Genomic DNA, 111,523 nt, shown 5'->3' on the forward strand with positions numbered 1-111,523 from the left:
GGGGGGGGGGGGGGGCCCCCGGTCCCCGGGGGGGGCGGCCGACGCCCGGCGAAGAGTCGGCGCAGAGCTGATCGCAGAGCTGACGGACAGCCGCCGAAGATCTTGACGCGGTCCGGACATTTCCGCGCGGTCAAGGCAGTGTCCTAAACACACATCACTCGGTTAGATGAGTGTGGACACCAGAACGCCCCGCAATCCCACGGGGGGAAGCTCGTCAGGGTTCGACGAAGCTCCCGCGCTGAGCATGGTGAAAGTGCCGAGCGACCCGGCGCAGGTCATCGTGAATCACGCGAGCTTCCGCGTGCAGCTCCCCACCGCGCAGCGGACCCAATCCCCGCGTATCGCACGGCACTTGAGCAATGCCGATGACACCATGTACATCCCCGCGTCCGGCTCCGCCGTGCGGCGCCGCTCGCCCGTCGTCTGGAGCGGGAAGTCCGAGCCGGGCGACCCCGGAGCCACCGGACTGCTGCAGGCGGTGCGCGGCACAGGCGTGCGCCATTCGGCCGAAGTGGGGGGCATCTCCCACGACGACGGAGGTGCCACGCAGGTCATCCCCCGCATCGACGACGACGATCTCGAGAGTACGCAGGCCACGCCTGCCGTCATCGGTCCTCGGCACCCCGAATCCGGCACCCGGCTCATCCCGCGCATGCCGGTGTCGGAGAGCGACTTCGATGAACAACGCCCCTACGGGGACGACGAGTTCGACGACGCGGACGACGAGCGCGACGAGAACGGCCGCCAGGTAGTACGGCGGCACGGGGCCGACCCCGTGCGGCACGCCTACTACCCCGGCCGCCGCATGAACCTCGGCGTCGTGCTGCTCCCCATGCGCGTCTTCCTCGGGTTCATCTCCATCTACGCCGGCATGGGCAAGCTCTGCGACCCCGTGTACTTCGACGGCGGCGAACGCGGCTCCATGGTCAAGTGGCTCAACTCGCTGCACCCCTGGACGCTCGCCGAGCCGCTGCGCGAGTTCGCCCTCTCGCACCCGGTGGGCGCGGGACTCTGCATCGCCTTCCTGCAGATCATCGTCGGCGTGCTCACGGTGCTCGGGCTCTGGCAGCGGGTCGCGGCCGGTATCGGCGTGCTCCTCTCCGCCGCGCTCCTGGTCACCGTCAGCTGGAAGACCGTCCCCGCGTACGACGCGCCGGACATCATCTATCTGGCCGCATGGTCGCCGCTCATCATCGCGGGCGCACCCGTCTACTCCGTCGACGGACGCCTCGCGGGCGAGGCCTGGCGGACGCTCGGTCCTCGCGTGGACATCTGGGAGCTGCGACGCCGTGTGCTGCGGCGCGGCGCGCTCGTCGGCGGCCTCGTCGTCGGTCTCACGCTGCTGATCGGCTCGATGCTCGGCGGCGCCGTGCGGGACGCCGACCGCGTGACCGTGCCGGGCCCCGGAGAGGCCCCGCGCAACGAACTGCCGGGCTCACCGCTCCCGCAGGAGCCCGGAAAGCAGCGACACCGCCAGGGCCAGTCGCAGAGCCCCACGGCCTCCGGGTCCCAGGCGCCGACGCAGGGCAGCTCCGCGAGCCCCACGCAGGGCGCAGGAGGGGCGGCCACCCCGGGCGCCGCGCCCGAGACCACCAACGCGGGCACCAGCCAGGGGCAGCAGCCGAGCCAGACGCAGGGCACCGGGCAGGCCCCGCCCCAGCAGTCCTCTCCCCAGCAGCCTCCGGCCTCGGCCACCGCGGGACCCACGTCCAGCGGCGGTGGCGGCAGCAGCGGCGGCGGTGCGCCCGAGGGCGGCGCGAGCAGCGGCAGCGGTGGCGGCGGCGGCGGCAGCACGGGCGGCAACAGCCGGCTCGTGGGAGGGCTGCTCGGCGGAGGCTGAGCGGACCTGCGACCTACCCACCACCCCCTACGCCGTTGGGCCCCGCACAGAGACTGTGCGGGGCCCAACGGCGTAGGGGGCTATGGGGCTATGGGGCTATGGGCGAGAGAACCTCAACCGGTCCCGGTCTGCGCCGCGAGCTCCTTGGCCGCTTCCGTCAGGTCCTTGGCCGTGTCGATCGCGCGCCAGTAGGCGCCCTGCGGCAGCGGGAAGCCCGCCAGGCTCTTCTCACGGGCCAGGCGCGGGAACGTGGTGCGCTCGTGGTCACCGCGGTCCGGCAGAAGCGCCGCGAAGGCGGAGGAGAAGACGTACACGCCCGCGTTGATCAGGTACGGCGACGGCGGGGACTCGATGAAGTCCGTGATGTGGCCGAACGCGTCCGTCTCGACGGCGCCCCACGGGATGCGGGGCCGGGCCAGGGCGAGGGTCGCGGTGGCGTCGCGCTCGGCGTGGAAGGCCGCCATGTCGCGCAGCGAGAAGCGGGTCCAGATGTCGCCGTTCGTCGCGTACCAGGGGCGGTCCGCGTACGGGAGGTGGCGGGCGGCGTACTTGAGGCCGCCGCCGCGGCCCAGGGGCTCGTTCTCGACCACCGTGGTGACGTTCAGGGGGAGGTCGGCCGACTCCAGCCACTCCTGGAGCACTTCGGCGAGATGACCGCAGGAGACGACCGCGTCCGTCACGCCCTCGGCCGCCAGCCAGGAAAGCTGATGGCCGATGATCGGGGTCCCAGTGCCAGGGATCTCGACCATCGGCTTGGGCCGGTCGTCGGTGTACGGACGCAGGCGCGAGCCCTGGCCTCCGGCCAGGACGACGGCCTGCGTGGGCTTGTGAGCGTGTGGGTCGCCGGTCATGCCGGAAACCCTACGTGCCCGCCCGATCAGCCGTTCTGATGGGCGGCGACGCCCGTCGCGAAGGACGTGTCGCAGACGGGGCGTGAATACCCCTGGGCACGGCTCGGACCGTACTTCTGGGCGGCTGCGCGGCCGAGGGCACGGGCGATGGAGACACAGTGCTTGGCGAGCGACGGATGGCGGTTCACCTCCTGTTGGAGATGGGTGAGCGCCACACCCGGGTTCCTCTCCTGGAGTTCCAGGAGGAGCCGGTCGCGCAGGAGATCCTGCGGGGCGCGGGACTTGGCCGGTACGGAAAGGTCGTCGGAGGACGCGGTGAGCATCGAATCCGAGTTGTTTCCGGACCAGTTGACGCTGGTGACCGCGAGGGTCCCGGAGAGCACCAGCATCACGGGCAGGACGAGGGCGAGCGTGCGGCCGATGCGTCGGGCGGGGCCCCGATGGGCTCGGCGCGGCTTCTGGGTGTAGTTGGCGGAGTGCGTCACGCGAGTGAGCGTAGCGGTCGGTGATGATTTGGCGACATTTAGTCACTCGGTCGAGCGACGGAGAATGAGGTTTTTCTGGTGCGGTGTTGACGGGGGCGGAGCGAAATGACCGGTCTGCCGGGGTATTTGTCGACAACGTTGACGCACGGGTAAGGGCCCCGCACCGAGGTGCGGGGCCCTTACCCGTGCTGGTCAGCCGGTTCGCCGGCTGAGTCGTCAGTCGGTGAGACGCTCACCCGTCGACGTCGAGAACACGTGGATCTCGCCCGGGCGCGGCACGACGTGCAGCTGCGTGCCCTTCTCCGGGACCTTGCGGCCGTTCACACGGACCACGAGGTCCTTGTGCTCGCCGCTGACCTCCGCGGAGCCGTAGACGTAACCGTCGGCGCCGAGCTCCTCGACGACGTTCACGGAGACGGCGAGGCCCGCCGGGGCGTCCTCGGTCGCCTTGGAGAGGGCCTTCGCGGTGGAACCGTCCTGCTCGACGATGTCGAAGTGCTCCGGGCGGACGCCGACGGTGACCGTGCGGTCACCCTTGTCGGCGGCGGCGGAGAGCGCCTCGCGGTTGACCGGCACCACGGAGTTGCCGAACTTCACGCCGCCGTCGGTGATCGGGACCTCGACGAGGTTCATGGCGGGGGAGCCGATGAAGCCCGCGACGAAGAGGTTGTTGGGGCGGTCGTACATGTTGCGCGGCGAGTCGACCTGCTGGAGCAGACCGTCCTTCAGGACGGCCACGCGGTCGCCCATCGTCATGGCCTCGACCTGGTCGTGGGTGACGTAGACGGTGGTGATGCCCAGGCGCCGCTGAAGGCTGGCGATCTGCGTACGCGTGCTCACACGCAGCTTGGCGTCGAGGTTCGACAGCGGCTCGTCCATGAGGAAGACCTGGGGCTCACGCACGATGGCGCGTCCCATGGCGACACGCTGGCGCTGACCACCGGAGAGGGCCTTCGGCTTGCGGCCGAGGTACTCGGTGAGGTCGAGGATCTTCGCCGCGTCCTCGACCTTCTGGCGGATCTCGGCCTTGTTGACGCCGGCGATCTTCAGGGCGAAGCCCATGTTGTCGGCGACGGTCATGTGCGGGTAGAGCGCGTAGTTCTGGAACACCATGGCGATGTCCCGGTCCTTGGGCGGCAGGTGCGTGACGTCGCGGTCACCGATACGGATGGCACCGCCGTTCACGTCTTCCAGGCCGGCGAGCATGCGCAGGGAGGTGGACTTTCCGCAGCCGGAGGGACCGACGAGTACGAGGAACTCGCCGTCCGCGACATCCAGCTCGAGCTGATCGACGGCGGGCTTGTCGCCACCCGGGTAGATGCGGGTCGCCTTGTCGAACGAAACAGTGGCCATGGTGAGGGCCCCCTTCACCGGCAGGAACGTGCCGGACGATCCGTTGTAAAGAGAGGAAGTGGTGTAGTCCACCTGGGTGAACTGCTCGTGACCGTACCCCGGAGGTCATACGTCTGTCAGTAGCCGGGGAGCTGTGACCTTCGAGGAAATTTTCGAGCTTGGCAGAGCAATTCACTTTTGGCTTTGCTTTGAGCTGAGGGCAGAGCACGTGATTTCTGACCTCATCTCAAGGCTTCCTGCTTCACGGCCCACAGCCGACGGACAGCGGGCTACCCCGCCATCGCGCACGGTCTTACACGAGCTCCACAGGCATTCCGGCCGACGGCCCGTCGGTCCGTACCGCACCAACCGCACCAGCCGCGCCTATGCGGCCAGCAGACACTCCTCCAGCTCCGACGACTTGATCACCGTCGGCACCTTCCGGCCCGGCGGCAGCGCGGCAGCCACCAGCCAGTACAGCCGCATTCCTTCGTCCCGGAGGTTGACCGCCGCGTTCACGTCCCGGTCGTGGACCGCACCGCACTCGGCGCACGTCCACTCCCGGACCGAGAGATCCAGCTTCGGCCCCTTCACGTGACAGGCCGAGCAGCGGCGGGTGGACGGGAAGAAGCGGTCGACCACCACCAGCGTCCGGCCGTACCACTCGCACTTGTAACGCAGCTGCCGCAACAGCTCGCCCCACCCGGCATCGATGATCGCCTGGTTGAGCTTGGCCTTGCGCTGCCTTCCCTTGCCGCGCGTCGCACGCATCAGGGTCACGACGGACAGGTCCTCCACCACGAGCACTTGGTTCTCGCGCACGAGGCGGGTGGTGAACTGATCCAGCATGTCTCTGCGTACGTCGCCGATGAGCGCGTACAGCCGGGCGATCTGCTGCCTGGCCTTCTCCCGGTTCTTCGAACCTCGTACTTTGCGGTGCAACTCACGCTGCAACCGCGCCAGCTTCTCGGCGTACCGCTTCAGCAGCCGCGGGTGATCCAACTTCGTCCCGTCGTCAAGTGTCACCAGCGACGCAAGCCCGAGATCCAGACCGACGGCTCTCGGCTCTTGCGAGCCAGGAAGAAAGGCGGTTGGCAGAGGCGCGATCTTCTCCTCCACGAGCACGGAGAGGAAGTACCGCCCCGCCCGATCCCGTGTTACCGACAGCCGGATCGGAAGCGTCTGGGCAGGCAGTGGGCGGGACCACCGCACATCCAGAGGTGACGACTGCTTGGCCAACTTGACCGAACCAGTCCCCGGTCGCTCGGGATCCTCCACCCAGCTGAACCCTGTCCGGACGTACGTCGCCGAATCCCGCGACCGGCCCTTCTTCTTCCACTTCGGATACTTCGCCGACCCCTTGAAGAAACGCGTGTACGCCTGATCCAGATGCCGCAAAGACTGCTGCAGCACCGTCGACGACACCTCCTGGAGCCAAGACGTCTCCTCCGCCCGCCGCCACCCCGTCAGAGCCCGGCACGTCTCCGCGAAGCCGACGTTCACCCGATGCCGCTCCCAGGCTCCTGAACGCAGGGCCAGACCCTCGTTGTAGACCCAGCGACAGGCGCCGAACGTCTGCTCCAACTGCGTGGCCTGGGCCTTGGTCGGATAGCAGCGGTACCGGTAGACGCGCTGCTGGGTGCCGGGCTCCTTGGCGCGGCTCTTCATAGGAGACGCCTGGCGGGCGTGGTGCTTGCGGCGGTCGGCGATGCCGAGAGCCTCGCGCTTGACGCGCTTGGCCTCTGCCCCCGATATCGCCTTCGGCTGCTCTATCGCGTCCCCCATGTACCCCTCCCCGTGTCCCGCAGTCCGATAGTCGGAACAGCGCGTCAGTCCGTTCAACGAACGGGTGCGCGGCTGGTTACGTGTGGATCTGGATGGCGGGTGGCTGGGCAACTTTGTGGCTTGGGGAAACAGGCTCTGTGTAAGGTGGAGCAGCCTTCGCGTACGGCGTTGTTGTGCGTGGTGCCGCCTTAGCTCAGCGGAAGAGCTCCCCACTTGTAATGGGAAGGTCGTCGGTTCGATTCCGACAGGCGGCTCAACGAAAAGCTCAGGTCAGAGCGCATCTGACCTGAGCTTCTCTATGTCCTGAAGTACCTCTCGTCCAACCAGTAGTCCCCGTCTCCCCCCTCCGGCACACTTGTCTTCCAGGGAGTGTGCGGGGGGAGCGAGCGATATGAGTGGTCGTTCGAGCGGCCTGATCGGGGATTGGGTCGAGGAGCAGCGCCAGCAGCAGCGTCAGCGAGAAGCGCGGCTTCGGCTGGAGTCGGAGCGGGAGCGTGATGAGGCGCGGGAGCAGCGTGCGCGTGAGCGGGACATGGTGCGGATGCAGCGTGGGCGGCAGGCCGAATACCGCAGGCGGCGTGAGACGGAGGCTCTGCGGCTGACGGATGAGCTGGAGTCCCGGGTGGAGGTCCTGTCGGGGTTCTTGGCTGCTGGGTGTCGGGCTCCGGCGTTTCGCGCTGCTTCGCTGATGCGTGCGGAGCCGGTTGTGGACCGGCGAGTGCACGATGAGCGGGTTGCTGCGCAGGCTGTGGAGGTGCGTGCGCACAACGAGCGGGTGGTCGAGATGACCGCTGCGTTGCGGGAGGGGGATCCGGCGACGGTTGTCGAGTATTTTTCGGCGGCTCTGTACGCCTCGCATGTCTGGCCTGATGGATTTCCGCGTCAGGTGGTGGCTGCGTTTGATCCGGTGGTGCGGCAGCTGGTTCTGAATTGGGAGTTGCCGGGGTACGGCGTGGTGCCGGAGGCTCGTTTGGTTCGGTATTTCGTCGGTTCGGATCAGCTGAGGGAGTTGCCGAGGCCGGCGGGGCAGCGGAGATCGTTATACAGAGGGGTGTTGGCGCAGTGTGTGTTGCTCGCCTTGCGTGATCTTTTTGCCGCCGATGAGTTCGGGGTCCTTTCGTCGGTCGCGCTGAATGGCTTTGTGGATGATTTTGATCTGGCTACGGGGCTGCGGGCGGAGGTATTTCTGGCCACGGTGATGGTTGAGGCCGAGGTGTTCGCCCGGTTGCGGCTGGAGTCGGTGGGTCCGGTGGACTGTCTCGTTGACGGGCTGCGTGGGCAGTTGGCCGTGCGGCCGGATCAGCGGGCGTCGGTGCGCCCTGCGAGGCTTCCTGATCAGTTGGGTTCTGGTGTGGTGGCGCGTGGGGGTGAGGGCGAGCCGGATCTGCTGGTGATGGATCCGGTGGAGTTCGAGGGGTTGGTTGCCGATCTGTTCCGGGCGCGTGGCATGCAGGCGGTGACGACGCAGCGCTCGCATGACGGGGGCGTGGACGTGGATGCGGTGGATCCGGATCCGATCAGTGGCGGGAAAATCGTTGTTCAGGTGAAGCGATATCGCAGTACGGTTCCGCCGAGCGCCGTGCGGGATCTGTATGGCACTGTTCAGGCGGCGGGCGCCAATAAAGGGGTGTTGGTGACGACGTCGGGATTTGGTCCTGGCTCGTATACGTTTGCCAGTGGGAAGCCGTTGACGCTGGTGGCTGGGCCTGAGTTGGTTGATCTGCTGCATCGGTGCGGGTTGCGCGGTCGTTTGGGTAATGAGGCCGGAGTGCCGGTTTCGCAGCCGGGGGTCGCTGAAGAGGTTGACGCTGAGAGTGGCGAGTACAACGTATTGGGCATGTCGTGGGCGGGCCGTGTGCCTTTGGATGTGTGTGCGCTGGTGTGTGTAGGGGGTCGTGTGCTCAGCGACAATCACTTCGTCTTCTTCAACAATCCCCAGACGCCTGATGGCTCGGTGCGGATGCTGGGTGAATTCGCTGGGGACCGGGCCGCGATCCGGGTGGCGTTCGATGAGCTGCCGGAGGAGGCCGATCGTCTGGTGCTGGTGGCTGCAGTGGATCCTGAGGCCGATCCGAATGCTGATCTTGATGGCTTTACCCAAGCCGGTATTCGTCTGCGGGACGCGGAGGGTGGGGAGTTGGATCAGGTTCCGGTGTCGGACGGGAGGCCTGGTGAGACCGCGCTGGTCCTGGGCTCGTTCAGACGCCGGGCGACCGGTGACTGGAGATTCGTGGTGGGTGGGAAGGGCTACTCGGGTGGGTTGGAGTCGCTGGTCCGGGATTTCGGGGTCGACGTCGATTAGTGGGGTGGGGCCCAGGGGAGGCGTGCGTGTGACCTGGGCCCTCGTGGTGGGTCTTCGTGCGTTCAGTGGCGGCCCGACAAGCGGTCGGCGAGGCGGGCCAGGCGGGGGGCTTGGGTCGTCGGGGTGGCTAGTTCTCGGTGGTCCGCGTTGCGGTAGGTCGCGTACATGCCGTGGACGCCCAGCCAGCGGAGCGGTTCCGGTTCCCACTTGCGGACCTTGTGGTTGACCCAGGGGAGCGTGGTGAGGTCCGTGGGGCCTGCCTGGCCCGAGTCCTGTTGGACCAGGTCGCGCAGGGTGCGGGCCGCGAGGTTGGCGGTGGCTACGCCTGAGCCTACGTAGCCGCCTGCCCAGCCCAGGCCCGTCGCGCGGTCCAGGGTGACCGTGGCGCACCAGTCGCGGGGGACGCCGAGGACGCCGGACCAGGCGTGGGCGACCTGTACTCCGGCCAGTTGGGGGAAGAAGCGGGTCAGGATGTCGCGTAGGGCTTCGATTGTCGGCGGTTGGGTGCGGCCGTCGTTGTCCGTTCTGGAGGCGAAGCGGTAGGGGACGCCTCGGCCGCCGAGCGCGATGCGGCCGTCCGCCGTGCGCTGGGCGTACATGTACGCGTGTGCCATGTCGCCGAGCGTTTCGCGGCCTTCCCAGCCGATCGACTCCCATTGGGCGTCGGTGAGGGGGGCTGTCGCGATCATGGACGAGTTCATGGGGAGCCAGGTGCGGCGTTGGCCCTTGAGGGATGCCGTGAAGCCCTCCGTGCAGCGCAGGATGTACGGCGCGCGGACCGTTCCGTACGGGGTGATCGCGTGCTTCGGCTTGATCTCCGTGACCGGTGTTGATTCGTGGATCGTCACGCCGAGGGACTGGACGGCGGCTGCCAGGCCCTGCACCAGTTTCACCGGGTGCAGGCGTGCGCCGTGCGGGGTCCAGGTGGAGCCGACGGCGCCCGAGACGCGGATCCGGTCGGCCGTCTCGCGGGCGCCCAGCAGGGTGCGGTCCTTCTCGCCGTATGCGAGTTCCGTGGTGTGGAAGTCCTTCAGGCGCGTCAACTGGGCTGGCGTGTAGGCCACTTCGAGTACGCCGCCGTGGTGGATGTCCGCGTCGATCTGCTCTTCGGCAGCCGTTCGGATCACTTCCGTCACGGTGTCGTTCATCGCCTCCTGGAGGCGGATCGCCGCGTCCTTGCCGTGCAGGCGGGCGTAGCGGTCGCGGCCCGCGATGCCGTTGTAGAGCCAGCCGCCGTTGCGGCCCGAGGCTCCGTAGCCGCAGAACTTCTGTTCAAGGACGGTGATGCGGAGGAAGGGGGCGGCCTTCTTCAGGTAGTACGCGGTCCATAGGCCCGTGTAGCCGCCGCCGACTATGCAGACGTCGGCACTCTCGTCGCCCGGCAGGGGTTCACGGGGGGCCGGGGTGCCGTGGTCCGCGTACCAGAACGAGATGCCGCCGTTGATCGTGCTGCTCATGGGCCGGACGTTACTGCGCTGGTGGGGGCTTTGGGGAGGGCCGTGGCGTGCGGTTTCGGGGTGGAGGGTCCGATACGTTGATGCGGTGCGTGGCGGAGTGTCATGTGCCTTGATCCTGGAGGACTGTTCAGATGGCCGTACGCAAGGCCGGGCGCATCGTCGCCGCGGTGGCCGCCACCGCATTTCTCGCCGGGGGCGCAGCCGCCTGTGGGCCCGATGACCTCACGGGCGGGGGCAGCGACGACAAGGCGTCGGCCTCCGCGTCCGAGTCCGCCGGTGGGCCCGAGGCGAAGGAGCCGCCGGCTGGTACCGAGGCGCTCGCGAAGACGCCCGCCACCGTGAAGGGTGGCGTGATCACGGTCGGCGACCCGAAGGCGGGGCACACGGTCAAGCTGTACGAGGACGCGCGCTGCCCGATCTGCAAGAAGTTCGAGGAGTCCGGTGCGCAGGCGCTGGTGAAGCCGGTGGCCGAGGGGAAGGTGAAGGTCGAGTACACGCTGGCCTCGTTCCTCGACAACAACCTCGGTGGCAGCGGTTCGGTCAACGCGGCGAACGCGTTGCGGGCGTCGGTCGATGCGGGCAAGTTCCCGCAGTACCACGCGGCGGTCTACGCCAACCAGGCCGAGACGGAGACCGACGACGCTTACACGCCCGCCTTCTTGTTGAAGATCGCGGAGAAGGTGGACGGGCTGCGGGGTGCCGAGTTCGACAAGGCCGTGCAGAAGGGGACGTACAAGAAGTGGGTCGGTGAGGCGATGAAGGCTTTCACCGATGACGGCATGCAGGGCACGCCGACCGTCCTGATCGACGGCAACAAGGTGCACAGCGACGCGCTCTTCAGCCAGGACGCGTTCGCCAAGGAGCTCAAGGGTTCCGGGATCTCCTGACCGTCCACGTCCTTGGTGGCGGGCGTACGGCGCTCCGTGTCAGCGGGAAGCAGGCCAGGCCGATCAGGACCGAGGTGAAGTGGCCCAGGTCGGTGAAGGTTCTGCCGGTGATCAGCGGGGTGCCGTACACGGTGAGGACGATCAGGAGGTACGCGTATCTCCAGGGCGAGGGGACCCAGTAGGTGAGGGTCGCGACGACGCCCGCGAGGGCGTAACTCACGCCGACGTCCAGGGTTTTGACGGAGGACGTGGGTGCGGCGCCGTGGTGGATCGCGAGCGCGAGGACGCCTTCGCTGATGAGGGTGGCCATGACGTGTGCGCTCGCGGCCACCGCGAGCCAGCGCGCCGTGCCGAGCCAGCGTTCGGCGGTGGCGTGGAAGACGGTGTAGAGGAAGACGTACGGAAGCCAGCCGCCGCCGTCGATCCAGAACGCGCTGGAGACCAGGACGCGGATGGGGTTCTGCGACAGTTCGTGGATGTTCGTGGAGCGTTGGCGCAAGAAGTCGTTCTCGAAATCCGGTGACATGTGGTGCATCGCGACCGTGGTGACGAAGAGGATCGCGAGCCAGATGTACGTTCCGGGGGCGCTGCGAATGTAGGCGAGGACGGCCCGACCCGCGGTCTTTGCGGTCCTCGCAGCTCTCGTAGCCCTTGCAGCCTTTGCAGTCTTCATGGCTCTCGTGCCCAGGATAATCCGCATGCGGCGATTCACCCACGCCGGTAACGTCGCGGGCGTGATCGACATTCGTATTCCGGACGGGCTGATCGAGTCGCAGTACGCGTACGCCGGGGAGCCGGGCCGTGCCTTTATCGCGGCGCTGCCCGCGCGGGTCGCGGAGTTCGTCGAGCGGTGGGATCTGACGGTCGACGGGCCCTCGATGCACGGGATGGCGGCGCTCGTCCTGCCCGTGGTGCGGCGGGACGGCACCCCCGCCGCGGTGAAGTTCCAGCTCCTCGACGAGGAGACCGAGGGGGAGCCGGTCGGGCTTCGGGTGTGGGACGGCGACGGGGCCGTGCGGTTGCTGGACTACGACGACGGCAGTGGCACGATGCTGCTCGAACGGCTGGATTCCGGGCGGATGTTGTCGACGATGGCGGATACGCACAGGGCCGTGCTCGTCATTGCCGAGTTGCTCGCGCGGCTCACCGCGGTGGCGGCGCCGGAGGGGATGCGGCGGCTCGGGGACATCGCGGGGGAGATGGTCGACGATCTGCCGGGGGCGCTGAGGGCGATCCCCGATCCGGTGGAGCGGGCGATCGTGGAGCGGTGCGGGGGCGCGGTGCGCGAGGTCATGGGGGAGCCCGGTGACCGGCTGTTGCACTGGGACCTGCACTTCGAGAACGTCCTTGCCGCCGAGCGTGAGCCGTGGCTCGCCATCGACCCGAAGCCGCTGGCCGGGGATCCCGGGTTCGATCTCTGGCCCGCGCTCAACAACCGTTTCGACGCGGGCGACGTGCTGTGGCGGTTCGACGCGATGAGCGAGGTGCTTGGGCTCGACCGGGAGCGGGCGAAGGCCTGGACGCTGGGGCGGTTGTTGCAGAACGCGTTGTGGGAGGTCGAGGACGGGCGGTCGCTCGACGAGGAGGATCTGGAGATCGCGCGGTTGTTGTTGGCACGCTGACGGCCTGCGCTCTCCCTCTGCCTCACCCCCGCCCTCTCCCTCAACCCTCACCCTCACCCTCTGCCTCTCCCTCACCCTCTTGCCTCTCCCTCCGCACCGGCGCGTTCACGTCGGTCGCGGGGTCCAGGGTGCGGTGCTCCACGTACGAGTTGACGGTGTTCATCCGCAACGGCCAGGCGGTCCTGCGCTGCGAGGCGTTCTGGTGGAGAACGCGGGCAGCGGTGCCGTCCGGTCGGGTCATGCGACAGAAATGGTGCGGCAACTCGTGAGGGATTTCACGAATGAATGTCTTTCCGATTTCTGTCATGGCCGCGCTGACCGGATATTGCGGTAGCTGAAAGCGGAAGCGGCACCGGTAAATGCACTGTCCTTCCGGTGAGTTCCCCGGTACGGCGTTCGGGCCGTCTCGAAAGCGGGCATGAGCGCGTCATGTGAAGGCCATCGGAAATGGCCAATGCTCGAAACCGACTTGAAGCGTTCATGAATCACCCGAAAGAATCTCGATCGTATTCAGTGCGTATACCAGCGGCCGACCGATCGAACATCGACCGACCAAACGCCGACCGATCGAACACCGATCGATCGGACACCGGCCGGCAGCGCACAGTCCGGGGGGACTTACACGGGGGAACACTCGAGGTCATCGGCCGTGACCCGCTTCATCCGCGTTGCTCCTCACGCTCGCAGCACATCCAACCCGCACTCGATTCGCGCTCGTTCCGGCATTCCAGAAAGGCGCGAAACACGAGTAACAGCACGAGGAGTTCATGTGCCGAACGGCACCGAACGCGTTCTCGCCGAAGTCCTTGCCGGTGTCGTCCGTGTGGACGACGTCGCACCTGACAGTCACTTCTTCGACGATCTGTGCGCCAACTCTCTTGTCATGGCCCACTTCTGTGCCCGGGTACGCAAACACGCGGACCTGCCGGCGGTGTCGATGAAGGATGTCTACGGCCACCCGACGATCCGCAGTCTGGCCGCCGCCCTCGACGAGGCGCCCGTCGCGAAGGTGATCGAGCCCGAGCCGCCTCCGCCACCCGGCAGTACACCCCGCTATCTCGTGTGCGGAGCACTGCAGTTGCTCGCCTTCGCCCTGTACTGCGTGGGGGCCGGGATGATCACCGCCCGGGGTTTCGCGTGGGTCTTCGCGGGCGCCGGCTTCGTCGACGTCTACGTACGCTCGGCGCTGTTCGGCGCAGCGGTGTTCCTCGGCGCGTGCATCGTGCCCGTGGCGGCGAAGTGGCTGCTCGTCGGCCGCTGGCGGGAGACCGAGTTCCCGGTGTGGAGCCTCGCCTACTTCCGCTTCTGGCTGGTGAAGTCGCTGCTGCACGCGAACCCGATGGCAGTGTTCGTCGGCAACCCGGTCTACGTGCTGTACCTGCGGCTGCTCGGCGCGCGGATCGGTCCCGGGGTCACGATCCTCTCCCACTCCGTCCCGGTCTGCACCGATCTGCTGACGATCGGCGGGGGCACCGTGATTCGCAAGGAGGCCTACTTCCTGGGCTACCGGGCCCACGCCGGCGTCATCCGCACGGGCCCTGTCACCCTCGGCCGGGACGTCTTCGTCGGCGAGAAAACGGTCCTCGACATCGGTACGTCGATGGGGGACGGCTCCCAGCTGGGCCACGCGTCGGCGCTGTACGACGGCGCCGCGGTGCCCGCCGGGCAGCACTGGCACGGCTCCCCGGCCGAGCGCACCGGCGTCGACTACGTCCGCGTACCGGCGGCATCCTGCTCCACTCCGCGCCGGGCCCTGTTCGCGGTGGGCGGGCTGCTCCAGGCGCTCCTCGTCGTCGTGCCGCTCGCGATCGGCGGCACCGAACTGCTGCTGACCGAAGCACCCGCGCTCGACGTGCTGCTCGAACCCGACACGCACGACCTGACCTCGGCCGCGTTCTACGTCGAGGCGCTCGGTCTGTCGATCGTCGGCTTCCTGGCGTTCCTCCTCATCGGCCTCGCCGCCGTGTCCCTGGTGCCGCGCGTGCTGCGGCCGATGCTGCGCCCGGACCGCGTCTATCCGCTGTACGGCGCGCACTACTCGGTGCAGCGCGCGATCGCCCGGATGACCAACATCAAGTTCTTCAAGTGGCTGTGCGGCGACAGCTCGTACATCGTCCCCTACCTGCGGGCCATCGGATACGACCTCTCGCACGTGGAGCAGACCGGCTCCAACTTCGGCACCGAGGTGCAGCACGAGTCGCCGTACCTGGCCAAGGTCGGCAGCGGCACGATGGTCGCCGACGGTCTGTCGATCATGAACGCCGACTTCTCCGCGACCTCGTTCCGCGTCTCACACGCGTCGATCGGGTCGCACAACTTCCTCGGCAACCACATCGTCTACCCGGCGGGCGGCCGTACCGGCGCGAACTGCCTGCTCGCGACGAAGGTGATGATCCCGCTGGAGGGACCGGTCCGCGAGGGCGTGGGGCTGCTCGGCTCGCCGCCCTTCGAGATCCCGCGCACCGTGGAGCGCGACACCCGCTTCGACCATCTGCGCGAAGGCGCCGAGCTGCACCGCGGGCTTTCGGCGAAGAACCGCTACAACCTGCGCTCGATGGCGCTGCACCTGTTCCTGCGGTGGCTGCACTGGTTCGCGCTGACGGCGATCGCGTTCGCCGCCTTCGACCTGTACGACGTGGCAGGCGGGCTGCTCATCGGCGCCTCCATGGTCGTCGGCCTGGCGTTCAGCACCGGCTACTACATCCTGATCGAGCGGCTGATCTGCCGCTTCCGGCCGCTCGTTCCGCAGCTGTGCTCGATCTACGACCCGTACTTCCGGTGGCACGAGCGGCTGTGGAAGGTGCCCGACAACCACCTCGTGGTGTTCAACGGGACTCCGTTCAAGAACGTGGTGTGGCGGCTGCTCGGCGTACGGATCGGCCGCCGGGTCTTCGACGACGGCGCCTCCATCACCGAGCGCACGCTGGTGTCGATCGGCGACGACGTCACCCTCGCCGCGCACACCAAGGTGCAGGCCCACTCGCAGGAGGACGGCACCTTCAAGTCCGACCGCATCGCCATCGGCGCGGGCTGCACGCTCGGCACCGGAGCGCTGGTGCACTACGGCGTGACGCTGGGCGAAGGCTCGGTGCTCGCCCCCGACTCCTTCCTGATGAAGGGCGGACAGGTGCCCCCACGGGCGCGGTGGGGCGGCAACCCGGCGGCGGGGAGGTAGGGCCATGACCACGATCCCGCAGTGGACGCGCACCCCGAGTCCGGGCACGGCGGAGTACGAAGTGCCGTTGCCCAAGGGCCTGTTGGCCTCCCCGTCCGCTCTGACGGCCGCGCACGAGCGCGTGCTCGCCGAGCTGTCCGCCGAGCGCGACGACACCGCGCTCGCGGTGAGCGTCACGGGCCGCGTCCTGCGGCTGCGCTACCGCACGGACGTCCTCGACCGCGAGGCCGCGGGCCGGATCGCCGGATACCACCTCGCCGCGCTCGCCGACCCCGGCCGCCGGAGCCTGCTCTCCGAGGCCGAACTGCGCTTCCAGCTGGAGGAGTTGGCGGGCCCGCACCGCACGCTGCCCGACCGGCGCGTGCACGAGCTGTTCGAGGAGCGGGCGGCGGCGCACCCGGACGCGGTGGCCGTCGTCGCGCGGGACGGGCAGTGGACGTACGGGGAGCTCAACTCCCGGGCCAACAGAATCGGCCGGGCGCTGCTCGCGCGCGGGCTGCGGCCCGAGGGCGTCGTCGCGGTGGTGACCGAGCGGACCATGGACTGGATGGCCGCCGTCCTCGGCGTCCTCAAGGCGGGCGGCGTGTATCTGCCCGTCGAGCCGCACTTTCCCGCCGCCCGTATCGCGAGAACTCTCACCCGGGCCGGCTGCGACCTCGTCATCGCCGACGAGGACGGCACCTTCTCCGTCGCGGACGCCTGCGCCGAGGGCCACCAGGACGGCGATCTCGGCCTGCCCGTCGCGGCGGACCAACTGGCGTACATCTACTTCACGTCCGGCTCCACCGGCGAGCCCAAGGGCGCGATGTGCGAGCACGCGGGGTTCCTGAACCACGTACTCGCCAAACTCGACGACCTCGGCGTCGGCGCGGGACAGGTGGTGGCGCAGACCGCGCCCCAGTGCTTCGACATCTCCCTGTGGCAGCTGCTCTCCGCGCTGCTCGTGGGCGGGCGGACGCTGCTTGTGGAGCAGGACGCGATCCTGGACGTGCCGCGCTTCGTGGACACCGTCGAGCGCGGCCGGGTCAATGTGCTCCAGGTGGTGCCGTCGTATCTGGAGGCCGTCCTGGCCGAGCTGGACGCCCGCCCCCGCGAACTGCCCGATCTGCACTGTGTGTCGGTGACCGGCGAGGCGGTGAAGAAGGAGCTGGTACGGCGCTGGTTCACCGCCCGGCCCGGGGTCCGGCTCGTCAACGCCTACGGGCTTACCGAGACGTCCGACGACACCAACCACGAGGTCATGGACCGGGTGCCGGAGCACGACAGGGTCCCGCTCGGCCGGCCCGTCGCCAACGTACGGATCTACGTCGTCGGAGAGGACCTGGTGCCCGTGCCGCTCGGGGCGCCCGGCGAGATCGTCTTCTCGGGGATCTGCGTCGGGCGCGGCTACGTGAACGACCCCGAGCGCACCAAGGCGGCGTTCGGCCAGGATCCGTACCGGCCGGGCGAGCGGATCTACCGCAGCGGCGACCACGGACGCTGGCTGCCCGACGGGAAGCTGGAGTTCCTGGGCCGCCGGGACGGCCAGGTGAAGATCCGTGGGTTCCGCGTCGAGATCGGCGAGATCGAGAACGCGCTCCTTCGCGTGGACGGCGTCCGCGACGGTGCGGTGATCGTCGTACGGGGCACGCAGCTCGCCGCGTTCTGCGCGGGACCGCGACCGGTGGACGCGGGGGTCGTGCGGGAACGCCTCGCCGCGTCGCTGCCCGCCTACATGGTCCCGGCCGTCGTGCACTGGCGTGAGCGGCTGCCGCTGACCGCCAACGGCAAGACCGACCGCCGGGTGCTCACCGCGCTCGCCGAGCAGCTCGCCGGCGGCACCGACCTGCCCCGCACGGACATCGAGCGCCGGCTCTCCGCCGCCTGGGCCGACGTGCTCGGCGTCCCCGTCGGCCGGATCGGCCGACGCGACCACTTCTTCGACCTCGGCGGCTCCTCGCTCTCCGCCGTGAAGCTGGTGATCGCCCTGGACCGGGTGATCAGCCTCAAGGACGTCATCGACCATCCGGTCCTGGCGGATCTCGCGGAACTGCTCGACCGGACGACCGCTCAGCGCCGATGAAACGAAGGGAATACTCGATGCACAGCTCGACTCCGTCCCCGCTACCGGACGACATCACGCTCGTACCGGGCAGCCCACCCCTGCTGAGCGCCGCCACCGGCGGTGACCCGGAGGGCTGGGCTGCCGAGCACCACGACGCGCTGCGGGCCGCCGTCGCCGCCCACGGCTCTGTCCTGGTCCGCGGTCTCGGCCTCGCCGAACCCGACGCCGTGACAGGCGTCTTCCGGCGCCTTGCCCACACCCTGATGCCCGACCGGGAGCCGTTCGCGCCCCGGCGCAGGTACACGGAGGGCGTGTACTCGTCCACCAAGTGGCCGCCCAACCAGCAGATGTGCATGCACCACGAGATGAGTTACGCCCTGGAGTTCCCCGGCATGCTCCTGTTCGCCTGCCTCGAGGCGCCCGCCTCCGGCGGGGCGACCGGTGTCGCCGACGGGGCGGCCGTCCTCGACGCGCTGCCCGCCGAGCTGACCGAGCGGTTCGAGAAGGAGGGCTGGATCCTCGCACGGTCGTACCAGGACGAGATCGGGGCGTCGGCCGCCGAGGCGTTCGGCACCGACGACCGCGACGCCGTCTCCCGGTACTGCCGTGACCACGCCATCGACTTCGAGTGGCGGTCCGACGGCTCGCTGCGCACCCGCCAGCTCCGCAGCGCCGTGATCCACCACCCGGTCGGTGGCCGCCGCCTCTGGTTCAACCAGATCGCCTTTCTCAGCGAGTGGACGATGGACGCCGAGGTGCGCGAGTACCTCACCGACGTCTACGGCCCCGACGGGCTGCCGTTCACGACGCGCTTCGGCAACGGAGATCCGATCGGCGAGGACGTCGTCCGCGCGATCAACGAGGTGTACGACGCGCACACCCTCCGCGAGCCGTGGCGCTCCGGCGACCTGCTGCTCGTCGACAACCTGCGCACGGCGCACAGCAGGGAGCCCTTCGACGGCCCGCGTGAGGTCCTGGCCGGACTCGCCGACCCGGTCAGGATCGCCGACTGCGCGCCCACGGTCGAGGTGAGCACCGCATGACCGGCACCGCTCCGGCCTTCGCGGTGATATCCGGCCGTCAGGTCCAACAGGCTCTGGAAACAAGGGAAGTAGAGATCGCCGGGCTCATCGAGGCCGTGTACAGGCTGCACGGCGCGGGCGAGACGGTGAACCCGCCGTCGTACTTCCTGCGCTTCCCGGACCGTCCGTCGGCGCGGATCATCGCGCTGCCCGCCTCGCTCGGCGGGCCGCTGCGGGTGGACGGCCTGAAGTGGATCTCCAGCTTTCCCGGCAATACGGGCTCGGGCCTGCCCCGGGCGTCGGCCGTACTGATCCTCAACGATCCCGACACCGGATACCCGTACGCCTGCCTGGAGAGCTCGGTCATCAGCGCCACCCGCACGGCGTCGTCCGCGGTGCTCGCCGCCGACCGGCTGAGCCGCACAAGGACCCGTCCGGCGCGCGTCGGCTTCCTCGGCACCGGCCTCATCGCCCGCTACGTCCACACCCATCTCGCCGCCAACGGCTGGGAGTTCGACGAGACGGGCGTGCACGATCTGTCCGCGGACAGCGCGGCCGGGTTCTGCGGCTATCTGGAGCGGGCCGGGACCAAGGGGCGGATCACGGTGCACGACACCGCCGAGACCCTGATCCGCGAGAGCGACCTCCTTGTCGTGGCGACGATCGCCGCCGAGCCGCACGTCCACGACCCGTCGTGGTTCGACCACCACCCGCTGGTGCTGCACCTCTCGCTGCGCGACCTCGCGCCCGAGATCCTGCTGGCATCGGCCAATGTCGTCGATGACGTCGAGCACTGTCTCAAGGCGAACACCTCCCCGCACCTGGCCGAACAGCTCACCGGCAAGCGGGAGTTCATCGACGGCACGCTGGAGGACGTACTTTCCGGACGGGTCACCGTACCGGCGGACCGCACGGTGGTGTTCTCACCCTTCGGTCTGGGGGTACTCGACCTCGCGGTCGGCCGCTTCGTCCACGACGAGGTGGCCCGGCGAGACGAACTCCACGTCGTCGACGGGTTTTTCACCGAGTTGAGCCGGTACGGCTGACGGAAGTTTTGTGGCGCACAAGGGCGACACGGGGGACACAAGAGGGGGGCACAATGCCTGTCATTTCCGATCCTGCGAGGTTCAATGAAGAACAGCTCTACGTCGACCTGCGGGCCGCGCTGGGGCTGCCGCTGTACTTGAAGTGTGAGGGCTTCAACTTCGCCGGTTCGATCAAACTGAAGGCCGCCAACGAAATGGTGGACGCCGCCGAGCGCGAGGGCCGGCTGCGGCCCGGTTCGGTGCTCGTCGAATCCTCGTCCGGGAACCTGGGGGTGGCGCTCAGCGTCATCGCGGCCAGCCGCGGCCACCGGTTCCTGTGCGTGACCGACGTGCGCTGCAACCAGCCGACGATCCGGCTCATGGAGGCGCTCGGCAGCCGCGTGCACGTCATCAAGGACCCGGCAGGAGATGAGGGTCTGCTGGGTGCGCGGCGCGCGTACGTGCGGGCGCTGTGTGCGGCCGACGACCGGTACGTGTGGCTCGACCAGTACAACAACCAGGCCAACTGGAAGGCACACTTCCGCACCACGGCCCCGGCCATCGCCGATCACTTCCCGCGCCTGGACGTCCTGTTCGTCGGGGCGGGCACCACGGGGACGCTGATGGGGTGCGCCCGGTGGTTCTGGCAGTGGAGGCGCCGGGTGCGCATCGTCGCCGTCGACAGCGTCGGCTCGGTGAGCTTCGGCGGGGCGCCGAGCAGGCGGCTGATACCGGGGCTCGGCACGAGCGTGCCGCCGGCCATGCTCGACAGGTCGTACATCGACGACGTGGTGCACGTCGAGGAGGCGGACACCGTCCGCGCCTGCCGGTCCCTGGCGAGCCGGGGATTCCTCTTCGGCGGTTCGACCGGCACGGTGATCAGCGGCGCGCAGCGGTGGCTCGCTCAGCACGGTCGGCGCGGCATGACGGCGGTGGCGATCGCCCCGGACCTCGGTGAGCGCTATCTGGACACCGTCTACCGAGAGGGCTGGCCACCGGCGGATCCCGACGCCGAGCCCGAGCCCGGTGGCGAGGCCGAGAGGGGGCATGAGCGGCTTCACGCGGACTTGAGGTCGAGTCTTGTGGGGGCCAGTGCGAGTGTCACCGCCTCGATGGCGCTGTTGAAGGCGACCTCGGAGAGCAGGCCGGGGGCCGCCACCTGGTCGCCCGCGAGGTAGACGCCGCCGCCGCGGTCGATCGCCGGGCGGTCGCGCCAGGTGGTGCCGGGCAGGTCCACCGCGCCGGTGCGGCCGTTGGACACGGAGTCGCGGCGCCAGAGAAGGCGGTCGCGCCAGCCGGGGAAGCCGAGGTCGAGGAGATGGTCCGCGCGGGCTGCTCCGTCGGCCTTGGACTCCTCGGGGGAGAGCGGGATCTGTCCCTGGATCAGGTCCTGTCCGGCAGGGGCGAGGGTGCGGTCCTGGGTGGTGAACCGTTCGATCCAGCCGGTCCTGTCCAGGTCGGAGATCGCGAAGGGGTCGCCCTTACGGGAGGTGATGGCCAGGTCGACGAGGGCGGTGCGGGCGCTGTCCCAGTGGAGGGTCTCGTCCTGAAGGAGGGAGCGTGCCGCGGGGAGGGAGGTGGCTACGACCACGGGGCCCTTGGCGGTGCTGTCGGTTTTGTCGATGCGGGACAGCGTTTCCACGCGTACGCCCAGGTTCCAGGCGAGCGACGCCATCCGGTCGATGACCGAGCCCCAGCCGCCGCGCGGGTAGTGCGCCTCCGGGGGCAGCTTCGTGGCGCGGCGCAGGCGTTCCTGCACGAACCTGGCGGAGAGGGATCCGGGGTCGTGGTGGAACGTCGCCACGGCGATGTAGTGCGCGGCGGCGCGCGCTCCCTTCTCGCCCGCTTCGCCGCTGGCCCAGGTCATGAAGTCCTTTTCCACGGGCGCCTGTTCGGGCTTGCGGCGCAGGAGCTTCAGCATCGCGAGGGGTGGAGTACGGCGGAGTCGTCCCTGGTGGTGGAGGCGCAGGCGGGTTCCTTCGAGGGGCGGGATGGGTGCGAGGGGTCCGATCAGGTCGCGCTGCTTGAGCCAGGTCCAGTGGGGGCCGCCGTTGTAGAGGGCGTGGGGGCCTTCGTTCGTGCGGTACGTGCCTTCGGCGGTGCGGGCTCGGCCGCCGAGGGTGTGGTGGGCCTCGTGGAGGGTGACTCGGGCGCCTGCTTCAGCGGCGGTGATGGCGGCGGTGAGGCCGGCGAAGCCGCCGCCGATGACGGTGAGGTGGGTGGGGGTGCTGGGCATGGGGTGGGGCTCCTGTTGTGGTCGGGTGCGGTTGGCTGCTTTCTCTCGGTACGACGGATGGGGGTGCTCGGGATGTGACATCGGTATCGGGGTGCGGTGGAGTTGTCAGTGGGTGGGTGCACGATGGGTGCATGGGACAGAGGGATGCGGCAGGGGTGAAGAAGGCTCGGCGGCCCGAGGTGCGGTTGCCGCAGCTGCGGGCGTTCGGGGATCTCGGGCTCGGCGGGGGTGAGCTGGAGCCCGACGGGGATTACGACGGGGTCGAGTTCCGGGATCTCGATCTCGCGGGGCAGGACGGCGGGGGAGCGCTGTTCCTCGACTGCGCGGTGACGGGCTGCGGGGTCACTGAGGCGCGGCTCAGCAGGGCGCGGTTCGTGGACTCCGTGCTGACGGAGCTGCGGGGGGTCGGCACGGAGCTGGCGGAGGCGTCGCTGCGGGACGTTGAGGTGGTGGACGCGCGGCTGGGGGGCGTTCAGCTGCACGGGAGTGTGCTGGAGCGGGTCGTCGTGCGGGGCGGGAAGATCGACTATCTGAACCTGCGGAAGGCGCGGTTGAAGGACGTCGTCTTCGAGGAATGCGTGCTGGTCGAGCCGGACTTCGGGCAGGCGGTCCTTGAGCGGGTGGAGTTCGTGGGGTGCGTGCTGAAGGGGGCGGACTTCAGCGGGACCCGCATGAAGGATGTCGACCTGCGGGGTGCGGCGCAGGTGGACATTCTGCGGGGGATCGACTGCTTGGCGGGGGCGGTGATCAGTGCTGGGCAGCTGATGGATCTGGCGCCGGCGTTCGCTGCGCAGGTGGGGGTGCGGGTGGACTAGCGTCCGGCTTTGGCGGGGCTTGCGGTGCGGGTCTGTTGTGGGTGCGGGGCCGCGCCGGTATGTCCGTCCTCGCCATCCGCTGGTGGGCGCCTTTTCGCTTCGGCGGGGGAGCGCTGCTTACCGTGCTCCGGGCGGAAATACCGACACACCCCCTCACGTCTCGATGCCGACTGCAGGTGCGTGGGGCTCATCGCCCTCCGCTCGTTCGCCCACGGGCGGACGCGGGGCAATCGGGCGGGTGGGAGGGAGAGGCTTGTTCGGCAAGGTGAGACGCGGGGTGATCGGGCGGGTGGGTGGGAGAGCTTGTTCGTCAGGGGGTAGATGCGGGGCAAGCGGACTGCGGTGGGCGCCTACGCCCGGGGAAAGCGGGACTGGAGCGACCAGATCGCCGGGTTGTCCGCCAGGGACTCGTGGAGGTCGATGAGGTCCGCCAGGAGGTCCTGGAGGAAGTCCCGCGCCTCGCGGCGGAGTTCGGAGTGGGAGAAGGTCAGGGGAGGTTCTTCCACCCGCATCCAGTCCGCCTCGATGTCCACCCACCCGAAGCGACGGGTGAACAGCATGCGGTCCGTCGACTCCGTGAAGTCGAGCTCCGCGTGCTGGGGGCGGGAGGCGCGGCTGCCGCGGGGATCCTGGTCCACGAGCTCGACGATGTCGCACAGCGCCCACGCGAAGTCGAGCACGGGAACCCATCCCCAGGCTGTGGACAGTTCCCGGTCCGCCTTCGTGTCCGCGAGGTACACGTCCCCGCAGAACAGGTCGTGCCGCAGCGCGTGGACGTCCGCGCCGCGGTAGTCGAACTGCGGCGGGTCGGGAAAGCGGCGGGAGAGGGCGTAGCCGATGTCGAGCACGTGGACGATGGTGTCACGGCCCCGCAGGGCGTGGGACGACACCGCACGTCAGGGCAGTAGCCGCTGCTCCTTCGCCACCGCCACCGCGCCCGCACGCGTGTCGACGCCGAGCTTGTCGTAGATCCGGCCCAGGTGCGTCTTGACCGTGGCCTCGCTGATGAACAGGGCGCGGGCGATGTCGCGGTTGCCGAGGCCTTGGGAGAGCTGGGCGAGGATGTCGAGCTCGCGGTCGGTGAGGGTGGGCAGCGGCTTGCGCATGCGGGCCATCACGCGGGACGCGACCGGCGGCGAGAGCGTGGTGCGGCCCTGCGCGGCGGCGTGGATCGCGGCGAAGAGCTCCTCGGGGCGTTCGGCCTTCAGGAGGTAGCCCGTCGCGCCCGCCTCGATGGCGCGGGTGATGTCGGCGTCCGTGTCGTACGTCGTCAGGACCAGGACGTGGGGGGTGGGTGTGCCGGCGTCGGTGTCGGCGGTCGTGATGTGGCGTGTTGCCTCCACGCCGTCCATTCCCTCGCCCAGTTGCAGGTCCATCAGGACCACGTCGGGGGCCAGCTTCGCGGCGAGCGCGATCGCCTCCTCGCCGGTACCCGCCTCGCCGACCACCTCGATGTCCGGCGCGCTGCCGAGCAGGGCGAGCAGTCCGGCGCGTACGACGATGTGGTCGTCGCACACCAGCAGGCGGACCGGGGGTGTGGGGGACGTCATGGGGTCTCCTGCGGGGTCAGGGGGATCGAGACCGAGAGCACCGTGCCCTCGCCCGGCGCCGACTCGATCGTCAGCGTGCCGCCGAGCTGCCTCGCCCTGGCGCGGATCGCGGGCAGTCCGTGGCCCCGCCGATGGGAGGCGGGCGGCTCGTCGGTGGGGGTGAAGCCGCGGCCGTCGTCCGCGACGTCGAGTACGACCTGGTCGTCCAGGTGCGTGAGCGTCAGTGCCGCCGTGGTCGCGGCGGCGTGCTCCGTCACATTGGCAAGGGCGCCCTGCGCGATGCGCAGGAGTGCGGACTGCGTCCGGTCGGGCAGCGGGACGGGCGTGCCCTCGGAGTGGAAACGGACCGTGAGGCCCGCGTCCTGCGCGGTGCGCGCGGCCAGCGTCCGCAGCGCCTCGTCGAGGCCGCCGCCGTCGGCGAGGTCGGCGGGCGCCAGGTCGTGCACGAAGCGGCGGGCCTCGGTGAGGCCGACTTCGGTGATCGACTCGGCCGTACGGACATGGGCGCGGGCCTTGTCCGGTTCCGTGTCCCAGACGCGCTCCGCGGCCTGGAGCAGCATCTGCTGGCTGGACAGGCCCTGGGCGAGGGTGTCGTGGATCTCCATGGACAGGCGCTGGCGCTCGGCGAGGGTGCCTTCGCGGCGTTCGGTGGCGGCCAGTTCGCGGCGGGTGCGGATGAGGTCGTCGATCAGCTCGCGCTGGCGGGCCGCCTGGCGCTGCATGTGGACGAAGACCGCCGTCGCGATCGCCGACACGGCGGGCGGCCCGAGGATCAGGTCCGGGTCGTAGCGGCCCGCGAGCCGCAGTTGTGACGCGACCACGCAGCCGGTCAGGACGGCCACCAGGGCGAAGGCCGCGCGCGGCGGCAGCGTACGCAGGCCGGTGAAGAAGAGCGGCACCGCGCACCACCCGAAGCTCGGCGCGAGGATCACGAGCACCAGCCAGACCGCGACGACCAGGGCGAGCCAGGTGAGGCGCAGGGGCGTGGGGCGCGTGCCGGGCGCCGGTCCTGACGCGAAGGGCGCGGAGCGCTTGCCCCGCAGGGCCGCGGTGAGGGGCGGCAGGGCGTAGAGGAAGGCAAGGACGACGGAGAGCGCGATGATCCACGGGACGCGCTCACCGCCGGCGGGGTGGCGCAGCAGGAAGCGGGCCAGTGAGGTGGCCAGGAGCAGGTAGAACGTCGCGTGCATGACGGCTGCGAGCCAGCGTGCGTCGGGGTCCGGCGTGCGCTGTCCCACTCTCGGTCCCGCCACGGTGCGCCTCTCTCTCGTACTGCGGTCTCGTGCCCCCGTCGCGCGGGTCGTGCCGTCGCTGAACTGGGCAAACACCCTCATTGTGACCCGGTGGGGCCACGAGAGGGTCAACCGATCGGTTGACCCTGGTGTCGGCCGAGTCGCGCGCCGCTCCCAGCCGGTACGCCGAGGGGTTGGCCCCGGATGCGGCCGGAGGATTGACGGCAGAGGGAACAACTTCCCCTCCGATCCCTCCCCGATCCCCGTAGTCACCCTTGAGGAGCCCCCGATGAAGAAGATCTCCCGCCGCACCCGTGTCCTGACCATCGCCGCCACCGCCGCCGTCCTGGGCGCCGGAACCTTCGGTGCCGTCTCCGCCACCGCCGGTACCCCCGACGCCGCCACCAAGGCAGCCGTCACCGCCGACGCGGGCAACAAGAACCTCACGCAGTCGACGCACCTGAACATCGACGCCGCGACGAAGGCCGCCAAGGCCACCCTCGACGCCGCCGAGAAGGAGAACCAGCGCGTCACGGTCGCCGTGGTCGACCGCAACGGCAACACGATCGTCACCCTGCGCGGCGACGGCGCGGGGCCGCAGTCGTACGAGTCCGCCGAGAAGAAGGCGTACACCGCCGTCTCCTGGAACGCGCCCACCTCCGAGTTGTCCAAGAACCTGGAGAAGACGCCGAACCTGAAGGACATCCCCGGCACCCTGTTCCTCGCGGGCGGTGCGCCGGTGACCGCCAAGGGCGCGCCCATCGCGGGCATCGGTGTCGCGGGCGCCCCGAGCGGCGACCTGGACGAGAAGTTCGCGAAGGCGGGCGTCGCGGCGCTCGGCCGCTGAAGCTCCTGAGCCGCTGAGCCACCGTGTTCCCGGTCCGTACGACGACGAGGAGAACGTTCATGACAAGGACCGCCGAGGACCAGCGGCTGCTCGAAGCCGCTAGGGCCGGGAACGCCGAAGAAGTGAGAGCCGCCCTTGACGCGGGCGGCCGCGTCGAGGCCCGCGACACCGAACTGCGCACGCCCCTGTTGCTCGCCGCCATCGGCGACCACGTCGAGGCCGCCAGGATCTTGGTGGCCGCCGGTGCCGACGTCGACGCGCAGGATCATCGCGCCGACAGCCCCTGGCTGGTCACCGGCGTGACGGGCAGCGTCGCCATGCTGCACGTCCTGCTTCCCGCGGGGCCCGATCTGAAGCTCCGCAACCGGTTCGGCGGCATCTCCGTGATCCCGGCATCGGAGCGCGGCCACGTCACGTACGTACGGGAAGTCCTGCGCGTCACCGACATCGACGTCGATCACGTCAACGACCTGGGCTGGACCGCCCTGTTGGAGGCCGTGATCCTCGGCGACGGCGGTGCTGCGCACCAGGAGGTCGTGGCGCTGCTGCTCGCCGCGGGCGCGACGCCCGATCTCGCCGACCGGGACGGCGTCACGCCCCTGGAGCACGCGGAGCGACGTGGTTTCGCGGAGATCGCCGCGCTGCTGAGGGCCGCCTCGTGAAGGTGCCACGGGCGGCGCTCTCCGTCGGCACCGTGCTCCTGGGTGCCGCCGTCCTCACGGGCTGCGGCACCGGCTCCGAACCCTCCCGCGCGAGCGCGAGCGCCACAGCCCCGGCCACCGCCACCCTCCCCGCCGAGCAGCGCACCCCCGAAGGCACCCTCCTGGTGGCCGACTTCGGCTCCGACACCGTCACCTTCGTCGACCCCGAGCACGGCCCCATCGAATCCGTGAAGGTCGGCACTGCCCCCTACGGCCTTACCGTGGGCGACGACGGCCGCGCCTGGGTCGCCACCGCCGACGCCGTGACCGTCGTCGACACCCGCACCCGCGAACGCCTCGACCGCATCCCGTACGAGACGGACAGCGGCCCCGCGACGACCGGCGAGTACCGCGGCGGAGGCATGGGCATCGCGCTCTCCCCGGACGGCGAGCACGTCTACGTGGGCGTCAACGTGCCCGACGGCAACGGCACGTTGGAGGTCATCGACAGCGAGAAGCGCGAGGTCACCGACACCGTTCCGGTGGGCCGCCGCCCCTTCGACGTGGACGTGTCGAAGGACGGCCGCGAGGTCTACGCGACCAACCACGACTCCTTCGACGTGACGGTCGTACGCGCCGACTCGCTGAAGCCGCGGCGCATCGAAGTCGCCCCCTACGGGACCGAAGGCGGCCTCGGCTCCTGGCTCAAGCCGCACTACGCCGCCGTACGCCCCTCGGACGGCAAGCTCCTGCTGCCCTTCGAGGGCGAGAAGCTCGTCGTGCTCGATCCGCGCACCGGCGATTCGGACATCGAGCCGATGACGGCCAACACCCATCAACACGGGGCGCGGATCACCGAGGACGGCACGCTGTTCGCGGTCGGCACCGGACCCATCGACCCCTCGTCGGACAAGGGGCCCTCGCTGACCATGCGGATGAAGGACGGCAAGGAGAAGGTCTTCCCGCTGGACGGGCCGCACGAGGACGTCGCCGTCTCCGAGGACGGCACCACCGCGTACGTCACCGGCGGCTTCACCCGCGACGGATTCTGGAACGGGATCACCGTCATCGACCTGGAGAGCGGCGATACGGAACGCCTCCCGGCGGGGGAGAGGCCGTTGGGCATCGCCGTGGTCTAAAGCGCAGTGGAGTATCTGAGGGCCGGTGGGGGCTGGTCGCGCCCACGCGGCGGAGCCGCATAATGTAACGCCCCGCGCCCCTTACGGGGCGCTCGCACCCCGAACATATGCCGCATAAGATCACACCCGTGCACCCACGACCCACGGCTCTCCGCAGCACCTCCGCCGCCGCCCTCGCCGCCCTCGTCCTCACCGCCTGCAGCGGCTCCGGAGTGTTCGGCGCGCCCGGAGCCGACGGCGTGCGTGACCCGTACTTCCCGAAGCTGGGCAACGGCGGTTACGACGTCGCGCACTACGACCTGACCCTCGGGTACGACCCGGACGCGCGCCACCTCACCGCCACGGCCGAGGTCACGGCGCGCGCCACCCAGGACCTCAGCGCCTTCAACCTCGACCTCAAGGGTCTGGACGTGAAGGGCGTGACCGTCGAGGGGAAGGACGCCAACTTCCACCGCGACGGGCAGGAGCTGACGATCCGGCCCCCGGGCGACCTCGACAAGGGCGAGACGTTCCGCACGGTCGTCCGCTACTCCGGCAGCCCGGAGACCATCACCGACCCGGACGACTCCGAGGAGGGCTGGCTGCGGACGGAGGAGGGCGCCCTGGCGCTCGGCGAGCCGACGGGCTCGATGGCCTGGTTCCCCTCCAGCAACCACCCCTCGGACAAGGCCTCGTACGACATACGCGTCACCGTCCCCAAGGGCCTGAAGGCCATCTCCAACGGCGAGCTGACCCGCGAGTCGACCAAGAACGGCCGCACCACCTTCGCCTGGCACAGCGCCGAGCCGATGGCGAGCTATCTGGCGACGGTGGCGATCGGGGCGTTCGAGGTGAAGAAGTCGACGACGAAGTCAGGCATCCCGGTGCTCACGGCGGTCGAACCCTCCGAGGCCAAGGCGAGCGCGAAGGCGCTGAACCGCATCTCCGAGATCATGGAGTGGCAGGAGCTGAACTTCGGCCCCTACCCCTTCTCGTCGGCCGGCGCGATCGTCGCCCGCGAGGAGGACGCGGGCTACGCCCTGGAGACCCAGACCCGCCCCACCTATCCCGGCGCCCCCAGCACCGAGCTCGTGGTCCACGAGATGGCCCACCAGTGGTTCGGGAACTCCGTGACGCCCAAGTCCTGGCGGGACATGTGGCTCAACGAGGGCTTCGCCACGTACGCCGAGTGGCTCTGGGAGGAGGACCACGACGGCGACAGCGTGCAGGAGACCTTCGACGACATCTACGCGGACGACTACTACGACGACAAGGAGGACAACGAGGCCATCTGGGAGTTCCCGCCCGCGAAGCCGCCGTCCGCCGGCCAGATCTCGGACAGTCCGGTGTACGAGCGCGGCGGCATGGTCATCCACAAGATCCGCCAGGCGGTGGGCGACGACACCTTCTACGACATCGTGCGGGGCTGGACGAAGACCTACCGCCACCGCAACGCCGACACCGAGGACTTCACGCGGTACGTGGAGAAGCACGCGGGCGGCGATGCGGCGCGCAAGAAGGTGCGTGCGATCTGGGGCCCGTGGCTGTACGAGGACGGAAAGCCGGACCACCCGTAGGGCCCAAGGGCGTCAGAAGAGCGGCTTGCGCAGTACGGCGCAGGGGCGGTCCGCGTCGCGGTCGCGCCGGTGGTCGATGACCTCGTACCCGAGCCTGCCCCAGAAGGCGAGCCCGGCGGCGTTCCCCTCCAGGACGGCGATCCGCACCCCGTCGCGCCCGTCCGCCCGGAAGCGCTCCTCGATCCTGGCCGCCAACTCCCGGCCGTAGCCGCGGCGTTGCTGCGTGGCGTCCACCATGAGCAGCCCGATCCACGGGTCGGGGTCGGCGGGGTCGGGATGCCGGTTCAGCGTGATGCCGATCCCGACGACCCGCCCCTCGGACCGTGCGACGAGCACCTGTGCCTCCGGCTCGGCAAGCTCGTCCGCGAGTGCGGCGGCGACCTGTTCGGGGCGGATGTCATGGGGGTCGGGGAAGTCGCCGGAGAGTGCGTGGAAGACGTGGTTCGACGCGTAGAGGGCGGTGAGCTCGGTGAGCAGCTCACCGGGGAGCGCGCCGTGCTCTGCAGGGGTGAGCGGTTCGAGGATCATGCGGCGCAGGCTAGCCGTATTCACCCCCGCTCTCAGCCGTGCGCCTTCAGGGATTTGAAGGCGCGCGTCTGGTCCACGATCGCGCGCTCCGTGGGGAGGCGTTCGATCGACGACGCGCCGAAGAAGCCGACGATTCCGGTGGTGCGGGACAGGACGTGGGCGGCGTCCTCCGGTTCCGCGATGGGGCCGCCGTGGCACAGGACCAGGATGTCGGGGTTCACGCGCTTGGCCGCGTCGTGCATCTCCTGCACCGCCGTGGCCGCCTGATCGAGGGTCAGGGCCGTGCCCGCGCCGATCGCGCCCTTCGTCGTCAGGCCGACGTGGGGGACGAGGACGTCCGCTCCGGCCCGTGCCATGTCGGCGGCCTGGCCGGGGTCGAAGACGTAGGGGGTCGTGAGGAGGTCGCGGGCGTGGGCCTCGCGGACCATGTCCACCTCGAGGCCGTACCCCATGCCCGTCTCTTCGAGGTTGGTGCGGAACGTGCCGTCGTACAGGCCGACCGTCGGGAAGTTCTGTACGCCGGTGAAGCCCATCCCCTTCAGCTCGTCCAGGAAGCGGCCCATGTCCCGGAAGGGGTCAGTGCCGCACACCCCGGCGAGGACCGGGGTGTCCTTCACCACCGGGAGCACCTCCCTCGCCATGTCCACCACGATCGCGTTCGCGTCGCCGTACGGGAGCAGACCGGCCAGGGAGCCGCGGCCCGCCATCCGGTAGCGCCCGGAGTTGTAGATGATCAGGAGGTCCACGCCGCCCTCCTCCGCACACTTGGCGGAGAGGCCCGTACCCGCCCCCGCCCCGATCACCGGAACCCCCTTCGCCACCTGGGAGTTGAGGCGGGCCAGCGCTTCCTTGCGGGTGATCTGCTTCGTCATGGGGTGCTCCTGGAGCGAGTCGTGGAGGGGGGCATCAGGGCGTCCGCTTCAGCGCCCGTGCGCCGATCAGCTCGTCCAGGCGGTCCGCCATCGCCACCGCGAACTCCGCGTCGTTGATGTGCGCGTCCAGCTCGTGCAGTCGTACGCCACTGCCCCGCACCGTCGTCCGCAGCGCGTTCAGCCCTGCCTCGTCCGCCGCCGTGTCCTCGAACGGGCCGCCCTCGACGTCCACCGCGGAGACCCCGCGCAGCGGCCAGAAGAATTCGACCGGCCCGCGCGCGGCGGCGAGTTTGTGGCCGAGGGTGGTGCCGAGCGCGGCCATCTCGTCGGCCGTCGTGCGCATCAGCGTGACCGAGGGGTTGTGGACGAGCAGGGTGCGGTCCGCGAAGCGGGGCGGGACCGTTGCCGCCGGGCCGAAGTTGACCATGTCGAGGGCGCCGGGAGCGACCACCTGCGGGATGCCCGCGCGGCCCGCCGCGGTGAGGCGCTCGGGGCCCGCCGAGAGGACGCCGCCGACCAGCTCGTCGGCGAGTTCGGTGGTCGTCAGGTCCAGTACGCCGTCCAGAAGGCCGTCGGACGCCAGTTTCTCCACCGCCCTGCCGCCCGCGCCCGTCGCGTGGAAGACGAGGACCTCGTAGCCCAGTGCGTCGAGCCTGGCGCGGGCCGCGTCGATCGCGGGCGTCGTCACGCCGAACATCGTGGCGGCGACCACCTTGCGGCCCCGGCCCGCCAGTTCGTCGTGGTTGCGTTCGTAGCGCCGTGCCATGCCAGCGGCTGCCGCCGCCGCGTTGCCAAGGACCTGCCGGGAGACCGCGTTGATGCCGGAGATGTCCACGACGCTGTACATCAGGGTGATGTCGCTGCTGCCGACGTACGGTGCCACGTCGCCGCCCGCCATCGTGCTGACGAGCACCTTCGGCACCCCGATCGGCAGCGCGCGCATCGCCTGCGAGGCGATCGACGAACCGCCGCTGCCCCCTGCGGCGAGCACCGCGTGCAGCTTGCCCCGGCGGTGCAGGTCGAGCACCACCTCGGTCACGCCGTCCGCCATCGCCGCCACGGCCGCGCCCCGCTCGCCCGCACCGCGCAGCTTCGCGAGGTCGTGCCCGGCCGCGCCTGCCACGGCTTCGGCGGGTACGTCGGCGGTGGGGGCCTGGGCGGGTGGCGGCAGTATGCCGGTGTCGATGAGCAGGGTGTCGCTGCCGTACTCCCTGAGCCGCTCGCGCAGCCAGGCGTACTCCGCGCCTTTGGTGTCGAGCGTCCCGACCAGCACCACGGTCGCCATGGCACTCACACTCCCTCAAGTGGTGGGTGGTGCTCCCGATCCTGCGGTCCCGGAGCCGTCACGGCAACGGCACCGGAGCCGTCACGGCAACGGGGAGGGCCCCCGGCGGAGATTCCGCCGGGGGCCCTCAGGAACCGCAAACTTGCCTACGAACCTCAGACGTTGACGCCGAAGTCCTGCGCGATGCCGACGAGGCCGGACGCGTAGCCCTGGCCCACCGCGCGGAACTTCCACTCCGCGCCACTGCGGTACAGCTCGCCGAAGACCATGGCGGTCTCGGTGGCGGCGTCCTCGCTCAGGTCATAGCGGGCGATCTCGGTGCCACCGGCCTGGTTGATGATGCGGATGAAGGCGTTCCGCACCTGGCCGAAGTTCTGCGAGCGGTTCTCGGCGTCGTAGATCGAGACCGGGAAGACGATCTTGTCGATGTCGGCCGGGAGGCCCGCCAGGTTGACCTTGATCTGCTCGTCGTCGCCCTCGCCCTCACCCGTGACGTTGTCACCGGTGTGCTCGATGGTCTGGTCCGGCGTCACCTTGTTGTTGAAGAAGACGAAGTGGCCGTCCGAGTAGACCTTGCCCTCCGGGTTCACCGCGATGGCCGAGGCGTCGAGGTCGAAGTCGGTGCCAGTGGTGGTGCGGACGTCCCAGCCGAGGCCCACGGTGACGGCGGTCAGGCCCGGAGCCTCCTTGGTGAGCGAGACGTTGCCACCCTTGGACAGGCTTACTGCCATTGTTGGGAGTCCCTTCCCTCGTTGCATACGAACGGGCTTCGTACTGGGGACGAAGCTACCGTCACCCCTATGAACGTCGACCGGGGTCCCAGAGGTTCCAGGTCCTTTTACTTTCTTTACTCATCCCTAGCGCCACTCCTGACACAGGCGGGACCTGCCGTAAATAAGGGTGACGTGGACCGGACAGACGCGGGACGATAGGACCCATGTCCGGTCCCTATGTCATCCGCGGCTCCGTCTCCCTGCCCGAGGCCGAGCTCATGTGGCGCTTCTCCAGGTCCTCCGGGCCGGGCGGTCAGCACGTCAACACCAGCGATTCGCAGGTGGAGCTGAGATTCGACCTGGCCGGCACCGAGGCGCTGCCTCCGGTGTGGAAGGAGCGCGCCCTGGAGCGGCTCGCGAGCAGGCTCGTCGGCGGTGTCGTCAGCGTGCGGGCCTCCGAGCACCGTTCCCAGTGGCGCAACCGCGAGATGGCGGCGACCCGCCTCGCCTCGCTGCTCGCCGAGGCCACCGCACCGCCGCCCCGCCCCCGCCGCGCCACGAAGATCCCCCGGGGGATCAATGAACGGCGCCTGCGCGAGAAGAAGCAGCGCAGCCAGACCAAGCGCGGGCGCGCGGGCGACGGCTGGGGCTGAGCTCCGGCCACCGTCGCGCGCCCGTCGCGGCAAATGTGCGTAAGTGAAGACCGCTCGGCGAGAAACAGCCAAATGGCCTGAGTACGGCCTCAGCCCAGCTGCCGGTACTTCCCCTTGAAGTACGTCAGCGGACCCCCGTCCACGCTCGGCAGCGCAGCCGAAAGTACGCGCCCGATGACGAGGGTGTGGTCACCCGCAGTAACCGTCTGCTCCGTCCGGCACTCCAGTGTCGCGAGCGCGCCGCCGACCAGGGGCGCCCCGGACGCCTCTCCCCGTGCGTAGGGGACGTCCTCGAAGAGCAGCCGGTCGCTGATCCTGCCCTTCATCGCGAACCGGCCCGCGATGTGGCGCTGGCTCTCGGAGAGCACCGAGACGCCCCACAGCGGCTGCTCGGCGAGCAGGTCGTCCATCCGGGAGCCCTCACGCAGGCTGACCAGCACGAGCGGCGGATCGAGGGACACGGAGAGGAAGGCCGTCGCGGTCATGCCGACGTCCTCGCCGACCGGCGCCTGAGGGTCGTCCGCGTCCAGGGACGGCTCGCGGGCGGTCACCAGGACCACACCCGCGGCGAGCCGGGACATGGCGGCGCGGAACTGTTCATTGCTCACCCCCACAGGATGCCCGTCAGGGGACGGGGCACGTGGGGAGGGCGGGGCGGAGGGAGTCGCGGGAGCGTTCTCCGGGGACGTCAGGGATGTCTTCAGTACGGGGACCACGGGAGCGACGCTAGCCCGGCCGCGCCCGCCGCCGCATCGGGCCGAGGGCCGAGACCGGGCCTAGGACCGATGGCCGAGGGCATGGGTCCAGGACACTCTCAAAAGGCGCCCTTCGGTCGAGTGGACTGGACCAACGAAGGCTTCCCATCTGTGACTTGAGTCACAGGACCCATATTTTGTTGACCCTGTGTACCGGGTGAGCTGCTCGCTGTGATTCAGTGACGGTGGCAATCAGACACACTGAGAGAACTCAGTTACTGAGGGAACATTAAGGACGCTGCGAATCTCTGGAGTTGCTGTCGAGGTCTCGGGGAGAGCGAGCAATGGAGACCGAGTCGGAGCCGTACGTCCGTCTTGCGACCCTGCGGCAGCTGCATCAGGTGGTGGCGGATCTCAATACGGCCCGGAGCCTGGCGGACACGCTGCAGACCGTCGCCGACGGCGTGGTCAACGGCCTTGGCTATGAACTGGCGTGCGTCAATCTCGTACGCCCTGACGGCGATCTCGTCGTCGCCGCCTTCGCGGGCAACACCGCCGCGGAGGCGCTCATCACCGGCCGGGTCGGCTCGCGTGAGGCGTGGGAGAAGCGCCTCGCCATGGGCGAGCCCTGGGGCGCGCTGAGGTTCATCTCGTACACCGAGGGCTGGGTCCTCGACGAGGACGACGTCCCGCAGTGGTACACCGACGGCCCCGCGCCGCGCTTCGAGGACGAGTGGCACCCCGCGGACCGGCTCTTCGCGCCGATGTACGCGACGGGCGCCGCCGGGGGCGAGCTGCTCGGCGTGATCTCCGTGGACCGGCCGCGCAACGGCCGCAGGCCCGGTGCCTGGGGCCGCGAGGCCCTGCAGATGTACGCCTTCCAGGCCGCGATCGCGATCAGCAACGCCCGGCTCCGCGCCAACATGCAGCGCGCCCTGGTCCGCCTGGAGCGCGAGCAGCAGGCGCTGCGGGCCAGTGAGGAATCCTTCCGGCAGGCTTTCGAGTACGCGCCTTCGGGCATGGCCATCGCCGAGATGGGCGGTGACCAGCACGGCCGCATCCTGCGCACGAACGACGCGCTGTGCCGGCTGCTCGGCCGCCCCGCGTCCGCGATGCGCCGCTACTCCTTCTCCGACCTGGTCGACCCCGAGGACATCGGCACGCTCCTGCGGACCTCCGCCGAGGGCGGCAGGGCCGAGCTGCGTCTCGCGCGGCGCGACGGGACGTACGTCTGGGTCTCCCTGCGCAACTCCGTCGTCGCGGACGCCGCCGACGGCCCGCGCTTCCTGCTCACGCACGTCGAGGACATAGAGGACCGCAAGCGCCGCGAGCTCCAGCTCGCGCACCGCGCGTCGCACGACTCCCTCACAGGCCTGCCGAACTCCGCCGAGCTGCGCTCGCGCCTCAGCGCCCGTCTCTGTCGCAGGCCGCACGCGGGTCAGCCGAGCGCGGTGGACTCGCTGGACGCGGCGTACGACGGCGTGTACGACGCCCACGGGCGGCACAGCTTCGACTACGGATCGAACAACGCGAACAGCCTCCAGCAGAGCGGCGAGGGCTTCGATCATCACGTGCACACCGTCGCGCCGCCGGAAGGGCCCGGGGACACGGACGACGGCACCAAGGGTCTCGCCGTTCTCTTCTGCGACCTCGACGGCTTCAAGTCGATCAACGACCGCTTCGGGCACACCACGGGTGACGCGGTTCTCATCGAGGTGGCGAGGCGGCTCACCAGCGGCGTCCGCGACGGGGACACGGTCGCCAGGCTCGGCGGCGACGAGTTCGTCGTCCTGGCCGACGGGCTCGGCCGCGCCGACGCGCAGGACCTCGCGGTGCGGCTGCGGAACTCGATCATCCCGCCGATCCGGGTGGACGGCCGTGCGGTCCGGGTGGGTGCCAGTTTCGGTATCGGGTGGGCACACTGCGGGATGACGGCAGACGAGGTGTTGCACTCGGCTGACCAGCGGATGTACGTGGAGAAACGGTCCCGTGCCAAGCAGCACAGGCGGGCCGGATGAGGCCAACGACACCCCGTGGGCTCACTCGGAACGGGTAGGCTCCCCCGGTCAGCGATATGAGGGAGTGACCTGCGAATGACGCCCGGCAACAACGGCGGACAGACGCCGAACGCGCCAGAGGGCGACGACGATGTGTTCGGCTACCTGTACGAAGACGGCAAGGCGGCCGGCGCCACTCCGCCCAGCGGCGGGGGCGGCTACGGCTACCCGGGTCCCCGGTCCTCGTACAACCACGTGCGCGCGGTGGGCGACCGTCGGCCCAACACGTACGGCACGCAGGCCGCGCCCACGTACGGCCAGCAGGTGCCGCAGCAGCCGCAGGCCTACGGCCAGCCGAACGCGCACTACGCCGCCCCGGAGACGCAGCCCGGCGGAGCCCCCTCGGCACCGCAGTACACCCCGGCGTCCCGCGGCTCGGGCGGTCGCGGCGGCGGCCCCAACACCAAGGGCCTCCTGATCGCCGCGATCGCGGTCGTCGCGGTCGTCGCCATCGGGATCGGCGTCGCGATGATGTCCGGCGGCGGTGACGAGGGCGAAAAGAAGGAAGCGGGCGGCGGCTCGACGCAGGGCGAGACGGTCAAGCCCAGCGAGAAGCCGACGAAGAAGCCTCAGGATCCGGCGGCCGATCTGCCGAAGACGGACGCGAAGGCGCTCAAGCTCGACGGCGGCACGGCGACGGCTTCGGACATAGAGGGCGCGGAGTCCGAGGGCGGTGTCTATGTAGCCGGGTTCGACAAGGTCGGGGCCCAGGTGACGTGGACCGTCAACGGCATCCCCAAGTCCGGCGCGTACAGCCTCCGCGTGAACTACGGAGTCCCCGGCAAGGACTCCAACGCCACGATCCTGGTCAACGGCAAGAAGCAGACCCGTCCCCTGAACATGAAGAACTTCTCCGGTGCGGACGAAGGGGACTGGGAGAAGGGCTGGACCAACACCTGGGCGGTGGTCCAGCTCACCAAGGGCACCAACGCGGTCACGCTCACCTGCGCCCAGAGCGACCTGTGCGGGACGACCGGTGCGAACATCGACCAGATGTGGCTCGTGGAGGGCAGCAACGGCTGAACCCTCCACGCCCCCATGGGGTGACTCCTGGGGTTACTTCAGCAACCCCAGGAACCCCGCCACCGTCCCGGCCATCGCCTCGCGAGCCGGGGCGAGGTATTTCCGGGGGTCGACGCCCGTCTCATGGGCGCCGAGGTACTCCCGCACCGCCCCCGTGAACGCCGTGTTGAGCGCCGTGCCGACGTTGATCTTCACCATGCCCGATGCCACCGCCGCCCGGATCTCCGCGTCGGGCACGCCGCTTGAGCCGTGCAGCACCAGCGGTACGGGGACGGCCTTCGTCAGGGACGCGATCAACTCGTGGTCCAGGGTCGCCGTGCGTGACGTCATCGCGTGGGAGGAGCCGACCGCCACCGCGAGCGCGTCCACGCCCGTGTCGGCCACGTAAGCCGCCGCCTCCGCCGGATCAGTCCGCACCCCGGGCGCGTGCGCGTCAAGCGGGGCCTCACCCTCCTTGCCGCCCACCTTTCCGAGCTCGGCCTCGATCCAGATGCCGCGCTCGTGGCCCCAACGCACCGCGTCCGCGGTCGCCTTGACGTTCTCGTCGTACGTCATCTTCGACGCGTCGAACATCACCGAGCTGAAGCCCTCGGGGTGCGCGGCCCGCATGAGGTCCACGTCCATGACGTGGTCCAGGTGCAGGGAGAGCGGGGCGGACGAGGAACGCGCCACCGCCGCCGCTGCCGCCGCGATGGCGGAGAGGTTGCCGCCGTGGAACTTCACGGCGTTCTCGGAGATCTGGAGGATCGCGGGGGAGCCCGCCTGCTCCGCGCCCGCGGCGATCGCCTCCGCGTGCTCCAGCGTGATCACGTTGAACGCGGCGACACCGCGCCCCGCCGCGCGCGCGTCGGCCACCAGGTCGCCGGTGGATACGAGTGGCATGATGAATCCCCAATTCTCGGGCCGCCTGGGCCCGTTGTGCGTCGCTCACGCGGTGACGCGTGACGTCACGCCGCGTTGACCTCCCCGGTCACCGCGACCCGCGTGAGCAGGTCTTCGTACGTCGCGGGCACGAACTCGCCCGCCACGGGGGCCGCCACTGTCGCCGCTGACAGGGCCACGGCCCGTGCGAGGCGCTCGGGCCACGCGAGTTCCTCCACCAGGCCCGAGAGCAGGCCCGCGACCGCCGAGTCACCGGCGCCCGTCGGGTTGCCGCGCACCATGGCGGGCGGAGCCGCCTGCCAGGTGCCCTCCGGCGTGACGGCACGCAGGCCCTTGGCGCCCAGGGAAGCCACCACCGCGTGCGCGCCCCTGCGGCGGGCGTCGCGGATCGCCTGGTCGGGCTCGTGGGAGCCGGTCAGCTCCGCCAGTTCGTCGGCGTTCGGCTTGATGATGTCGGGGCGGGCGGCGAGACCGCGGCGCAGCGCCTCCCCGCTGGTGTCCAGGAGCACGGGGACCTTGGCGGCGCGCGCGGCCCGTACGAGGGCCGCGTAGGCGTTCACCGGGACCCCCGGCGGCAGGCTTCCGCAGAGCGCGACCGCTGCCGCGCCCTCGCGCAGCAACTCCTCGTACGACTCCCGGAACGCGGACCACTCCGCGGGCGAGACCGTCGGGCCCGGTTCGTTCAGCTGCGTGGTGTCGCCGGTCGCCGCGTCGACGACGGCGAGCGTGCGGCGCGTCGCGCCGTCGACGGGCACCAGCGCGTCCGTGACGCGGGGCTCGTGCTTGAGGCGCTCGTGCAGGGTGCGGCCCGTGTCGCCCCCGGCGAAGCCGGTCACCGTCACGTCGTGGCCGACGGCCGCGAGGACGCGGGCGACGTTCAGGCCCTTGCCGCCGGGGCGTTCGGTGACCTCGGTGACGCGGTGTGAGGCGTGCGGGGTGAGGGCGGGGACCCGGTAGGTGATGTCCAGGGCGGCGTTCAGCGTGACTGTGAGAATCACTCGTCGCTCACCCCGGTTGTCTGCTGCTGCCGTCTTCTTTCGGGCTGATCATGCCAAATAGAAGGCGGTTGGCCCAGAGGTCAGGACCAACCGCTCCCTGTTCGTTGCCAATTCAACGTCACTGCGGGGCAACTACCCACTCGCCCTTGCGCATGACGCCCACCAGGTCGAACTCCGCGTCCAGGACCACCAGATCGGCGTCCTTGCCCGGTTCGAGCGAGCCGATCTCGTCGTACATCCCCAGGAGTTTGGCCGGGTTCACGGAGATGGCCCGTACGACGTCGTCGACCGGGAGGCCGTCGACGGTCGCCGAGCGTTTGAACGCACGGTCCAGGGTGAGGGTCGAGCCCGCGATCGAGCCGCCCTCGACGAGCCGCGCGACGCTGTCGAGCACCTCGACCTCCAGCGGGCCGAGCATGTACCGGCCGTCACCGAAGCCCGCCGCGTCCATCGCGTCCGTGATGAGCGCGGTACGGGCGGCGCCCGCGTGGTGGAAGGCGAGCTCGAACGACGCGGGGTGCAGATGCGTGCCGTCGTTGATCAGCTCGACCGTGATCCGCTCGTCCTCCAGGAGCGCGGCGATCGGACCCGGCGCGCGGTGCCCGAGGGTCGGCATCGCGTTGTAGAGGTGCGTCGCGACGGTGGCGCCCGCGTCGATGGCCTCCTGCGTCTGTTCGTACGTCGCGTCCGTGTGGCCGATGGCCGCGATGACGCCGTGTTCGGCGAGGAGACGTACGGAGTCGATGCCGCCCGGCAGCTCGGTGGCGAGCGTGAGCATCTTGGCCCGGCCGCGTGCCGCGTCGATCAGCTTGCGGACCTCGGCGGGGTCGGGGTCGCGCAGGAGCACCTCGCTGTGCGCGCCCTTGCGGCACGGCGAGATGAACGGCCCCTCGAAGTGGATGCCCGCGATGTCGCCCTGCTCGGCCAGCTCGCTGAGCATGCCGGCCCGCTGGGCGAGGAAGTCCATCTCGCCGGTGACGGTCGAGGCGACGACGGTCGTGGTGCCGTGCAGGCGGTGCGTGTGGACGCCTTTGAGCACGTCGTCGACGGTGCCGGAGGTGAAGGACGCGCCGCCGCCGCCGTGGTTGTGGATGTCGACGAAGCCCGGGACCACCCAGTGACCGGGATCCAGGTCGACGACTTCGGCATCGTTGGGAGCGCTCCCGGCGATGCGCGCGCCGTCGACGATCACACGGCCGTTGGAAATGGTCCCGGTGGGCAGGACCACCTGAGCACCGGCGAGCACCTTGCTAGTGGCCATCAGGCGGTTACCTCCGTGGAGTCGGTGGATGCGGTGGAGTTGGTGGACGCGGTGGAGTCGGTGGGGTCGTCAGGGGTGCCGATGAGGTCCCAGGCGAGCAGGCCCGCGCCCAGGCATCCCGCGGTGTCCCCGAGGGCGGCGGGGACGATGAGGGGCTGGGACTGGAACGTCACGATGCGTTCCGTCATGGCCGCCCGCAGGGGTGTGAACAAGGTTTCCCCGGCCTCGGCGAGACCGCCACCGATGATCAGAGTGTGCGGGTCCAGGAGGGTGAGGGCGGTGATGAGGCCGTCGGCGAGCGCGTCGACGGCGTTCTGCCAGACCTCCTGGGCCCGCGGGTCGCCCGACTCCACGGCCTTCGCGCAGTCCGCCGCGTCCGCTTCGGGGTCACCGCTCGCCGCCGCCCAGGCCTCGCTCACCGCGGACGCGGAGGCGAGCCGCTCCAGGCAGCCGCGCTGGCCGCAGCCGCAGAGCGGACCGCCGGGGCGCACGATGATGTGCCCGATCTCGCCCGCCGAGCCGTGCGCGCCGGGCTCGATGCCGCCGTCGATCCCGATGGCCCCGGCGATCCCCGTACCGAGCGGCACGAAGAGGAACCGGTCGGCGCCCTTGCCCGCGCCGATCCGCCCCTCGGCGAGGCCGCCGGTGCGGACGTCGTGGCCCAGGGTCACGGGGACGCCTTCCAGCCGCCGGCTCAGGAGCTCGCGCATGGGGACGTCGCGCCAGCCGAGGTTCGCGGCGTAGACCGCGATGCCGCGCTCGGTGTCGACGATCCCGGGGACGGCGACCCCAGCCGCCGCCGCGGGTTCCCCGAACTCCTTGATCCCGTGGGCGCGGAGGTCGGCGGCGAAGTCGAGGATGGACTCGACCACGGCGTCGGCGCCGCGCTCCCGGCCGGTGGGCCGCCGCGCCTCGTAGAGGAGCGCGCCGTCCGCCCCGACCAGGGCGGCCTTCATTCCGGTGCCGCCCACATCGAGGGCGATGACATGTCTCACGGGGGACAGTCTCGCGCGTGACGTGCGAGAGGTCTAGTCCATTCCGGTTAATCGGTGCGGGGCAATCGGGTGGGCATCGGGTGGGCGGGATCACCCGCCCACCCGCCGCAGGGGCGCGAACTAGCCCAGAATGACGCTCCGCGTCAGGTTCCGGGGCCGGTCGGGGTCGAAGCCCCGGGACTCCGCCAGAGCGACGGCGAGCCGCTGCGCCCGGATCAGATCGGCCAGGGGATCGGCCTCCTCGCGGGCGACGAGTTCCCCGCCCACCCGGGCGACGTCCCCGGCAAGACCCTCCGGCAGTACGCCGAACATCCAGGCCACACGGCCGGGCCCGGTGATGGCGATCGGCCCGTGGCGGTACTCCATCGCCGGGTACGACTCCGTCCAGGCCCCCGCCGCCTCCCGCATCTTCAGCGCGGCTTCGAGGGCGAGACCGTACGTCCAGCCCCGCCCCAGGAACGTCCACTGCTCGGCCGCCAGAACCGCGGCGGGCAACGGCTCCGTCACCGCGAGCTCCGCGTCGACCGCGGCGTCGGCGATCGATTTCACGCCGGGGATGTCACCGAGCCCGGCCCGCAGGAAGGCGAGCGCGGTCGTGGCGAAGCGGGTCTGGACGACCGACTCCTCGTCCGCCCAGTCCAGGACGGCCACCGAGTCGGCCGCGTCCATGACCGGAGTCTTCGGATCGGCGGTGAGGGCGGTGGTCGGGACGACACCCTTGAGCTCGCCGAGGAGCTCGAGGACCTCCGTAGTCGTACCGGAGCGGGTAATGGCGACCACCCGGTCGTACGTCCGCCCGGCGGGGAACTCCGAGGAGGCGAAGGCGTCCGTCTCGCCCTGCCCGGCGGCCTCGCGCAGTGCCGCGTACGCGATGGCCATGAACCACGACGTACCGCACCCGGTGACGGCCACCCGCTCGCCCGGCTTCGGCAGTCCGTCGAAGGCGGAGGCGGCCTCGGCCGCCCGGTGCCAGCAGGCGGGCTGGGTTGCGATCTCTGTTGCGGTACGCGACATGCGCCAAGACTCCTTGCCAGTGCGGGACTTCACGACGTGCTCATCGATACGCGGTCGTCACTCGATGGAACGTGACGTGCTTAGCAGCGGGTCGGCCCCCTCGGCAATGGTGGGACGTGAGGAGCACGCCGTTGCACAAGCGATACTTGAGTGGTGTAGACCTCGTGTGCGTACGCGGGGGAAAATCGCAGTTCACGAAGATCTTCGAGGGTGGGAACAGCTGTGCAGCGGCGCGCGACAGGAGTGACCGCGGCGGTAGCCGCACTGGGCATGGCGGCGGTGCTCGCCGGCTGTGGCGGTCCGGGCGACTCCGGCGACGTCACCCTCAAGTTGGTGGCCGCCGACTACGGCGACTCCAAGGACAACAGCTCCCAGAAGTACTGGGACAAGATCGCCGAGAAGTTCGAGGCGAAGAACCCCGGCATCAAGATCGACGTCAGCGTCTACTCCTGGACCGACGTGGACCGCAAGGTCAAGGAAATGGTCAAGGCGGGCGACGCACCCGACATGGCCCAGATCGGCGCGTACGCCGACTACGCCGCGCAGGACAAGCTGTACCGCACCGAGGACCTGGTCTCCATCGCCACCCAGGCCGACTTCATGGCCCCCCTCGCCGAGGCGGGCGAGGTCAAGCGCGTCCAGTACGGCATGCCGTTCGCCTCCTCCACGCGCCTGCTCTTCTACAACGAGAAGATCTTCAAGGACGCCGACCTCACGCCTCCGCAGAGCTGGACCGACCTCGCGGCCGACGCCAAGGTGCTCAAGGCGCGCGGGGTGAAGATCCCCTACGCCCTGCCGCTCGGCTCGGAAGAGGCGCAGGCCGAGACGTTGCAGTGGCTGCTCAGCGGTGGCGGCGGCTACACCGACAACGTCGGCACGTACGACATCGACTCCAAGCAGAACGTGAAGACCTTCACCTGGCTGAAGGACGAGCTCGTCGGCAAGGGCCTGACGGGCGACACGCCCCCCGCCAAGCTCGACCGCGCCGAGGCCTTCGCCGCCTTCACGCGCGGCGACGTGGGCATGCTCAACGGCCATCCCACGCTGATGCAGATGGCCGCCAAGAAGGGCGTGAAGTACGGCATGGTGCCGATGCCCGGCGTGAACGGCCACGCTCGGGCCACGATGGGCGTCGCCGACTGGATGATGGCCTTCAAGCAGCACGGCAACGGCTCGGAGATCGGTAAGTTCCTCGACTTCGCCTACAGCACGAAGAACGTCCTGGACTTCTCCCGCGAGTACGACCTGCTGCCCGTCACGACCTCCGCCGCCCAGGAGATGACGGGCAACAAGAACGACAAGGCGCTCGCCGAGTTCCTCGACGAGCTGCCCACGTCGGAGCTGTACCCCGTGGGCAAGACGTCCTGGGCGCAGGTCTCCGTCGAGGTCAAGAAGTACATCGGCAGGGCGGTCGACCCGGACGGCAATCCGCAGTCGATCCTCAGTCAGATCCAGACCAAGGCGGCGACCGAGGAGAACTCGGAATAGCGTGACGGCATGACCGATGCCACGGGCCTCTCTGAACGTGACCGCGCGATCCTCGCCCTGGAGCGCCGTGACTGGGCGAGCGGTCCCGGCGCCAAGGAGCGTGCCGTGCGCGAGCAGCTCGGCCTGGTGCCGGTCCGCTACTACCAGCTCCTCAACGCCCTGCTCGACGATCCCCGCGCCCTCGCGCACGATCCGGTGACCGTCAACCGGCTCCGGCGGGTCAGGGAGTCCCGGCGCGGGGAGCGTTGAGGGTAGAGGCAGAGACAGAGGCAGAGCGTAGGGTCGGGCCTATGGGTGACCCTGTGTACTCTCCCGAGCTGCCCGAGCCTGTGACCCCGGCAGGGCGTGAGGGCCTCGCCGCGCTTCTCGCGCGGCCCGGGAAGGCCGTGATCGCGCTCGACTTCGACGGCACGCTCGCCCCGATCGTGCCCGACCCCGAGCAGGCCCGCGCCCATCCCGACGCCGTCCCCGCCCTCGCCGCGCTCGCACCGAAGGTGCGGTCCGTCGCCGTCGTCACCGGGCGCCCCGCGGGCGTGGCGGTGCGCTACGGCGGTCTCGCGGGCGTTCCCGGCCTCGAACACCTCGTCGTGCTCGGGCACTACGGTGCCGAGCGCTGGGACGCGGTCTCCTCCACGGTGCATGCGGCTGAACCTCACCCCGGGGTGGCGTCCGTGCGGGCCGAGCTGCCCGGGTTCCTTGACCGGATCGGCGCGTGGCGCGGCACGTGGATAGAGGAAAAGGGGCGTGCGGTGGCAGTCCACACGCGTCGTGCGCGTGACCCGCAGGCGGCGTTCGAAGAGCTGCGCGAGCCCCTCGGTGAACTGGCGTCCCGCCACGGCCTGATCGTCGAACCGGGCCGCCTGGTCCTTGAGTTGCGCCCGCCCGGCATGGACAAGGGTGTGGCCCTCGCCGAGTACGTCCGCGAAGTCGGCGCCGAGACCGTCCTCTACGCGGGCGACGACTTGGGCGACCTCCCCGCTTTCGCAGCGGTGGAGAAGCTGCGCTCGGACCAGGTGCGGGGCTTGCTGGTGTGCAGCGGCAGCGCGGAGGTCGCGGAGCTCGCGGATCGGGCGGACCTGGTGGTGGACGGGCCGGGGGGCGTGGTGGCCCTGCTCTCGGGGATCGCCACCCAACTGGGCTGACAGGCAAGGCTTTGTCCCCAACCCCGCCCCTTCCCGAAGACCGTGCCTGCGCCCCGGGCCTACCTGGGGCTCCGCCCCAGACCCCGGACAAGATGTCCTCAATCGCCGGACGGGCTGAAATCTTTCAGCCCGTCCGGCGATTGAGGACGAACTCGGCGAAGCCGGTGATGACGGCAACCAGCAAGGCACAGGGCCCCCGCGCCGAGCGGGTTCTCGGGAAGGGGCGGGGTTGGGGATGAATCAGTTCTGCAGTGCCCGCAGCTGGTCCAGGAACCACTGGGACGGGGGAAGAGCCGTTGCCGCCGCAGCCAGGCGTTTCGTACGCTCCGCGCGCTCCTCGACCGGCATGGTCAGCGCCTCGTGCAGCGCCGCAGCCGTCCCGCTCACGTCATACGGGTTCACGACGAGAGAATCCTCCCCCAACTCCTCATACGCCCCCGCCTCCCGCGAAAGCACCAGCACGCACCCCTCATCCGAAACGACCGGCACCTCCTTGGCCACCAGGTTCATTCCGTCCCGGATGGGGTTCACAAGCGCCACGTCGGCCAGACGGTACGCAGCCAGTGAGCGGGCGAAGTCGTCCTTCACGTGGAGTACGACCGGCGTCCAGCCCTCGACCCCGTACTCGGAGTTGATCTCGTCCGCGAGCCTCTGCACGGACGCCGTGTACTCGCGGTACACCGCCAGGTCCTGCCGCGACGGGTAGGCGAAGGCCACGTGCACGACCCTCTCCCGCCACTCGGGGCGGGAGGCAAGAAGCTCTCGGTACGCCAGCAACCCCCGCACGATGTTCTTCGACAGTTCCGTCCGGTCCACCCGGACGATCGTCTTCCGGTCGCCGCCGCCACCCACCTGCTCCCGCAGCGCCGCCATCCGCTCCTCCACGTCATCCCGCCGCGACCGCTCCCGCAGGAAATCCGCGTCGGCCCCAAGGCCGTGCACCCCGATCCGCGTCCCCGACGTACCGCCGATGACGGCGACGCAGCACTCCGTGAACGCGTCCGCCCACCGGCCCGTCAGGAACGCCGCGCGGTCGGCGCCCAGGATGCCGCGAAGCAACTGTTCCGCGACGTCCTCCGGCAGCATCCGGAAGTAGTCCACAGGGGCCCACGGAGTGTGGGAGAAGTGGCCGATGCGCAGGTCGGGGCGGAGTTCGCGCAGCATCCCCGGCACCAACGCCAGGTGGTAGTCCTGGATCAGGACCGCCGCGTCCCCCGCAGCGCTCTCCGCGAGCGCCTCGGCAAAGGCCCGGTTGTAGGTCTCGTACGACGCCCACTGCGCCCGGAACTCCGGGCCGAAGGCCGGTTCGAGCGGTGTTTGGTACAGCATGTGGTGGACGAACCAGAGGACCGAGTTCGCGATCCCGTTGTACGCGTCGGCGTGCACCCCCTCGTGCGAACCCGCGTCGATGTCGAGCATCCGCACGCCCGGCTCACCGACCCCGCGCCGCACGGCCTCCCGGTCGCCGTCGCCCAGCGCCGCGCAGACCCACAGCGAGTCCCCGCCGGAGTCGCCGATCGCGCTGAGCCCGGAGACGAGTCCGCCGCCGCCCCGCTTGGCGATCAGTTCTCCGTTCTCCTCCAGGGAGTACGTGACGGGGCCGCGGTTGGACGCGACGAGGACCTGGGCGGCGGCGTGCTCGGAGACCATGTGCCGAACCTAGCCCTTAGCGGAAGGGCTCAAACGTAGGGCCGGACCCTTGCGGGCCCGGCCGTATACGTTCAGGGATCAGCGTCAAGGCCTACGTCGAGGCCTGCCCGGCTAGTCCCGCCTGCTCCTCGCCGCCGCCACCGCGAGCGCGCCGAGCACGCTCAGGGAGATCGCGAGGCCCGCGTACAGCATCGTGCCGGAGTCGCTGCCCGTGTCGGCCAGTTCACCCGGACCTTCACCCGGACCGCTCGCCGTCGCCGCTCCCACGGGCGGGCCCTGCTGCGGGGCGGGCCGCGCCTGCACCCGCTGTCGCGTGGCGAGGATCGCCGAGGTGCACGGGTCGTCGCCGCCCCGGACGGACCGGGGGCAGTTGCTGCCGGGCGCCGTCACCGTGATCACCCGGATCGCGCCCGCCGTGCAGGACACCTTGACCCGCTGGGTGACAGTGACCTTGCCGTGCGGTCGTACGTCGCCCTTCCACACGTACTTCGCACCCTGCTTGGTGACCGTCCCGCTGCTCGCGACCGGCTTCGAGCCCGGCGTCACCTGCCAGGAAGCGGTGGCCCCGGTGCGGGTGCTGCCCGATGGGTTCTTGAGGGTGATGGTGTTCTTGACGTTGCTGCACACCGGCGCGGTCCGCCGTGCGGGCGCGTTGGTGACCTTGAGCTTCGGCTGCTTGCGCTCGATGACCGGCGCCGCCCCGCACCTCGGGTCGGTGCTGCCCGCGTCGCAGTTGGAGCGCGGGGACTCGACGTCGACGTCGTTGAGCAGGTTGCCGTCACCGTTGACGGGGTCGTGGACCTTGACCGAGTACGTCACTGTCGCGGTGCGCCCTGCCGGGATGTCGCCGGTCCAGCTGATCCGCGGTCTGGTGTACGAGACCTTGCCGGTCGTCGCCTTCGCGTCGTGGTTGTACGTCGCGTCGTCGAGGTTGTCCGTCAGGTCGTCGCTGAACTTGGCGTTCGGGTAGTTCAGCTTGCTGATGTTCTTCGCCTTGACCGTGTAGGTCAGGGTGCCGCCAGGCTTCACCTTCTTGGGGCTCGCCGTCTTCGTCACCTCCAGATCCGGGACCGGGACGGAGAGCGCGAGGGCCGAGGGGACGTAGGTGTCGCCCTTCGTGGAGAAGCTCAGCGTCGTGGAGGTCGAGCCGACCGGGATCGGCTCGGCGGCGGGGGCGGCGGCCGGTGTGGCGCGTGTGCTGCCGCCCGTGACGTCGAACTCCTTGGCGTCGATGGAGAGGTTGTTGGTCATCCTCGGGTCGAGGGCGCCGTCGTCCTCGCTGATGAAGAAGTTGTTGGTGTTGCCCGTGTGCGACTCGGTGATGTTCTGGCCGCCGACCGCGAAACGGTCGCCGGGGGTGTTCCAGTCGCCCTCGTACGCGGTGACGCTCGCGCGCGGCTTGCCGTCCGTGCGGTAGAAGCCGTCGACCTTGACGCTGGTGGCGGGCGAGGTGGAGCGCTGGAGGACGTGGCCGCCGTAGACGTAGACGTTGCGGCGGTCGGGCGCGTACTGCTCGTCGGGGGCGTCGTACTTGTAGACGACGGTCAGGGACCAGCCCGCGACGCAGCCCTTGCCGGTGGGCGCCCAGATGTCGCCGACCGCGACCGGCATGGGCGTTCCGTCGCCGGTGATGCCGCTGAAGAGGCCCGTGACGTCGGCCTCGCCGGTGTAGTAGTGCGGGCCGTTGGCCGACGCCGGGTCCCCGACCATGTTCGCCGGGGTCACCTTCGACGGGGTGGCGCCGGCCACGCTGACGGAAGGCACCGCGTCGAGCGGGTCGCCGGGGGACGGATTCACGTCGGCCCCGGAGATGTCGCAGCGCTTGAGCTGCGCGCCGCTCGGGCCCTTGTACGTGCCGTCGTTGCCGCCGAAGAAGAGGCGCGCGTACGCGACCTTCGCGCCGGGCGGGATCGCGACCCGGCCGGTGCTCGATCCGTGGTCGGGGTCCATGCCCGCGGTGTTGATCCGCCGCATGACGAAGGTGTTGTTGTTGTCGCGGCCCTCGCCGTCCGCGGCGGTGGCGCAGCGCGCCGCCATGTCCGCGGGCGTCGTCGGGCAGCCCATGACCGTGTTGCCGATGGTCTTGAAGTCGCCGTAGAGCGATTCGTCGTAGCGCTTGGCGAAGGGCTCGATCACATCCGCGGCGGCCGGTGCCACGGCTGCGGCGCTCAGTGCCCCTGCCGCGAGACCGGCCGTGGCCATGGCCACGCCACCGACGCGTCGCGCGCTTCCCATTACCTGTCTGACCCGCAGCTGTCTGAGCCGCAGCTGTCTGACCCGCATAAAGACCCACATAAGTGGGGAATGTAGACAAAATGCCCGGTCTTGGGTGGTTACGCCACGCGGCGTGCCGTGTACTCCGCGATCCCGGACATCGGCGGACGCTCCTCCGTGTCCACCGAATGGGTCCGCGGTTCGAACCCGTGCTCGCCCCGTTCGAACTGGGTGAGCTCGGGGCGTACGTGGTGACCGAGCGCGAGCCTGACCTGCGCCGTCCGGTAGATCGCGGCGGCCATCCTGCCGAGCGCCTGCCCGTCCTGGTGCCGGTGCTTGCGCACGCCGACGTCGACCTGCGCGAGCGCGTCGAGGCCCACGGTGTGCAGCGCGTCGACGAGCAGGCCGAGCTCCACCCCGTAGCCGACCGGGAACGGCAGCCGCTCGAGGAGGGACCTGCGTGCCGCGTACTCGCCGCCCAACGGCTGGACGAATCCTGCCAGTTGGGGCCAGTGCATGTTGAGAAGCGGGCGCGCCATCAGCTCGGTGACCCGGCCGCCCTGACCCGCCGTCCCGGCAAGCGGGCGGTCGTACATCGCCTTCACGAAGTGCACGTCGGGCTCGGTCAGGAGCGGGCCCACGATCCCGGTGACGAAGTCCGCCGAGAACTCCTTCAGGTCCGCGTCGACGAACGCGACGATGTCACCGCCGGTCACCAGGAGTGAGCGCCACAGGACCTCGCCCTTGCCGGGCACGGCCGGGATGCGCGGCAGGATCTCGTCCCGGTGCACCACCCGCGCACCCGCATCGCGCGCGACCTCGGCCGTGCGGTCCCGCGAGCCCGAGTCGATCACCACGAGCTCGTCGACGAGGGCAGTTTTCTCGATGAGCTCGCGGCGGATCTCGGCGACGATCTCGCCGACCGTCTCCTCCTCGTCGAGCGCGGGCAGGACGACGCTCACCGAGGCTCCCGACGCCCGTTTGGCGGCGACGAGCGCGCTGAGCGGACGGTCGGCAACGGACCAGGAACGCCTGGTCAGCCAGCGCTCGGCCTCTTCCAGCACGGGTGGCTCCTCCTGTGTGTGGCCTACATGTGACCCATCTCGCGGTTCGGACGACTATCTCAAGGGTCCAGGCCGTCGGTTACAGTCTTGAACAACGCGGATGACCATCGCATGTCGGGGGTCGACGCGTAACAAACGCCCCGGGCCCCTGAAGCCCGGCGCCATACCGCTCATCCAGAGGGGCAGAGGGATACGGCCCGTTGAAGCCCCGGCAACCATCCCGCCGACCGCGCATGCGAGGTCTCGGCGGGGAAGGTGCCAATTCCGTCTCGCGACGAGATTCGTCGCGGGGAAGATGAGGAGAAAGGGCCTCGCCTCCATGGCTGCGCAGACTGTTGCAACGAACGACACCACCCCCTCGACCACGGGTTCTGTGGACCTCGGCCCCGCATCGGGCCTTTCCTGCCGCGAGTGCGGCGAGCTGTACGCCCTCGGCCCGATCTTCGCCTGCCAGGCCTGTTTCGGCCCGCTCGAAGTGGCGTACGACCTGCCGACCGGCGACCCCGAGGCGCTCCGGAAGCAGATCGAGTCCGGCCCCGCCAACATCTGGCGCTACGCACCCCTGCTGCCCGTCCCCGCGGACGTCGCCGAGAAGCCGAACATCAACCCCGGCTGGACCCAGCTCGTCAAGGCCGACAACCTCGCCCGTGAGCTGGGCGTCGAGCAGGGCAAGCTGTTCGTCAAGGACGACTCCGGGAACCCGACGCACTCCTTCAAGGACCGTGTCGTAGCGCAGGCCATCGAGGCGGCGCGCGCCTTCGGTTTCACCACCCTCTCCTGCTCCTCCACCGGCAACCTCGCCGGTGCCGTGGGCGCAGCGGCGGCCCGTGCCGGTTTCCGCTCGTGCGTGTTCATCCCGCACGACCTGGAGCAGGGCAAGGTCGTCATGGCCGCGGTCTACGGCGGCGAGCTCGTCGGTATCGAGGGCAACTACGACGACGTGAACCGCTTCTGCTCCGAGCTCATCGGCGACCCGCTGGGCGAGGGCTGGGGCTTCGTGAACGTGAACCTGCGGCCGTACTACGGCGAGGGTTCCAAGACCCTCGCGTACGAGATCTGTGAGCAGCTCGGCTGGCAGCTGCCCGACCAGCTGGTCATCCCGATCGCCTCGGGCTCGCAGCTCACGAAGATCGACAAGGGCCTCAAGGAGCTCATCAAGCTGGGCCTCGTCGAGGACAAGCCGTACAAGATCTTCGGTGCGCAGGCCGAGGGCTGTTCGCCGGTGTCGACCGCCTTCAAGGCCGGGCACGACGTCGTACGCCCGCAGAAGCCGAACACCATCGCCAAGTCCCTCGCCATCGGCAACCCCGCCGACGGGCCGTACGTCCTGGACATCGCGCGTCGCACGGGCGGTGCGGTGGAGGACGTGAACGACGAGCAGGTCGTGGACGCGATCAAGCTGCTCGCGCGGACCGAGGGCATCTTCGCGGAGACCGCGGGCGGTGTGACGGTCGGCGTCACGAAGAAGCTGATCGAGGCCGGTCTCCTCGACCCCTCCCTGACCACGGTGGTCCTGAACACGGGTGACGGGCTCAAGACCCTGGACGCGGTTGCCGAGACCTCTCAGGCGACCGCGACGATCAAGCCCAGCCTCGACGCGTTCCGCGCCGCGGGTCTCGCCGGTTAACCGCCGTAGGTCTTGAGCCTTCTTTCCGACTGCGGACCGTCGTGGCTGGTCGCGCAGTTCCCCGCGCCCCTGAAGGGGCCCGCATACCCCGAGGTGAATCCATGAGCGTGAACGTCCGTATCCCCACCATTCTTCGCACCTACACCGGCGGCAAGTCCGAGGTCGCCGCCGAGGGGGCGAATCTTTCCGAGGTCATCGCCGATCTCGAGGCCAAGCACGCCGGTATCGCGGCCCGTGTCCTTGACGATCAGGGCAAGCTGCGGCGCTTCGTGAACGTCTACGTGAACGACGACGACGTCCGCTTCGAGCAGGGCCTCGAGACCGCGACGCCGGACGGTGCCGGCGTCTCGATCATTCCCGCCGTCGCGGGCGGCTGCTGAATCCGCCTGAAAGCACGCAGCGTCACCTCTATTGCCCCCTCCGCGAGAGAAGCGGAGGGGGCAATTCAATGTGGTTGAGCGCGGTACAGTTGGGAAGCAAGCTTCGCTGTTTGTGCCGAGTGCATATACGAAGTCGGCCCGGGGCCGACAAGAAGTAGCCAAAGCGCCTTGCCTATTTGAGCCTATTGCGGCATTTGTCTGGCCCGACTTGCCCTGAACTCCGGCAAATTCTCCGCATATTACCGATCGTGCGTGCCCAGAATTCTCGTCCGATTGACCTGTTGCAGAGGGCAGTTGGACAGATACATTCAGCGGCGGTCGACGCGTTCCGGCGCACGCCTCCACAACCCATTGGGGGGTGAGGTCTGACCCGGGCCCGCGAAGTGCGGGTCCGTGCAAGGGCCAGTAATAGGGGAGTTAGGCATGGCTCAGGGCACCGTCAAGTGGTTCAACGCGGAGAAGGGGTACGGCTTCATCGCGGTCGACGGTGGTGCGGATGTTTTCGTCCACTACAGCGCGATTCAGATGGACGGTTACCGCACCCTTGAAGAAGGTCAGCGAGTGGAGTTCGAGATCTCGCAGGGCCAGAAGGGTCCGCAGGCGGACATGGTCAAGCTCGCCGTCTGATCTCGGCGCGATCGGCCAGCGACTTAGCGAGTGACGAGGGGCCCGTATCCCGACAGGGGTACGGGCCCCTCGTACGTACGCCCTCAAAAGCGCCTGCGCCCCCGGACGCGCGCCCCCTCATGTGTCTGGGATCCGTGAGAGACGCTTGCACTCGTAGGGGTCGAGTGCTAATCATTGGCGTTAGCACTCTCCGAGTGAGAGTGACAGAACTTGGATCGGGTCGGTGAGGCTCGCAGGCCGGGTGGGGCAAGGAACCACAAGGCTTGCAGGCCGTCCGTCGCGGGCACCGATGCGATCCGGAGCATGCCACCCCTGTCCGGGAGGACCACTTCACATGGCCAAGATCATCGCGTTCGACGAGGAGGCACGGCGCGGCCTCGAGCGCGGCATGAACCAGCTCGCCGACGCCGTCAAGGTGACCCTGGGCCCCAAGGGTCGCAACGTCGTCCTCGAGAAGAAGTGGGGTGCCCCCACGATCACCAACGATGGTGTTTCCATCGCCAAGGAGATCGAGCTCGAGGACCCGTACGAGAAGATCGGCGCCGAGCTGGTCAAGGAGGTCGCGAAGAAGACGGACGACGTCGCCGGTGACGGCACGACGACCGCGACCGTCCTGGCGCAGGCGCTGGTCCGCGAGGGCCTGCGCAACGTAGCCGCCGGTGCCAACCCGATGGCCCTCAAGCGTGGCATCGAGAAGGCCGTCGAGGCCGTCTCGGGCGCCCTGCTCGAGCAGGCCAAGGACGTGGAGACCAAGGAGCAGATCGCTTCGACCGCCTCCATCTCCGCCGCCGACACCCAGATCGGCGAGCTCATCGCCGAGGCGATGGACAAGGTCGGCAAGGAAGGCGTCATCACCGTCGAGGAGTCGCAGACCTTCGGGCTCGAGCTTGAGCTCACCGAGGGCATGCGCTTCGACAAGGGCTACATCTCGGCGTACTTCGCGACCGACATGGAGCGTATGGAGTCGTCGCTCGACGACCCGTACATCCTGATCGTCAACTCGAAGATCTCGAACGTGAAGGACCTCCTTCCGCTCCTCGAGAAGGTCATGCAGTCCGGCAAGCCGCTGCTGATCATCGCCGAGGACGTCGAGGGCGAGGCCCTGTCGACCCTGGTCGTCAACAAGATCCGTGGCACCTTCAAGTCCGTCGCCGTCAAGGCGCCCGGCTTCGGTGACCGCCGCAAGGCCATGCTCGGCGACATCGCCATCCTCACCGGTGGCACCGTCATCTCCGAGGAGGTCGGCCTCAAGCTGGAGAACGCCGGTCTCGACCTGCTCGGCCGTGCCCGCAAGGTCGTCATCACCAAGGACGAGACCACGATCGTCGACGGCTCCGGTGAGAGCGACCAGGTCCAGGGTCGCGTCAACCAGATCCGCGCCGAGATCGAGAACTCGGACAGCGACTACGACCGCGAGAAGCTGCAGGAGCGCCTGGCGAAGCTCGCTGGCGGTGTTGCGGTCATCAAGGCCGGTGCCGCGACCGAGGTGGAGCTCAAGGAGCGCAAGCACCGCATCGAGGACGCCGTTCGCAACGCGAAGGCCGCCGTCGAAGAGGGCATCGTCGCCGGTGGTGGCGTGGCGCTCATCCAGGCCGCCGCTGTCTTCGAGAAGCTTGAGCTCGAGGGCGACGAGGCCACCGGTGCCGCCGCTGTGAAGCTGGCCCTCGAGGCCCCGCTGAAGCAGATCGCGGTCAACGCCGGCCTCGAGGGTGGTGTCGTCGTCGAGAAGGTGCGCAACCTGACCGTCGGCCACGGCCTGAACGCCGCGACCGGTGAGTACGTCGACATGATCGCCGAGGGCATCCTCGACCCGGCGAAGGTCACGCGCTCTGCCCTGCAGAACGCCGCGTCGATCGCCGCGCTGTTCCTCACCACCGAGGCCGTCATCGCCGACAAGCCGGAGAAGGCGGGCGCTGCCCCGGCCGGCGGCGGCATGCCGGGCGGTGACATGGACTTCTGAGCCTCTTCGGCTCGGTAGGCCAGTCTTCACGTACCGAGGGCGGTATCCCTTCTCAGGAAGGGGTACCGCCCTCGGGCGTTGTGTGAGGACCCGCTCCGGGGGCCAGGGCGTAGGCGATGCCCTCGTCGATGCCGCTCTCAAGGCCCTTGCGGAAGGCGGCTTCGTACGCCGGGTCGCCGATGGCGTCGCGGCTCCGGCGCTCGCAGGCCTGGCGGGCGGCCAGGAAGTAGGGGTTTCCCATCTGTGCGACACCGACGGAGCGCCACAGGACGTCGGAGATGCCGAGCAGCCGCCCGGTCTGCTCGGGGTCGTCCATGGCCGAGGTCAGCGCGTCGATGCTCAGGGCGGCACCGAAGACGTCGTGGAGCCGCCACTTGATCAGCAGGGCGTCACGGGCGTGCCGGACGGCCGCTGCCGGGTCACCGCTGCCGAGCGCCGCCCCGGACAGCAGGTAGAAGGCGAAACTGCGCATCCACTGCTCGCCGTGCCGCTCGCACTCCTCGCGCAGGGTGTCGGCGCTCGCGGTGGCCAGGTCGAACTCGCCCAGATGGACATGGGCGAACGCCACGGCGGAGAGCACGAAGAGCTTGATGGCGGGAGAACCGCCTCCGCAGTCCGGTGAATCGGCCGTCCGCCCGAGAATGCCGATCAGTTGCGTCGGCCGGTCGGTCAGCCCCAGCTGGACCCCTTCGAGGTGGAGAGCGGCGTCGACCGCCGCCCGATCGTCGATCCGGTCCGCCACCAGCGTGCAGGCGTTCGCCATCGCGATGGAGGCTTCGAGGTCGCCCTGCATGAAGGCCACTTCCCCGCAGGTCCACTGGGCCCAGAAGCGTTCCGGTCCCGGGACCGGCCCCGGGGCCGTGGCCAGGGCCCGGTCCAGGTAGTGGCGGCCTTCGCGCTGGAAGCCGCAGCAGAGCCAGAAGAACCAGAGACTGCCGACCATCTCGAGGCCGTCGCGCGGGTCCGGGTCGGTGAGGCAGCACTCCAGGGCCGCGCGCAGGTTGGCGTGCTCCGCGGTGCAACGCTCGTACCAGGCGATCTGGTCGGGTCCTGCCCACTTCCGGCCGCCCGTGCGGGCCAGCCAGCGGTAGTAGTCCCGGTGTCGCTGCGACAGCTGCTCTTTCTCGCCGAGCTTTCGCAGCCACTCCTCGCCGTACTCACGGACGGTGTCCAGCATCGAGTACCGCAGGCCGCGCTGGGTCTCCACCGAGCGCAGGAGCGACTTGTCCACGAGCGCGGAAAGGAGCCCCCCGATCTGGCCGCTGCCGAGCGGGCCGACGGCGCAGACCAGTTCGGCCGCCTCCTGCTCGAAGCCGTCGGCGAAGACGGAGAGGCGGGCCCAGGCAAGTCGCTCGTGCGGGGTGCACAGTTCGTGGCTCCAGCCGATGGCCGTGCGCAGGGTCTGGTGCCGGGGGTCGCTCTCGCCGGGCCGGCTGCCGGGGGAGAGGGAAGGCGCTGCGAGCGTCTCGAAGCGGGCGTGCAGGCGCGTGCGGAGTGTGTCCAGGTCCATCTCGGAGAGGCGGGCGGCGGCCAGTTCGACGGCGAGGGGGATGCCCTCCAGATGCGCGCAGATCTCCGCGACCGCCGAGCCCTGCTCCTCGGTGACACCCGCGCGTTCCATGAACAGCAGGGCCGCGTCGGACGGTTGTGCGCCGAGGTCGTCGACGGGCAGCGGGGGCACGATGATCGCCTGCTCGCCGCGGAGGGCCAGGGGGTGGCGGCTGGTGGCTAGGACGTGTACTCCGGGGGCCACGGCCAGCAGGGTTCGTACGAAGTCGGCGCAGGCGGCGGCCAGATGCTCGCAGCAGTCCAGGATGAGGAGCAGCTTCTTGTCGGCCAGCCAGTCGGCCACCACCTCGATCGCGGGCCGGGTGCTCTGATCGGCGAGGCGCAGGGCCTCGTACAGGGCGAGTGGCATCAGGGCCGGTTCGCTCAGCTGGGCGAGGCCGACCAGCCATACTCCGTCGGGGAAGCCGTCCCGCAGTTCGGCTCCGGCGCGCTGTGCCAGGCGGGTCTTGCCCACGCCGCCCACGCCGGTCAGCGTCACCAGACGGGCGTCGGTCACGGCTTTCGCGACGGCCCGCAGTTCCGCCCCGCGTCCGACGAAACTCGTTGTCTCGGCCGGTAGGTTGCCCGCCTGTCGGTCCTGCCCGGTTTTTCGCATGGTGGCTCCCCGCCTCCGGCCGCTCAAGCCCCGTCGGCCCCGGCCCCGCATCGGCCGTTCCCGCCACACGAGTCTGCTCTCCGTCACGTTCCCGAGTCCGTGGATGTCTTGAGATGCCCATTTCTGCCGACGAGATGCTCGCATCGCCGCATTTCGGCGTCAGTCCCGGTCATCTGTCGACGACTCCGGTCAACTGCTTCTGGGAGAGGGCACGGGTGGGCCATAGTGACCGTCAGTCGTCACGGAGCGTGAACATGGGGGTGGGGCCGGGCCATGCCCGTCGGCAGGTTGGGGCCGGGAGGCAGACATGAGGAGATGGCGCAGCCTGTTGATGCTGGCTCTGGGGACGAGCTTCCTCCTCGCCGTGCTCGGCACGTCCGTCGGCGGCTGGCCGACCGGGGTCGCCGTGCTGCTGATCGGCCCGCTCCTCGCCTGTGTCTGGTCGAGCCCGCGGCGTACCGCGGTGGTGGTCGCCCTGACGGTGCTGCTCGCGGCGGGGACCGGCGTCGTGCGCCGTCTGCTGGGGGCGCCTGGTTTCGCCCTGGAGTTCGCGGTCCTGGTGGCGGGCGGGATCCTGGCCGTCCACAACGCGGCCCGGCATGCCCGGCGGGAGGCGGAGCTGACCCGGGTCACGGAGGTGGCGTGCGCGTCGCAGAGCGCGCTGCTGCGGCCTCTGGAGGCCGAGGTCGGCGGGATCGAGGTCTGCACCCGGCACCACAGCCCGGTGCGCGGGGCCTCGGTGTGCGGAGATGTGTACGACGTCGTCCACACCCCGTACGGACCGCGGCTCTTCGTCGGGGACGTACGCGGCCACGGCCTTGAGGCGCTGCGGACCACAGCCGCGGCGATGCAGGCATTCCGCGACCTCGCCTATCTCACCCCCTGCCTCGCCGACCTGGCCACGGCCCTTGACGCCCGGCTCGCCCCCGACCTGGGGCCCGAGGACTTCGTCACCGCCGTCATCGCCGAGTTCGCGCCGGGCGAGGTCCGCCTGGTCAACTGCGGCCACCCGCCGCCCCTGCGGGTGGGCAAGCAGGTCAGACTCCTCGAACCCCCGCAGCCCGCGCTCCCGTTGGGCCTGCGTACGACACCGGTGCCGCACCGGGTCTACCTCCAGCCGGGGGAGCGACTCCTCTTCTACACCGACGGCCTGAGCGAGGCCCGGGACGGCGACGGAGTCGAGTTCCCCCTGCTCCCGCGCGCGGCGGAGGCGCTGGCCGAGCCCTCGAACTCCGATGCGCTCGACGCCCTGTACGCCATGGCCATCGAGCACACCGGCCGCCCGCTCACGGACGACGTCGTACTCGTCCTGTGCCGGGCGACCGGCGTGACCGAGGCCCCGCTCACCGCCTGCTCCCAGGAGGAGATCAGTCCGGGAGCCGGTCCATGATCCAGGTGCAGAGTTCTTCGGTGACCAGGGTGTGGCCCTCGTTCTGGGAGGCGCAGTAGTACTCGTCCAGGTCGCTGTCCTCGGACTGCGCCGGGAACGGGTCGTACAGCTTCTCGTGGGTGTCGATGTCGCGCAGGGCGACCGCGCTGACGGCGGGCACGAAGCAGTGCTCGCGGATGTCGGCCTCCGAGCCGAGACCGATGATGGCGGGGATCTTGTCGAGCTCGTCGGCGAGGATGCCGAAGCCCTCCAGGGTGCCGCCGGGCGCGCCGTCGATCGCGGGCAGGTCCGAGGTGCGGATGTGCGGCCTGCGCAGGGTCACCACCCTCAGCTGCGCGACGAGTTGGTCCTCGCCCTCGGACTGCGTGTAGAGGTGGGTGCCGGTGATGGCGAGGCCCCTGCCGTGGAACGCCTGCTCGCCCGCCGGGATGCCGTTGCCCGCGCCGCTGCGCACGCCGTTGGCGACGCCGATCTTCCTCGGCCTGCTCGGCCAGCCGCCGACCCGCTCCAGCTCGGCGAGGAACTCGACGCGCTCCTTGTCCGTCTCGGGGGTGTCGCCCCACTCGGAGATGTGCTGCCACAGGAGCTGGCGCGCGGCCGGGCTGTTCATCTGGTTCGAGAAGGCCGCGTTGAGCCGGCGGATGTAGTGCGCGAACGACTGCAGCGCGATCGGGATCCAGGCGCCGCGGTGCGGGCTGTCGAAGGAGAAGTACAGCTCGGTCTCGTGGTCGACGCCGTCGTGCTCCATCTTGGCGAGCGCGTACCGCGTGACCAGACCGCCCATGCTGAAGCCGCCGACGGTCAGCGGATGGTTGCCGCCGCGCCGCGCGATCGCTTCCTGGATCGCCGACTTGGCGGCCTTGGCGTTGTCGAGGATCGAGGCGCTGCGCTCGTCGAAGCCGAGCAGGATGACGTCGTAGCCGCGCTTGCGCAGCGTGCTGATGAACGGGTACGGGCCGCGCTCCAGGGCCTCCCACGAGAAGTCCAGGTCACTGGGCCCCGTATTGAAGCCGTCGCTGATGATCACCGGCTTCGCGAGCCCCTGCTTGGCGTCGGCGAGATACACCCAGGCCTTGCCGCCGGGTAACGCCCACTCCTGGTCGGGGGCGGGCGCGGCCTCCGAGATCTCCCTGGGACCGGGCGCCAGGGTGATGCGGGCGGCGATCCCGAAGGCCTCGGCGATCTGCTCCTCGTCGGGCTGTCCGGTGTCGTTGAACTCGGGCATGAAGGGTCCCCTCCGGTGGTGCGGCTCCGATGGCGGGATGACGTGCGGTGTCATCTTCGGTACGTCGGTCGGCCGCCGGAAGGAGAGCGGGGCCCTTTCGGACAGGGGGGCGCTGGCCGCATTCGCCTGTTCGGTACGTGTGCCGTACGGGGGTCAGCGCCGCCGGGCCTTGGCGAGGGTGCGCGTGGCGGTTACGGGTGGGGCGTGGCGGTGTTCGACTCGGTCAGGGGGTGGGCGCTGAGGCGAGGGAAGTATGTCGCGAAGGAGCCCTCGCCCAGACGGCGGCCGGACTGACCGAACCCATCGACGAATCTGGAGCCACAGCATGACGTCCATCGAGGCGAGCGCAGGCCGGTTTCGGGTGCTCGGCGTTCCAGTTCCTCGAAGTCCTCGACGGTCATCTGTGGGCGCTCATCGCTGCCAGGAGTCATGGTGGTGCCTTCTCTCTTGTGCGGCGTTGGTTGCGTCGCGGGCTGCCGCCGCGTGGGTGCGGACGGCCTCGGGTGCCAGGAGCACCGCCGCATGACGGGCGGGCCGGGGTTCGCCCCGGCACGGGCCGCATACGCCGCCGGGCAGGGCTTCGGGGCGGCCGGGTGCGCCGCACCTCCCGCACTCCAGTACGCGGAGTACGGGGCGGGGTGCTGGTTCCGGGGGGAGCTTGTTCTTGAGGCGGCTGCGGACGAGGGCTGCCGGGCTGTGAACCGGGGTGGGTAGCCCTGAGGTGAGGGCGCGGAGGATGTCCGGCTCCGTCGCCCCGCGCGTGAACCACTCGGTGGCCTGGGGTTCGAGGGCAACGCAGTCCGCGTACGCGAGGGAGAGGGAGGGGGCCGTGCGGCCGAGAGCCGCGAGGAGGATGAAGGCGCGGCTGCGGGTGGGGTGCCGGGGTCTGTCCGGCTCGTCCTGCGGTACGTCGCCGCGCGTGAACGCCGCCCACCAGTCGTTGTCCCGCGCGGTCCGGGAGAACCACGTCCGCGTGACCCAGCGGGCGCTGCCGGATCCGCGCACGTGTTCGCTGCCTCGGCGCAAGTGGCCTGCCGCCTCGAGCCTGTTGAGGGCGGTACGGAGAGCGCACTGGCCGTAGGGGAGGTGCTTGGCCAGGGTCTTTACGGAGATGTCCGCGCCGTCGGGGAGGCGGTCCAGGTATGCGGCGATGGACGCTTCGCGGGGCTGGAGGTGGGTGAAGTTGTGTGCCGTGCGGGACAGTTGTGCGGGCGCTGAACGTTTCCCGTAACCCGGATTGGCCATCGGGTGCGGGTCTGCGTGCGCAGGGCGGAGGGCGGCACTAAGCTGCGTATTAGCCATCGGATCGACTGCTTTCGATCTTGGTGGTCAGGCCCCCGCAGGTGTTGTCAGCACCTGACGGGGGTTGTTTTTGTTCGTTAATCGGGCACGGTAGAGCGTCGTCACACTGCGTGGCAAGTCGAACCCGGAAAGTGGTCGCATGTGCCAACTCCAAGGGAGGGAGGGCGGGTTGAGACCCGCCTCCCGTTCCTTGAAAAGAGGGCTCGAGGCTTGTGGCTTGAGCCCCGGGGGTTAGCTGACCTTGAGATCTGTGATGAACGCGGACCAGCTGGCGGCCCGGAACACGAGCTTCGGGCCGGTGGGGTTCTTGGAGTCGCGGACGGGGAGGAGCTCCGGGTGGCCGTCGGACACTTCGAGGCAGTCGCCGCCCTCCCCGCCGCTGTACGTCGACTTGCGCCAGGCGGCAACCTCTACGCAGTCGCCGCCGCTGCCGCCGCTGTAGCTGGACTTGTGCCAGATGGCCGTGGACAGGTCGTACTCAGGGGTGGTGTTCTCCATGCTCGTAATCCTGCGCTACTGACTCGACCAGGGCCAGGGATTGCCGAGGGGAGAGGGCTGCGGCCTGGAGGAGGCTGAAGGTCAAGGCGTGGCGGGCGACCGTCGCCGGGTCATCCAGCAACTTCCCCATGTCCGGTGCTTCGACGAAGGAGAGCGGGGGCGCATCCTCGAACTCCATGACCTTCAGGGGTCCGGTCATTGAAGCGTGTGCTCCCGCACCGAACGGCAGCACCTGCACGATGATGCGGTGCTCCCGCGCGAGGCCCGCCACGTGGCGCAAGGCATCCGCCATCACTGCGCCACCGCCGACGTCCCGCCGGAGGGCGGCTTCGTCAACAATCGCCCACAACAGCGGCGTTGTTGGGTTGTCGAGTAGACGGGCCCGCACGAGGCGCGCCTCCACCTTTACGTCGATCGCGTCGTCCGTCGCCGTCGGGTGGTAGGCGCGGAAGATCTCTGTCGCGTACGCCTTGGTCTGAAGCAACCCCGGGATCAGTAAGGCCGCGTACTGCTTGACGGTGGTCGCGACGGCCTCCGCCTCCGCCGCCTCAGCGAAGTGATCCGGGTACTTGGACTTGGCGACGGCCTTGCAGTTGCGGGTGAAGAAGCCCCCTGTGCCCAGGACTTCGTCGAAGTGGTGGGCGTACTCCAGGTGCATCCGGCGCGTACCGGCCTCCAGTTGGCCGATGAAGGAGCCGCTGACGAAGAGCGGCGCGCCCAGGGCGTCCTGACTGAGGCCCGCTCGTTCACGGGCGTGGCGGAGTTCGCAGCCGATGAGGGCGCGGGGGTTCGATGAGGGGTCGAGGTCCTTGGGGCGGGTCATGGGCAACTCCTGCACCGAACAAGGGGGGTTGTTGGGTCGCCGACGCTTCTCAGAGTACGCAGCGACGGACACGCTGGGTGATGAAAGAGCAACACTCGGTGTGAAAGGTGGAGGGTATGGCGCTGACGGCGGAGGAACGGGTGCGGGCGGTGGAGGAGGCCGTACGGCAGTTGAGAGCGGGCCTCGAAGGGGCCGGGGTCACGCTGCCCTCGCTGCGGATGGACCCCCTGACGGCATCGGCAGAAGGCGCGCTGCCGCTGGTGGAGCTGGGGCGCTGCAACCTCGACATGGCGTTGCGACTGGCCGCCGTCCTTGAGGGTGCGCGATGAGGGGCGACCCGAGTGTTCCGGAGGCGGGGACGTACGCCGTCGACTACCGGGACGGCAGCGTGGGGCAGGTCATGGGGTGCGAGGGCGGTCTCGTACAGCTACGCCCCTTGGGCGGTGGCCGGGAGTGGGACTGCCCACCGGAGAAGGTGGGGGAGGCGCCGCCGGGGGAGGTGCTGCGGGAGAAAGTGCGGCGGCTCAACCGGGAGGGGCGGCTGCCGTGAACGGGCTGTGCGCTCAGCGGGGGGTGCTGGCGGAGAAATCAGCCGATCAGCAGAAAGAGAACCATTCTCATCAGGACTAGGCCGGTGAGCACTGTTCCAGCGATGAGCAGTGGGCTACGCGCGTGGCGCAGGAGACGCTTACCGCACCAGACTCCGTAGGCGGCCAGGCCGCCAGAGATGAGGATGAACAGAAGATAGCCAGCCAGTCCGCCCCCGCCCAGGAGACTGAGAATGACGTAGACCACGAGGAACTGTGGGAGCCCCAGAAGCCACACCTTCCTCACCTCTGCCGGATCTGGGGCGGCTGGGGGCAGGGACGCAGTGGGCTTGGGGGGCATGACTGGCGGTGGAGGGCCTGCGGTCAAATCGTAGGAAGGGTGATGCGTCGGTGGGATGGAGAGCGGTTGAAGGGCTGTGCGCAGCCGTTCGGCAAATCCCGGGTCTGCCCGCAACTCGTCGGCGATCACGGATCCGGCGACGTCCGCTGATCCCTCGCCAGGATGCTCTTGCAGGCGGGAGAGAGCAGAGGATCCCAGAACGCTCCTTCCGAGTTGGCCCCAGATCAGCTCGCGAACTGCTGCAGTCTGCTCCCCCGAGGCCGACGCACGTCCAGTCAGCACTCTGATCGCCGCAGCGGATAACTCCGAATCCTGCATCCCGAATCCCCCCTGCATATTCAGTAGGACCTGTGAGCCTATGGGCATCTTCCGTACCAAGGAATAGAAGAAGCCGACGCCGATTCGGGCACCCGGACAGAGCCGCCTACTCGTCCTGGCTCAGCAGCGCGAGCGTGAGTGATGGGGTGGATCAAGCCGCAGGGCGGGCGGCGAAGGTGACCGCGATCGCCTGAGGCGGGCCGCCGCGTACGACAGGTTCTTCGAGCTCGCCCAGGACTGGGATGTCGAAGGAGCGGAGGCGGCACGTCGCGCCATGAGGGATGCGTACCGACCGTAGGCGGGACGCGCGGCCGGCGTCGGGGGCGGGGGCTCTCAGGCGATGGAGGCCGTCCGCTCGTCGAGGAGGCCCTCGCCGCGCAGGTCGTCCCAGACCTGTTCCGGGATCCGTGCGTGGAACGCCGCTGTGTTTCGCCGCACCTCGTCCGCGGAGCGCATCCCGACAACGACGCTCGCGACGGCAGGGTGACGCAGCGGGAAGGCCAGTGCCAGCTGCGGAAGTGTGACGCCGTGGGCTTCGGCGACGTCGGCCAGGCGGTGTACCCGCCGCAGCGTGCTCTCCGTGGCCGGTGCGTAGTCGTAGGTGGCGCCTTCGAGCGGGCGATTCGTGGCAAGCAGGCCGGAGTTGAATATGGACGCCGCGAGGACCGAGACTCCTCGTTGCTCACACGCGGGCAGCAGGTCGTCGAGGGCGCTGTGGTCCAGCAGCGTGTAGCGGCCGGACAGCATCACCACGTCGGCGTCCGTCTCCGTGACGAGCTCGGTCAGCATTCCGGGGTGGTACATGCCTGCTCCGATCGCGCCCACCACACCCTCGTCGCGCAGTTCGGCGAGAGCCGGAAAGCCGTCGCGCAACGCGGCGTCGAAATGCTTTTCCGCGTCGTGGAGCAGGAGCAGGTCGATCCGGTCGACCCCCATCCGCTCAAGTGAGTCCTCCACGCTGCGCCGTACGCCGTCGCGGGTGAAGTCCCACACGCGGCGGTGTGTGGCGGGCACGGCGAAGCTCTCGTCCATGCGGCCTGCCGGATCCTGCGGCACAAGGAGTCGGCCCACCTTGGTCGACAGGGTGAACTCCCCGCGCGGCTTGTGACGGAGCAGCTCGCCGGTACGGCGCTCGGAGTGCCCGATTCCGTAGTGCGGTGAGGTGTCGAAGTAGCGGATCCCGCCGTCCCAGGCCGCTTCGAGGGCGTGCGCGGCGGTGTCGTCGTCCAGGGGTGCGAAGAGCCCGCCGAGTGGGCCTCCGCCGAAGCCGAGCTCCGTGACGTGCACGTCGGTCTTTCCGAGCCGGTTGCTTCTCACTGTCTGCTCCCTAGTCCCTACTGGTGTTCGTGTTGGTGTTGGTGACTTAGTTCGAGTCCGGCGCGCATCACGCGAGACGGCCCCACGTGATGAATGCGGCGATGGCTGAACAGCGGGATCAGGCCTGTCGCGGCCAGGAGTTCAAGGATCCCGAGGGCTTTGACGGAGCCCGCGCCGGTCTGGCCGGTCCGCTCTCCGCCGTGCTGAGCGGCGAGCTGGTCCCCGGGGACGAACGCCTCGGTGACGCCGCCGAGCAAGGCGACTGCGACCAGCCGGCGGCAGCGATCCAGAGCGCGAGGTTCATGAGGTTCTCCCACGGAGATCACGAGCGCGGAGTCGCACTCAGGGGCGCGGGCTGCCGGTGGCAGTCATCGCAGGGGCACGACACGTGTCGTGTCGCTAAGACTCGCTGAGTCTCTGTGGCTGCCTCGCCGTTGTCAACACAACACGTGTCGTTTCCCTTAGAGTTGAGGCATGTCCGACCAGGCCGAGCCCCGACAGCCCAACCCCCAACGCCGCAGCGAGAAGAGCCGCCGCGCGACCCTCGATGCCGCCCTCGACCTGTGCGGGGAGCAGGGCTACGGCGCTGTCACCGTGGAGGCGATCGCTTCCCGGGCCGGGGTGAGCAACAAGACCATCTACCGATGGTGGTCCTCCAAAGGGGAGGTCGTCCTTGAGGCGCTGGACGACGCCGCCGACCCGGCCACCGACTTCCCCGACACCGGTGACCTGCGTAAGGACCTCCTCGCGCAGATGGAAGTGCTCCTTCGCGGCCTCTTCGGCGATCCCCGCTTCGGTCGCGCCCTGACGGGGTTCATCGCCGACACCCATCACAATCCGGAGCTGGCCCACGGACTCAAGTCCGTGCTGTTCCAGCCGCGTGTCGACGCGGCGCGCTCTCGTCTGGCCAAGGGCCGAGAGGCGGGCGACCTCAGGCCGGACGCCGACCTGGAGTTGGCCATGGAGCTGCTGTACGGGCCTCTCTACTATCGCCTCCTGCTCCACCAGGGCGACCTGCACACCCCCGCCGAACTCGAAGCACTCGTCGACCACGTCCTGCGCGCCCTGTCCCCGTGACACGGCTCCGCAGAGCCTACGGAGGTTGTTCGGCGGACAGCGAGGGCGGCGCCCCGTCGCGCAGGGTGCCGCCCTCGGACCTGGAGGGGTCAGACCGATGCGGGTGACTTGGTCTTGGTCGGGTCCGTTGACGGGGCGGGGGAACCCGCGACGACCTGCTCGTGCGTGGTCGTGGTGTTCGTGGCCGTCGTGTCGACGTTCAGTTCCACCAGCATCTGCTTGCTGAAGCCGAAGAAGTACGTCGCGACGAAGCCCACCACGTAGCCGACCAGCAGGCCGCCGCCGTAGATCGCGATCGTCAGGCCCAGGCCCTTGTTGCCGTCGAGGAGCGGGAACAGGGCCCAGCCCGACGGGCCGATCGCCGTGGAGCCGACCTTCTCGCCGATCATCGAGAAGAAGCCGATGAACGCGCCGCCCGCCGCGCCGCCCACGCACGCCGTGATGAAGGGGCGGCCCAGGGGGAGCGAGACTCCGTAGATGAGGGGTTCGCCCACTCCCAGGAAGCCCGCGGGGAGCGCCGACTTGATCGTCGTACGGATCGACGTGTTGTTCTTGAGGCGCTTGTACACCGCGATCGCGCAGCCCACCTGGCCCGCGCCCGCCATCGCCAGGATGGGCAGCAGGACCGTGAAGCCCTGCTGCTCGATGAGCGTGGTGTGGATGGGGATCAGGGCCTGGTGCAGGCCCAGCATCACCAGGGGCAGGAACAGGCCGCCCAGGACCAGGCCCGCGAACGCGCCCGTGTTGTCCAGGAGCCAGTTTGCCGCCGTACCGATGCCCGTCGACACCTCGCCCGCCAGGAACATCAGGCCGAAGATCGTGACCAGGCCGGAGAGCAGGACCGTGATCGTCGGGGTGACCAGGACGTCCAGGGCCTCCGGGACCCACTTCCTGCACCACTTCTCGATGTACGTGGCGAGGACTGCCGCACCGAGGGCGCCCAGGACTCCGCCCTGCCCGGGTGACAGCTTCTGGCCGAACGCCTCGATGTTCGCCACACCCGCGTACACGATGATCGCCGCCACCGCGCCGCCCAGGATCGGCGTACCCCCGAACTCCTTCGCCGTGTTGAAGCCCACGAACACCGCGATGAGCGCCATGAACCCGGACGCGATCGCCGCGAGCGCCGGGGTGATGCCCGGCAGCCACTCCAGGTTGATCAACAGGCCGTTGATGCCCGCGATGATGCCGCAGCCGATGAGGGCCGGGATCAGCGGCACGAAGATGTTCGCGATGCGGCGCAGGAAGAGCTTGAACGGGGTGGCGTTCTTCTCCTTGCGGGCTGCCCTGAGCGAGGCCCCTTGCGCGGCCAACTCGTCGGCGGTGAGGACGTGTTCGGGGGCCGCTGCGGGAGCTGCCGACCCTGCCTCAGCCCCCGCCTCCGCCACCAACGCCTCGAACTCCGGCGTGACACGGGCGACGATGCCCGGTCCGAGCACGATCTGATACGTGTCGTCGTCCACCACGCCCATCACGGCGGGCAGCGCCTTCAGTGCCTCGTCGTCGACCAGCGAGCGGTCGGCGAGGCCCAGGCGCAGGCGCGTCATGCAGTGGGCGATGGACGTGACGTTCCGGGCGCCGCCGACGAGGGGAAGGATCGCGGCGGCTGTGGCGCGGTTCTTGTCAGTTGCCATGGTGCGGGTGCCTTGCTGTGTGCAGGGTGGCGCTGTTCATCAGTCAGCGGCAGGGGGAGGTGGGGCAGGTGCGTCAGGTGGGAAAGAGGGGTCAGGCGGTGGTGCGGGGGGTGCGTGCCGTGTCGAGCGCGGCCCTGAGGTGGCCGTCCGACGACGCGAGCAGGTCGGCCGCCGTGTGGCCGTCGACTCCGCCGAGAATGGTGAGGATGGCGTTCTTCACCTCCCCGTCGGTGGAGGCGAGGGCGGCCTCGATCTCCTCGTCGGAGGCGCCGGTGGCGAGGGAGACGATCCGTCGCGAGCGGGCGCGCAGCTTCTCGTTCGACGCGCGTACGTCCACCATCAGGTTTCCGTACGTCTTGCCGAGCCGGATCATCGTGATCGTCGACAGCATGTTGAGGACGAGCTTCTGGGCCGTGCCCGCTTTCAGACGGGTGGAGCCGGTGAGCAGCTCCGGACCGACGACGACCTCGATGCCGTGGTCGGCCGCTGCCGCGAGCCCGCTGTCCGCGTTGCAGGAGAGGCCGATGGTGAGCGCGCCCCTCCGCCTGGCGTGCTCCACCGCGCCGATCGCGTACGGGGTACGGCCCGACGCCGAGACGCCCACGACCACGTCGTCCGCGGTGAGACCGAGCCCGTCCAAGTCCTCGGCCGCCAGCTCCTTGCTGTCCTCCGCGCCCTCGACCGCCGTGACCATGGCGCTCGGCCCGCCCGCGATGAGGCCGACGACCTCGGACGGGTCGGTGTTGAAGGTGGGCGGGCACTCGGAGGCGTCGAGCACGCCGAGGCGCCCGGCCGTACCGGCGCCCGCGTAGACGAGCCGTCCGCCGCGGGCCATGCGCTCGGCGGTGCCGTCGATGGCGGCGGCGATCGCGGGGAGCTGCTCGGCGACGGCCGTCGGCACGGTGGCGTCCTCGCCGTTCATGATCTTCGCGATCTCCAGCGTGGGCTGCCGGTCGATCTCGGAGAGCTCGGGCCGGAACGCCTCGGTGGTGAGCGTGTCCAGCTGGGCGCGGAGCTCGCCGTACGTCTCCCCGCTGCCGGGAGTGGGAGAGGGCGTGGCGTCGGTCGTGGAGGTCATGAGGTGCGGCTCTTTCGTGTGCGGCGGGGGGTGGAGGGGGTGGAAGGGGGGTGCGGGGCGAGGGGAGGTCAGCGGTTGCCGTTGCCGCGCGGGCTGTGCCGGTGCGCGAGCGCTTCGTAGGAGGCGGCGAGCGCGGGGGCCGCGCTCTCGTACGTCCGCTGGGCGACACCCACGAACAGGCAGTCCACGACCAGGAGTTGGCTCGTACGGGACGACATCGCGGCGGGCCTGAGCTCGCTCTCGCGCGCGGTGGACGTGGTCAGGATGTGATCCGCGTACTGCGAGACGGGGCTGCCGGGCCGACCGGTGATCGCGATGGTCGTCGCCCCGCGCTCGAAGGCGACCCGCAGCGGCTCGATGACGTCACCGGTCGATCCGGAGTGCGTGATCGCGATCGCCACGTCCTTGGAGTGCAGGGTGACGGCGTTGGTGACGGCCAGGTGCGGGTCGGAGTGCGCGTGGGCGATGTGGCCTATGCGAAGCAGCTTCTGCGCGAGGTCCTGGGCGACGAGACCGGAGGCGGCGACTCCGTAGATCTCGGTGCGGGGTGCGACGGCGAGCGCGGCGACGGCGGCGCCGAGCTGGACGGTGTCGAGTCCGCCCGCGGTGTCGGCGAGGGTCTGCTGCTCGTCGTACGCGAGCTTCGCCACGACGTCCGCGATCGGATCGTCCACGGCGATGTCGGCGGTGACGGCGGGCGCCCGGCCCGACTGCTGCTGGGCGGCGAGTCCGGCGAGGGCGAGCCGCAGGTCGCGGTAGCCGGGGTAGCCGAGGAGGCGGGCGGTGCGCACCACCGTGGCCTCGCTGGTGCCGGTGAGCTCGGCGAGGCCGGTGACCGTGAGGGCCGCGCAGCCCGCGGGATCGCCGGCGACGGCTTCGGCGACCAGCTGCATGGAGCGGGTCATGGACGGGGCGAGCGTCCGCACCTTCGCGGCGAGGGCGGCAGGGGCGGGGGGCGCCGCGCCCGCGAAAATTTCCTTCACGTCATTGGTCACGTCTGAAAGATATTTTCAGACCGGGGGGCGGTCAAGACCCCTTTGGTCCCGATCTCGGTTGCGATCTTGATCCCGGACTTGGGGGCGGGTTGCACGTGGGGTGGAGAATGGCTGTATGGAAGCGATCGACCCTCTGGAGCAGGCGCTGCACGCCGCTCGCGCACTTGTCCTCGCCGATCTCGTGGCCGGTGAGGTCGCCGAGGCCGAGGTCGTCTCGCTGGTCGAGGAGTCGGTGGTGCACCGCCGCTGGTGGGTCGAGCAGTGGCCCGAGGGCGTCGAGTACGTCGCGGGCCTCATCGCCCAGGACGTACAGGACGCACTCCTGGAGCGCTACGGCCGCTGGCCGCTCTGCCCGGTCTGCGGCGCGGACGACCCGCACGCCCTGGAGGTGGAGCCGGAGCTGGGCCCCGACCCGCACTGGGTGTGCGCCAAGGCGGTCGTGGTCGTGGCCCCGGTGGGCGGCCTTGCGGGCGGCCCGAGCGGCGGACCGACGGGCGGCCCGGCGTGACGGTCTACATAGACCCGCCGACCTGGCCGGGCCACGGACGCATGTGGTCGCACCTGGTCAGCGACTCCTCGTACGAGGAACTGCACGCGTTCGCGGCAGGCATCGGCGCCCCGACACGCGCCTTCGAGCGCGACCACTACGACCTGCCCTCGCACCGCTACGAGGACGCGGTACGCGCGGGCGCGGTCGAGATCGGCTCGAAGGAACTGGTGCGCAGGCTTACGGACGCGGGGCTGCGGCGGCCTAAGGGACGGCCCGCCTAGGCGGGTGGGGTGGGTGGTCTGCGTCGGATGCCCCGTGCGCCGTTCAGTGGTGAGGTCCGGGTCAGGGAATCCGGGCTGAACCAGGTCTCCGCCTCGTGGCGCATGCCCAGCTCGGTCGCCGAGAGGGCGACGTCGTGGAACGGCATCGACAGGCGCATGGCCACTGAGGCCAGAGTGGCGAGAGAGACGCGTACGTCGGCCCGGTCGTTGCGCCAGGCCTCGATGTCTGTCCAGACGTCCGGAGTGAGCGTGTCGAGCAGGACGATCTCGGTTTCCGACTCGTACTTCCGGGCCGGAGAGGGCCCGGCGATCTCGAAGCCGAGACCGATCAGGCTCTCGGCCACGGAGTCCGTGTACGGGCGGTCCCCGGCGTCTTCGGCGCTCCCGTCGTAGGGGTCCATGCCGACGTGCAGCGCTGTGGCTCGGAGTTCCGTGGGCGAGACCGGGCCGTAGTCGGTCGGCTCGGGCAGGTTCCCGTAGAGCACGGCGTTCACGTCCTGGTCGGGCAGTCGGGACAGCACGGCGGGGTCCGGGGTGCAGGCATATCCCAGGGAGACGAGACGGGAGGCCGCCTCCGCCAGGGAGATGTCGGCGGCGTTGGCCCGCGACGCGATGCTGAACAGGGTGACGGGTGCCTCCTCGTCGGCCTCCGCGGGAACGGCGCCCGAAACCCCCGTGCCCAGGAAGGCGATTTCCTCCCGGGTCGGCAGTTCGCCTTCGTCGTCGGGCGGGGCGGGCACGTCGAACCCCAACGCACGGAGCTGGGTCGCCGCGGAGGTCACGGAGTGGCCGGTCCGCCGTGCGACCGCTGTCAGGTAGCGGAGGGGGACAGGGCGGTCCACATCCGGCGAGTCACCCTCGTACTCCAGGAGCGCCCGGTCGTCGTCGGCCAGCGCGGCGGCCAAGGAGCCGTTCGGCGGAACGGCGAACCCGAGTCCCTCCAGGATCAGGGCGACCTGCTGGAGCCCGAAGCCCGTGGTGCCGGCCACCGACGCCAACTGTGCCAGGGAGATCCGCCGGGCCGCCTCCGGACCCGGAGGTTTCGCGTACCTGCGCCACAACATCCTGAGGACCGACTCCTCCTCGGCGGTCCACCCGTGCCGCTCGGGGCATTCCTCGGCCACGGTGAACCCGAGCTCCTGCAGCCGTTGTGCGGCCTCGGACGTCGGGACCTCGGCCAGCGCCGCGCTCATGCAGACCTGCGCGGCGGGCAGTGACGTGCCGGGTACGAGCCAGCCTTCCGGGTCGCCGAGCGGCCGCAGCAGGGGAAGGTCCTTGCGGAGCACCGCGGTTGCCCCCTGCAGCGGTGCGGTGCGGTAGCCGAGCGACGACAGACGATCGACGATCTCGGCTGCGGACAGCCCGGTGAGCTCGACCCGCTCGAAGACGTCTGCCGCTGTGAGCTCCTGGTCCGGGTCCTGCCAGTGGAACAACGAGTTGAGGCTGAGCACGCCGAAACCTGCGAGCACGGTTGACGGGTGGCCGATCAGCCGACCGGTCGCCAGGGGCCCCCTGGCCCAGACGTCGAGGTCCAGGTCCCAGCGGGGGAACAGCGTCGTCGTGGTGTACCGGGCGAGCAGCGCGATGTCCGACGGACGTGCGCACGAAACGTCCTCCAGCTCCGACGCGTGCCGCTCGAGCGGCACGCCGAGCCCGGCCCGGTACAGCGTGAGGAGACGCCAACGCAGCACCTTGTCCGGGAGATTGAGCAGGAACGACGCGGTGTGGTCCTGCCCGCCTTCCGGATAGCGGCCGGTCACCAGGGGGAGCAGGGTCTCGTCGGGAGGGAAGAAGCCGACGTCGGCGTAGGGCAGCGAGACATCGCCCAACTGCCAGGCCTGGTTGATGCGCCGAGCCTCCTCGGCGACCCGGTCCCCGAAGGAGACGGAATGCTCACTGACGCGGGACAGCCACTGTGCGGTGGGCAACGGTGTCCCCGGCGCGAAGAGGCTGGGCACCGCGGCCGTCATCCGCTCTTCCACGTGGTTGCGGTCGAAGGAGCGGAGGTTGCGCCGGTCCACCGTCAGTTCGGGGCGATGCTCCCCGTGCAGGTTGACCAGGGCGCCGTACGGAGAGGTCCGCTGCATCAGGTTGTCGGTGCTGGCATACACACCGTCCGCCAGCACCCAGCCCCGGCTGTCCACCCACCAGAGGTTCGGGTCGTCCGAGGGGAAGCAGACGCCGCCTCCCCGCAGAGTGACCCAGCTACTGGTCAGGTGCAGTTCCATGCCGATCGGCGACGGCTCTCCCGGCCGCCACTCGTGCTGCCGCGACCCGTGCTCGGCCGTCGTGCGGTACGGCGCGACCCACAGCACTTTCTGCAGCGCGGTCACGCACGACACGGGAGCTCCGGTCTGGGGCAGGAGCAGCCGCACCGTGGTGCCCGAAGCGTCACCCGGCCGCAGGTCCTCCACCCGGAACAGGTTGCCGGGCCCGGCGATCGACACCTGGAGGAGGCGGCCGGGGCGGCCGTCCCGGCCCATCCGGCAGGTGCGTACGACGATCTCGTCGGCCAGCATGAAATAGCTCAGGACCCCGATGCCGAAACGGGAGTTGGGGTGCAGCTCGATCTTCGGCTCGGGCAGTTCCGCCCAGGCAGCCTGCTCCTCGATGTACTCGGGCAGGTCGACGAAGCGGGCGCCACCCTGGGAGAAGACGTTGCTCAGCTCGTCGATGCCCATGCCGATGCCGTTGTCGCGGCACTCCAGGTAGGGGCGGCCGTCCTCGCCGACTCCTTGGACGAACTCGATCCGTCCCTCCCAGGAGACGGACGTCCGGCCGGTGCGGCGCAGGAACTGAGTGCGGCAGTCGGCGTAGCGCACCGCGTCCAGCGCGTTCTGATAGAGCTCCCGGACCGCCAACTCGCGCTCTCCGTAGAGCTCTTCGCCCATCAGCAGCTCCTGGACGCGGTCCTCCGCGAGCTGGAAGCGAATGCCGCTCGACAGCTGGTCGGGAGTGTTGCCGCCCAGGCGTACCCGCGACCCGTCCGCATAGGGCGGCAAGCCCGCCAGCGGTGCCAGTGTCGGGTTGTTCGCCTTGTTGATGTCGCGGAGCAGGCCGTCCACCCGCGACGCGTGTTCCCGCAGAGCGATCTGCACTGCCGGGTGGCCGCACACCGCGTTGAGGGAGCGGCCCGTGCCTGATGTGCGCCAGTCCGATCCCCGCACCGTGGTCAGGAGTTCGTCGAGCTTCACGTTGTCCGAGATGCCGAGGTGTTCCACGACGATCTCGGGGAGGTCTACGGGGTCCACCGCCATCGCGTACGCCGCTTTCGTGAGCGCTGCGACCAGCGGCTCGCGGACCTCGTGCTCGTCGGGCGCGCTCGCGGCCACCGTGTCGTGGTCGTGCAGGCCGTCGCCGCGCGCGGTGGCGAAGGGGGCCGCGCGGTGCTCCTGGAGGAAGCGCATCAGCCGCTTCTCGGAGAGCGACTCGGTGACCCAGCGCGGATGTTCCGACGCGTTCGCCGGGACGCTGACCAGCAGTTTCAGGGACTCGGCCGCGTATACCTCCGGCTGCTGGATCAGCCAGCGGTGGTACAGCCACCAGCGGATCCGCTCCACCGAGCCGTCCGTGACCTTGGCCTGTTCCAGGGCGCGCAGTCTGCGCTTGATCCGGGGGAAGCCCTGGGCGAACTTGCGGAAGCGGTCCCGGTCCGGGGCCGGGCCCTTCCCGTCGTCGGCCAGGACGTCGCGGCGCCGGTCCGCCTCCTGCGCCCAGAAGGTCTGCTCGACCAGCGGGAGGAGGACGGCGAGGGCCGCCTCGGACGGTGAGAGCTCCACGTCGTCCGCGAGCCGGTGGGTGAGGAAGCCGAGCCTGTCGTGGGTGCGCAGGGCCAGTTCGGAGTCGTGCCACGGGTCGTCGCGCAGCGCGGCCGCCGCTGTCTCGTACCCGGCGGCGAGACCGCTCGCGAGGGTGCCGCAGAGTTCGTGCAGGGCTTCCCGCGCCGGTCCTGGGCGGGTGCGCTGCCACACGGGGTGCTGGGCGACCGAGCGGATCCACGGGTGGGCCTCGGTGTGCCGGTCGGGGCCGGGGAGGAGGGGGAAGTCCTGCTCGCCGGGGGCGAGTTCGGAGACCACCCTGATCTGCTGCGGGGCGCGGTCCCGTTGTTTGTACTGCTTGTACGCGCCGTGCAGGGCGGTGACCCGGGTCTGTGCCTCCTGGAAGAACTCCTGGAGGCGCATCGCGTGCAGGTTCTCCGTGATCACGTCGCCGACCGCGCGCGTGAAGAGGCTGAACGACTCGCCGGGCGGGATGCCCGTGTCGGCGCTGGGATCCGCTGTCTCCGACTCGCGCACGAACAGGGACTGTTGAGTCGCCGAGCACCCGTACACGTACGCGACCTTGCGGCGCAGTGACGCGGCGATCTTCCGGCGCGACCAGCTCTGGATGCCCGGCGGGCCCGCCTTGGTGTCCCGCTGGATGCCCTCGCGGCAGGCGTCGACGAGGAAGACGACGTGGGCCGCCCGCGACTCCTCCAGCTCCTTGCGCCAGCCGATCTCGATACACGTGTCGGAGAACGGCTCGACGTCGAAGGTCGCGTCCTCGGGGATCAGGTAGTCCTGGCCCTCGAAGTGGTGGCCGTGCCCGCTGAGCAGGATCCACAGCGTGTCGTCCGGCCTCGCGTCCCGCAGGAAGCCGCGGACCTGGGCGTGTACGACGCTGGGGATGATGCCCCGCTTGTTCTCGACGATCTCCGCCGACTGGAAGCCGCGGTCGGTGAGGATGTCGCGCAGCCGCAGCAGGTCGTCCTGGATGAACGGGAGGCTGTCGATGCGCGGCTCGTCGTAGTCGCTCGCCCCGATCAGGAGGGCCTTGTGCTGTGGCACGGCCGCGCGCTCAGGTCGTGGGGCGCTTGAACGTCAGGGTGAGGCCCCTGGTTCCTTGCACTTGTCCCGTGCCGATGAGCTGGATGGAGCCGCTCGCCGTCACCTGGAACGAGAGCTGCGCCTCGGCGAACGCGAGCGTGTCGTCGCGCTCGGCGACCTCCTTGAACAGCTGCTGCAGTGCGTCGACCGTGTCCGCGAGGTTCTTGCGGAGCGGGCCGAGCGGGACCGCGCGCAGCACGGCGTCGCCGTCCCGGTTGAAGAGTCCCTTGGAGTCGCCTCCCGGGCCGCCGTCCGTCCCGATGAGGTTGTCGTCCTCGTCGGTCGCCTCGACCCAGAAGGCCAGCGACTGGCCCTCGATCCGGTCCGTCGCGTCGTCGTTCGCCGTCGTCATGCTGCCCCACCCCTGGTCCCTGGGCCCCGGAATCTCCCTGATTTCCGTGGCTCGGTCAACTTTAGTTCCAGGAGGGGCTTTTGGTGATGTCCTCGGCAGGGTTTAGGGAAGGGGCGGAGGAGGTGGTGATCACGCGGCTCGGGGTCCTGCGGTGCAGGCGCAGGGAGATGGTCACCGCGACGATCGCCACCGCCGTCATCGCCGCGCCCGCCCACGCGGTCGAGGCGTAACCCAGCTTCAGGTCGATCACCGTGCCGCCCAGCCACGGGCCGCCCGTGTTGCCCAGGTTGAACGCGGCCGTCGTGGTCGCGCCCGCGAGGGTCGGGGCGGCGCCCGCGACGTTGAACATGCGGGCGTTGAGCGCCGGGGCGGTGTAGAAGGCGGAGAGGCCGAGGAGGAAGGACAGGGCGATCGCCACGGGCGCCGTACCGGCGAAGAGGGCGAGCGCCACGAGGAAGACCGTCGAGGCCGCCGCGCCGCTCAGCATGACGCCGAAGAGGTGCGCGTCGGCGAAGCGGCCACCGATCACCGTGCCGAGGAGCGCGCCCGCCCCGAAGAGTCCGAGGACGGTCGGGACCCAGCCCTTGTCGAGGCCCGCGACGTCCGTCAGGAGCGGGGAGAGGTACGAGAACGCGCAGAAGACGCCGCCCGCCGCGAGCGCGGTGATCGTGATGGAGAGCCAGACCTGCCGGTCGCGGTAGATGGCAAGTTCCTGCTTGAGGCGCGGCTTCTCGGCAGGGAGCGGGATGCGCGGGATGAGCGTGAGCACGCCGACGAGGGCGATCGCGGAGGCGACCCCGACCGCCCAGAAGGCCGAGCGCCAGCCGAAGTTATCGCCGAGGAACGCACCGGCGGGCACGCCGAGCACGTTCGCTATGGACAGGCCGCCGATCATCACGGCCATGGCGCGGGCCCGCTGGTTCATCGGCACCATCGCGATGGCGACGGCCGCGCCGACCGCCCAGAACCCGGCGCAGGCGAACGCGCTGACGACGCGGGACGCGAAGAGGATCTCGTACGTGGGCGCGAGGGCACCGGCGACCTGGCCGAGGCCGAAGACCGTGATGAGGGTGATGAGCGTCGTGCGGCGGGGGAGACGCAGGGTCGCCACGGCCAGGAGGGGGGCGCCGATGACCATGCCGATGGCGAAGGCGGAGATGAGGAGGCCCGCGCGGGGGATGGAGACGTTCATGTCGTCCGCGATGGGCGGCAGGAGCCCCGAGAGCATGAACTCGCTCGTGCCGAGGGCGAATACGGCCAGGCCCAGGATGTAGACGGCTATGGGCATGCGGGTGGTGCGGCTTGCGCTTTTCCCTGGCTCGGGGGCCGTGGGGGCAGGGGCCTTCGGGGCCTTCGAGGCCTTCGGGTCGGGATTCGGCATAACAGTTCTGAACGCTTGGGTTGCGCGTGACATTCCTGGTGCCGGGGGGGGGCAGGTGGCGCCTACCCGCGTCGGGCCGGGTGCCTCATGCCCCCGGATTGCTCAGGGTGCGTACGAACTGCTCCGCCAGCTGTTCGGTGTCGATGCCGTCCGCGCCGCGCCCGGACAGGATGTGGAAGAAGGGCGGGCCGATCAGGAGCGCGGTCGCCTGTTCGAGCGAGAGGGCGGTGCCGCTCGACTTCCGTACCGCCTCCACGACCTCCGCGGCGCTCTCCCCGAGGATGTCGCGGGAGGCGAGCAGCGCGGCGACGTCCGCGTCGTGCTGGGCTTCCCCCAGGAGAGCGCGGTAGGCCGCGCCCGCGTGGGAGCGGGACAAGAAGACGACGAGGGCGTCCAGGTACGCCTTGAGGTCTTGGCGCGGATCGTCGCTGCCGGGCACGGACAGTTCCTGCCGGGCGTCGATGGCGCTGGCCTCGTAGAGGACCTCCGCCTTGTTCGACCACCAGCGGTACACGGTCTGACGGCCCACGCCCGCCCGCTCGGCGATGCCCTTCATGGTCAGGGCCGCGTACCCGACCTCGACCAGCAGATCGTCGACGGCGTGCAGCACGGCGGCGCGTGCGCTTTCACTGCGGGGCCTGCCGCGGCCGCTTCCATCCACCATGCCGCCACTCTATACGAGACACGGTGCCTCGTATGTGTTACCTTTCCGGTGCACGGTGACTCGTTAATGGTTCTCCGGCCGTGCCGCCACCTGACTCCACCCAGCTGCGTCATTCGCGGCATTCACCTGCCCTTTTCAGGGCGAAGGAGGTCACGCTCATGCGTGCATTTGTCACTGGAGCGACCGGCTGGATCGGCTCCGCCATCGTCGACGAGCTCATCTCGGCGGGCCACCAGGTCATCGGCCTTGCCCGGTCCGACGAGGCCGTCCAGGCTCTCGCGGCCAAGGGCGTCGGCGTCGTACGCGGAAACCTGGACGACCTCGACTCGCTGCGGCGAGGCGCCGCCCAGGCGGACGCGGTCATCCACATGGCCAACAAGCACGACTGGGGCAACCCCGCCGAGTCCGACCGCTCCGAACGCGCCGCGATACAGACTCTCGGCGACGCCCTGGCCGGCACCGGCCGTCCGTTCGTCGTCGCCGCGCCCCTCTCCGGCATCGTCGAGGGCCGGCCCGCCACGGAGGACGACGTCTCTCCGGCCATCGGCCCGGACTCCAACCGGGGCGGCAGCGAGAACCTCGCCCTGGACTACGTGGCCAAGGGCGTGCGGACCGTGATCACCCGGTTCTCGCCGAGCGTGCACGGCCGAGGCGACTGGGGATTCGTCAACTTCCTCACCGCGGCAGCCCGTAAGCAGGGAGTCTCCGGGTACGTCGGCGACGGCTCCGACACCTGGTCCGCGGTGCACCGCGACGACGCCGCCCGCCTCATCCGCCTCGGCATGGAGCAGGCACCCGCGGGGACGCGGCTGCACGCCGTCGCCGAGGAGGCCATCACCACCAAGGCGATCGCCGAGGCGATCGGCCGCAGCCTCGGCCTGCCGGTCGAATCCGTCGCGCCGCAGGACGCCGGAGCCCATTTCGGCTTCGTCGGCGGCTTCTTCGCCTCCACTATGACCGCGTCCTCCGACGCGACCAGGCAGCTCCTCTCCTGGGAGCCTGCCGGGCCGACCCTGCTCGCGGACATCGACGCGGGTGCCTACACGGCCTGACGAAGTCACGCCCTCCCCCCTCCCTCAAGAAGGAGCAACCACCGTGCCCACACAGACCCACACCCTCGCGGATCCCCGCATCTCCGCCGCCCTGACCCGCATGTTCGAAGCCGCCGACCGTGACGATGAGGCCGCGACACGTATGCGCAGCGTCCCGTCCTACGAGCGGGCGGCGCTGTCGGCGCAGGAATACGCCGACGCGGCGCGGGAGATCTACATGCCGATCTCCGCCGAGGGCGGCCGGCTCCTCTACAACCTCATCCGCGCCACCAAGCCGACGACCGTCGTCGAGTTCGGCACCTCGTTCGGTATCTCCACCCTGCACCTGGCCGCCGCCGTACGCGACAACGGCACGGGCCGGGTCATCACCACGGAGATGAGCCAGTCCAAGGCGGCCGCCGCACGCGACACCTTCGCCGCCACCGGCCTCGACGACGTGATCACCGTGCTTGAGGGGAACGCCCTGGAGACGCTCGCCGCACTACGGGAGCCGGTCGACTTCCTGTTCCTGGACGGGTGGAAGGACCTCTGCCTGCCCGTCCTGAAGCTCCTCGAACCGCACATCGCGCCCGGCACCCTCGTCGTCGCCGACGACGTGGACTTCACCGACCTCGTCCCCTACATCGACCACGTCCGCGACACCGCCAACGGCTACCACAGCGTCACGTTCCCCGTAGAGGACGGGCTCGAAATCAGCTGCCGCCTCTGACCCCGTCTATGCGGGCCCGCGCCGCGCATACGCGCGGAGGTCCTCGCGGTCCGAGACGCGGACGTATCCCGCGCGGGAGACCACCGCCTGGGACGCCGTGTTCTCGGGTTCGATGACGGCGAGGAGGGAGGAGACCTCGGGCCGGGCGAGGGCCCATTCGGAGAGGGAGGCGAGGGCTTCGGAGGCGTAACCCCGGCCCCGTGCGCCGACCGCCAGGTCGTAGCCGACCTCCGCGACACCCTCCTCGTCCGGCGGCCCGTGGAAGCCCATCCCGCCGACGGTGACCTCGTCCTCCACGCGGACCAGGGCGAACATGCCCCACTCGGGCCGGTGGACCCCGGACGCGTAGGCCTTGGTGATCATCTCCGCGGCCGTCCGCGTCCCGTCGAAGGGCCCGCTCCCGATCCAGGTCAGACCCCCCGTGCCGCCCGCGGCGAGATCGGCCGCCGCCGCGGGGGACACCTCCCGCAGGACGATCCGCCCGGCGGGGATCTCCAGGGGGTTGTGCCAGCGCCACCCTTCGCGCTTCGGGCGCCCCGGCAGGGCGCGGCGGCCCGTGGCCCAGAGCAGCGTCGCCCACTGGTCCGCGGGGCTGCGCGCGGGCTGTACCTGCGGGAAGAGCCAGGCGAGCACCGCCTCGCACAGCACGGCGGGCGGCTCCGCGTCCAGGCCGAGCGCCTGCGCGATGTCGTACGTGTGGAGCAGTACTTCGGCGACGCCCATCGCCGAGAAGCCCGTCGCGTCCGCGCTGCCGTGCGGGTACGGGTGGTAGGCCCGGACGCCGGGCGGCGTGGTCCGCACCACCGCCGACAGCAGGCCGCCGGTCGACTCGATGACGCGGATCGCGTCGTCGGGGCCCGAGCCCTCGTCGAAGGCGATCTCGAAGGGGACGTACCCGTCGGTCGCCCGCCCTGTCAGCTGCCCGGAGTACGCGACGAGGTCTCCCGCGATGTGCTCGGCCGTCTTCAGGCAGCTCCAGTCGAGGCCGCCCGCCTTGACGCTCCAGTCGAGCCCCACCGCGGCACGCAGCACCTTCGCCGCGTGCGCCACGGCTTCCTCGACCTGGTCCCCACCCATGGAAAGCATGCGCCGAGCGTACGGGAGCGTCAGGCGCTCAGCAGATCAATTTCGGTCGCCAGGTTCGCGCGCGCGGGGTCCTCCCACTCCGCTGTCCCGTACGGGGTGCGGTACAGCCTGGGCAGTTCCAGGAGCTGGCGGAGCACCGCGGCGCGGCCCGCGCGGAAGTCCTCGTCCGGCACGAAGGAGTACTCCTCGCGTACGGCGGCGGCGTACGCGGCGTACGCGTCAGGGGCGGCGGCCAGGATCGCCAGGTCGGCGTCGCACAGCGTCTCGCCGTTGTGGTCGCCTTCGGCGGGGTCGTGGGTGACGGTGAGGCGGACCAGGCGGGCCACCTCCGCCGTCGCGTCGGGCGTCAACCCCGCTTCCTGGAGGGCACGTTCGGCGAGGCGGGCGCTGCGCTCCTCGTTCTCGGAGCGGTCGGGCGCGTACACCGCGTCGTGGAACCAGGCCGCGAGCCGTACGAGCTCGGGGTCATCGGCGTGCTCTTCCAGTACGTCGATGTGGCCGAGGACCGCGCTCAGGTGGGCGGTGGTGTGGTACCGCCGCTGCGGCTCGGCCCAGCGCGCGAGCAGGTTGTCCGCGTAGGGCGCGGGGTCGGGGGTCCCCTTGCTCGCGTGGAGCAGGGTCGCGTGCCAGCGGGCGCGGAGTTCCTTGTCGTCGGCCATGGGGTGACCCTAGACGCCTCCCTTTCCCGTTTCCCCGTTGCCATGCGCGGCGGTGACAGGGTTGGCTGCGGCCATGACGACCACGAGGATCGACGAGACGTACGACCCCGAGCGCCCCGGCCGCCTCCTGCGCAGCGAACGCGACGCGCTGATACCGCTGTTGAGGGACGCCGACGATGCCGCGTACGACATCCGGACCTGTTGTCCGGGCTGGACGGTGCGCCATGTGCTCGCGCACTGCGGCTCCGCGCTGATGCGGGTGGTCGAGAGCCGCTTCGAGAAGGGCGTGTACTCGCCGGAGAGCAACGAGCGTGACATCGCCGAGCGCGTCGACTGGTCCAACTCCCGTGTGGTGGACGAGTTGGAGCGCGGGATGACGGAGGCGGGGCCGTTCATCACCGCGTCCAAGGGGCGTCTCGACGGGGTCGCGATCGGGGAGTGGGTGCACGCGGGGGATGTCCGCGAGGCGTGGGGGCTGCCGGGGGCTTATGGCGGGGCCGGGCTTCCGGACGCGCTGCGACTGCTCGCGGAGCACAGCCGCAGGACCGAAGCGGTGCCGCTGCACGCGGACATCGACGGCATCGACGAGCCGCTCATCCTCGGCACGAACGACGGCAAGCGGTCGCCTGCGCGCTACATCGGGGACGCGCCGACGCTGATCCGCCTGTACACGGGGCGACCGCTCGCGGGCACGCGGTACGAGCTCGCGGGGGCGGTGGAGGGGGAGTTGCCGATCTTCAGCTGAGGTGAGCTGAGCTGATCTGCGGGTGCGTCGTGGCTGGTCGCGCAGTTCCCCGCGCCCCTTTCGGGGCGCTAGTGCTGGTGGCCGCCCTCGGCGTGGGATGCCCCCGCGTGGACCGTGAATGCCGCCGTTCGTACCTTTCCCTCGTGCTTGAAGTCGAGGAACAGGCGGTACGACCCCGCGCTGGGTGCCGTTGCCATGAAGGAGACGCCGGGGCCCGGCTCGGTCTTGCCGTCGCCGGGTTCGCCGGTGGGGTGTACGTGGAGGTAGGCGAGGTCGCCCGAGCGCAGGGCGACCAGGTGGCCGTAGGAGCCCAGGTAGGGCTGGAGGTCGGTGACCGGCTTGCCGTTCTTCCGCACGCTCAGGGTCACGTCACTGGACTTCCCCGGCTTCAACTCGCCCTTGAGGCTGACCTCGTAGCCGTCGACCGACGTCTTCGCGTTCTGCTCGGGCAGCTTCTTCGGCGCGTACGTCCCTGCCACCGCGAGGTCCGCCCCCAGCGTCAGACCCTCCTTCGCGCCCTTGGGCTTGAAGTCGGCGAAGACGCGGTAGCCGCCTCCGTCCGGGAGCTCGACCGGCGTCGACCAGGTGCCGTCCGCCGCGCGGGTCGGGTGCAGGTGGCGGTAGGTCGTCAGGTCGCGTGAGGCGACGATGAGGTGCAGCTCCTTGCCGTGCTCCCTCTCGTATGCCGTGACGCTCTTTCCGGTGCCGTCCTTGACCACCGCGAACCGCAGCTCCTCGCGCTTCTCGGCGTCGATGCGGGAGGTCTTCAGGTCGAGCGTGTAGCCGCGCTCGGAGATCTGCAGGCCGCCGGGCACGGTGTCCGCGTGCCCCGACCCCTCCTTCTCGCCCGTGAGCCCGCCGTGCCCGCCGTGCTCGCTCGCGGGCTTCTTCTGCGAGGTCACGGGGTCGACGCCCCGGCCCACTCCGTACGCGGTGCCGAAGGTCGCGGCGACAGCGGCGGCGAAGGCGGTGATCTTCAGTCCGGTGTTCATGACGGCTCCCGAAGGGGTGGAAAGGGGGTTCCTCGTGCATTTTGAAGATACCCCCATGGGGTATTAAGTCAAGCCGGAATCTCCCCTTGCCTTCGGTACCCCCTAGGGGTATACATGGATCTTATCGGGGGTACCCACCCCGGGTACCCCACCCCCAAGGAGCCCGCAGACATGTCCACCACACGCGATACAGCCGGTACACCCGGCGCACCTGGCGCGGCCGGCGCCACCGAGGTGGCAGAAGTAGAGCTCGCCATCGGTGGCATGACCTGCGCCTCGTGCGCGGCCCGGATCGAGAAGAAGCTCAACCGCATGGACGGCGTCGAGGCGACCGTCAACTACGCCACCGAGAAGGCCAAGGTCAGCTACCGCGGCCAGGACATCGCCGTGGACGACCTGATCGCCACGGTCGAGGCCACCGGCTACACCGCGCAGGAGCCCGCCCCGGCCCGTACGGAGGCGGGGCAGGACCCGGCGGCGGACGGTGACCAGCAGGCCGACGACGGACTGCGGCCCCTGCGGGAGCGGTTGACGACGGCCGTCCTGCTCTCCGTCCCCGTCATCGCGATGGCGATGATCCCGGCCCTGCAGTTCGAGTACTGGCAGTGGCTGTCGCTGACCCTGGCGGCGCCGGTCGTGACGTACGCGGCCTGGCCCTTCCACAAGGCCGCGTTCACGAACGCGCGGCACGGCGCGGCCACGATGGACACGCTGATCTCGGTCGGCACGTCGGCCGCGTTCATCTGGTCGCTGTGGGCGCTGTTCTTCGGCACGGCCGGTACGCCCGGCATGACCCACCCCTTCGAGCTGACCATCTCCCGCACGGACGGCGCAGGGAACATCTACCTGGAGGCCGCGGCGGGCGTCACCGCCTTCATCCTCGCCGGGCGCTACTTCGAGGCGCGCTCCAAGCGCAAGGCGGGCGCGGCCCTGAAGGCGCTGCTCCAGCTGGGCGCCAAGGACGTCACCGTCACGCGGGGGGACGGCCGTGAAGAGACCATCCCCGTCGGAGACTTGAAGGTCGGCGACCGTTTCCTCGTACGGCCCGGCGAGAAGATCGCCACCGACGGCAAGGTCGTCGAGGGTGCGTCGGCCGTGGATGCCTCCATGCTCACCGGCGAGTCCGTTCCGGTCGAGGTCGCCAAGGGCGACTCCGTCACCGGCGCCACGCTGAACGTCGGCGGACGCCTGGTCGTCGAGGCCACCCGCGTCGGCGGCGACACCCAGCTCGCCCGCATGGCCAAGCTCGTCGAGGACGCGCAGAACGGCAAGGCGGCGGCCCAGCGCCTCGCCGACAAGATCTCGGCGGTCTTCGTGCCGGTCGTCATCGCGCTCGCCGTCGCCACCCTCGGCTTCTGGCTCGGCAACGGCTCGGGTCTGACGGCGGCCTTCACCGCGGCCGTCGCCGTACTGATCATCGCCTGCCCCTGCGCCCTGGGGCTCGCGACGCCGACCGCCCTCATGGTCGGCACCGGACGCGGCGCCCAGCTCGGCATCCTGATCAAGGGCCCGGAGGTCCTGGAGACGACCCGCAAGGTCGACACGATCGTCCTGGACAAGACCGGCACCGTCACCACCGGCAAGATGACCCTGCTCGCCACGCATGCCGCGCAGAGCACATCCGAGGATGAAGTCCTGCGTCTCGCGGGCGCGTTGGAGCACTCGTCGGAGCACCCCATCGCCCAGGCGGTGGCCACCGGCGCGGCCGAGCGGGTCGGCACGCTGCCCACCCCCGAGGACTTCGCGAACGTGGCGGGCCTCGGCGTCCAGGGCATCGTCGAGGGCCACGCGGTCCTGGTCGGCCGTGAGGCGCTGCTCGCCGAGTGGGCGATTCGGCTCCCCGTCGAGCTCGAGCGGGCGAAGGCGCAGGCCGAGGCGGCGGGGCGTACGGCCATCGCGGTCGCCTGGGACGGCGAGGCGCGCGCGGTCCTGGAGGTCGCCGACGCCGTGAAGGACACAAGCCCCGAGGCGATCGAGCGCCTGCGCGCCCTCGGCCTGACCCCGATCCTCCTTACCGGCGACAACAAGGCGGTCGCGGCATCGGTGGCCGCCGAGGTGGGCATCGCCCCCGCTGATGTGATCGCGGAGGTCATGCCGCAGGACAAGGTCGACGTGGTGAAGCGGCTCCAGGCGGAGGGCCGGAGCGTGGCGATGGTCGGCGACGGCGTGAACGACGCCGCCGCCCTCGCCCAGGCCGACCTGGGCCTGGCGATGGGCACGGGCACGGACGCCGCGATCGAGGCGGGCGACCTGACTCTCGTACGAGGTGACCTGCGCGCGGCGGCCGACGCCATCCGCCTCTCGCGCCGCACCCTCGGCACGATCAAGTCGAACCTGTTCTGGGCCTTCGCCTACAACGTGGGCGCGCTGCCGCTGGCCGCGGCCGGTCTCCTGAACCCGATGATCGCGGGCGCCGCGATGGCGTTCTCCTCGGTCTTCGTGGTCGGCAACAGCCTGCGCCTCAGGGGGTTCAAGCCGCTGAGCTGAGGGGTTCAGGTGTACATGTCTTTCGATCACCCTGGTGCGCTTGGGGCGCGCCGGGGTGATCTGCGCGTAGGCTGGGTAATTGGACTAGACCTATGTGACCTGTCTGCGGTCGCGGCCGCGACCCCCGGACCCGGACCCGAAGGAAGACATCCATGAGCAAGCGTGCAGTCCTGGAGGTGATCGCCCTCGACGCCGAGGACGCCGTCGCCGCCCAGGCCGGAGGCGCCGACCGCCTCGAGCTGGTCACCGACATGGCCGCGGACGGCCTGACCCCGTCCTGCGAGACCTTTGCCGAGATCCGCGCCGCCGTGGACATCTCCCTGCGCGTGATGCTGCGCCTCGCGGACGGCTTCGACGCGGGTGACGTCGACGCTCTCGTACGCCGTGCGCGCGAGCTCAGGATCGCGGGCGCCGACGAGTTCGTCCTCGGCTTCCTCGACGAGGTCGGCGGCCCCGACCTGATCGCGGTGGAAGCGCTGGTGGACGAGCTCGACGACTGCCGCTGGACGTTCCACCGGGCCATCGACCGGACCCCCGACCGCGACGCCCTGCGCAAGCAGCTCGCGGACCTGCCCGGCCTCGACACCTACCTCACCGCGGGCTCGGCGACCGGCGTGGACGACGGCCTGACCACACTGATCGCCGAGGCCGCCCGGTCCGGCGAACCGGGCTACGAGCAGCAGATCCTGGTGGGCGGCGGCCTCCGCCTCGACCATCTCCCGCAGCTCAAGGCGGCCGGCGTCGACGCCTTCCACATCGGCGGGGCATCGCGGCCCGGCGGCTGGACGGCACCGGTCTGCGCCGAGGCCGTCGCCCGGTGGCGGGCGGCAGTGGACGCCTGACCCCTTTCCGCCCAGGGCGCCTGATCGCGTTCCCCCTGGGACGCGATACAACTGGGCGGACAACGGCCGGACAAAGGTCGGACAAAGAGGGGGACTTCATGCCGACACCAGCGAACAAGACGCGCCCTGCGGACCGGATACTCGCGGCCGGGACACTGCCCGTGGCCGCGATGGTGCTCACCGGGACGGTGGCGCTCTACATCGCACTCGTCGCGTTCGGGAACATCACCGACTTCGACAACAACCAGCAGTACGTACGCCATGTCCTGGCGATGGACACCACCTTCAAGGACGACGACCTGATGTGGCGCGCCATCGGGTCCACCGCGCTCCAGGACGCCGCGTACGTCGGAATCATCGTCTGGGAGACCCTGGCCGCACTGGTCCTCCTCACGGCGACGGTCCTGTGGGCCGGTGCCCTGCGCCGCCCTCAGGGGCTGCGCAAGGCCCGACAGACGGGCACGATCGGCCTGCTGATGATCCTCGTCCTGTTCGGGTTGGGATTCATCGGGATCGGCGGCGAATGGTTCGCCATGTGGCAGTCGGAGGACTGGAACGGCCTGGACGCGGCCACGCGGATCGTGACGCTCGCGGGCATCGTGCTCGTCGTCACGCACCTGCCGTCCGCCGGCGCCCCGGCGGACGAAGGGTCCTAGCGGGCGAGCTGCTCCGGCAGCTCGGCCGCGTGGACGACGGTGAGCCCCGAGACGGCACGGGTCAGGGCGACGTAAAGCCGCCGCAGGCCGGTCCGCTCGTCGGGCTCGCCGTCGACCACGGCGGCGGGTTCGTCGAGGACCACGTAGTCGTACTCGAGCCCCTTGGCCAGGGATGCGGGCACGAGCGTGAGCCGGGTGTCGGGGGTGGTCTCGTCGCCGGGCGAGAGGTACGTCATCCCGGCGGCGTCGAGGGCTTCGGCGAGCGCGGGGACGCGGGCGTCGGCGGCGATGAGGCCGATGGACCCCTCGTGGCGCAGTGACTCGACGCAGGCTTCGAGGGCGGCGCCGGCCAGGTCCTCCACACGCCGCACCACCAGCGAACCGGCTGACTCACGCACGGACTTGACCTCGGCCAGGCCGGGCGCGATGGAGGGAAGCAGTCGCGAGGCGAACGCGATCACCTCCCGCGGCACACGGAAACCCGCGGTGAGCTCCTCCACCACGGCCTCGCCCTTCCCCAGATGCCCGAGCGCCTCTTCCCAACTCCGCGTGGCCCAAGGGGTGGTGCCCTGCGCCAGGTCGCCGAGGACGGTGGCGGACCCGGTGGTGCAGCGGCGGCCCACCGCCCGGTACTGCATGGGGGAGAGGTCCTGCGCCTCATCGATCACGACATGCCCGAGGGAGTGGGTCCGGGCGACGAGGTCACTCGCCTCGTCGATCAACACGGCATCAGCGGCGGACCACTTGGCAGCCTTGACGCCGCGTACGGGCTTGGCCCAGAGGATGAGCTTCTGCTCGTCGGCGTCGAGGATCCCCTCCGCGTGCTCGGCGAGGAACTCGGCGTCGGAGAGCAGCCGCAGCACCAGCTTGGCGGGATCGACGGGCGGCCACACGGTCTTGACGGCGGCCTTCACGGCGGAGTTGCGGGCCACGGCGTCCTGTACGCGGTCGTCGGGGGCCTCGCCCGACCTCTCCATCTGTACGAGCACGGAGTGCGCGATGCGCTGAGGAAGGGCGTCGCGCGCGGCTCCGTACCGGATGTCGCGGCCGAGCAACTCTGCGACAAGCTCCTCGAGTTCGTGCGCGGGGATACGCCATCGCCGCGACCCGCGCACCACCATGAGGGGCTCGCTGGGCGTACTCACGTGGGACCGCAGGGCCTTCCGCAGTACCTCGGCCATGCGGGCGTCGCCCTTGATGACGGCTGCGGGCGCTTCGTCGACGCCGCGCACCTCGACGTGCGAGACGAGATCGTCGACGGTGGCCTGCTTGACCTCCAACTCGCCGAGCGCGGGCAGCACTTGCTCGATGTAATGCAGGAAGGACTTGTTGGGCCCGATGACCAGGGTGCCGGTCCTGGCCAGGCGCTCCCGGTGGGCGTACAGGAGGTAGGCGACGCGGTGCAGGCCGACGGCGGTCTTACCGGTACCCGGTCCACCCTGTACGCAGACGGACCCGCCGAGCCCGCTGCGCACGATCTCGTCCTGCTCGGGCTGGATCGTGGCGACGATGTCGCGCATCGGGCCCACGCGGGGCCGCTCGATCTCCTGCTGGAGCAGCTTGCTCGTCCGCTCGACCTCGTCGGCGTCGCTGAGACGTTCGTCCTCGTACGCGGTGAGGTCACCGCCCGTGTACCCGAACCGCCGCCGCAGGGCGATGTCCATCGGCGCCTTCTTGGAGGCCCGGTAGAAGGGCTGCGAGACGGGGGCGCGCCAGTCGATGACCATCGGGTCGCCGTCGGCGTCGTGGACGTGCCGCCGGCCGATGTAGAACTGCTCGCCCTCGGCGCCTTCCGCCTGCTCGGCGCCGGGGGCGTGGAGGTAGTCGAGGCGGCCGAAGAAGAGGGGGGTGTGCGAGAGGTCGGCGAGGGATTTGATCCGCTCGTCGATCTGGCTCTGCAGGACGGCGGCGTTCACCCAGTTCGCCGTGACGTCGCGGATGTCGAGGGCCTCGGCGTCCTCGCGCATCGCTCTCAGGGCGGAGCGGGATGCGGCGAGGTGGGACTGCTCGTGGGAGAGGGGGTTGGGGTGGGCCTGCACGGTTGCCTCCGGCCTGGGTGCGGGTTCTGGGCCGCCGGTTTCCGTCCGGTCGGCGACCGCGTTCCACGCGGGCAGACCGGGCATCTTATGCCTCCCCTGCATGGAGGGGCCACCGAATTTCCCCCCGGGGCGGGGACGGCCCCGGGCTCCGCCCGAACGAACAAGCTCTCCCACCCACCCGCCCGATCACCCCGGGTCTCGCCTGGACGAACAAGCTCTCCCACCCACCCGCCCGATCACCCCGGGTCTCGCCTGGACGAACAAGCTCTCCCACCCACCCGCCCGATTGCCCGGCATCGAGACGTGAGGGGACGTGTCGGTATTTCCGCCCGGAGCACGGTACTCAGCACTCCCCCGCCGAAGCAGACACGCGCCCACCAGCGGATGGCGAGGACGGACATACCGGCGCGGCCCCGCACCCACAGACGAGCGGCCCCCGAGGTCCACTAAAGTCGCCGCCGTGAAGCAACCCAGGGTGAGCGGAAAGTCACGTTACGTATTCGCTCTCCTCGCCCTCGCCCTCTCCCTCGCCGCCCTCGCCACCCTCTGCCTCGCCCAGCACATCCCCATGGCCGACACCCTCGTCTACCGGGCCGAGGGCGCCGCCGTGGCCAACGGAGGCGATCTCTACGGGTTCACCGTCACCGAGTGGGACCTCCCCGCCACATACCCCCCGTTCGCCGCCATCCTCTTCGTACCGACCACCTGGCTCCCCCTCCCCGCCCTCAAGCTCGCCTTCATCGCGGGGAACATCGCCCTCCTCGTACTCCTGATCCACCTCTCCTGCCGCCTCGCCCGCATCCCCACCCGCCTCGCCCCCCTCCTCGCAGCCACCGCCCTAGCCCTCTGGCTGGAGCCCGTCTTCCAGACCATCGTCTTCGGGCAGATCAATCTCGCCCTCGCCTGTCTGATCCTCTGGGATCTGACCAGACCCCCCGGCGCCGTGGGCAAGGGCTTCGCCATCGGTGTCGCCGCCGGGATCAAGCTCACCCCGGCGGTCTTCATCGCGTACCTCTTCCTCACCGGGCGCGTACGCGAAGGTCTGACCGCCACCGCGGCCCTCACCGCCACCATCACGCTCGGCGTACTCACACTCCCCGCCGCCAGCGCCGACTTCTGGACCCACCGGATCTTCGAGACGGGCCGCGTCGGCAAGGCGTGGATCGTCGACAACCAGTCGCTTCAGGGGCTCATCGCCCGCATGGCCCACGACCCGCATCCGGGCCTCCTGTGGGCCGTCCCCGCCACCCTCATCGCCGTCACCGGGATGTGGCTGGCCCGCAGCCGACAAGCGGGCACCCCCGGCACCCCCGGCACCCCCACCGAAGCCCGCGGCGTCCTCCTCGCCGCAGCCACCGCGCTCCTCGTCTCGCCCATCAGCTGGTCCCACCACTGGATCTGGTGCGTACCGCTCCTGACCCTGCTCATGGCGGAGGGCCGCCCCCGCCTGACCTTGGCGGTGGCGACCCTCTTCACGGCCCGCACCCTGTGGCTCATCCCGCACCAGGGCGACCTGGACCTGCGACTACCCCTCTGGCAGCAGCCGCTGGCCTCGCCCTACCCCCTGCTGACCCTCGCGCTCGTAGCGACCGTCGCCCTCAGTTGTCCGCAAGGAGCTCGTCCGCGTCCACGATCCGGTACGCGTACCCCTGCTCGGCGAGGAACCGCTGCCGGTGCGCCGCGAAGTCCTGGTCGATCGTGTCCCGAGCCACGACGGAGTAGAAGCGGGCCTCGTGACCGTCAGCCTTCGGACGCAGCACGCGACCGAGCCGCTGTGCCTCCTCCTGGCGGGAGCCGAACGTTCCCGACACCTGGATCGCGACCGTAGCCTCGGGCAGGTCGATCGAGAAGTTCGCGACCTTCGAGACGACGAGGACGGAGATCTCGCCCTCCCGGAACGCGCCGAACAGCTTCTCGCGCTGCGCGTTCGTCGTCTCGCCCTTGATGACGGGGGCGTCCAGGTGCTCGCCCAGCTCGTCCAGCTGGTCGATGTACTGGCCGATGACCAGGGTCTGCTCGCCCGCGTGCTTCTTGACGAGCGCTTCCGTCACCTTCCGCTTCGTCGCCGTCGTGGCGCAGAAGCGGTACTTCTCCTCGGCCTCGGCCGTCGCGTACGCGAGCCGCTCCGAGTCCGTCAGGTTGACCCGCACCTCGACACAGTCGGCGGGCGCGATGTACCCCTGCGCCTCGATCTCCTTCCACGGAGCGTCGAACCGCTTGGGTCCGATCAGCGAGAAGACGTCGGACTCCCGGCCGTCCTCCCGCACCAGCGTGGCCGTCAGACCGAGGCGCCGCCGCGCCTGGAGGTCGGCGGTGAACTTGAAGACGGGGGCGGGGAGCAGGTGCACCTCGTCGTAGATGACAAGGCCCCAGTCCCGGGAGTCGAAGAGCTCGAGGTGCGGGTAGACGCCCTTACGCTTCGTCGTCAGGACCTGGTACGTGGCGATGGTGACCGGGCGGATCTCCTTGCGCGTACCGCTGTACTCGCCGATCTCCTCCTCGGTCAACGAGGTCCGCTTGATCAGCTCGTGCTTCCACTGCCGGGCGGAGACCGTGTTGGTCACCAGGATCAGCGTGGTCGCCTTGGCCTCGGCCATGGCACCGGCCCCGACCAGCGTCTTGCCCGCGCCACAGGGCAGCACGACGACGCCGCTGCCGCCGTGCCAGAACCCCTCGACCGCCTGCTTCTGATACGGCCGCAGCGCCCAGCCGTCCTCCGCGAGCTCGATCCGGTGCGCCTCGCCGTCGACGTAACCGGCGAGGTCCTCGGCGGGCCAGCCCAGCTTCAGGAGGGTCTGCTTGACCTGCCCGCGCTCGGAGGGATGGACGACGACGGTGTCCGCGTCGACCCGCTCACCGACGAGCGGCTGCACCTTCTTGGACCGCAGGATCTCTTCAAGGACCGGCCGGTCGGTGGTGGTCAGGACGAGGCCGTGCACGGGGTGCTTGGAGAGCGTGAGCCGTCCGTAGCGCGCCATCGTCTCGGCGATGTCCACGAGCAGCGCGTGCGGCACGGGGTAGCGCGAGAACTCCACAAGGGCGTCCACGACCTGCTCGGCGTCGTGCCCGGCCGCACGGGCGTTCCACAGGCCCAGCGGCGTCACGCGGTAGGTGTGGATGTGCTCGGGAGCACGCTCCAGCTCCGCGAAGGGGGCGATGACACGGCGGCAGGCGTCGGCCCGCTCGTGGTCGACCTCGAGCAGGAGAGTCTTGTCCGACTGGACGATCAGGGGACCATTCACGCGCGCACCCTTTCGGTAAGCCAAACGTCCAGTGTGCCGCATGGCGCGCGAATACGTTCCGGCCTCAGTCGCCGCCCTAGCAGTCGACCAGTAGCCGGGCTCAGTCGTCAGCCAGCTCCGCGACCCCTGTGACGCGGTGCAGGGGGTACGTCCTGACCTCGTCCGCCGTGTGGTCGTACGCCGTCACGAAGCCGCCCTCTACCCGGATCGGGGCGATCACGCGCTGGCTTGCCGAGCCCTCGGCGTTCACGTAGCCGATCCAGACCGCCTCGCTGGTCAGGACCGCGGCCTGCATCGTGGCGAGGGTCTCCGCCGCCGTCGTGCGGGGCAGCGCGTCGCCCGCCTCCGGGGTCGCCTTGCGGGGGGCGGTCGACGCCAGGTCGCCCGCGCGGATGGCGCGTACGGCCGCGCCGGTCAGGGTGGAGTCGGCGAGCGGCGGGCCGTCATGGACCGGCTCGGGCGCGGTGCGGGGCGGTGAGCGGTGGGCGTGCGCTCGGGTGATCAGTACGTCTCCCTCGGCGCTCTCGGCGGCGGGCGCGAAGCCCATTCCGCGCAGGCCTTCGAGGAGCGCCCCGGGGTCGGCCTGGGCGGCGAGCACGGTCGGTGAGAGACGGCGCAGGCGCAGGCCCTGGGAGCGCTTGTCGGCGAGGATCTCGTTCAGGAGCGCCTCGTCGTCGCAGCGCACGTACGCGGAGGCGGCGCCGATCCGCAGGTGGCCGTGTTTACGGGCGACGTCGTCGATGAGGTACGCGAGCGGCTGCGGAACCGGCGTACGGGAGTGCGCGGCGAGGAAGGCGTGCAGGTCGGACGCGGACTTCCCCGCGTCGAGCGCCCGCCGCACGGAGCCGGGCGTGAACCGGTACACCGTCGCCCCGCCCTTCGACTCGACGTCGGCGAGCACGGAGAGGGTCTCGGCAAGGGGCCGGTCGAGGGGGCCCGGGGCCACCGCCGTGAGGTCGGCCTGCAGAAGGACGTGGCCGAGCGGCTCGGGGAGCTGCGGCGCGAGGAGCCTGGCGGCTCGTGCGCCGTACGCGGCGAGTTCGGCGGGGGAGAGGTGGGCGGCGGCTGCTCCTGATTCCGGTCCCGCCGGACCCTCCCCGTTCTTCCCGTTCTCCCCGCTCTCGGAGCCGAGCAGCGCGCGTCCGTGCGCGGACAGCGCCCCGCGTCCCGTGACGCCGAGCAACTCCGCCTCGTTCAGCGTCCATTGGGCGATCCGGGCCCGCAGTTCCATGGGCGCCCCGCCGGACGAGAGGCCGGACGCGGGGCCCGAAGACACGCCGCCCGCCGACGCGCCGCCCCCGGCCGAGCCCCTCGGCGGTCGCTCCCAGCGCAGGCGCGCGAGGATCGACGCCGGTGTCGGGCTCGCGCCGTCCGGCAGTGTGGTGAGGAGCGTGAGCACCCGGTGCCGGATCTCCGGCGCGGATGAGCGGTCGAGGTGCGGGCCGAGGGCCGAAAGGGTGCGGTCCTTGCCGTCCCTGCCGCCGATCAGGCCCGATGTGCGGGTCGCCGTCAGCCAGGCCGTGGCGAGGACGGACCAGCGCTGGGCGGCGGGCAGTTCCTGCCAGTCGTCGTACGCGGGCGTCGCCGCGTACCGCTCGTCCGCCTCGCCGTCCGACGCCACGAGGCCCGCCGCGTAGGCCAGTTCGACCCAGAACGCGGCCACCGGCTCCGGCACGTCGAGTGCCACCGCCGTCCGTTTCAGGTCGCGCACGCTCAGGCCGCCCGCGCGAAGGACGGTGGGACCGCCCTCGTCCCAGTCCTTCAGGAGCTCCTCGACGGTGTCGAGCGCCATGTACGCCTGGCTCGCCGCCGCCTCGTCCACAGCCTGTGGACGGTGTTCGCGCAGCGCGTCGACGGCCGGCGGCACCGGTTCGAGGACCCGGTGGGCGCGGCCCGCGCGCAGGTGCAGGGCGGCCTCGCGGGAGAGGACGACCGTGCCCGGCGAGGTCGGGAGCAGCAGACCGCGGTCCAGGAGCCAGCGCAGGTGGCGCGCCGGATCGGCGGTCACCTGGCCGTACGGCGGGCCCCAGACGAGCCGCGAGAGCACCTCGACGGACTCGGCGGGGGCCTCGTCCAGGAGCGCCGACATCCGCGTGCGGTCCGTGAAGAGTTCGGTGAGCGAGCGCACCGCTGAGACGGCGTCGTGTGTGGAGGGGAGCCCGGCCGCCGCCACGATGTCCTGCATGCGGTTCGGCGACATGCCCGCGGTGGCCTCGGCGACGGTCGGGCCGAGACCGGTGGGCGAGGGGTACTGCGGGGCGGGGGCGAGGAGTTCGCGCGCGGTGCGGACCAGGCGCAGGCGGTCGTCGGAGCCCCAGATGAGGGCCTGCTCGCGGAGGGTGTCCAGGGCGCGGCCGAGAGCCGCCTCCACGGCGGCGCTGCTTCCCGCGCCGCTCCCGCCACCTTCGCTTCCCCCGCTTCCCTCGTCTCCGGCGACGAGTGCGTGCAGTTCTTTGTACGTCGCCGGTTCCGGGGCCACGGCGAGCGCCTCGGCGACCTGCTGCGAGAACCGGTCGAGACGCTCGAGGGCGCGGACCACGGAGGCGCGGGTGGCCGCGCGGGTGGCGAGCTGGGTGAGGTCGTTCGGGACCGGCGTGAGCAGATCGGGGCGGGCTCGGAGCAGCGCGCCCAGGGACGCGTCGTCACGGGAGCGGAGTGCCTCGGCGAGGGACCGGGGGGTGTCCGCTGGGCGCTGGGGCTGCTCGTCGGTGCTCATCACGCTCACCGTAGCGGGTCGGGTTGCGCTGTTGCTCCGGTTGCGGGGCGGGGCCGCGCCGGTATGTACGTACGGTCGCGCGCGCTCGAGCCGCGTCCCCCGGGCCCCGCTCTCCGGCGGACGCGATACCGTCGACCCACCGGGTACAACGGGCGGGTCGTCAACCGGGCCGCCCCGGAGGGGACTTCGTGGGGATCGAGAGCGATCAGCTCGTCTTCGACTATCTGAGCCGCGTCGGCGACCTGGCTCAGCAGTACCAACTGCCGTCGGGCACCCGTATGCGGCTGGTCCGCGAGCTGCGGAACGAGATCGACCGGAGCCGGGCGAAGACGTCGGCCGACAGCCCGGCAGCGATACGCCGCATCCTGGACCGCCTCGGCGCCCCCGAGGACCTGGTCGAAGCGGCGGGCGCAGGATCCGGTGACGTAGCGGAGAAGACCGCGCCCCGCCCCGCCGTCCCCACCCAGCGCACCCAGCGCACCCAGGAGCCGAGGAAACCGAAGGAACCCAAGGAACCGAAGGAACCGACGGAACTGAAGGAACGCGCCAAGCGCCTGCGCCGCGTGGTTCCCCGCCCCCGCCCGGCGGCGGAGAAGCCGGAGCTGCCCGAGGAGGACCCCGGTCCTTCCCCGCCGCACCTCGCGGGCACGGACGAGCTCGGTGACAGCGGCTCCGAGCCCGACTGGTGGCGGACGGACAGCAGCCCCTTCGGCCTCGGCGACAGCGTGCCGGGCTTCACCGGCGGCGTAGAGATCCCGGAGATCCTCAAGCCCCCGCCGAAGAAGCGCCTCGAAAAGGACGAGAAAGAAGCGGAGGAAGAGGAGGAAGACGACGAGGAAGAGGAGTGGGAGGAAGAGGACGAGCCCGCCGCCACGCGGCGCCGCATCCGCATCCGCCGCCCCACGGCGGCAGCCGTGGCCCCGGGCGCACCCCGCTTCACCAACCCCCTCCTCCTGCTCGCCGCTGCCCTGCTCACCGTCGGCGCCATCCTCGGCAACTGGATCGCCCTCGGCGGCGGCTGGCTCCTCGCCTACACCTCGCGCAGGCTGAGCCGCGCCGAGGCGAAGCTGGCCGTCATCGGCATGCCGGTGCTCGCCGTGGCCGCCGGGATCACCTGGCTGTGGGGCAGGAGCGAACGCCGCTGGGGCGATCCCATCGTCGAAGGCCACATGAGCGACGCGATGGCCGAGACCGGGCCGTGGGTGGTACGCGGCGCGGCCGTCGCCTCCGCGCTCTTCCTCCTGTGGAGATCGCAGCGGCGACAGTAACTACTGCCGGCAACTACTGCCGCGTCCCCTACTGCCGCGTCAGGTCCGTACGCATCTCGTCCAGGATCTTGTCCGCCGCCGTGTAACCGATGCCCTGGATCCACAGCTCGTCGTCGACGGTGTGGACGTGGCCCTTCTTGACCGCGTCCATGTTCTTCCACAGGCTGCTGCCGACGGTCTGCGTCTGCTTGGCCTTCTTCGGATCGCCGTAGGTGGAACGGAAGATGACGTCGGCGTCGGCGAGGTCGACCTTCTCGGGCGACACGTCGTACGAGAAGCCGTCCTTGGCCTTGGCCGCGATGGCAGGGCGGCCAAGACCCACGTCCTTGAGGAGCGTGGCGATGTACGTCCGCTCGCCGTAGACGCGGATGTCCGCGCCCTCCACGAAGCGGACGACGTTGACCTTCGTCGCGGCTGCCTTCGCCGGGCCGCCGACGGCAGCGGTGACCTTTTCGGCGTGCGGGGTGTAGTCGGAGACGACCTTCTTCGCCTCGGCCTTCTTGCCCAGCGCGTCGGCGTGGACCTGGAAGTTCTCCTTCCAGGGGTAGCCGGTGTTCTCCGTCATCACGGTCGGCGCGATCTGCTTGAGCTGCTCGTACTTCGCGGCATGCCGGATCTTGCTGGTGAGGATGACGTCCGGCTTGAGGGCCGCGATGGCCTCCATGTTCGGGTTCAGCATCTCGCCGACGTCCTTGATGCCGCTGACCTTGTCCTTGGGCAGATAGCCGGGGAAGCCCGACGACGCCTCGACGTGCGTGGAACCGACCGGCTTCACGCCCAGCGTGATCGCGGAGTCCAGCTCGGCCGTGTCGAGGACGACGACCCGCTCGGGCGCGACCGGGACCTTCACGTCTCCCATGGCTGTCTTGACGACGTGCGTACTGCCCGGGTCCGAACCGGCGGCACCCTCGCCGGAGTCCGACGAGCCGCACGCGGAGAGCGCGAGCGCGCCGCTGAGGGCGACGGCCCCCGTGGCGAGGGCACGGCGGCGATTCACTGAACTGGTCCTGGTGGTCATGGCTTGGGGGCCACCTTCCGGTCGGACGAGGGCTGCGGGCGCGACTGAGCGACCCACGGAGCCCCCGGGACGACCAGGGGCGACCCCGTCACCGGATCCGGTACCACCACACACTCCAGACCGAACACCTCGCGCACGAGATCCTCGGTGACGACATCGGCGGGCGCGCCCTCGGCGACGATCCGGCCCGTCTTCATGGCGACGAGGTGATCGGCGTACCGGGCGGCCTGGTTGAGGTCGTGCAGGACCACGACCACGGTCCGCCCCCGCTCGCCCTCCGGCGTGGGCGCGGCCAACTGCCTCACCAGATCGAGGACTTCCACCTGGTGCGCGATGTCCAGATACGTCGTCGGCTCGTCAAGGAGCAGGATGTCCGTCTCCTGCGCGATGGCCATCGCGATCCACACCCGCTGGCGCTGACCGCCCGACAGCTCGTCCACGGACCGTTCGGCGAGGGCTGTGACGTCGGTACGTTCCATCGCCTCCGTCACGGCACGCTCGTCCTCGTCGGACCACTGCTGCCACCAGTGCTGATGCGGCTGGCGTCCGCGTGCGACGAGGTCGGCGACGGTGATCGCCTCGGGGGCGACCGGCGTCTGCGGGAGCAGCCCGACCTGCTGGGCGATCTTCCTGGTCGGCAGCTTGGCGAGCGCGTCGCCGTCGAGCAGGACCGCGCCGCTCTTGGGCTTGAGGAGGCGGCCGAGAGCGCGCAGGGTCGTCGACTTCCCACAGGCGTTGGGGCCGACGATGACCGTGACCTTGCCGTCGGGCACCGCGAGGTCGAGCTCGTGCACGACTTCGCGGTCCTCGTAGGCGAGGGTCAGCTCGCGGGCGCTGAGGCGGGCGGCGGTCACTGGGTGCCTCCATTGCGGACGGAACGGCTGCCGGACCGGACGCCGTGGCTTCTTACGATCAGCCAGATCAGGTACGGGGCTCCGACGGCCGCCGTGAGAACCCCGACCGGCAGCTCGGTCGGCGAGAAGAGACGCCGGGCGAGCAGGTCGGCGACGACCATGATCAGTGAACCGAGCAGCGCCGAGCAGAACAGCGGGATCTGCGCGGTGCGGGTCATCCTGCGGGCGATCTGAGGGGCGAGAAGGGCCACGAAGTCGACGGGACCCGCGGCGCCGGTCGCCACGGAGGCGAGGACGACGCCGAGCAGGACGAGACCGAGCCGTACGTGCCCCAGGCGTACCCCGAGCGCGGTCGCCGTGTCGTCGTCCATGGTCACCGAGCGCTGGGCGCGGGCGGCCCAGAACACGAACGGGAGCAGGACGAGCAGGGTCAGCGAGAGCGGCCCGGCCTCCGCCCAGCCGCGTCCGTTGAGCGAGCCCGTCATCCAGATCTGCGCCTGCTGGGCGACGAGATAGTCGCCCTTGGTCATGAAGAGCGTGGTGATGGACCGCAGGGCGATCGCGAAGCCGATGCCGATGAGCACGAAGCGGGTGGCGTGCAGGCCGCCGCGCCAGGCGAAGACGTACACGAGAGCGGCGGCGGCGATACCGCCGAGCACCGAGAGGTAGGGCAGGACGGTGGCGGACGTGACCCCGAGGGTCATCGCTCCCACCGTCAGGGCGCTCGCACCCTGGCTGATGCCGATGATGTCGGGGCTGGCCAGCGGGTTGCGGGCGACGGTCTGGATGAGCCCGCCCGCGACGCCGAAGGCCGCGCCGACGAGGAGGCCGACGACCAGACGGGGTTCGCGCAGCGTTCCCACGACCAGCTCGTCCGGTGACGGCTGCCCCGTCAGGACCTTCAGGACTTCGCCTGGCGGGACGAAGGCTTCGCCTATGCAGAGGTAGGCGAGGCAGGAGGCGCCCAGGAGCAGGGTGAGGCAGGCGGCGACCACGGCCGCACGACGGTGCAGCAGGAAGGCGGCACGGCCCACCCGAAGCACGGTGTACCCGGCGGGCTTGATGCGGGGTGCCGGGTGGGTGGGCGGGAGACCTCCGCCGCGAAGCGGCGGTTCAGAAGCAACGGACATCAGGCAGCAACCGCCTTCCGGCGCACCAGGGTCACAAGGAACGGCACCCCGATGAGCGCGGTCATCACCCCGGCGGGCACCTCACTGGGCGGGAAGATGACGCGCCCGACGGTGTCGGAGACGAGCAGCATGACCGGCCCGAGGACAGCGGCCATCGGCAGCACCCAGCGATGATCACTGCCCACGATCGCGCGAGCGATGTGCGGGACCGCGAGCCCGATGAACGCGATGGGCCCGGCCGCCGCGACGCCCGCCCCCGTGAGCACGGTCGCCCCGAGCCCCCCGACGATCCGTACGGTCGCGACCTTCTGTCCGAGCCCCTTGGCCACGTCCTCGCCGAGGGCGAGCGCGTCGAGCCCCCGGGCCACGGACAGCACGAGAACGAGACCCACGAGCAGGAACGGCCAGATCTGCCCGACGATCTCCGCGTCGCGCCCGGAGAGCGAGCCCACCTGCCAGAAGCGGAACTCGTCCAGGGCCGACGCCTTGGTGGTGAGGACCGCGGTGGTCAGGGAGACGAGGAGCGCGTTGATCGCGGCGCCGCCCAGGGCGAGCTTCACGGGGGTCGCCCCGCCCCGTCCGCTCGCGGCGATCGCGTACACCGCGACGGACGCGATGCCCGCGCCGACGAAGGCGTACCAGACGTACCCGGTCAGGGTGTGCACGCCCGCGAACGCGATCGCCATGACCACGCCCACCGAAGCGCCCTGGCTGACGCCGAGGATGCCGGGGTCGGCGATGGGGTTGCGGGTGATGCCCTGGAGGACCGTGCCGGCGAGGGCGAGCGCGGCGCCGACCATCAGGCCGATGAGCGTGCGCGGCACCCGCATCTCGCGGATGACCTCGGCGGCGTCGCTGTGCCCGCCGTGCAGGAGTGCGTCGATGACGGCGGACGGCGCGATCGCGCGGGCGCCGACGGAGAGGCTGAACAGGACCGCGAGCAGCAGGGCCACGACGGCCGCCGTCATCGCGACAGCGCGTCTGGCTGACACACGCATCGGCTGAGCTCGTTTCGGGTCGGTAGGGCTGAGCAGGCGCAGTAAGGAGCAGGCGCGGTAAGGCTTGGCTAAGTCTAAGGGGGGCGCCCCTGGACCCGGCCCCGGTCGTCGAGGCCTCGGCACAATGGCCCCATGACCACCTCACGCGCTCTGACCGTCGGCTTCGACCTCGACATGACCCTGATCGACTCCCGGCCCGGCATCAGGGAGGCCTACCGGGCCCTCTCCGCCGAGACGGGAACGTACATAGACATCGATCTCGCCGTCACCAGGCTCGGCCCGCCCCTGGAGCAGGAGCTGCGCCACTGGTTCCCCGATGAGCGGATCGAGGAGATGGCCGACCGCTACCGTGAGATCTATCCCACATACGCCATCGCCCCCACGCTCGCGATGCCCGGCGCCCCCGAGGCGGTCGACGCCGTGCGCTCCCACGGCGGCCGGGCGATCGTGGTGACCGCCAAGCACGAGCCGAACGCGAAGCTCCACCTGGCGCATCTGGGCATCGAGGCGGACGCGGTGATCGGCTGGCTGTGGGCCGAGGCGAAGGCGGACGCGCTGCGCGAGCACGACGCGGCCGTGTACGTCGGTGACCACACCGGTGATGTACGCGGCGCGCGTACGGCGTCCGCGCTCTCCGTCGCGGTGGCGACAGGGCCGTGCGACGCAGCGGAACTGCGCGCGGCGGGCGCGGACGTCGTGCTCGGCGACCTGACGGAGTTCCCGGCCTGGCTCGAAGCGTACGTCGCGGGCGCCTGAGCCGACCGCCGCCGGGCGCCCGCTAAGTGGCCGCCGATTTCGCCTGGCGGCGCTGAACGGCGATACCGCGCAGCACTCCTGCCACGGCGATGACGAATCCGACGCCCATCAGCATGCACACCGCGTACGCGATGGATGGGAAGGGGTCGGTGCCGAGGAACAGTGGGGCCACCGTGACCAGAGTGGCCACGGCGCCGACGAAGAAGACGATCGCTCCGGTACGGACCAGGCCATCGCCCGGTCCGGCGGAATTCGCTTGGGTTTTGTCACGCACCCGACCAGGGTAGTTCCCAGCCCGAAGGAAGAATCCGGGGACGTCTTGTCACCGGCCTCCGGACCAATAGTCTTGGTTCCGGCGGGTCGGGCGACCCGCTGTAGTGCTATCCAGAGCCGTTTTCCGCGGCATAGACGCGTACGACGACGAGTACGAGGACGAGGACTTCAGGTGCCTACCGGCAAGGTCAAGTGGTTCAACAGTGAGAAGGGCTTCGGCTTTCTCTCCCGCGATGACGGCGGCGACGTCTTCGTGCACTCCTCCGTACTGCCCTCAGGTGTCGAGACACTCAAGCCCGGTCAGCGCGTCGAGTTCGGCGTCGTGGCGGGCCAGCGCGGTGACCAGGCCCTGTCGGTGGCGATCCTCGACCCGACGCCGTCCGTGGCCGCCGCCCAGCGGCGCAAGCCCGACGAACTGGCGTCCATCGTCCAGGACTTGACGACCGTTCTGGAGAACATCACGCCGATGCTGGAGAAGGGGCGCTACCCCGACAAGGCGTCGGGTGCGAAGATCGCGGGCCTGCTGCGCGCGGTCGCCGACCAGCTGGACGTGTAGATACAGGCCGCGAGGCCTGTGGATACCGGCCGAATTGCCGGCCGAATTATCGGCCGAAGGAGAGCGCGTCGGGCGCGAGGGGCGGTACGAGCCCCTCCGCCGCCGCTCGCGTGAGGAGTCCACGGATCGCCGCGTAGCCGTTCTCGCCCAGGTCGGCCGTGAACTCGTTCACGTACAGACCGATGTGCTGGTCGGCGACCGCCGGATCCATCTCCTGAGCGTGCTCCTGTACGTAGGGACGCGAGGCCTCGGGGTCGTCCCAGGCCATCCGCACCGACGTACGGACGGTGTCCGCGAGCTGCCGCAGGCGCTCGTCGCCGAGTGACCGCTTGGCGATGATCGCGCCGAGGGGGATGGGCAGGCCCGTCGTCTTCTCCCAGTGCTCGCCCATGTCGGCGAGGCAGTTGAGCCCGTAGTTCTGATAGGTGAAGCGCGCCTCGTGGATGACGAGCCCCGCGTCGACCTTGCCGTCCCGCACCGCGGGCATGATCTGGTCGAAGGGCAGCACCACGATCTCGCCCACGCCGTCACCGGCCAGGGTGTCCGCGGCCCAGAGCCGGAACAGCAGGTACGCCGTCGACTTCTCGCTCGGCACCGCGACCGTCTTGCCGGTGAGGTCGACCCCGGCCTCCCGGGTGAGCACCAGCGGACCGCAGCCGCGTCCCAGTGCCCCGCCGCACGGCAGCAGGGTGTACTCGTCGAGGACGTAGGGCAGGACGGCGTACGACACCTTCAGGATGTCGAACTCGCCGCGCTCGGCCATGCCGTTGGTGATGTGGATGTCGGCGAACGTCACGTCGACTCCGGGCGCGCCGGGCACCCGGCCGTGGGCCCAGGCGTCGAAGACGAAGGTGTCGTTGGGGCAGGGCGAGTAAGCGATCTGCAGCGCGTTCGCGTCCTGCGTGGACTCCTGCGTGGGTGATTCAGTCATGCCGTTTCCAACTCTCCAGTACGGGCGCGAATTTCCCGAACGCGCCTCCCAGCGCGCCGAGCGCCTCGCCGATCCGCCAGGCCCCGCGGTCCCGCGGTCCGACGGCGTTGGAGATCGCGCGAATCTCCAGGACGGGCAGTGCGTGAGCGGCGGCGGCCTCGGCGACGCCGAATCCCTCCATCGCCTCGGCAAGTGCCCGCGGATGGCGGCGCCGCAGCTCGGCGGCGCGCTCGGCGGAGCCGGTCACGGTGGAGACGGTCAGGACGGTGCCGGTGAGAGCGCCGCAGGCGGCTGCCATGTCCCGTACGAGGGAAACGGGCGGCTGATGGGTGACGGCGCCGAACCCGAGTTCGGTTACGGGCAGGAAACCGTCGGGCGTCTCGGCGCCCAGATCCGCCACGGTGATCTCTTCGGCGAGCACGAGGGAGCCGATGGCCGCGTCGGGCTGGAAGCCGCCGCCGATTCCGGCGGAGATCACGAGGTCGTACGGGGTGCGTGCGAGGGCTGCCGCCGTGTGCGCCGCGGCGGCGGCGGGGCCGACGCCGACAGCGACGGCGTCGGCGTGCGGGGGCAGCCGGTCGGCCACCGCGTCCCTTTCGGCGGGGACGGCGGTGGCCACCAGAATCCGGAGGGGCGACACCGGGGACTCGGTCAGGCGTCCTTCTCGAGCTTGAACGACCACAGGCCCGTCGCCTTGGCGGTCGAGCCCTTGCCGCCCTCGAGCAGGCTGACGGTGGTCGACTTGGAGCCGCCGCCGTACTGCTGGTTGAAGAAGACGCTGCCGGGGATGACGACGTACGTCTTCTTGCTGGCCTCGGTGAGCGGCTGACCGTTCATCAGGAGCGTCCAGCCCTTCTCGGCGACCTCGGGGTCGACGCCGAAGCGGACCTTCTCGTCGGGGTCGACCTTGATGGACTTGACGTCCGTTTCCTTGAGGCAGCCCTGCAGCTGGGACTGCTCGAGCTCCTTGCCGTCGTTGTAGCAGGAGGCCTCGGTGTTCACCGAGTCGCTGCCGACCGTGACGGTGGCGAGCGGCGTCGGCTTGTCGCAGGCCGACAGGACGAGGAGTCCGGCGGAGACAGCGCCAATGGCGGCCACGGAACGGCGGCGGCGCGCCGAGCTGTGAACGTGTGCGGCTCCGCCGCGGAGCAGGGAGGTCATGGGCGAAGGCTATCGGGCACCCCGTGCCGTCTCGCCACGTGGGGGTCGCGGCGTGCCGCGCCTGTTGTTTTGGCGTGCCGTACCCATTGTTTCGGCGCGCCGTACTCACTGATCTGTCGGGCTCACGCCACTCGCGGTCGCTGCTTCCCGCCGTGCCGGGCCGCCGAGAGCAGGCCCCGCACGGTCGAAAGCCAGCCGAGTCCGACGATCGCCGCCGCCACCGAGAATCCCAGTGCCCCGTTCAGCGGCAGGGCCATGCCGATTCCGCCGCCCACCACCCACGCCACCTGAAGGATGGTCTCCGAACGGGCGAAGGCGGAGGTCCGCACCTCTTCCGGTACGTCCCGCTGGATCAGGGCGTCCAGGGAAAGCTTCGACATGGCCTGCGCGAAACCCGCCACCGCGCCCAGACAGGCGACGCCCACCGCCCCGAAGAACACCGCGGCGGTGATCGCCACGCCGAGGGCCACGCCGACGACGGTCACGATGATGACCTCCGGCGCCCGCGATCTCAGGCCGGCGCCGACGGCGGTGCCGAGCGCGTTGCCCGTTCCGGCCGCCACTCCCACAATCCCCAGGGACACCGCGGCGCTCTGGCCCCCGAGCGGTTCCTCGCGAAGGAGGAAGGCGAGGAAGAAGATGAGGAAGCCGGAGAGACAGCGCAGTGACGCGTTCGCGGTGAGGGCGTGCGTGACGGCGGGTCCGACCGTACGCAGGCCGAGGCGCCGCTTCTTGGACGTGTCCGTCGCGGCTTCGACGCGGGCGTGCAGATGCAGGTGCTCCTCGTCGGCCGCGAGCAGCGCCTTGTGTTCGCCCTTCGCCGAGTCGACCTTGGACGGCAGGGAGAGGGAGAGGAGCATCCCGACGATGAAGATGACGAAGGCTCCGTACAGCGGCCAGCGCGGCCCGAGCGCCTGGAGCCCCGCGCCGACGGGAGCCGCGAGCCCGGTGGCGAGAAGACCGCCGAGCGTGACTCTCGAATTGGCTTTGACCAGGGAGAAGCCTCTGGGCAGCAGCCGGGGCACGACGGCACTGCGTACGACCCCGTACGCCTTGGAGGCGACCAGGACGCCGAGCGCGGCGGGATAGAGCTCCAGGCTCCCGGTGATCACCGCTTCGGAGAGCAGCAGGGCGAGCAGGGCGCGGGCCAGCATCGCGGCTGCCATCGCGTAGCGGCGGCCGTGCGGGAGGCGGTCGAGGAGGGGGCCGATGACGGGGGCGAGGAGAGTGAAGGGCGCCATGGTGATGGCGAGATAGAGGGCGACACGGCCGCGGGCCTCGTCGGTCGGCACGGAGAAGAAGACGGTAGAGGCGAGCGCGATGGTGATCATCACGTCGCCCGCGCCGTTCACGGCGTGCAGTTCGATGAGCTTGCCGAGCCCCGACTCGCCCGCGCCGTGAGCGTGCGTGGCCTTGCGGATACCGCGGGCCGTGCCGGTGAACGGCAGGTGCAGGGCGCGGCCGACCCAGCGGGCGGCCCGGTTCAACACCGGGCGACGTCCGCTTACTCTCTGGGACGACAACCTCGCGGCAGCCACCTCGTCATAGTGCCCCTTAAAGACGTGTACTAGTGCGCATACGCTGTCGGGCAATCGGGCGGGCGGCCGGAAATCCGCTGCGGGGCGGTTGCGGGGCAATCGGGTGGGTGGGTGGGAAAACCACCGCGAAGCGACAACGAAGCGGCAACGAGCTGGGCTCCGATGCAGGGTGCGGGCACGCCGGTGTAGGCCCAGGGGCCAGGAGAAGGTAGCGTGCGTAGCGCGCCTGCGGCGGTTGTTCTTGGCCGCGCGCCTCTCGGTCATCCCGCAGAATGGATGACGTAGGTGCGCCCGAGGACGTTCGGGCGCGGACGTCGACGCGGCCCTCAGGTCCGCTCCGTCCGCACCCCCGCGTATGGGTGGCGCACTCGTGAGACGGCGTAATGGAGAAGCGATACCTGTGAGCGCAGCGACAACGCGAAGCCGTACCCCGCGTACCCCGCGTACTCCCGACCGCCTGTGCGCCGAGGCGGTGGGACTGGCCAGGGAAGCGGCCGAGGAGACCGCCGCGCCCGGTGTGGTCGGTGAGCATGTGGAGGTCGTGGTCGAGGGCGACCGCGTCGTCACGCACCTGTTCGAGTGCAAGGACTTCGGCTACCGGGGCTGGCGCTGGGCCGTGACGGTGGCCCGCGCCTCGCGCGGCAAGATCGTCACGCTCGACGAGACGGTGCTGCTTCCTGGGCCCGACGCGCTCCTCGCACCCGAGTGGGTGCCTTGGAGCGAGCGGCTTCGTCCCGGCGACATGGGTCCCGGGGACCTCCTTCCGACCGATGCCGAGGACCTGCGCCTCGAACCCGGATTCTCCGGCGAGGAGGAGCCGCCGCCGAACTCCGTGTTCTCGGAGGAGATGGCGGAGCTGGTCGAGGCGGAGGACGCCGAGATCACCGAGGGTCCGCCCGCCGAGCTGCCTTCGGCGCCCGCGCGTGGCTCGATCGCCGCGATCGCGGACGAACTCGGCATGCGCCGGGCACGCGTCCTCTCCCGGTACGGGCTGCATGCCGCGGCCGATCGCTGGGAGGAGTCGCACGGAGCGAAGACGGCGATGGCGCAGGCCGCGCCCGCGTCCTGCGTCAGCTGTGGCTTCCTTGCCCCGATCGGCGGATCGCTCGGGCAGGCGTTCGGGGTGTGCGCGAATGAGTTCGGTCCTGCGGACGGGCATGTCGTGTCCCTCGCGTACGGCTGCGGGGGCCATTCGGAGGCGGCCGTGATGCCGACACCGACGCGGCCTGCCGCGCCGGTCCTGGACGAGACCCGGGTAGATGTCCTGCCGCTGCGGCCCGCTGCCGACTCGGGGTCGGTGACGTTGGTGGGGGCGGGGGAGGATCTCGGCCACTCCTGAGCTCCCGCTGGGGGTGGCGGGGGGTTTGTTCCTTGTCTGCGGCCTGGTGGTCGCTGCCTTTCCGCGCTTCGCGCGAGTTTTTCCCGCCCGCCCACCCGTTGACCCGGGGTAATCGGGTGGTGGGCGGGAGACACCCGCGCGAAGCGCGGAAAAGGTGCCCACCGGCCCGCAGGTGACGTACGCACCCCAGCGCAGCCCGGCGCCCCGTAAGCCCTCCCCGGCCACTCGCGAACGGACCGCCCGTCAGGGAAACCCCAGGACGCGGTACGGTTCGGCCCGCGTACCGAGCGAGGGAGACGACACCGTGAGCAAGACCGTGCGGCCGGCGGCCGAGGGTACTGACCCGTTCGGCACGGCACGGCTCCGCCGGGGAGTCCTCGACGCCTGGGCGGCCGGCCCGGCCCGGTTCCGTGAGGACGCCAACGCCGAGGAGGACCTCGCCCTCGGCGGCTACCGGGACCGCCTGATCGTCGAACTCGCCCAGAACGCCGCCGACGCGGCAGCGCGGGCGGGCGCACCGGGCCGCCTGTCCCTCACCCTCCGGGACGGCGTACTCGCCGCCGCCAACAACGGCACCCCCCTCGACGCCACAGGCGTCGAATCCCTCTCCACCCTCCGCGCATCCGCCAAGCGGGATGATCAGAGCAACGGAGCAGTCGGGCGGTTCGGCGTCGGCTTCGCCGCTGTCCTCGCCGTCTCCGACGAGCCCGCCCTCGTGGGACGTACCGGCGGAGTCCGCTGGTCGCTGACCGAGGCCCGCGAGCTCGCGGCCGAGACCGCCCGGTTCAGCCCCGGCCTCGGGGACGAGGTCCGCAGGCGCGACGGGCACGTACCCCTGCTGCGGCTGCCCTTCGCCGCCGAGGGGACCGCCCCCGACGGGTACGACACCGTCGTCATCCTGCCCCTGCGCGACGCCGCCGCCGAGGACCTCGTCGTACGGCTGCTCGACGGGATCGATGACGCCCTCCTCCTCGCCCTCCCCGGGCTCGAAGAAGTCGTCGTCGAAGTCGGCGACCAACCCGCCCGCACCCTGCGCCGCACCGCCGAACCCGACCACGGCCACGTCGACATCTCCGACACCCGCGACGGCGAAACCCGCTGGCGCACCGTCAGCAGGCAGGGGCCCTTGGAGCCTGAGCTCCTCGCCGACCGGCCCGTGGAAGAGCGTCTTCGCCCCCACTGGTCCGTCACCTGGGCCGTCCCCACCGACGGCGAAGGCGCCCCGCAGCCGCCCCGCAGCGCCCCCGTCCTGCACGCGCCGACCCCGAGCGACGAGCCCCTCGGCGTGCCCGCGCTGCTCATCGCCTCGTTCCCGCTCGACACCACCCGGCGGCACGCGGCGCCCGGACCCCTCACCGACTTCCTCGTGCAGCGCGCGGCCGACGCGTACGCCGAACTGCTCGCCGACTGGCGGCCCGTAGGGGAAGGCATCATCAGCCTCGTCCCGGGACCGCTCGGCAAGAGCGAGCTCGACGGCGCCCTGCGCCAGGCCGTCCTCGACCGGCTGCCCCGCACCGCGTTCCTGCCGCCCGCCGTCGAGCCCGTACCGCCGCAGGACGACGACCCGGACGAACCCGAGTGGAAGCTGCCCGTCGCGCTGCGGCCGCGTGACGCGGAGGTCGTGGAGGGCGCGGGAGCCGAGACCGTACGCGTCCTCGCCGACGTTCTGCCCAGCCTGCTGCCCGCCGGGCTCGAGCGGCGCGCCGAGCTGCGCACCCTGGGTGTCGCCCGCGTCCCGCTGACCGAGGCCATCGACCGCCTCGCCGGTCTCGAGCGCGATCCGGAGTGGTGGCGGCGGCTGTACGACACCCTCGCCGGTGTCGATCCTGATCGGCTGACCGGCCTTCCCGTCCCTCTTGCCGACGGGCGCACCACCATCGGGCCCCGCCAGGTCCTCCTGCCCGTCATCGGCGACGACAGCGACCCGGCCGCGCTCGTCCGCCTCGGCCTGAAGGTCGCGCACCCCGACGCCGTACATCCCCTCCTGGAGAAGCTCGGCGCCCTGCCCGCCACGCCCCGCGCCGTCCTGACGACCCCGCAGGTCCGTGCCGCCGTGGCCGCGTCCCTCGACGACGACACGTGGGACGAGGACGCGCTCGACGCCGAGGAGCTCGCGGACATCGTGCTCTCGCTCGTCCGCGACGCGAACCTCGCACCCGGCGACGAGCCCTGGCTCGGCGCGCTCGCACTCCCCGACGACGAGGACGGCGACCTCGCCCCCGCCGGTGAACTCGTCTACCCCGGCAGCCCCTTCGCGCAGGTCATGCGCGAGGACGAACTCGCCACGGTGGACGCCGAGCTCGCCGACCGCTGGGGCGAGCAGCCCCTCGCCGCGTGCGGGGTGCTCGCCACGTTCGCCCTCGTCCGCGCCACGGACGTCGTACTCGACCCCGACGAACTGGACCCCCGCGAGGGCGACTTCGCCGAGCCCGATGACGCCGGACTGCTCGACGCGGTCGACGTATGGGCCGAGGACGTGCTCGACCGGCTGCCGGAGACGCCCGTTCCGCCGGTCGCCACCGAGATCATCGCCGTACGGGATCTGGACCTGGTCGACGACGACTGCTGGCCGCAGGCCCTCGCGATGCTCTCGCGCCCGCCGCTGCGGGACGCCCTGACGCAGCCGCTGCGGATCCTGCTCCCGGACGGCACGACGGAGACCGTCCGCTCGTACACGGCGTGGTGGCTGCGCGGGAATCCCGTGCTCGGTGGCCGCCGTCCCGCCGGTCTGCGGGCCTCGGGCGGCGACCCGCTGCTCGAAGGCCTCTACGACGCCGCCGACGCCTCCGGTTTCGACGACGAGCAGGTCCTTCGCGCGCTCGGTGTCCGCACGTCGGTCGCCGCTCTCCTGGAGGAGCCCGGCGGTGCGGCCGAACTCCTTGACCGGCTCGCGGACCCGGAGAGGACCGTTTCGGCGGCCCAACTGCACGCGCTGTACGGCGCCCTGGCCGACCTGGACCCGGAGCAGGTGACGCTGCCCGACGAGGTGCGGGCCGTCGTGGACGGTGAGGTCGTGGTGGTCGACGTGGCGGACGCGGTCGTCGCCGACGCCCCTGACCTGCTGCCGCTCGCCGGGGGCGTGGCACTGCTGCCCGTGCAGCCCCGCAAGGCGGGAGACCTCGCCGAGCTGTTCCAGGTGCGCAGGCTGAGCGAGACGGCGGCGGAGGAGCCCTCGGGGGATGGCGCCGAGCATCCGGTGCCGGATGCGGTGCGGTCCCTGCTCGGCCCCGCCACCCCGGAGACGTACGTCGAGTACGAGGAACTGTTCGCGGGGGACGTCGAGCTGGACTGGCGCCGGACGCCGGACGGCACCATCCACGCCGCCACGCTCGAGGGCGTTGCCGCGGGGCTCGCCTGGGCGGCGGGCCAGTGGCCGCGGCGCTTCGAGGTCGCGGCGCTGCTCGAAGACCCCTCACGGACGGATGAACTGGAGCGGGACCGCTGGTTCGACTGAGAAGCGGAGTCCTCCTCTCCGCTTCCCGGTCACGAAATCTTCACTTTCCGTACAACCAGAGGCCCAGGTCGCGGGTCTGATCTTGCGAGTCAACAGACTCCTAGATCACCGGGTTCCGCGTGACAGCCCCCCACGCACCGCGGAGCTCCCTTCCCACCTGGGGAAACACATGCGCATTCGTGCCACCGTGGCCGCACTGACCGGCACCCTGGCTCTGTCCGCACTCGTCGTTCCCGCCGCCCAGGCGGCCGACGAGCCGAACACTCCGAAGCTCGCGCCCTTCGTCGCCAATGCTCCCGCCGACGAGGTCGACGGCGACACCAAGATCACGAAGGTCACCGTCAACGGTGGCAAGGACATCGTGGTCGGCACCACCGAGAAGAAGAAGTTCAACATCGCCGTCACTGCCACCGACCCGACGGGCATCGACTCCGGCGCCGCCTTCCTGTGGCACGGCACGAGCTTCACCGAACACGGCATCGACGGCTCGCTCATCCCCGACGCCGACGAGGGCAAGTGCAAGGTCGTCAACGCGACCACCTCCACCTGCACGATCAGCGTCATCGCCAACCCCAAGGCCGACCTCTACAGCAACATCCTGGCCGGCAAGTGGAAGGTCTGGGCCATAGCCGTCGGCAAGGACGGCGACTCCATCGTCAAGGACGGCCTGAGCTCGGACGCCCGCGTCCAGCGCGCCGCACGCCTCACCACCAACGCCTCCCCCGAGCCCATCAAGAAGGGCAAGACCCTCACGGTCACCGGCGCCCTGACCCGCGCCAACTGGGAGACCAGCAAGTACGCGGGCTACACCAAGCAGTCCGTGAAGCTCCAGTACAAGAAGAAGGGTGCGGCCTCCTACTCCACCCTGAAGACCATCACGTCGGACACCAAGGGCAACCTGAAGACGACCGTGAAGGCCACCGCGGACGGCTACTACCGCTACGTCTTCGCCGGTACGTCCACGACCCCGGCCGTCACGTCGACCAGCGACTTCGTCGACGTCCGCTAGTCCGCTAGGCGGGAAAGCGGCGGTCCACCCAGCGGTAGATGACCTCGATGATCAGTGAGGCCACCGCCGCGATCGCGACCGCCGCCCACGGCATCGTCGCTCCCACCAGCTTCAGCTGGAAGAAGTCCTGGAGCCACGGCACCGTGAGCACCAGCAGGAAGCCGAGACCCATCGCGCCGATCAGGGCGAGCCGCCACCACGTGTAGGGGCGGGCGATGATCGCGAGCACCCACATGGCGATCAGGAACAGCGCGAGGGTGGCCGCGCTGGTCTCGGCTTCCCGCGCTCCCTCGCCCGTGT

The 111,523-nt window shown here is 70.3% G+C and carries 96 protein-coding genes, 1 tRNA gene, 2 pseudogenes and 1 riboswitch (1 of these 100 cut by a window edge); of the genes and pseudogenes, 44 read left to right on the plus strand and 55 right to left on the minus strand.

What is annotated here, in order from left to right:
- Positions 1-166: 166 nt before the first annotated feature.
- A complete protein-coding gene (locus ACWFRJ_RS41735) occupies positions 167-1,840 on the plus strand; it encodes a DoxX family protein (RefSeq protein WP_453543811.1) in 1,674 nt (557 codons plus the stop codon).
- A gap of 113 nt (positions 1,841-1,953) precedes the next feature.
- On the opposite strand, the gene ACWFRJ_RS41740 is transcribed toward ACWFRJ_RS41735, so the two are convergent.
- From ACWFRJ_RS41740 to ACWFRJ_RS41755, 4 genes are all read right to left on the minus strand, one after another.
- Positions 1,954-2,691: a nucleotidyltransferase family protein gene (locus ACWFRJ_RS41740; protein ID WP_453543813.1), complete on the minus strand. Its 738-nt coding sequence runs from the start codon at positions 2,689-2,691 to the stop codon at positions 1,954-1,956.
- Between the two features lie 26 nt (positions 2,692-2,717).
- Complete coding sequence (locus ACWFRJ_RS41745) at positions 2,718-3,176, minus strand: hypothetical protein (protein ID WP_453543815.1); 459 nt, start codon at positions 3,174-3,176, stop codon at positions 2,718-2,720.
- Positions 3,177-3,392: 216 nt separating this feature from the next.
- Positions 3,393-4,529 (minus strand): ABC transporter ATP-binding protein, encoded by a 1,137-nt coding sequence (locus tag ACWFRJ_RS41750; RefSeq protein ID WP_453543816.1) that lies wholly within the window; start codon positions 4,527-4,529, stop codon positions 3,393-3,395.
- A 363-nt stretch (positions 4,530-4,892) separates the two neighbouring features.
- Positions 4,893-6,293, minus strand: a complete 1,401-nt coding sequence (locus tag ACWFRJ_RS41755; RefSeq protein WP_453543818.1) for an RNA-guided endonuclease InsQ/TnpB family protein — start codon at positions 6,291-6,293, stop codon at positions 4,893-4,895.
- Positions 6,294-6,475: 182 nt separating this feature from the next.
- Here ACWFRJ_RS41755 and ACWFRJ_RS41760 point away from each other — a divergent pair.
- Together ACWFRJ_RS41760 and ACWFRJ_RS41765 are read left to right on the plus strand one after the other, a co-directional pair.
- A tRNA-Thr gene (locus ACWFRJ_RS41760) sits at positions 6,476-6,547 on the plus strand.
- Between the two features lie 137 nt (positions 6,548-6,684).
- Positions 6,685-8,595 carry a restriction endonuclease gene (locus ACWFRJ_RS41765; RefSeq protein ID WP_453543820.1) on the plus strand — a complete coding sequence of 637 codons (1,911 nt, stop codon included), beginning with the start codon at positions 6,685-6,687 and terminating at the stop codon, positions 8,593-8,595.
- Between the two features lie 62 nt (positions 8,596-8,657).
- Here the strand turns inward: ACWFRJ_RS41765 and ACWFRJ_RS41770 are convergent, their stop codons facing one another.
- Positions 8,658-10,052: an NAD(P)/FAD-dependent oxidoreductase gene (locus ACWFRJ_RS41770; protein ID WP_453543822.1), complete on the minus strand. Its 1,395-nt coding sequence runs from the start codon at positions 10,050-10,052 to the stop codon at positions 8,658-8,660.
- Between the two features lie 131 nt (positions 10,053-10,183).
- Here ACWFRJ_RS41770 and ACWFRJ_RS41775 point away from each other — a divergent pair, with 131 nt between their 5' ends.
- Positions 10,184-10,939: a DsbA family protein gene (locus ACWFRJ_RS41775; RefSeq protein WP_453543824.1), complete on the plus strand. Its 756-nt coding sequence runs from the start codon at positions 10,184-10,186 to the stop codon at positions 10,937-10,939.
- Here the strand turns inward: ACWFRJ_RS41775 and ACWFRJ_RS41780 are convergent.
- The gene (locus ACWFRJ_RS41780) at positions 10,917-11,612 is read right to left on the minus strand and encodes a rhomboid-like protein (RefSeq protein ID WP_453543826.1); all 696 of its coding nucleotides are present in this window, start codon (positions 11,610-11,612) and stop codon (positions 10,917-10,919) included. The two genes, ACWFRJ_RS41775 and ACWFRJ_RS41780, sit on opposite strands and share 23 nt — an antisense overlap.
- 25 nt (positions 11,613-11,637) lie before the next feature.
- On the opposite strand from ACWFRJ_RS41780, the gene ACWFRJ_RS41785 reads away from it, so the two are divergent.
- Positions 11,638-12,561: an aminoglycoside phosphotransferase family protein gene (locus ACWFRJ_RS41785; RefSeq protein WP_453543828.1), complete on the plus strand. Its 924-nt coding sequence runs from the start codon at positions 11,638-11,640 to the stop codon at positions 12,559-12,561.
- A gap of 40 nt (positions 12,562-12,601) precedes the next feature.
- On the opposite strand, the gene ACWFRJ_RS41790 is transcribed toward ACWFRJ_RS41785, so the two are convergent.
- A complete protein-coding gene (locus ACWFRJ_RS41790) occupies positions 12,602-12,802 on the minus strand; it encodes a hypothetical protein (protein WP_453543830.1) in 201 nt (66 codons plus the stop codon).
- A gap of 528 nt (positions 12,803-13,330) precedes the next feature.
- On the opposite strand from ACWFRJ_RS41790, the gene ACWFRJ_RS41795 reads away from it, so the two are divergent.
- The 5 genes and pseudogenes from ACWFRJ_RS41795 to sbnA all read left to right on the plus strand — a co-directional run.
- On the plus strand, positions 13,331-15,736 hold the full coding sequence (locus tag ACWFRJ_RS41795) for a Pls/PosA family non-ribosomal peptide synthetase (protein ID WP_453543831.1): 2,406 nt from the start codon (positions 13,331-13,333) through the stop codon (positions 15,734-15,736).
- Between the two features lie 4 nt (positions 15,737-15,740).
- Positions 15,741-17,798, plus strand: coding sequence for a non-ribosomal peptide synthetase (locus ACWFRJ_RS41800; protein ID WP_453543833.1), 2,058 nt, complete (start codon positions 15,741-15,743; stop codon positions 17,796-17,798).
- A 17-nt stretch (positions 17,799-17,815) separates the two neighbouring features.
- The gene (locus tag ACWFRJ_RS41805; RefSeq protein WP_453543835.1) at positions 17,816-18,823 is read left to right on the plus strand and encodes a TauD/TfdA family dioxygenase; all 1,008 of its coding nucleotides are present in this window, start codon (positions 17,816-17,818) and stop codon (positions 18,821-18,823) included.
- Entirely contained in the window at positions 18,820-19,848 is a 1,029-nt protein-coding gene (sbnB, locus tag ACWFRJ_RS41810; protein WP_453543837.1) for a 2,3-diaminopropionate biosynthesis protein SbnB, read from the plus strand. Before ACWFRJ_RS41805 ends, sbnB begins: the two co-directional genes overlap by 4 nt.
- Positions 19,849-19,901: 53 nt before the next feature.
- Positions 19,902-20,822 (plus strand): annotated as a pseudogene (gene sbnA / locus ACWFRJ_RS41815) (2,3-diaminopropionate biosynthesis protein SbnA); the annotation flags it as partial.
- Positions 20,823-20,884: 62 nt separating this feature from the next.
- On the opposite strand, the gene ACWFRJ_RS41820 reads toward sbnA, so the two are convergent.
- A complete protein-coding gene (locus tag ACWFRJ_RS41820) occupies positions 20,885-22,063 on the minus strand; it encodes an FAD-dependent oxidoreductase (protein ID WP_453543839.1) in 1,179 nt (392 codons plus the stop codon).
- Between the two features lie 131 nt (positions 22,064-22,194).
- Between ACWFRJ_RS41820 and ACWFRJ_RS41825 the strand changes: the two genes are divergently transcribed.
- On the plus strand, positions 22,195-22,878 hold the full coding sequence (locus ACWFRJ_RS41825; RefSeq protein WP_453543841.1) for a pentapeptide repeat-containing protein: 684 nt from the start codon (positions 22,195-22,197) through the stop codon (positions 22,876-22,878).
- A gap of 350 nt (positions 22,879-23,228) precedes the next feature.
- Here ACWFRJ_RS41825 and ACWFRJ_RS41830 read toward each other — a convergent pair whose 3' ends face one another.
- From ACWFRJ_RS41830 to ACWFRJ_RS41840, 3 genes are read right to left on the minus strand one after another with little or no spacing between them, the layout of a single operon-like run.
- On the minus strand, positions 23,229-23,726 hold the full coding sequence (locus ACWFRJ_RS41830) for a hypothetical protein (protein ID WP_453544011.1): 498 nt from the start codon (positions 23,724-23,726) through the stop codon (positions 23,229-23,231).
- A 48-nt stretch (positions 23,727-23,774) separates the two neighbouring features.
- On the minus strand, positions 23,775-24,428 hold the full coding sequence (locus ACWFRJ_RS41835) for a response regulator (protein WP_453543843.1): 654 nt from the start codon (positions 24,426-24,428) through the stop codon (positions 23,775-23,777).
- A complete protein-coding gene (locus ACWFRJ_RS41840; RefSeq protein ID WP_453543845.1) occupies positions 24,425-25,762 on the minus strand; it encodes a sensor histidine kinase in 1,338 nt (445 codons plus the stop codon). The genes ACWFRJ_RS41835 and ACWFRJ_RS41840 overlap by 4 nt, the downstream gene beginning before the upstream one ends.
- Before the next feature lie 187 nt (positions 25,763-25,949).
- Here ACWFRJ_RS41840 and ACWFRJ_RS41845 point away from each other — a divergent pair, with 187 nt between their 5' ends.
- The 4 genes from ACWFRJ_RS41845 to ACWFRJ_RS41860 all read left to right on the plus strand — a co-directional run bounded on the left by ACWFRJ_RS41845 (position 25,950) and on the right by ACWFRJ_RS41860 (position 29,843).
- Positions 25,950-26,507: a GlcG/HbpS family heme-binding protein gene (locus ACWFRJ_RS41845; RefSeq protein WP_453543847.1), complete on the plus strand. Its 558-nt coding sequence runs from the start codon at positions 25,950-25,952 to the stop codon at positions 26,505-26,507.
- A gap of 59 nt (positions 26,508-26,566) precedes the next feature.
- Positions 26,567-27,169, plus strand: a complete 603-nt coding sequence (locus ACWFRJ_RS41850; RefSeq protein WP_453543849.1) for an ankyrin repeat domain-containing protein — start codon at positions 26,567-26,569, stop codon at positions 27,167-27,169.
- Entirely contained in the window at positions 27,166-28,287 is a 1,122-nt protein-coding gene (locus ACWFRJ_RS41855) for a YncE family protein (RefSeq protein WP_453543851.1), read from the plus strand. The genes ACWFRJ_RS41850 and ACWFRJ_RS41855 overlap by 4 nt, the downstream gene beginning before the upstream one ends.
- A gap of 107 nt (positions 28,288-28,394) precedes the next feature.
- Complete coding sequence (locus ACWFRJ_RS41860) at positions 28,395-29,843, plus strand: M1 family metallopeptidase (protein WP_453543853.1); 1,449 nt, start codon at positions 28,395-28,397, stop codon at positions 29,841-29,843.
- A 12-nt stretch (positions 29,844-29,855) separates the two neighbouring features.
- Here the strand turns inward: ACWFRJ_RS41860 and ACWFRJ_RS41865 are convergent, their stop codons facing one another.
- From ACWFRJ_RS41865 to ACWFRJ_RS41880, 4 genes are all read right to left on the minus strand, one after another.
- Positions 29,856-30,371: a GNAT family N-acetyltransferase gene (locus ACWFRJ_RS41865; RefSeq protein WP_453543855.1), complete on the minus strand. Its 516-nt coding sequence runs from the start codon at positions 30,369-30,371 to the stop codon at positions 29,856-29,858.
- A 32-nt stretch (positions 30,372-30,403) separates the two neighbouring features.
- Positions 30,404-31,243 (minus strand): phosphoenolpyruvate hydrolase family protein, encoded by an 840-nt coding sequence (locus ACWFRJ_RS41870; RefSeq protein WP_453543857.1) that lies wholly within the window; start codon positions 31,241-31,243, stop codon positions 30,404-30,406.
- A 34-nt stretch (positions 31,244-31,277) separates the two neighbouring features.
- Positions 31,278-32,528 carry a Tm-1-like ATP-binding domain-containing protein gene (locus ACWFRJ_RS41875; protein ID WP_453543859.1) on the minus strand — a complete coding sequence of 417 codons (1,251 nt, stop codon included), beginning with the start codon at positions 32,526-32,528 and terminating at the stop codon, positions 31,278-31,280.
- A gap of 155 nt (positions 32,529-32,683) precedes the next feature.
- Positions 32,684-33,259: a TerD family protein gene (locus ACWFRJ_RS41880; RefSeq protein WP_453543861.1), complete on the minus strand. Its 576-nt coding sequence runs from the start codon at positions 33,257-33,259 to the stop codon at positions 32,684-32,686.
- A 197-nt stretch (positions 33,260-33,456) separates the two neighbouring features.
- Here ACWFRJ_RS41880 and arfB point away from each other — a divergent pair, with 197 nt between their 5' ends.
- Positions 33,457-33,894: an alternative ribosome rescue aminoacyl-tRNA hydrolase ArfB gene (gene arfB, locus ACWFRJ_RS41885; protein WP_453544013.1), complete on the plus strand. Its 438-nt coding sequence runs from the start codon at positions 33,457-33,459 to the stop codon at positions 33,892-33,894.
- An 89-nt stretch (positions 33,895-33,983) separates the two neighbouring features.
- Here the strand turns inward: arfB and ACWFRJ_RS41890 are convergent, their stop codons facing one another.
- Entirely contained in the window at positions 33,984-34,475 is a 492-nt protein-coding gene (locus tag ACWFRJ_RS41890; RefSeq protein WP_453544015.1) for a flavin reductase family protein, read from the minus strand.
- A gap of 458 nt (positions 34,476-34,933) precedes the next feature.
- On the opposite strand from ACWFRJ_RS41890, the gene cdgB reads away from it, so the two are divergent.
- Positions 34,934-36,607 (plus strand): diguanylate cyclase CdgB, encoded by a 1,674-nt coding sequence (gene cdgB / locus ACWFRJ_RS41895; RefSeq protein WP_453543863.1) that lies wholly within the window; start codon positions 34,934-34,936, stop codon positions 36,605-36,607.
- Positions 36,608-36,682: 75 nt separating this feature from the next.
- A complete protein-coding gene (locus ACWFRJ_RS41900) occupies positions 36,683-37,669 on the plus strand; it encodes a carbohydrate-binding protein (RefSeq protein ID WP_453543865.1) in 987 nt (328 codons plus the stop codon).
- Between the two features lie 33 nt (positions 37,670-37,702).
- On the opposite strand, the gene ACWFRJ_RS41905 is transcribed toward ACWFRJ_RS41900, so the two are convergent.
- The 5 genes from ACWFRJ_RS41905 to ACWFRJ_RS41925 all read right to left on the minus strand — a co-directional run bounded on the left by ACWFRJ_RS41905 (position 37,703) and on the right by ACWFRJ_RS41925 (position 42,819).
- Positions 37,703-38,551, minus strand: coding sequence for a class II fructose-bisphosphate aldolase (locus tag ACWFRJ_RS41905; RefSeq protein ID WP_453543867.1), 849 nt, complete (start codon positions 38,549-38,551; stop codon positions 37,703-37,705).
- A 65-nt stretch (positions 38,552-38,616) separates the two neighbouring features.
- Entirely contained in the window at positions 38,617-39,549 is a 933-nt protein-coding gene (locus ACWFRJ_RS41910) for a 1-phosphofructokinase family hexose kinase (protein WP_453543869.1), read from the minus strand.
- Between the two features lie 118 nt (positions 39,550-39,667).
- On the minus strand, positions 39,668-40,810 hold the full coding sequence (gene nagA / locus ACWFRJ_RS41915; protein ID WP_453543871.1) for an N-acetylglucosamine-6-phosphate deacetylase: 1,143 nt from the start codon (positions 40,808-40,810) through the stop codon (positions 39,668-39,670).
- The gene (locus tag ACWFRJ_RS41920) at positions 40,810-41,805 is read right to left on the minus strand and encodes an ROK family protein (protein WP_453543873.1); all 996 of its coding nucleotides are present in this window, start codon (positions 41,803-41,805) and stop codon (positions 40,810-40,812) included. Before ACWFRJ_RS41920 ends, nagA begins: the two co-directional genes overlap by 1 nt.
- A gap of 120 nt (positions 41,806-41,925) precedes the next feature.
- Complete coding sequence (locus tag ACWFRJ_RS41925; protein ID WP_453543875.1) at positions 41,926-42,819, minus strand: SIS domain-containing protein; 894 nt, start codon at positions 42,817-42,819, stop codon at positions 41,926-41,928.
- A 222-nt stretch (positions 42,820-43,041) separates the two neighbouring features.
- Here ACWFRJ_RS41925 and ACWFRJ_RS41930 point away from each other — a divergent pair, with 222 nt between their 5' ends.
- The 3 genes from ACWFRJ_RS41930 to otsB are packed head-to-tail and all read left to right on the plus strand — an operon-like array spanning position 43,042 to position 45,449.
- Entirely contained in the window at positions 43,042-44,307 is a 1,266-nt protein-coding gene (locus tag ACWFRJ_RS41930) for an ABC transporter substrate-binding protein (protein ID WP_453544017.1), read from the plus strand.
- A gap of 9 nt (positions 44,308-44,316) precedes the next feature.
- A complete protein-coding gene (locus ACWFRJ_RS41935; protein ID WP_453543877.1) occupies positions 44,317-44,556 on the plus strand; it encodes a DUF3263 domain-containing protein in 240 nt (79 codons plus the stop codon).
- Positions 44,557-44,597: 41 nt separating this feature from the next.
- Positions 44,598-45,449 carry a trehalose-phosphatase gene (gene otsB / locus ACWFRJ_RS41940; RefSeq protein WP_453543879.1) on the plus strand — a complete coding sequence of 284 codons (852 nt, stop codon included), beginning with the start codon at positions 44,598-44,600 and terminating at the stop codon, positions 45,447-45,449.
- 240 nt (positions 45,450-45,689) lie between these two features.
- On the opposite strand, the gene ACWFRJ_RS41945 is transcribed toward otsB, so the two are convergent.
- The 3 genes from ACWFRJ_RS41945 to ACWFRJ_RS41955 all read right to left on the minus strand — a co-directional run bounded on the left by ACWFRJ_RS41945 (position 45,690) and on the right by ACWFRJ_RS41955 (position 50,377).
- Positions 45,690-47,099 carry an alpha,alpha-trehalose-phosphate synthase (UDP-forming) gene (locus ACWFRJ_RS41945; RefSeq protein ID WP_453543881.1) on the minus strand — a complete coding sequence of 470 codons (1,410 nt, stop codon included), beginning with the start codon at positions 47,097-47,099 and terminating at the stop codon, positions 45,690-45,692.
- 111 nt (positions 47,100-47,210) lie between these two features.
- Positions 47,211-49,301, minus strand: coding sequence for a DUF7927 domain-containing protein (locus ACWFRJ_RS41950; RefSeq protein ID WP_453543883.1), 2,091 nt, complete (start codon positions 49,299-49,301; stop codon positions 47,211-47,213).
- 131 nt (positions 49,302-49,432) lie between these two features.
- The gene (locus ACWFRJ_RS41955; RefSeq protein ID WP_453543885.1) at positions 49,433-50,377 is read right to left on the minus strand and encodes a glucosyl-3-phosphoglycerate synthase; all 945 of its coding nucleotides are present in this window, start codon (positions 50,375-50,377) and stop codon (positions 49,433-49,435) included.
- 167 nt (positions 50,378-50,544) lie between these two features.
- Positions 50,545-50,679: riboswitch (SAM riboswitch) on the plus strand.
- Between the two features lie 17 nt (positions 50,680-50,696).
- Between ACWFRJ_RS41955 and thrC the strand changes: the two genes are divergently transcribed.
- The 4 genes from thrC (at position 50,697) to groL (ending at position 54,971) form a co-directional block, all read left to right on the plus strand.
- Positions 50,697-52,004 (plus strand): threonine synthase, encoded by a 1,308-nt coding sequence (gene thrC, locus ACWFRJ_RS41960; RefSeq protein WP_453543887.1) that lies wholly within the window; start codon positions 50,697-50,699, stop codon positions 52,002-52,004.
- Positions 52,005-52,105: 101 nt separating this feature from the next.
- Positions 52,106-52,384: a MoaD/ThiS family protein gene (locus tag ACWFRJ_RS41965; RefSeq protein WP_383269896.1), complete on the plus strand. Its 279-nt coding sequence runs from the start codon at positions 52,106-52,108 to the stop codon at positions 52,382-52,384.
- Positions 52,385-52,807: 423 nt separating this feature from the next.
- Positions 52,808-53,011 carry a cold-shock protein gene (locus ACWFRJ_RS41970; protein ID WP_005315736.1) on the plus strand — a complete coding sequence of 68 codons (204 nt, stop codon included), beginning with the start codon at positions 52,808-52,810 and terminating at the stop codon, positions 53,009-53,011.
- A 334-nt stretch (positions 53,012-53,345) separates the two neighbouring features.
- Positions 53,346-54,971 (plus strand): chaperonin GroEL, encoded by a 1,626-nt coding sequence (gene groL, locus ACWFRJ_RS41975; RefSeq protein ID WP_453543889.1) that lies wholly within the window; start codon positions 53,346-53,348, stop codon positions 54,969-54,971.
- A 52-nt stretch (positions 54,972-55,023) separates the two neighbouring features.
- On the opposite strand, the gene ACWFRJ_RS41980 is transcribed toward groL, so the two are convergent.
- Positions 55,024-57,135 (minus strand): ATP-binding protein, encoded by a 2,112-nt coding sequence (locus ACWFRJ_RS41980; RefSeq protein ID WP_453543891.1) that lies wholly within the window; start codon positions 57,133-57,135, stop codon positions 55,024-55,026.
- A 307-nt stretch (positions 57,136-57,442) separates the two neighbouring features.
- Here ACWFRJ_RS41980 and ACWFRJ_RS41985 point away from each other — a divergent pair, with 307 nt between their 5' ends.
- Positions 57,443-58,525 (plus strand): PP2C family protein-serine/threonine phosphatase, encoded by a 1,083-nt coding sequence (locus ACWFRJ_RS41985; protein ID WP_453543893.1) that lies wholly within the window; start codon positions 57,443-57,445, stop codon positions 58,523-58,525.
- On the opposite strand, the gene ACWFRJ_RS41990 is transcribed toward ACWFRJ_RS41985, so the two are convergent.
- The 4 genes from ACWFRJ_RS41990 to ACWFRJ_RS42005 all read right to left on the minus strand — a co-directional run bounded on the left by ACWFRJ_RS41990 (position 58,503) and on the right by ACWFRJ_RS42005 (position 62,373).
- Positions 58,503-59,750 carry an esterase/lipase family protein gene (locus ACWFRJ_RS41990; RefSeq protein WP_453543895.1) on the minus strand — a complete coding sequence of 416 codons (1,248 nt, stop codon included), beginning with the start codon at positions 59,748-59,750 and terminating at the stop codon, positions 58,503-58,505. The two genes, ACWFRJ_RS41985 and ACWFRJ_RS41990, sit on opposite strands and share 23 nt — an antisense overlap.
- 411 nt (positions 59,751-60,161) lie before the next feature.
- On the minus strand, positions 60,162-60,995 hold the full coding sequence (locus ACWFRJ_RS41995; protein WP_453543897.1) for a hypothetical protein: 834 nt from the start codon (positions 60,993-60,995) through the stop codon (positions 60,162-60,164).
- A 288-nt stretch (positions 60,996-61,283) separates the two neighbouring features.
- The gene (locus tag ACWFRJ_RS42000) at positions 61,284-61,550 is read right to left on the minus strand and encodes a DUF397 domain-containing protein (protein ID WP_453543899.1); all 267 of its coding nucleotides are present in this window, start codon (positions 61,548-61,550) and stop codon (positions 61,284-61,286) included.
- Entirely contained in the window at positions 61,531-62,373 is an 843-nt protein-coding gene (locus tag ACWFRJ_RS42005) for a helix-turn-helix domain-containing protein (RefSeq protein WP_453543901.1), read from the minus strand. The genes ACWFRJ_RS42000 and ACWFRJ_RS42005 overlap by 20 nt, the downstream gene beginning before the upstream one ends.
- A gap of 116 nt (positions 62,374-62,489) precedes the next feature.
- Here ACWFRJ_RS42005 and ACWFRJ_RS42010 point away from each other — a divergent pair, with 116 nt between their 5' ends.
- Positions 62,490-62,702: a hypothetical protein gene (locus ACWFRJ_RS42010; protein ID WP_453543903.1), complete on the plus strand. Its 213-nt coding sequence runs from the start codon at positions 62,490-62,492 to the stop codon at positions 62,700-62,702.
- Positions 62,699-62,923 carry a hypothetical protein gene (locus tag ACWFRJ_RS42015; RefSeq protein WP_453543905.1) on the plus strand — a complete coding sequence of 75 codons (225 nt, stop codon included), beginning with the start codon at positions 62,699-62,701 and terminating at the stop codon, positions 62,921-62,923. Before ACWFRJ_RS42010 ends, ACWFRJ_RS42015 begins: the two co-directional genes overlap by 4 nt.
- A 38-nt stretch (positions 62,924-62,961) precedes the next feature.
- Here ACWFRJ_RS42015 and ACWFRJ_RS42020 read toward each other — a convergent pair whose 3' ends face one another.
- The 3 genes from ACWFRJ_RS42020 to ACWFRJ_RS42030 all read right to left on the minus strand — a co-directional run bounded on the left by ACWFRJ_RS42020 (position 62,962) and on the right by ACWFRJ_RS42030 (position 65,213).
- Positions 62,962-63,627 (minus strand): hypothetical protein, encoded by a 666-nt coding sequence (locus tag ACWFRJ_RS42020; protein ID WP_453543907.1) that lies wholly within the window; start codon positions 63,625-63,627, stop codon positions 62,962-62,964.
- A 285-nt stretch (positions 63,628-63,912) separates the two neighbouring features.
- Complete coding sequence (locus tag ACWFRJ_RS42025; protein ID WP_453543909.1) at positions 63,913-64,896, minus strand: aldo/keto reductase; 984 nt, start codon at positions 64,894-64,896, stop codon at positions 63,913-63,915.
- A 17-nt stretch (positions 64,897-64,913) separates the two neighbouring features.
- Complete coding sequence (locus tag ACWFRJ_RS42030; protein ID WP_453543911.1) at positions 64,914-65,213, minus strand: hypothetical protein; 300 nt, start codon at positions 65,211-65,213, stop codon at positions 64,914-64,916.
- Between the two features lie 157 nt (positions 65,214-65,370).
- Here ACWFRJ_RS42030 and ACWFRJ_RS42035 point away from each other — a divergent pair, with 157 nt between their 5' ends.
- Positions 65,371-65,973, plus strand: a complete 603-nt coding sequence (locus tag ACWFRJ_RS42035) for a TetR/AcrR family transcriptional regulator (protein WP_453543913.1) — start codon at positions 65,371-65,373, stop codon at positions 65,971-65,973.
- A gap of 89 nt (positions 65,974-66,062) precedes the next feature.
- Here the strand turns inward: ACWFRJ_RS42035 and ACWFRJ_RS42040 are convergent, their stop codons facing one another.
- The 3 genes from ACWFRJ_RS42040 to ACWFRJ_RS42050 form a co-directional block, all read right to left on the minus strand.
- Entirely contained in the window at positions 66,063-67,607 is a 1,545-nt protein-coding gene (locus ACWFRJ_RS42040) for a PTS transporter subunit EIIC (protein WP_453543915.1), read from the minus strand.
- A 91-nt stretch (positions 67,608-67,698) separates the two neighbouring features.
- On the minus strand, positions 67,699-68,685 hold the full coding sequence (gene murQ, locus ACWFRJ_RS42045) for an N-acetylmuramic acid 6-phosphate etherase (RefSeq protein ID WP_453543917.1): 987 nt from the start codon (positions 68,683-68,685) through the stop codon (positions 67,699-67,701).
- Between the two features lie 68 nt (positions 68,686-68,753).
- Positions 68,754-69,680: a MurR/RpiR family transcriptional regulator gene (locus ACWFRJ_RS42050; protein ID WP_453543919.1), complete on the minus strand. Its 927-nt coding sequence runs from the start codon at positions 69,678-69,680 to the stop codon at positions 68,754-68,756.
- A 115-nt stretch (positions 69,681-69,795) separates the two neighbouring features.
- Here ACWFRJ_RS42050 and ACWFRJ_RS42055 point away from each other — a divergent pair, with 115 nt between their 5' ends.
- On the plus strand, positions 69,796-70,188 hold the full coding sequence (locus tag ACWFRJ_RS42055) for a hypothetical protein (RefSeq protein ID WP_453543921.1): 393 nt from the start codon (positions 69,796-69,798) through the stop codon (positions 70,186-70,188).
- The gene (locus tag ACWFRJ_RS42060; RefSeq protein ID WP_389905180.1) at positions 70,185-70,451 is read left to right on the plus strand and encodes a DUF4031 domain-containing protein; all 267 of its coding nucleotides are present in this window, start codon (positions 70,185-70,187) and stop codon (positions 70,449-70,451) included. The genes ACWFRJ_RS42055 and ACWFRJ_RS42060 overlap by 4 nt, the downstream gene beginning before the upstream one ends.
- Here the strand turns inward: ACWFRJ_RS42060 and ACWFRJ_RS42065 are convergent.
- From ACWFRJ_RS42065 to ACWFRJ_RS42080, 4 genes are all read right to left on the minus strand, one after another.
- The gene (locus ACWFRJ_RS42065) at positions 70,448-75,277 is read right to left on the minus strand and encodes an HD domain-containing protein (protein ID WP_453543923.1); all 4,830 of its coding nucleotides are present in this window, start codon (positions 75,275-75,277) and stop codon (positions 70,448-70,450) included. The genes ACWFRJ_RS42060 and ACWFRJ_RS42065 overlap by 4 nt on opposite strands.
- Before the next feature lie 10 nt (positions 75,278-75,287).
- Positions 75,288-75,668 (minus strand): Pepco domain-containing protein, encoded by a 381-nt coding sequence (locus ACWFRJ_RS42070; protein WP_453543925.1) that lies wholly within the window; start codon positions 75,666-75,668, stop codon positions 75,288-75,290.
- 61 nt (positions 75,669-75,729) lie between these two features.
- On the minus strand, positions 75,730-76,956 hold the full coding sequence (locus ACWFRJ_RS42075) for a Cmx/CmrA family chloramphenicol efflux MFS transporter (protein ID WP_453543927.1): 1,227 nt from the start codon (positions 76,954-76,956) through the stop codon (positions 75,730-75,732).
- Positions 76,957-77,134: 178 nt separating this feature from the next.
- Positions 77,135-77,713, minus strand: coding sequence for a TetR/AcrR family transcriptional regulator (locus tag ACWFRJ_RS42080; protein WP_453543929.1), 579 nt, complete (start codon positions 77,711-77,713; stop codon positions 77,135-77,137).
- A gap of 158 nt (positions 77,714-77,871) precedes the next feature.
- Here ACWFRJ_RS42080 and ACWFRJ_RS42085 point away from each other — a divergent pair, with 158 nt between their 5' ends.
- Positions 77,872-78,765: an SDR family oxidoreductase gene (locus ACWFRJ_RS42085; RefSeq protein ID WP_453543931.1), complete on the plus strand. Its 894-nt coding sequence runs from the start codon at positions 77,872-77,874 to the stop codon at positions 78,763-78,765.
- A 43-nt stretch (positions 78,766-78,808) separates the two neighbouring features.
- On the plus strand, positions 78,809-79,474 hold the full coding sequence (locus ACWFRJ_RS42090) for an O-methyltransferase (protein ID WP_453543933.1): 666 nt from the start codon (positions 78,809-78,811) through the stop codon (positions 79,472-79,474).
- A gap of 6 nt (positions 79,475-79,480) precedes the next feature.
- Here the strand turns inward: ACWFRJ_RS42090 and ACWFRJ_RS42095 are convergent, their stop codons facing one another.
- Both ACWFRJ_RS42095 and ACWFRJ_RS42100 read right to left on the minus strand, forming a co-directional pair.
- A complete protein-coding gene (locus ACWFRJ_RS42095; RefSeq protein ID WP_453543935.1) occupies positions 79,481-80,560 on the minus strand; it encodes a GNAT family N-acetyltransferase in 1,080 nt (359 codons plus the stop codon).
- A gap of 20 nt (positions 80,561-80,580) precedes the next feature.
- On the minus strand, positions 80,581-81,219 hold the full coding sequence (locus ACWFRJ_RS42100) for an HD domain-containing protein (protein WP_453543937.1): 639 nt from the start codon (positions 81,217-81,219) through the stop codon (positions 80,581-80,583).
- 73 nt (positions 81,220-81,292) lie between these two features.
- Here ACWFRJ_RS42100 and ACWFRJ_RS42105 point away from each other — a divergent pair, with 73 nt between their 5' ends.
- On the plus strand, positions 81,293-81,964 hold the full coding sequence (locus tag ACWFRJ_RS42105) for a maleylpyruvate isomerase family mycothiol-dependent enzyme (protein WP_453543939.1): 672 nt from the start codon (positions 81,293-81,295) through the stop codon (positions 81,962-81,964).
- 68 nt (positions 81,965-82,032) lie between these two features.
- On the opposite strand, the gene ACWFRJ_RS42110 is transcribed toward ACWFRJ_RS42105, so the two are convergent.
- Positions 82,033-82,956: a hypothetical protein gene (locus tag ACWFRJ_RS42110; protein ID WP_453543941.1), complete on the minus strand. Its 924-nt coding sequence runs from the start codon at positions 82,954-82,956 to the stop codon at positions 82,033-82,035.
- A 264-nt stretch (positions 82,957-83,220) separates the two neighbouring features.
- On the opposite strand from ACWFRJ_RS42110, the gene ACWFRJ_RS42115 reads away from it, so the two are divergent.
- From ACWFRJ_RS42115 to ACWFRJ_RS42125, 3 genes are all read left to right on the plus strand, one after another.
- Positions 83,221-85,443, plus strand: coding sequence for a heavy metal translocating P-type ATPase (locus ACWFRJ_RS42115; protein WP_453544019.1), 2,223 nt, complete (start codon positions 83,221-83,223; stop codon positions 85,441-85,443).
- Positions 85,444-85,595: 152 nt separating this feature from the next.
- Positions 85,596-86,285, plus strand: coding sequence for a copper homeostasis protein CutC (locus ACWFRJ_RS42120; protein ID WP_453543943.1), 690 nt, complete (start codon positions 85,596-85,598; stop codon positions 86,283-86,285).
- A gap of 98 nt (positions 86,286-86,383) precedes the next feature.
- On the plus strand, positions 86,384-86,941 hold the full coding sequence (locus ACWFRJ_RS42125) for a DUF2165 domain-containing protein (protein WP_453543945.1): 558 nt from the start codon (positions 86,384-86,386) through the stop codon (positions 86,939-86,941).
- Here ACWFRJ_RS42125 and ACWFRJ_RS42130 read toward each other — a convergent pair.
- Positions 86,938-89,064 (minus strand): HelD family protein, encoded by a 2,127-nt coding sequence (locus tag ACWFRJ_RS42130; RefSeq protein WP_453543947.1) that lies wholly within the window; start codon positions 89,062-89,064, stop codon positions 86,938-86,940. The genes ACWFRJ_RS42125 and ACWFRJ_RS42130 overlap by 4 nt on opposite strands.
- A gap of 484 nt (positions 89,065-89,548) precedes the next feature.
- Here ACWFRJ_RS42130 and ACWFRJ_RS42135 point away from each other — a divergent pair.
- Positions 89,549-90,673 (plus strand): annotated as a pseudogene (locus ACWFRJ_RS42135) (glycosyltransferase 87 family protein); the annotation flags it as partial.
- Here the strand turns inward: ACWFRJ_RS42135 and ACWFRJ_RS42140 are convergent.
- Together ACWFRJ_RS42140 and ACWFRJ_RS42145 are read right to left on the minus strand one after the other, a co-directional pair.
- Entirely contained in the window at positions 90,579-92,222 is a 1,644-nt protein-coding gene (locus ACWFRJ_RS42140; protein WP_383321604.1) for a DNA repair helicase XPB, read from the minus strand. The pseudogene ACWFRJ_RS42135 and the gene ACWFRJ_RS42140 sit on opposite strands and share 95 nt — an antisense overlap.
- A 100-nt stretch (positions 92,223-92,322) precedes the next feature.
- Positions 92,323-94,938: a helicase-associated domain-containing protein gene (locus ACWFRJ_RS42145; RefSeq protein ID WP_453543950.1), complete on the minus strand. Its 2,616-nt coding sequence runs from the start codon at positions 94,936-94,938 to the stop codon at positions 92,323-92,325.
- Between the two features lie 188 nt (positions 94,939-95,126).
- Here ACWFRJ_RS42145 and ACWFRJ_RS42150 point away from each other — a divergent pair, with 188 nt between their 5' ends.
- Positions 95,127-96,206 carry a hypothetical protein gene (locus tag ACWFRJ_RS42150; protein ID WP_453543952.1) on the plus strand — a complete coding sequence of 360 codons (1,080 nt, stop codon included), beginning with the start codon at positions 95,127-95,129 and terminating at the stop codon, positions 96,204-96,206.
- Positions 96,207-96,234: 28 nt separating this feature from the next.
- On the opposite strand, the gene ACWFRJ_RS42155 is transcribed toward ACWFRJ_RS42150, so the two are convergent.
- The 4 genes from ACWFRJ_RS42155 to ACWFRJ_RS42170 are packed head-to-tail and all read right to left on the minus strand — an operon-like array spanning position 96,235 to position 100,206.
- The gene (locus ACWFRJ_RS42155; RefSeq protein ID WP_453543954.1) at positions 96,235-97,224 is read right to left on the minus strand and encodes an ABC transporter substrate-binding protein; all 990 of its coding nucleotides are present in this window, start codon (positions 97,222-97,224) and stop codon (positions 96,235-96,237) included.
- The gene (locus tag ACWFRJ_RS42160) at positions 97,221-98,078 is read right to left on the minus strand and encodes an ABC transporter ATP-binding protein (RefSeq protein ID WP_453543956.1); all 858 of its coding nucleotides are present in this window, start codon (positions 98,076-98,078) and stop codon (positions 97,221-97,223) included. The genes ACWFRJ_RS42155 and ACWFRJ_RS42160 overlap by 4 nt, the downstream gene beginning before the upstream one ends.
- Positions 98,075-99,208: a FecCD family ABC transporter permease gene (locus ACWFRJ_RS42165; RefSeq protein WP_453543958.1), complete on the minus strand. Its 1,134-nt coding sequence runs from the start codon at positions 99,206-99,208 to the stop codon at positions 98,075-98,077. Before ACWFRJ_RS42165 ends, ACWFRJ_RS42160 begins: the two co-directional genes overlap by 4 nt.
- Positions 99,208-100,206, minus strand: a complete 999-nt coding sequence (locus ACWFRJ_RS42170; RefSeq protein WP_453543960.1) for a FecCD family ABC transporter permease — start codon at positions 100,204-100,206, stop codon at positions 99,208-99,210. The genes ACWFRJ_RS42165 and ACWFRJ_RS42170 overlap by 1 nt, the downstream gene beginning before the upstream one ends.
- Before the next feature lie 132 nt (positions 100,207-100,338).
- On the opposite strand from ACWFRJ_RS42170, the gene ACWFRJ_RS42175 reads away from it, so the two are divergent.
- Entirely contained in the window at positions 100,339-100,962 is a 624-nt protein-coding gene (locus tag ACWFRJ_RS42175) for an HAD family hydrolase (protein ID WP_453543962.1), read from the plus strand.
- A gap of 22 nt (positions 100,963-100,984) precedes the next feature.
- Here ACWFRJ_RS42175 and ACWFRJ_RS42180 read toward each other — a convergent pair whose 3' ends face one another.
- Entirely contained in the window at positions 100,985-101,236 is a 252-nt protein-coding gene (locus ACWFRJ_RS42180) for a hypothetical protein (protein WP_453543964.1), read from the minus strand.
- Between the two features lie 171 nt (positions 101,237-101,407).
- On the opposite strand from ACWFRJ_RS42180, the gene ACWFRJ_RS42185 reads away from it, so the two are divergent.
- Entirely contained in the window at positions 101,408-101,791 is a 384-nt protein-coding gene (locus tag ACWFRJ_RS42185) for a cold-shock protein (protein ID WP_389905124.1), read from the plus strand.
- Between the two features lie 46 nt (positions 101,792-101,837).
- On the opposite strand, the gene ACWFRJ_RS42190 is transcribed toward ACWFRJ_RS42185, so the two are convergent.
- From ACWFRJ_RS42190 to ACWFRJ_RS42205, 4 genes are all read right to left on the minus strand, one after another.
- Entirely contained in the window at positions 101,838-102,722 is an 885-nt protein-coding gene (locus tag ACWFRJ_RS42190) for a 1,4-dihydroxy-6-naphthoate synthase (RefSeq protein WP_453543967.1), read from the minus strand.
- Positions 102,715-103,404, minus strand: a complete 690-nt coding sequence (locus ACWFRJ_RS42195) for a futalosine hydrolase (protein WP_453543969.1) — start codon at positions 103,402-103,404, stop codon at positions 102,715-102,717. Before ACWFRJ_RS42195 ends, ACWFRJ_RS42190 begins: the two co-directional genes overlap by 8 nt.
- Complete coding sequence (locus ACWFRJ_RS42200) at positions 103,374-103,883, minus strand: DUF2771 domain-containing protein (protein WP_453543971.1); 510 nt, start codon at positions 103,881-103,883, stop codon at positions 103,374-103,376. The genes ACWFRJ_RS42195 and ACWFRJ_RS42200 overlap by 31 nt, the downstream gene beginning before the upstream one ends.
- Before the next feature lie 122 nt (positions 103,884-104,005).
- Positions 104,006-105,406 carry an MFS transporter gene (locus tag ACWFRJ_RS42205; protein ID WP_453543973.1) on the minus strand — a complete coding sequence of 467 codons (1,401 nt, stop codon included), beginning with the start codon at positions 105,404-105,406 and terminating at the stop codon, positions 104,006-104,008.
- A 415-nt stretch (positions 105,407-105,821) separates the two neighbouring features.
- On the opposite strand from ACWFRJ_RS42205, the gene ACWFRJ_RS42210 reads away from it, so the two are divergent.
- From ACWFRJ_RS42210 to ACWFRJ_RS42220, 3 genes are all read left to right on the plus strand, one after another.
- Positions 105,822-106,760, plus strand: a complete 939-nt coding sequence (locus tag ACWFRJ_RS42210) for a DUF3027 domain-containing protein (protein ID WP_383269980.1) — start codon at positions 105,822-105,824, stop codon at positions 106,758-106,760.
- A 304-nt stretch (positions 106,761-107,064) separates the two neighbouring features.
- Positions 107,065-110,214 (plus strand): sacsin N-terminal ATP-binding-like domain-containing protein, encoded by a 3,150-nt coding sequence (locus ACWFRJ_RS42215; RefSeq protein ID WP_453543975.1) that lies wholly within the window; start codon positions 107,065-107,067, stop codon positions 110,212-110,214.
- A gap of 169 nt (positions 110,215-110,383) precedes the next feature.
- Complete coding sequence (locus tag ACWFRJ_RS42220; protein WP_453543977.1) at positions 110,384-111,223, plus strand: calcium-binding protein; 840 nt, start codon at positions 110,384-110,386, stop codon at positions 111,221-111,223.
- Positions 111,224-111,227: 4 nt separating this feature from the next.
- Here the strand turns inward: ACWFRJ_RS42220 and ACWFRJ_RS42225 are convergent, their stop codons facing one another.
- Positions 111,228-111,523: the 3' portion of an HAD-IC family P-type ATPase gene (locus tag ACWFRJ_RS42225; RefSeq protein ID WP_453543979.1), read on the minus strand. Its footprint extends 2,107 nt past the window's final position; only the last 296 of its 2,403 coding nucleotides appear in the window; its start codon lies off the right edge, out of view; its stop codon occupies positions 111,228-111,230.

The organism is Streptomyces sp. NPDC055239 (assembly GCF_053606205.1).

What these genes read in the sequence shown, in the direction of transcription:
- ACWFRJ_RS41735 (WP_453543811.1), top strand. Translation starts at nt 167, where the DNA reads ATGAGTGTGGACACCAGAACGCCCCGCAATCCCACGGGGGGAAGCTCG.
- ACWFRJ_RS41740 (WP_453543813.1), bottom strand. Translation starts at nt 2,691, where the DNA reads ATGACCGGCGACCCACACGCTCACAAGCCCACGCAGGCCGTCGTCCTG.
- ACWFRJ_RS41750 (WP_453543816.1), bottom strand. Translation starts at nt 4,529, where the DNA reads ATGGCCACTGTTTCGTTCGACAAGGCGACCCGCATCTACCCGGGTGGC.
- ACWFRJ_RS41755 (WP_453543818.1), bottom strand. Translation starts at nt 6,293, where the DNA reads ATGGGGGACGCGATAGAGCAGCCGAAGGCGATATCGGGGGCAGAGGCC.
- ACWFRJ_RS41765 (WP_453543820.1), top strand. Translation starts at nt 6,685, where the DNA reads ATGAGTGGTCGTTCGAGCGGCCTGATCGGGGATTGGGTCGAGGAGCAG.
- ACWFRJ_RS41770 (WP_453543822.1), bottom strand. Translation starts at nt 10,052, where the DNA reads ATGAGCAGCACGATCAACGGCGGCATCTCGTTCTGGTACGCGGACCAC.
- ACWFRJ_RS41775 (WP_453543824.1), top strand. Translation starts at nt 10,184, where the DNA reads ATGGCCGTACGCAAGGCCGGGCGCATCGTCGCCGCGGTGGCCGCCACC.
- ACWFRJ_RS41780 (WP_453543826.1), bottom strand. Translation starts at nt 11,612, where the DNA reads ATGAAGACTGCAAAGGCTGCAAGGGCTACGAGAGCTGCGAGGACCGCA.
- ACWFRJ_RS41785 (WP_453543828.1), top strand. Translation starts at nt 11,638, where the DNA reads ATGCGGCGATTCACCCACGCCGGTAACGTCGCGGGCGTGATCGACATT.
- ACWFRJ_RS41790 (WP_453543830.1), bottom strand. Translation starts at nt 12,802, where the DNA reads ATGACCCGACCGGACGGCACCGCTGCCCGCGTTCTCCACCAGAACGCC.
- ACWFRJ_RS41800 (WP_453543833.1), top strand. Translation starts at nt 15,741, where the DNA reads ATGACCACGATCCCGCAGTGGACGCGCACCCCGAGTCCGGGCACGGCG.
- ACWFRJ_RS41805 (WP_453543835.1), top strand. Translation starts at nt 17,816, where the DNA reads ATGCACAGCTCGACTCCGTCCCCGCTACCGGACGACATCACGCTCGTA.
- sbnB (WP_453543837.1), top strand. Translation starts at nt 18,820, where the DNA reads ATGACCGGCACCGCTCCGGCCTTCGCGGTGATATCCGGCCGTCAGGTC.
- ACWFRJ_RS41820 (WP_453543839.1), bottom strand. Translation starts at nt 22,063, where the DNA reads ATGCCCAGCACCCCCACCCACCTCACCGTCATCGGCGGCGGCTTCGCC.
- ACWFRJ_RS41825 (WP_453543841.1), top strand. Translation starts at nt 22,195, where the DNA reads ATGGGACAGAGGGATGCGGCAGGGGTGAAGAAGGCTCGGCGGCCCGAG.
- ACWFRJ_RS41835 (WP_453543843.1), bottom strand. Translation starts at nt 24,428, where the DNA reads ATGACGTCCCCCACACCCCCGGTCCGCCTGCTGGTGTGCGACGACCAC.
- ACWFRJ_RS41840 (WP_453543845.1), bottom strand. Translation starts at nt 25,762, where the DNA reads ATGAGGGTGTTTGCCCAGTTCAGCGACGGCACGACCCGCGCGACGGGG.
- ACWFRJ_RS41845 (WP_453543847.1), top strand. Translation starts at nt 25,950, where the DNA reads ATGAAGAAGATCTCCCGCCGCACCCGTGTCCTGACCATCGCCGCCACC.
- ACWFRJ_RS41850 (WP_453543849.1), top strand. Translation starts at nt 26,567, where the DNA reads ATGACAAGGACCGCCGAGGACCAGCGGCTGCTCGAAGCCGCTAGGGCC.
- ACWFRJ_RS41860 (WP_453543853.1), top strand. Translation starts at nt 28,395, where the DNA reads ATGCCGCATAAGATCACACCCGTGCACCCACGACCCACGGCTCTCCGC.
- ACWFRJ_RS41865 (WP_453543855.1), bottom strand. Translation starts at nt 30,371, where the DNA reads ATGATCCTCGAACCGCTCACCCCTGCAGAGCACGGCGCGCTCCCCGGT.
- ACWFRJ_RS41870 (WP_453543857.1), bottom strand. Translation starts at nt 31,243, where the DNA reads ATGACGAAGCAGATCACCCGCAAGGAAGCGCTGGCCCGCCTCAACTCC.
- ACWFRJ_RS41875 (WP_453543859.1), bottom strand. Translation starts at nt 32,528, where the DNA reads ATGGCGACCGTGGTGCTGGTCGGGACGCTCGACACCAAAGGCGCGGAG.
- ACWFRJ_RS41880 (WP_453543861.1), bottom strand. Translation starts at nt 33,259, where the DNA reads ATGGCAGTAAGCCTGTCCAAGGGTGGCAACGTCTCGCTCACCAAGGAG.
- ACWFRJ_RS41890 (WP_453544015.1), bottom strand. Translation starts at nt 34,475, where the DNA reads ATGTCCCGGCTCGCCGCGGGTGTGGTCCTGGTGACCGCCCGCGAGCCG.
- cdgB (WP_453543863.1), top strand. Translation starts at nt 34,934, where the DNA reads ATGGAGACCGAGTCGGAGCCGTACGTCCGTCTTGCGACCCTGCGGCAG.
- ACWFRJ_RS41900 (WP_453543865.1), top strand. Translation starts at nt 36,683, where the DNA reads ATGACGCCCGGCAACAACGGCGGACAGACGCCGAACGCGCCAGAGGGC.
- ACWFRJ_RS41905 (WP_453543867.1), bottom strand. Translation starts at nt 38,551, where the DNA reads ATGCCACTCGTATCCACCGGCGACCTGGTGGCCGACGCGCGCGCGGCG.
- nagA (WP_453543871.1), bottom strand. Translation starts at nt 40,810, where the DNA reads ATGGCCACTAGCAAGGTGCTCGCCGGTGCTCAGGTGGTCCTGCCCACC.
- ACWFRJ_RS41925 (WP_453543875.1), bottom strand. Translation starts at nt 42,819, where the DNA reads ATGTCGCGTACCGCAACAGAGATCGCAACCCAGCCCGCCTGCTGGCAC.
- ACWFRJ_RS41935 (WP_453543877.1), top strand. Translation starts at nt 44,317, where the DNA reads ATGACCGATGCCACGGGCCTCTCTGAACGTGACCGCGCGATCCTCGCC.
- otsB (WP_453543879.1), top strand. Translation starts at nt 44,598, where the DNA reads ATGGGTGACCCTGTGTACTCTCCCGAGCTGCCCGAGCCTGTGACCCCG.
- ACWFRJ_RS41945 (WP_453543881.1), bottom strand. Translation starts at nt 47,099, where the DNA reads ATGGTCTCCGAGCACGCCGCCGCCCAGGTCCTCGTCGCGTCCAACCGC.
- ACWFRJ_RS41950 (WP_453543883.1), bottom strand. Translation starts at nt 49,301, where the DNA reads ATGGCCACGGCCGGTCTCGCGGCAGGGGCACTGAGCGCCGCAGCCGTG.
- thrC (WP_453543887.1), top strand. Translation starts at nt 50,697, where the DNA reads ATGGCTGCGCAGACTGTTGCAACGAACGACACCACCCCCTCGACCACG.
- ACWFRJ_RS41965 (WP_383269896.1), top strand. Translation starts at nt 52,106, where the DNA reads ATGAGCGTGAACGTCCGTATCCCCACCATTCTTCGCACCTACACCGGC.
- ACWFRJ_RS41970 (WP_005315736.1), top strand. Translation starts at nt 52,808, where the DNA reads ATGGCTCAGGGCACCGTCAAGTGGTTCAACGCGGAGAAGGGGTACGGC.
- groL (WP_453543889.1), top strand. Translation starts at nt 53,346, where the DNA reads ATGGCCAAGATCATCGCGTTCGACGAGGAGGCACGGCGCGGCCTCGAG.
- ACWFRJ_RS41980 (WP_453543891.1), bottom strand. Translation starts at nt 57,135, where the DNA reads ATGCGAAAAACCGGGCAGGACCGACAGGCGGGCAACCTACCGGCCGAG.
- ACWFRJ_RS41985 (WP_453543893.1), top strand. Translation starts at nt 57,443, where the DNA reads ATGAGGAGATGGCGCAGCCTGTTGATGCTGGCTCTGGGGACGAGCTTC.
- ACWFRJ_RS41990 (WP_453543895.1), bottom strand. Translation starts at nt 59,750, where the DNA reads ATGCCCGAGTTCAACGACACCGGACAGCCCGACGAGGAGCAGATCGCC.
- ACWFRJ_RS41995 (WP_453543897.1), bottom strand. Translation starts at nt 60,995, where the DNA reads ATGGCCAATCCGGGTTACGGGAAACGTTCAGCGCCCGCACAACTGTCC.
- ACWFRJ_RS42000 (WP_453543899.1), bottom strand. Translation starts at nt 61,550, where the DNA reads ATGGAGAACACCACCCCTGAGTACGACCTGTCCACGGCCATCTGGCAC.
- ACWFRJ_RS42005 (WP_453543901.1), bottom strand. Translation starts at nt 62,373, where the DNA reads ATGACCCGCCCCAAGGACCTCGACCCCTCATCGAACCCCCGCGCCCTC.
- ACWFRJ_RS42010 (WP_453543903.1), top strand. Translation starts at nt 62,490, where the DNA reads ATGGCGCTGACGGCGGAGGAACGGGTGCGGGCGGTGGAGGAGGCCGTA.
- ACWFRJ_RS42015 (WP_453543905.1), top strand. Translation starts at nt 62,699, where the DNA reads ATGAGGGGCGACCCGAGTGTTCCGGAGGCGGGGACGTACGCCGTCGAC.
- ACWFRJ_RS42020 (WP_453543907.1), bottom strand. Translation starts at nt 63,627, where the DNA reads ATGCCCATAGGCTCACAGGTCCTACTGAATATGCAGGGGGGATTCGGG.
- ACWFRJ_RS42035 (WP_453543913.1), top strand. Translation starts at nt 65,371, where the DNA reads ATGTCCGACCAGGCCGAGCCCCGACAGCCCAACCCCCAACGCCGCAGC.
- ACWFRJ_RS42040 (WP_453543915.1), bottom strand. Translation starts at nt 67,607, where the DNA reads ATGGCAACTGACAAGAACCGCGCCACAGCCGCCGCGATCCTTCCCCTC.
- murQ (WP_453543917.1), bottom strand. Translation starts at nt 68,685, where the DNA reads ATGACCTCCACGACCGACGCCACGCCCTCTCCCACTCCCGGCAGCGGG.
- ACWFRJ_RS42055 (WP_453543921.1), top strand. Translation starts at nt 69,796, where the DNA reads ATGGAAGCGATCGACCCTCTGGAGCAGGCGCTGCACGCCGCTCGCGCA.
- ACWFRJ_RS42070 (WP_453543925.1), bottom strand. Translation starts at nt 75,668, where the DNA reads ATGACGACGGCGAACGACGACGCGACGGACCGGATCGAGGGCCAGTCG.
- ACWFRJ_RS42075 (WP_453543927.1), bottom strand. Translation starts at nt 76,956, where the DNA reads ATGCCCATAGCCGTCTACATCCTGGGCCTGGCCGTATTCGCCCTCGGC.
- ACWFRJ_RS42080 (WP_453543929.1), bottom strand. Translation starts at nt 77,713, where the DNA reads ATGGTGGATGGAAGCGGCCGCGGCAGGCCCCGCAGTGAAAGCGCACGC.
- ACWFRJ_RS42085 (WP_453543931.1), top strand. Translation starts at nt 77,872, where the DNA reads ATGCGTGCATTTGTCACTGGAGCGACCGGCTGGATCGGCTCCGCCATC.
- ACWFRJ_RS42095 (WP_453543935.1), bottom strand. Translation starts at nt 80,560, where the DNA reads ATGCTTTCCATGGGTGGGGACCAGGTCGAGGAAGCCGTGGCGCACGCG.
- ACWFRJ_RS42100 (WP_453543937.1), bottom strand. Translation starts at nt 81,219, where the DNA reads ATGGCCGACGACAAGGAACTCCGCGCCCGCTGGCACGCGACCCTGCTC.
- ACWFRJ_RS42105 (WP_453543939.1), top strand. Translation starts at nt 81,293, where the DNA reads ATGACGACCACGAGGATCGACGAGACGTACGACCCCGAGCGCCCCGGC.
- ACWFRJ_RS42110 (WP_453543941.1), bottom strand. Translation starts at nt 82,956, where the DNA reads ATGAACACCGGACTGAAGATCACCGCCTTCGCCGCCGCTGTCGCCGCG.
- ACWFRJ_RS42115 (WP_453544019.1), top strand. Translation starts at nt 83,221, where the DNA reads ATGACCTGCGCCTCGTGCGCGGCCCGGATCGAGAAGAAGCTCAACCGC.
- ACWFRJ_RS42120 (WP_453543943.1), top strand. Translation starts at nt 85,596, where the DNA reads ATGAGCAAGCGTGCAGTCCTGGAGGTGATCGCCCTCGACGCCGAGGAC.
- ACWFRJ_RS42125 (WP_453543945.1), top strand. Translation starts at nt 86,384, where the DNA reads ATGCCGACACCAGCGAACAAGACGCGCCCTGCGGACCGGATACTCGCG.
- ACWFRJ_RS42130 (WP_453543947.1), bottom strand. Translation starts at nt 89,064, where the DNA reads ATGCCCGGTCTGCCCGCGTGGAACGCGGTCGCCGACCGGACGGAAACC.
- ACWFRJ_RS42145 (WP_453543950.1), bottom strand. Translation starts at nt 94,938, where the DNA reads ATGAGCACCGACGAGCAGCCCCAGCGCCCAGCGGACACCCCCCGGTCC.
- ACWFRJ_RS42155 (WP_453543954.1), bottom strand. Translation starts at nt 97,224, where the DNA reads ATGACCACCAGGACCAGTTCAGTGAATCGCCGCCGTGCCCTCGCCACG.
- ACWFRJ_RS42165 (WP_453543958.1), bottom strand. Translation starts at nt 99,208, where the DNA reads ATGTCCGTTGCTTCTGAACCGCCGCTTCGCGGCGGAGGTCTCCCGCCC.
- ACWFRJ_RS42170 (WP_453543960.1), bottom strand. Translation starts at nt 100,206, where the DNA reads ATGCGTGTGTCAGCCAGACGCGCTGTCGCGATGACGGCGGCCGTCGTG.
- ACWFRJ_RS42175 (WP_453543962.1), top strand. Translation starts at nt 100,339, where the DNA reads ATGACCACCTCACGCGCTCTGACCGTCGGCTTCGACCTCGACATGACC.
- ACWFRJ_RS42190 (WP_453543967.1), bottom strand. Translation starts at nt 102,722, where the DNA reads ATGACTGAATCACCCACGCAGGAGTCCACGCAGGACGCGAACGCGCTG.
- ACWFRJ_RS42200 (WP_453543971.1), bottom strand. Translation starts at nt 103,883, where the DNA reads ATGACCTCCCTGCTCCGCGGCGGAGCCGCACACGTTCACAGCTCGGCG.
- ACWFRJ_RS42220 (WP_453543977.1), top strand. Translation starts at nt 110,384, where the DNA reads ATGCGCATTCGTGCCACCGTGGCCGCACTGACCGGCACCCTGGCTCTG.